Source organism: Anaerocolumna xylanovorans DSM 12503 (genome assembly GCF_900143645.1).
Lineage (GTDB): Bacteria > Bacillota > Clostridia > Lachnospirales > Lachnospiraceae > Anaerocolumna > Anaerocolumna xylanovorans.
Genome location: NZ_FRFD01000003.1, coordinates 1,153,432 through 1,268,774 on the forward strand (window position 1 = coordinate 1,153,432; position 115,343 = coordinate 1,268,774).

Here is a 115,343-nt window from a genome sequence, read left to right on the forward strand (position 1 = left end):
TACAATTTTTGAGAGGAGAACTCAAGTGTTTAAATTTAGATCATACAATGAACAGAGCACAGAACAAACCGTAGATAAACACGCTTTAATATTCGGTCTTATCTCTGTGTTTCTTTGCGGAATAGGCTTCAGTATCATAACACCTGTCGTACCATTCTTAGTGCAGCCTTATACAAGCAATCCGGGAGAACAAGCTACAGTTGTTACGCTGCTGACCTCTGTTTATGCAGTCTGCGTATTTTTTGCGGCCCCTGCACTTGGAGCTTTGAGCGACAAATATGGCCGTCGTCCATTGCTTTTAGTATGTCTTTTGGGTTCCGCAATCGGGTACTTCATTTTTGGCATAGGAGGAGCGCTATGGGTACTATTTACCGGGCGCATAATAGAAGGTATAACAGGCGGCAGCATAAGTACTATCTTCGCATATTTTGCAGACATCACTCCCAGAGAACAGCGAACCAAATACTTTGGATGGGTGAGTGCGGTTGTAGGTGTCGGCACCGTCATTGGCCCAACTCTAGGCGGATTACTTGCCAAGTTCGGTTATTCTGTACCCATGTATTTTGGAGCAATAATAACTTTATTGAATGTTATTTATGGATACTTTTTCATGCCTGAGAGCCTTGACAAGAATAATAGACTGAAAGAGATTACCTTTGTAAGGCTGAATCCATTTATACAGCTTGCAAACGTACTTTCCATGAAAAACTTAAAAAGGCTGCTTGTCTCAGCATTCTTACTTTGGATACCCAATGGATCTTTACAGGCAGTTTTTTCACAATTTACAATAGATACTTTCAGTTGGAAGCCTGCACTAATCGGACTTATGTTTTCAATTATGGGATTCCAGGACATCATTTCACAAGGTTTCATAATGCCAAAGCTTTTGATAAAACTTAGTGATAAACAGATAGCAATTCTTGGAATGGTTTCGGAGATTATAGGCTACAGTCTTATTGCAGCATCGGCTTTGTTCTCATTTTATCCTTTTCTTATCGCTGGGATGTTTATATTTGGTTTTGGTGATTCTATCTTTGGGCCTTCGTTCAATGGGATGCTCTCCAAGTCTGTCGATTCCAGTGAACAAGGAAGGATTCAAGGAGGCAGCCAATCTATCCAGGCTTTAGCAAGAATGATTGGGCCTATCATCGGAGGTCAAATCTATGTGTCACTCGGGTCTGCCGCACCCGCTTTTATGGGTATGATCCTTATAGCAGCGGCAATACCAGTTTTGTATAAGAGTACCCATGTAAATATCAATGGTTGGCAAACCAGAGATATTTAACACTGAGCAAAGCAGTCAATTTACAAGCGAAATTTTTACCGAGTGCTTGTTCGAAAATGGGATAAAAATAAGCATGCGCCCATGACATCCTTGTTACGGGAGGCCGGAGATGGTATAATATACTTGTAGGTTAGCTCCCGTTTTCCACATAGAAAGGGCGCTAATTATGAACAATCGAATAGACGAGGTTTACGCAAGGTAATCGGTAGACAAAAGGGAGAGAAAATTTTAAGAAAGGATGCAATAGGTGTAAAAATGATTATTCCTTCGAATTATATTGATATTATAAAAGATCAGACCAGCAGAACACTCTGGAGCCTGAATAATGTAATTGATGCCATCCCGGATTCTTATTGGGAAAAGATTTACTGTGACATGCCATTATGGAAGCATGTTTATCATACACTTCATTCTCTTGATATGTGGTATATTAACCCCCTGGTATATGAAGAACCGCCTTTCCATAAAGAAGGACTTAACGACCTTGATGCAGCAGTGGAAGGTTACCTGTCAAGAGAGCTGTTAAAAGAATATTATCAGGATATAAAGGATAAAATTCTTACCTATCTGGATGGACTGGATGATAGAAAGCTTTTAGAAACGCCTGATAAATGTCCTTATACAAGATTTCATCTTATTCTGGCACAGCACAGGCATCTGGATATGCATATCGGTATGTTAATGGGATATGTAATTGCCGGAGAAGACTTATGGCCAAGAATCATGGGGCTGCAATCGGAATTTCCGGAAGGAGAATATTCTCTTTATTTTTAGATTAATAAAAGAAGGAGCAGAATGATGAGTGGAATTGTACATGTAAAAATATGAATCAGATCTATAGAGTAGACAATCAGATTGATTATTATGAGGGGGAATAGAATGAATACATCTTTAAAAAGAATTTTTTGTAAAAATATATACCTCCGGAGTATCATAAACTCTGTGATTGGATACTTGTAAAAGGAGATAATTAAAATGGAAAAGGTTAAGCTTACAATTACAGCTTCCACTTGCAGGGGCGGTTATCACAGGAAGGGAGAAGAATTTCTTGTGGAAGATATCTGCCCGCCTTTGTGCCATGAATTATGGAATTGTATCTATCCTTCTGTCTATACAATTTTAAATGGCGGGGTTTTAGATTATGGAAATAGCAAATCCAGATGTTTTGATGCCAAATGCCCGGATGGCGGACGGGTTTGTATTCATGGTGAAATCGTTAGTGATTAGATATACAAAAAATATAGTATACAAGAATACAGGGGATTGAAATTGTAAGAAAAGTATGATATAAATATTTATAAATAAAATATGTATAAAAGTATTAGGCGAAAGCCTCGATCCACGTCTGTTAGGGAAAACCTTAACAGACGTGTTTTTTATGGGAGAGTGTATGAGAAAAGGACGATTTGCTTTAGAAATACTGACTGTATTATTTGGAAATTTCCTCTATGCCGCAGGTGTGGTGCTGTTTATTATGCCTTCGGGACTAATTACCGGAGGAACTACAGGTATAGCACTGTGCATTTACCACATTACCGGTCTTCCGGTATCATACTTTGTATTTGGCTTTAATGTCCTTATGTTTTTCCTGGGATTATTTATTTTAGGAAAAAAATTTGCTTTTACAACCCTGATAAGTACCTTCACTTATCCGGTTGCACTGGCGATACTTCAAAATTCCTGGGGAGCCCGTATCCTTACAGATGATATTTTATTATGTACGGTTTTTGGCGGCATTTGCATCGGTACCTCCATTGCACTTATTATCAGAGTTGGTGCAAGTACCGGCGGTATGGATATACCACCTTTAATATTGTATAAGTTCTTTCGCATACCCGTATCAGTCAGTCTGTACATTGCAGATTGTGTAATACTGGCTATGCAGGTAATTTTCTTAAAAGGAATCCTGCAAAGTGGTGAAAAGGTACTGTATGGTATCCTATTGGTTCTTACTTATACAATTATCATTGATAAACTGCTTATGCTTGGAACGAGCAGGATACAGCTTAAAGTGGTAAGCAGTAAAGCTGACAAGATAAAAGCAGCTATTATTTCAGAGGTAGACAGAGGTGTGACGCTCCTGCATGGCCAAACCGGATACCTGGAAGAAGAAACAGACATTCTTCTTAGTGTAATTTCAGGCAGAGAATTAGCCAAGGTTGAAAAGCTGGTGCATGATATCGATGAGGAAGCCTTTGTCATTATAAGCCGTGTCAGTGAAGTAAGGGGACGTGGCTTTAGCGTAGGAAAGAAGTACATATAGGAATTTTAAGACTTCTTGCTGCCCAGTAATACTGCCTTTCCAGGAGAGGCCTTTGTTACAATCTCATTTTCGTGAATACCAAAGCAGATAAAAATTTAGTATTAAACTATTATAGCCGATATAATAAATGAAGACAACAAAACAGAATATGACAGTATGATGTCAGGTTTATCCTGCTATAATCAGTGCTGTAGTAAGGATTGAAGCTTCTACACATTTACAAATTACCTGTTTAAAATATCAACTCAAAGACTTGATATTCATGAAAGGAGTTATTATGGAGAGTAACAAGAAGGAGAATCTTCCACAAATTAATCTGTCAATGGTGGTGCTAGACAGTAATGACATTAAGGCACTTGCTGACTTTTACATCCGTTTGCTTGGATGGGAAAAGGAACATGAAGAAGAGGGCGTATGGATTAGCATTGTTTCACCATTAAAGGGTACCAAACTGGGATTTCAAAGCAATGAAGACTATGTGCCTCCCGTATGGCCGGAAGAAAAGGATAAGCAACAGCAGATGATGCATCTGGATTTTGAAGTGGGAAGCAAGGATAATCTGGAGGTGGCCGTACAACATGCTCTTGCCTGTGGTGCCAGGAAAGCACCAAATCAATATTCCGATCAGTGGGTAGTAATGCTTGATCCGGCAGGTCATCCTTTTTGCTTGGCTGGTTAATTTTTAAGTATAGGGGGATATCACATGAAAATAGACCGCCTGCTTGGAATTCTTACAATACTTCTGCAAAATGATCAGGTCACAGCCCCCTGGCTGGCAGACAGATTTGAAGTATCACGCCGTACCATAGGAAGAGATATAGATGCACTTTGTATGGCTGGGATACCAATTGTAACCCATCAGGGAGGAGGCGGAGGAATATCCATTCTGGAGGGTTACAAGCTGGATAAGAGCATTCTCACGGCAGAGGAGCTTACCGGAATAATTGCTGCCCTAAAAGGTATCGGAAGTGTATCGGATTCTTCACAGATAGAAAGAACACTTGATAAGCTTTCCGGCTGCAAGGATGCTGTGATTTCCCTGCAAGAACCAATCGTAATTGATCTTGCCTCCCATTACAAAGGCAACCTGACACCTAAAATAAGCCAGATAAAGCAGGCTGTTCTTAAGCAAAGGATAATAGAATTTGACTATTATTATGATAAAGGGATTACTCACCGTAAGATTGAACCTTATTTTGTAATATTCCAGTGGTCTGCCTGGTATGTATTTGGCTTCTGTATGGAGAAGCAGGATTGGCGTTTATTTAAGCTGGCAAGATTATGGGAGCTAAAAACCTGTGATGAAAGCTATATCCCCAAAAAAGTTCCGGAAGAAAGAAAAGATTTTAATGCTTATTTACCGGATGATAAACATATGCTTGCGGTATTTGAGCCATCAGTCAGATATCAGCTTATAGAGGAATACGGACCTGATTGTTATTCTGAAAGAGAGGACGGAAAACTGCTGGCGGAAATAGGATATACCAAAAGAGAGCATATGATAAGCTGGCTGCTTGGTTTCGGAAATAAGGTAAAAGTACTGGAACCAGAAGATTTAGCAGAGGAAGTTAAACAGACTGCCGTAAATATCTTGAAAATTTACCCCTGAACAGGACATACCGTTGTCCTGTTCTTTTTGATAAGATAAGAATACAGGATGGCTCTTAAAGCTAATCTTTATTTTAACTTACAAAAGGAGGTCATTATTATGATTGATTCAAGATGCGGTCTGCATTGTACAAATTGCAGCTGGAAGGAAACCCACGGATGTATGGGATGTATTGAATCTATGGGAAATCCGTTTCATGGAGAATGTTCTATCGCGGTATGCTGTCAGAATAAAGGTCTTATGCATTGCGGAGAATGCAGTAATATCCCCTGCAGCAAACTTTATCAGTATTCCTATTTGGATAAGGAACATGGAGATAAGCCGCAGGGCGAGAGGGTTACAGTCTGCCGCAAGTGGGCAGGCGAATCCGGAAAAATGAACTGGAGCAAAGTACTTCTTACTTCCGCAGGCTTTGAAGATATGGATGGGAATTCAAAAGAAAATATTACCGGCTGCTTTTTGGAATTGCTTGATAAACCGGCAGCTCACACAAAGGTATTATTTGTTCCTACTGCGGCAATTAATAAAGAAGCTAAGAAAATGGCAGAGTATTGTTACCTTGAGCTTGTTCATACCGGGATATCAGCAGAGAATATCCGGTTATACAATATTGGCGATGAACTTGGGGAAGAGGAGCTACTTGACTATGACGTGGTTTATTTTACCGGCGGAGATACCGGATATTTATTAAATCGGCTTAGGGAGACAGGTTTTGATAGTACTGTAAAGAAAATGGTACACCACAATAAGGTTTATGTTGGTGTCAGTGCCGGAAGCTTGATTGCTGCCCCCAATATAGGAGATCCATTTACAGAAGCTACAAGAGGATTATGCTTACTTAATGCCTACCTTTCCGTACATTGCACGGAAGAAACAGTGGAAAGGGAATTGCCTCTCCCTCATATACGCTTAAGGGATAATCAGGCATTGCTTGTTACATATAATGGATACATTCTTATAGAAGATTAGTCCTGTTGTAAATAAAATGAACGGAATTGAATAAAAGTCTGTCCGCTCTTTCATTATTGTAATAAAACTTCTATCGGTAAAATATAATTATAAAAATGCTTTGCCAGAGGAGTTAACTTAAAATTGTATTGGACATTCTTTCCGCAGAATTCAAATATTGAAAACACCAACATGCTCTATATCATAAATACCTTTCAAGCGCTGGTTGATACCATAATCCCAAGAACTCCGCTCTTGGCACAGGAATATGGGTTAATCCAGTATTATGGAGCCTTGGATGCCGATATCGATCAATATATGATAATCTCTTTACAAAATCTATTCGTTCCTTCAGCCGGTTATGCTGTTGAGATTCTGGATACAGCAGCAAGGCTTGTTTATACGGAAGGGTATGAGAATAATCCACAGACAGATGAAATCAGCTTTTCTAATATTCCTCCGGAAAAAAGGCTTCAAGCTTTAGAATTCTTGCTGATGGCATCCACCTTCCCTGCCAGTTATCCCGGAATTTTCATGGATTACTCTGACTTGGTTTTATACATCTATGGCTATTTAAATAGATCTACCATGTTCGGCTATTATTCGGAATGGTTCGGCTATGGAAATACAAGGCTATTGCCGCCGGAGCAAAGATTGCTTGAATTCTATCCATTCAGCTGGGAACAGATTGACTACCCTGGCCCATCCCTTGGATATCACGCACTTAGGAATACTACTTAAAAGGAGATGATATAAATGGATACCGATGTTATTGTGATAGGAGCCGGCGGCGGAGGTGCAGTAGCAGCTAAGGAACTGGGAGAAAAGGGAATCAGGGTTGTGGTTTTGGAAGCGGGGCCTTGGTATGGCAATAAGAACTGGCCGCTTCCTAACGCAGAACCAGGTGCAATGGCAAGCTCAAATTATAATGATTTGAGCATAGAACTGTTAAAAAAGGACTTTACTGATTTGGAAAATGACATGAATGATTTTGTAACCGGCAAATTCCGCTGGGGCCCTGCCGACAGAGAAAAGCCGCCCTGGCTTCGAAAGATTCTTCCCGGAGGTTTTGTATGGCAAAATTCCGGTGTTGGCGGCAGTACTCTTCATTATTATGGTAATTCTCCCCGTGCTTATCCGCAGGCAGTAGAAAATATATGGCCTATTTCTTATAACGAGATGATCCCTTATTATGAAAAGGTTGAAGAAACTCTTCCTGTCAGGCCGGCACCTGCTACGGCAAAAGAAGATCTCTTTCTTTATGGCTGCAAAAGGGCAGGCTGGAGCCTGCTGGAATCACCGGATGTCAGAAGTCCCGGATACCGGATGGATCCTAATGCTATACTGCCTCCCAATCCTTTGATTAATGACCCTGACTTTAATTTTGAAACGAATAACACCATAGGCTGTACTCTTAGGGGACATTGTGTAAACGGCTGTCATACGGGACCCACGGTTGATAGCATAGCAAAACGTTCTACCTTAGTCAGTTACATACCAAGGGCTCTTAGTACAAATATGGTTGAAATAAGACCCAATACCTTTGTCACAAAGATTATGACAGAAACCGGAGCGGATAATCAATTACAGGCAATGGGAGTAACTTTTCGAAACACCTGGACCGGTGAAACGGGGGAATTGACAGCAAAAGTAATTGTTCTTGCGGCAGGCGGAATAGAGTCTCCTCGCTTATGGCTCAACTCCGGACTTCCGGATGATCCCTGGGTCGGCAGAGGACTTATTAATCATTGGTTTGACAATGTAACGGGTATTTTTGATGAAGCTGCCGTCATGGACGTACTGGGGGTATCCGATGCAAAGCCCTTTGTGGGGCAGAATTCTGCTGCACGATTTGATTATCCAGGCTATGGAGCTTTTTTGATGTACGGACTTAGCCCGGGTCTTTTTTCAGCGCTGGCATACGGAACCAGTTATAAAGGCTACAGCTCTTTCAGAAAAATAGAAGACGGTTTACCATGGGATTATGAAGGCATGATCGTGGGAGAGCAGCTTAAGGAATTCATGAGGGATTATAAGAGGAGTTTAAGCTGCCTGATATTAACGGATGATGAGGTAAATCAAAACAACAGTGTAACCCTTGACCCATATATGCGCGATGAAAACGGCTTCCTGCCGGTTGTGAAATATCAGCCAAGTCAAAGTGACAGCAGAAAGCGAGATGTACTGGCTACTATTGCTGCGGATATTTTAAGGAAGGCGGGTGCAAAGACTATCGTCCGCGCCAATTGGCCGCCTGCCAGCTTTTTGCATATTATGTGTACTATGCGCATGGGATATGTAACAGATACGAATTGTGAAGCTAATCAGGTGAAGAGGTTATACATAGCGGATAACAGCGTTATTTTTAATGGAATTGGAGGGCCCAATCCAACACTTACTAATCAGGCATTAGCAACAAGGACTGCCGAAAAAATAGCAGAAAAGTATTTTAGCTCCTAACTCACGATTTTGTAAGATCACCGTATGGTTTCATATGCTGGGGCGTATTGCTGCATTTCTTTTATCTTTATGGCAGCAAATGGTATGCAGCATACCCGCAGCAGAGAAAAATACATTCTTAGTTTTCTTCTGTCATTGTATGTGGTAAAATACAACAAAAGACATGAAGGGGGATAACAGTTTGGTTATTAAGCTTATTGATAAGGATTTTTGCATCTGTAAAGTTAAAGACCTGGCACAGGTGGATTTTCAGGATGAATATTGCTTCCTTAGTAAAATGTAACAGTCTGGCTGGAAATCACTTTATACTTCAAAGGATGATAAATCATATGGAGAACAGATATTGCGCCCTGCTTCGGGGAGTAAATGTAAAAGGCACTGCAATGAAAATGGACAACCTGAAAGCAGCTTTTATAAAGATGGGATTTACAAATATTAAAACAATACTGGCCTCGGGAAACGTTATATTTGATACGGACAAAACATTAAGCAAAGAAGAATTAAAGAACTTTATAGAAGAAGAACTTAGCAGCTATTTTAGCTATGAAGCTTATGTTTTTTTGCGTGATGCAAAGGAGATACAGGCGCTGTTAACAGACAGTGCTTCTTTTCCTGCTCCCGAAGGCTGCCATCATTATACGCTGGTATGTGATGATAAAACGGTATTTGAGGAATTAAAGAAGCTCTTTGAGTCCATCCACCATGAACCGATGGAACAATTCGTGGTGAAAGCTTCAAATGCCTTTTGGATAGTGCCAAAAGGTTCCACTTTAAGTTCGGAATTCGGTTCCAAGATTCTTGGAAAGAAGCAGTATAAGAGCTGCCTGACTTCACGCAATAAAAACACCATGGGAAAAATCCTTAAGGCTATGTCTACATAACAGTAACCTTAAGGATTTTATTTAAATCTGTAAGCCTGTTTAAAGTATAAGTACTTGGAGCTTCTGATGCAGCCGTAATGTTCTTTTGGTTAATCCAGCAGGTGTCAATTCCTGCAAGGCAGCCGCCTTTGATATCACTATTTAAGGAATCGCCGATTACTAAAGCATTCTCTTTCCTGAAGTTCTTAATATGTTCTTTTACATAATCAAAGAATTCTCTGGCTGGCTTCTGGTATCCAATTTCCTGTGAAGTAAAGATATCCTCAAAGAAGGGAAAAAGATTAGAGAGCTTTAAGCGGTTGAGCTGGGTTTCTGTTACACCATTGGTTATGATAAAAAGCCTGTGGGTCTCTGACAGCTGTTTGCACAGATCAAATGCTCCATCAATCAGTTGGTACCCGTTTCCTAATAACACACGGTACTGCTTTTCCCATAAAACGCCGTCAACAGTCATGCCAAGCTTAAGCAAGGCTTTTGAAAAGCGGGTATTTAATACCTCTTCAAGATCAATTGTTCCTCTTTCGTATCCGTCCCAAAGCTCCTTATTTACAGCATTGTAAATATCATATACCTCCTTTGTAAAGGAAATACCGTTATCAGAAAAAAGCTTCGTCAAAGAAGCTTTTTCATTTACCTCAAAATCCAAAAGGGTATCATCCAGGTCAAAGAGCAATATTTCATACCTCCATTTACTGATGTGGTGAATGATTTCTTCCATAATGAAATACCTCCTGCTAATTTTATATACCACTTTAATAGAAAAGCTTCCTTTTGTCAACCGGATGAACTATTATAGCAGTTTCTATTCGACTTTTTGATAGTATTTTGTTAAAATGAATATTATAAGTATTAACTAAAAGAATACAAAACAGGAAAAGAGGTTAGTTTGAGAATGAAAGTACATTTTGGTATTATTGGATTAGGTGTTATTGCAGGAAGATTTGCAAATGTTTTAAAGAACGCGGAGGGAACTGCCTTAACTGCGGTAGCATCCAGAGAAATGGAAAGATCTGAAAAATTTGCAGCAGAGTATGGAGCTGCTAAAGCTTATGATAACTATATGGATTTGATTCAGGATGAAGAAATAGATATTATTTATGTGGCATTGACCCATAATTTTCATTACGAAGTTGTAAAGAAATGTATCCAAAACGGCAAAGCCGTACTATGTGAAAAGCCTTTTGTTACCAATGAAAAGGATGCTGATGAGCTGATAGAACTTGCCAGAGAAAAACAGGTGCTTCTTATGGAAGCAATGTGGACAAGATGTATTCCGACCTTTCAGAAGGCAAAAGAATGGATTGCGAGTGGGCTTATTGGAAAGCCACAGCTGATTCAGGCTGCTTTTTGTTTTCATTTTCCCTTTGATAAGGATCACCGTTTATTTAATCCCGACTTGGCAGGAGGCAGCTTATATGATGCCGGCGTGTATCCGTTGGAATTTGCTACCGGTATCCTGGGAGAAAATCCTGTAACTGTTAATGGAATTGCTCATAAGTGTGCCACTGGGGTGGATGATTTTGTGGTTATGAATCTAGGTTTTCAAAGCGGAGCCTTGGCTTCCTTATCCTGCGGCTTAAATGCAAGAGTGTCACAGGATGCATACGTTTACGGAACAGAAGGCCATATTATCGTATACGATTTTCTGGGATCTCATAAGTGCGAAAGATATGATGGAAACAACCAGCTAACTGAACGCTTTGAAGTGGATTTTGAAGACGGCTTTATTTATGAAATCATGCACATTTGTGAATTGTTCAGGGAAAAGAAGTCAGAAAGTCCTCTTATTCCTCTGGCAGATACAAAAGCCTGTGCAGGAATGTTTGACACTCTGACCAGCCAAGGTTAATTTATAGTTTCAATTATGTCACCAATCCTCCGCATAAAAGATAAGCTGCCTTTTTTCAATACTAACAGCCGCCATACTGATACTGCCATGATTCCAATTGTTTTCCTTATAGGGCTTGCTGTAGAACAGGTAAACAGTAAAATCTTCAGGCAGCACATCATATCCGGCATAGGAAAAGTCACTGTCCGTAACCCCATATTCCGCAGCCTCATAGTCAGAAGTTGCTCCTATCCAGACAGCTTTTGCCCGGAAAGCTTCCTCTCTGCTTATAACTTCTGCAATATCAGTCTTATAGCTAAGGCTCCACACCTCCCCGCCTTGCAGAAAGCGTGGAGTATAATAGAATGCTGTATCCCTTGCATTGTCAGGAATGGATACCGGGAAATTGGCAAGTAAGGGATTATCAGTATATCCGGTAGTTTTAAGGATTCTTTTATACTCCTTGTAATCATCTGTATCAGAGGGGACTGAAAGAACAGATATGAAAAAAATAAGAAGAACCATTATAAATCCTAAAGTTAAGATTAGCAAAAAGGGGGCCTTTTTATATAAAACCTTTATCTTATCCATTATTTTCCTTCTTCCAGCGTATTGACTATGGGAATATTTATAACTATTATATTGCAAAGTTATACGTTTTTCAATATAAATTTATTGTAAAACGATAAATCCAAGCATGACATCTTCCTTTAATTGACTTAAAATGGAAAGAGGGTTATAATTAGTGAAAAAGAATGGAGGCAAAGTATGGAGAAAGAGAAAATGGAAGAATTAACGCAGATATTAAATAAATTTGCCGAATCAGGATGGGAGGTTATTGACGAACCTTCTAAAGCATGGCTGGAAGGAAGAGGCAGTAAGGAAGACCTTGTCACTGCTATCAGCCAGGCTGACAGAGAGTGCGGTAGCTGCGGCTGTGAATTTGACCCGCTCTATAAAAGAGTGTTAGAGCTCTGTACTGATCTGCCTGTAACTTAAACTGGCAGTATAGCAAGCTGCATAAACTACGGAGATAACATACAAATGAGAAAAAATAATAAAACATTAAAAATAATACTGCTTTTATGCCTTACTCTGGCACTTATGGCAGAAAGGATCTGTCCTGTATTAGAAGTATCTGCTGTATCAGCCAGTTCTGAAAAGAAAAAAATTACTGTTACTTTTGATCCGGGGGGAGGTACGCTCAGCAGTACAACAAAGACTGTTACAATCGGAAGTACCTATGGCAAACTGCCGGTTCCTGTCAAAAAAAACTACACCTTTCGGGGCTGGTATATTTTCCCTTCAGGCGGAACAATGATAAATGCCGAAAATAAGGTTACTATTGCAAAAGACCAAACGCTTTATGCGCAGTGGAGCGGACAGGATTTCACAATTACATTGGATGCCGGCGGCGGAACCTTAGACTCCACGAAGGTTACTGTCCGCTATGGAACAAAGTACTTACAGCAGCTTCCTACACCTGTGAAAACCAATTATGAATTTAACGGATGGTATACACAAAAAAAAGATGGTGATGAGATTACAGCCAGTTCCGTATACGAGTTATACAATGATAAGCCCCTTGCAAAGCTCTATGCAAGATGGACAAAGAGGGTTCTGACAGTTAAGTTTATCGCATTTAACGGAGAAACCTATGAAAAAGAGGTTACCTGTGGTGCTGCCTATGGTACTTTGCCAAAACCTCAAAAGAAAGGGTATACCTTTCAGGGATGGTTTACCTGGAAGGATTACACGGATTCAGAAGCCTCTCCTATTGTGAGCACAGCAGTAGCAACAGATACTTCACCGCAGATGTTGTTTGCAAGATGGTATTAAAAAAGCCCCGTCGTTTATGAGATGATAACGCTCATAAATGACAGGGCTTTTTATTATTTTACAAATTTAACTTGAAAGGTAGAACCGGCGTCTCCAACAAATACGATATAACCCTTTTTAGGAAGAGTTACAGTCTTGTTATTCTTCACATAAGAATATGCCAGGCAGGTATTGTTATCGTCATAGAGTGCATAAGCAGCATTCTTGGGCACTGTAATTGATACTTTTCCGGAGACATTTTTCTGATTAATGGAATACCAGACTGCGTAACCCTTACCACCTACCGTATATTTCTTGTTTGCTGCAGAGAGTGGTTTAACGGAATCGGAGGATACGAATACCCCTGAATTCATTTTTACATATTCTATGTTTCCTTCTTTATAGAATGTATAATCAGACAAATCCCTTCCATAATTATCCGGTATTGTTAATGTAGTCTTGGCTGTATTTTCATCCGCAATAGCAGTATTCATCCAATAACCCTTAATGCCTTCCGGCATCAGAAGCTTTGCAAAAGGTCCTGACATAAGGTAATTTTCAGAGCTGTACTTTTCAGATACCATAAAGTAGGTCTTACCGGATCTTTTCTGCCAGATTTTTTCAAGCTCTGTGGAAATCGGGTTGTCATTAAGCTTTTCGCCTAAGTAACCGGAAGTTTTCATTTGGCCAATACCCGGCAGATTTACATAGCCGGAATGATAAATATAGGTATTTCCATTGGCTGTTTTTTCAAAGGTGATATAATAGCTGCCATCCGTATAATAGAATTTACCGTCTCCTGTGTAATAGAATATCTGTGCGGGAGAGGATGGAGCCAACAAGCTTTTTATTGTGAGCAGACCGTCTTCTTTCATGGTAATTTGCATCGTATTGCCGACATTGCCATAATAACCTTCATACTGCTTTAACTCATTTGGAAGAGCTGTTTTCTTGGGAACTTTAAAAGTCACAGAGGGCTTTATGGTATCAATACGTCCTTTGGCTTTTAAAGCATCTAACAGGATGTTTTCTCCCATAACCTCATCATAGGAACTGGTACCGCCGGATGATAAGACCGCTACCGCCATATTTTCCTCCGGTAAAACAATAAGGCTGCCATGGTAAAGAAGTGTATCTCCGCCTTTTGTAAGCGCTTTAATTCCATATTCATCAAAAGTAGAAGTATTTACTGTGTCCCAGCCAAGGCCATAAGAAAGGGCGCTTCCATTGACAGGCCAAAGTCCTCTGCTGTATTCGGGATATTTAGTCACTGCCGCATTAGAAGAAGACAATACGGATGGATTGGAACCGGAAGACATAAAAATCTGGGCAAAGCTGCATAAATCCTTAGCAGAGGAGTACATTCCGCCTGCTCCTATTACCTGAAAGCTTTCTTTCGGAAGCGGTGATGATAAAAGCTTGGCATAGGTACCTGCCAAAAGGCTGGCTGATATATCATCTGCGGGAGTGGCTGTTTTAGTAAGATTAAGCGGAGTGCTTATATTCTTACGTACATACTCTGAAAAGGAAATACCGGTGACTTTTTCAATCAGAATTTCTGCCAGAGTAAAGCCGTCATTGCAGTATACGGAAAATGCACCGGGATCAGCTTTTAAACGCTGGCTTTTAAGCTGATTAAGGAAGCTGTCATGTGAGATGGTATCTGTGTCCTGGAGCAGTAATGAATTTCCTAATGAACTGCCCATAAGTCCCGAGGAATGATTTAAGAGCATCCTTACGGTAATATTTTTGTAACGTTCATCCGCCATAGTAAATTCCGGAAGATATGTAACAACGGGAGTGTCCAGGGTGATTTTCCCCTGCTCTGCCAGCTGCAATACAGCCGTTGTAGTGAACATCTTGCTGATAGAGCCGATGCCATATATATCAGCAGAAGGAACTTCGGTTTTATGGCTGCTTTTTGTATACTTATTGGAAAGAACTATATTTCCGTTGTCAATTAATGCATAAGATACACTGTCAACGCCATATAGCGAGGTAAGAGTACGTGCATTTTTTTCGGCATTTGCCTGTAAAGCATCCTGACTTGTCTGGTTGTTTGCCAAAATGTCGGAAGCAGACGCAGCGGCTGGTGTTTCGGCGGCATAGACAAAGGGTGAGTGGAGCGGGAATACGGTAAATGTCAATACAAATAATAGTACGACTGAAAAATATCTTTTCAATATTCTTTTACTCATGTGGTTTCATTACTCCTGTTTTCAGATTTTTATTTTGTTTCTTTGCGACTTTAAACAAAATTATTATACCATATCAGAAAATATTTACCACATTTATATGGAAATAATTATAAGGAAAGTGTATAATAAAAAGGCTAGCATAATAAAAGAGGAGGACAAGACATATGAACCAGATTAAAAGAGTAGGAAAAATGCTTGCTATTGTATTAGTTCTTTCCATGGTAATACAATTAGCCATCCCCAATTACTTCACCGCTGTAGCAAATGCAGCGACAATAGCAATCAACCCCCAGAAGGTAACACTGGAAGTAGGTAAATCAAAGACATTAAAGATAACTGGAACCAAAACAAAAGCAGTATGGTCATCCAGTAATACAAAAATTGCAGCTGTCAGCAATACCGGCAAGGTAGTAGCTAAAAAGGCCGGGAAAGCAAAAATTACAGCAACAATAAACAAGAAAAAATACACTTGCGCCGTTACAGTAAAGGAAGCAAAGAAAACGAATCCTTTAGTGGATGCAGCACCCTTTAAGGCACAGGCAGCAACCACAGCGGATTTCACCTACATATTCCCGGGCAGCTGGAGTACAATCGTAACAGATGCAGGCGCATACCAACAGGTATATATGGCTCCGACTTCTGCAATAGAAACTGGAAATTCATCCAATCTGGTACTTGCTCTGGGGAATTTGGACAGTCCAATCGATGCAGAAACATTAAAAATGGCTTACCAGCAAGTAACTGCTGATCTCCTGGTATCCCAATTTGCACAGTTAGGCATGGAAGTTACAATTGATAATCTTGCTATAAACCCTTATAAGAATAGTTTTGGGTTAGGTTATGCTATAAAATATGATATAAGTTATGGCGGAGTATCTATGAAACAGACCATTTATGATATCTATACAGATAAACATGAATTTAAAGTTACCATAACAGATATCGGTGACAAACTTTCTCCTGATGTAAATAAAATTGCTGATTATCTGATTAAGACAATGAAGATTTCAGAATAATACCTAATAAAGTAAGCAAAAAAATGTGCATCCTCTGATTGCAGTTGATTTATTCAGAGGATGCACATTTTTTTGCTTTTTATATTTGATTTTCTCTTGCCTCGGTGTTAGAATCTTATCTATTGGCACTTAAACAGAACACCGGGGAAAATAATCGAGGATACATAAATGAAAATGAAAAACGGCTCAAGGGTGAGTATCACAGAGGGAGTAATATGGAAGCAAATTTTACTGTATTTCTTCCCTTTGTTATTTGGAACATTTTTTCAGCAATTATATAATACAATAGATGCAGTTGTGGTCGGAAGATATGTGGGAAAAGAAGCTTTGTCTGCTGTAGGCGGTACTACAGGCACTTTAATTAATGTCTTTATCGGCTTCTTTGTTGGCATCTCCTCAGGTGCTACCGTTATAATATCCCAATACTTTGGGGGAAAAAAAGAAAAAGAAGTGAATGACTCTGTGCATACTGCCATGGCTCTTGCAGTAACCGGAGGCTTTCTGATAATGTTGATCGGTTTCTTTGGTTCTTCCTATGCACTTAAACTTATGGGTACTCCGGATGAAATCTACAAGGATGCTCTGACTTTTATCCGCATTTATTTTTTAGGTACGGTATTTAATCTCGTATACAATATGGGCGCTGGAATACTTAGGGCAATCGGAGATTCTAAAAGACCTTTGTATTTCCTGATGATAAGCTGCGGAGTAAATATCCTTTTAGATATTCTCTTTGTTGTTGGCTTCCACTGGGGAGTAGGGGGAACAGCGGCTGCTACTGTTCTTTCCCAGCTATTAAGTGCCTGCCTTGTATGCATGATCTTAATAAAGACAGACGAATGTTATAAGCTTTCCTTATCAAAAATCCGATTTCATAAAGAAATATTAAAGAAAATCATAAATATCGGCCTTCCGGCCGGAGCACAATCTCTGATGTATACGACTTCGAACATATTGATACAGTCCAGCATGAACAGCTTTAGCATCAATGTTTTAGCGGCCTGGACAGTCTATGGAAAGATTGACGGTATCTTCTGGATGATCATGAATTCTTTTGGTGTCGCCGTAACTACCTTTGTCGGACAAAACTTCGGAGCAGGAGAAAAACAAAGGGTTCAGAAAGGAATCCGTATCTGTCTGGTCTTTGCTATGGCTTCCGCATTGCTTTTAAGTATTATTCTAAGTATTTTTGCAGAAGGTATTATGACATTCTTTAACAAAGATCCTGCGGTAATCCAGGAAGGCCTGAAGATTCTTCATTTCCTTGTACCTACCTACTGTACCTATGTATTGGTTGAGATTCTCTCCGGTTCTTTAAGAGGTATGGGACAGGCCGTAGTGCCTTTTATACTGACCTTTTTGGGAGTAGGCGTAAGAATCATCTGGATATTATCAGCGGTACCTGTATGGCATGAGGTAAAGACCGTTATTTTTTCTTATCCCCTGGCTTGGAGCGTAACTTCTGTATTGTTTGTGATATATTACTTCTATTTTAAGAAAAAAAGCGGCCTGGTAAATATAAATATCTAAATGGAATAACTGCAACCTGTGGTTTACAAATCTGCAAGCTAAAGTGAATGGTCATTTATATTGTATTATGGTATTCTTATTTTAAATAATTGGAGCAGGATGAATTCCTTATCCGGAAAAGAGGTTACCATGAACTTTCAGGAAAAATTAATCTTTTTAAGGAATCAGCTTAGACTGTCACAGGAAGAACTGGCAGAACAGATAGGCATTTCCAGGCAGGCCGTCGCAAAATGGGAATCAGGAAGGACGCTGCCTGATATCAACAATCTAATACAGTTAAGTAATATATTCAGAATAAGCATTGACCGCTTAGTAAAAGAAGAAAAGGGTGGCTGCTCCATGGAATTTCTGACAGAGGAAGGAAAGAAGAAAGAAGATTTTCTTGCGTTTCTTTTAAAAGCAAAAAAGTCTACTTATGCCGGATATGGGGAAGAAGGAACTCCCAGCAGACCCTCTTCCCATGACCTTACTCTCCAGGATGGAAAATATCTCTATCTGGACACCTACTTAGGCGGTGAGAAATTTGCAGGAGAAGAAGGAGTATGGATTGAGGATAAACCGGTGTGGGTAATGAACTATGCAGGGAGAGTCCTTCACGAAAACTTCTCCGGAGATTTCTTACGAAAATGCTTATCCGAGGCAACAAAAGAATTACCTTACCGCGGTCCTCTTTTGTATAAGGACGGGGATTATACCTATCATTGCAGGGTACAGGGAGGAATGGATTGGTTTCAGGGAATGGAAGAAATATTCTATATGGAAATAAAGGTGTATGAATGTTATTTCCACGGCGGAGATATCTTGTAAAATCAGTATATTTAATTTCTGGCATGCAAAACACTTTGCATGCCTTTTTTCTGGGTTTCGTTGAATTGACGGTTTCCAGATGCTTATTTTTGGAGTATAATAAGCATTTGAATACGGATAACACAAAGGAGGGTACCTGCCGATGAAGGAAGAAATCCTAGGCTCCCTTGCTATAAAATATATGATAAAAGACGAATATGCAGTGATTCTCTCCTGCAGCGGAACAAGCGGATATATTAAAATACCTGAGAAAATAGAAGGAATTCCGGTAAAAGAAATCGGAGCTTACAGCTTTTCTTCACCAGAGGAAGGTATAAGCCCGCTTAAAGATTTAACAGAAATCAGAGAATACTTTTTTAAGGGAATAGACACTCCGTTTAGTTCCATGGAGCTGATATCCGGGAAGAAATTAAAGGATGTTTTTTTACCGGAGGGCATTACCCGAATCGGCGAATATGCATTCTATAATTGTACAGAATTAGAAAGTATAGGTCTTGGAGAAGGTACCATAGAGTTTGGAAATGGTGCTTTTATGAATTGTGACAGCTTAAGAAGACTTCGGTTTCGTACAGATGCAACGTCTTTTACGGGATTAGCCGGTTTCTTAAGAGAGATTCAGGGGGAACTGACCGTAATTTTTGAAAAAGATGGTACAAGAGCGGAATTTATCTTTCCGGAATACTACGAGGAATCCATTGAAAACACCCCGGCCAGACTATTCCACTATCTTATCCATGGAGCCGGTTACCGTTACAGACAGTGCCTTAAGAAAGGAATCCTGGAAATCCCCATGTATGATGCCCTGTTCTTAACACCGGAGATCCAGACTGAAGAAGATACTGCCTTAAGAATAGCATTATCCAGGCTAAGACATCCCTATATGCTGTCAGAAGTCCATAAAATGCAATATATTCATTACTTAAAGCTTCACAAAGAAGAAACGGTTAAATTATACATCCTTAAGAATGATGCAAAGGGACTTCTTACCTTAAGGCAGGAAGATATTCTAACCCCAGCCCTGATGGATTATGCATTAAAGGAATCTATCCTAAGAAAGCAGCCGGAATGCATTGGAGTACTAATGAGCATGCAAGGAGAAAAAACAGAAAAAGATGATAACAAGTTCGAATTATAGAAAGGAGCCTGCTAATGGATGGGAATAAGAAGGATGAGGCCTCCGATTTTCATGAAATTTTACTGTCTGCAAGGACAGAATTAAGTGTCTATATGCGTTATTTGAACCTTGCTCTTAGCGCTCTTAAATTTGAAGCCAGAGAAGGGGTACGGTTAATGGGTACGGATGGGAACATCCTTTATTATAATCCTCCTTTGTTGTATGAAGAGTATAAAAGTGGGAGAATATGGGTTAACAGAGCCTATCTGCACCAGATACTTCATTGTATTTACAGACATCCCTTTCGGCCCTACGGAAATAATAAACGGCTTTGGGATATCTCCTGTGACATAGCAATGGAATATATGATAGATTCCTTTCGGTACCACTGCGTTCGGATGTCCGGTACCAGATACCGCAGAATATTTTATGAGAATCTTAAGGGAAAGATGAAAATCCCTACAGCACAGGCCATATACTGTTTGTTAGAAGGCCTTGATATGACGGACAGGGAATATGAACAGTTAGAATTTGAGTTCCGCAGGGATGACCACTCCTTTTGGTCAGAACAGGAAAAAAAGGATATGCCCTTACCGAACTCGCCGGAACAAAAATGGCAGGATATCAGCGAGAAACTTATGACCAATATGGAAACTCAAGCGCAGGATATGGCAGAGGATGCCGAAGGTTTTATGGAACAGCTGGCGGTTGAGAACCGTAAAAAATATGATTACCGCAGCTTTCTGCGTAAATTCTCCGTCATAAAAGAAGAGGCTGTTCTTGATATGGACTCCTATGACTTAAGTTTTTATACTTATGGTTTATCCTTATACGGGAATATGCCCCTGATTGAATATCAGGAAACCAGAGAAAGCAAGCGTATTGAAGATTTTGTAATAGCCGTGGATACCTCTATGTCCTGCTCCGGTGAACTGGTTCAGGAATTCTTAATGCAGACCTATAAAGTGCTCAAGGAATCTGAGAGCTTTTTTCAAAAGGCGAATATACATATTCTGCAATGTGATGAAGAAATAAGATCCGATGAAGTTATCAGAAACGAGGAACAGCTCGAGGAATATATGAAACAGCTTATGTTAAAAGGAGGCGGAGGGACGGACTTTCGCCCTGTATTTGCCTATGTGGAAAAACTGATAGAAGAGAAGGCTTTTCATCATCTGAAAGGTTTATTATATTTCACAGATGGAAAAGGTATTTATCCAAGAAAAAGACCGCCTTACGATACGGCATTTGTTTTTCTGAAGGAGGATTATACGGATGCAGATGTACCGCCATGGGCTATGAAATTAATATTGGAACCGGAAGACTTAAAGGAATCATAAAGGAGACAACTATGAATATCAAGCGTGCAAAGGAAGAAATCATCAATACTGTTAAAGCATATCTAAGCTGTGACGAAAACGGTAATTATAAAATAGCCCCCATAAGGCAGCGCCCCATACTTTTAATGGGACCTCCGGGAATCGGTAAGACCCAGATAATGGAACAGGTAGCAGAAGAATGCAATGTTGCTCTGGTGGCTTATACCATAACCCACCACACCAGACAGAGTGCCGTAGGCCTTCCTTTTATTGAAAAGAAAAAATATGGAGATAAAAACTATTCTGTAACAGACTATTCCATGAGTGAAATAATCGCTTCCGTATATGAGAAGCAGGAAAGGACAAGACTTACCAGCGGAATCCTGTTTATTGATGAAATCAATTGTGTCTCCGAAACACTGGCACCTACCATGCTTCAATTTTTGCAGTATAAAACTTTTGGCAATCAGAAGGTACCGGATGGCTGGATAATAATTGCTGCCGGAAATCCTCCGGAATACAATAAATCGGTCAGGGAATTTGATGCCGTAACGCTGGACAGGGTTCGTAAAGTAGAGATAGAGCCTGATTTTGAGGTCTTTAAGGAATATGCCTATAAGCAGGTGATACATCCTTCCATTCTTCAGTATCTGGATATCCGCAGAGAGAATTTCTACCGGTTTGAGACAACTCCTGACGGAATATTTTTCGCAACGGCAAGAGGCTGGGAAGATTTATCCGAAATGTTAGCAGTTTGCGAGGAACTTCATATACCGGTGGATGCTGAGTTTATTTACGAATATATTCAGCATGACAGGATTGCAAAGGATTTTGCGAACTACTATGAATTGTATAATAAGTATAAAAAAGATTATAGAATCGAAGAAATTGTCCTTGGAAACTATTCAGAGAGTTTGATTGCCTCCTTAAAGACTGCTCCTTTTGATGAAAGACTCAATTTAGCAGGGCTCCTTTTAGGAAGGCTGGGACGTTCTTTTGTGGAAGTTCAAAATACCGAAAAATATACGGAACAACTTTATGAATCTTTAAAAGTGTATTTGGAGCAGCTGCCATCAAGCGAGACAAGACCAGATTTATTGTTAAAGGAAATAATAGAAAACGAAGAAGCTGAATTAACCCACAAAAAGCAGGAAGGACTTATAAACCGGAAAGAAGAAAGTTCTAAACGAAAAAGCCTTGCCACTTTGAAAAAATACCAGGAGGTACTAAGAACGGAATCAGGAAACACTTCTATGGCTTATGACACCGTTAAGAGGCTTTTTGGGGAAGAGAAAGAAGCCCGTAAAAAAGGAATTGAAAAAACATCCGGGGAACTGGACAATGCTTTTCTTTTTATGGAAAAGTCTTTTGGCGAAGGACAGGAGATGGTAATTTTCGTAACTGAATTATCCATAAACTATTACAGTGCCAGATTCATAGCGGAGCACGGCTGTAAAAAATATTATGAATACAATAAAAATCTTCTTTTTGATGAAAGAAGGGAAGAAATTATCAGGAATATAGAGATGTGAGCAAATACTGCATGATACTCCTAAAACTGACATTTTTTAGAAAGGCATATTTACTATCATGTCGATATATGGTATTATATAGGCAATAAATAGCATATTCTAAGTTTCATTCTGCCTTCAGGCAATACAGACAAAGCAGCTATAACGTCTGGATTATTATAAGGCCGACATCAGGATAACAGGAGGAAACATCTATGGAAATACCAGATAACTTCAATCGGACAATAATTGAAAATATGATTGGCGGCTTTGCCCTGCATAGCATTATAACGGATGAAAATGGCAGGCCCATTGATTATCGGTATATGGAAGCCAATAAATCTTTTGAGAAATACACCGGGCTTAAGAGAGAAGAAATTATTGGCAGAACAATTCTTGAGATAGTCCCCGAAATTGATGAGGATACAATAAGCTGGATTCAATTTTTCGGCCAGGTTGCCCTGACTGGAATTGCAAACAGCACGGAACAATACTCCAAGGTATTTAAACGTTGGTACAGGGTGAATTCTTATTGTCCCAAGATAGGTTATTTTGCGGTTATTTTCATGGATATTACTGAATTAAGAGAAAAAACGGAAGATTTGAATGTAAAAAACAACGATCTTAGCCTTCTGCTGGAAGAGCAAACTATGCTGTTAAGTGATCTTGAGAAATCCCAAGCTGCACTTCGAATGAAGAATGAAACATTAGAGAAACTTAGTAAAGAACTTAGAAAAAACGAAGAACGACTTAATAACGCCCAAAGGATAGCAAAAGTAGGCAACTGGGAATTAGATTTAAAGACGAATATGTTATGGGGATCCGAAGAGGCATTTCATATTTATGAAATTGAAAGAACAACCCCTGTAGTTCCGCTGGCAAGAGTTAAAGAACTTCCCCTTGGTGATTATAAAAATATTTCCGAGCAAGCATTCGATAAGCTGTTGAAAGAAAATGTCCCTTACGATGTCCGCTATGAAATGGTTTCGGAAGATGGTTTCAATAAATATATCCGTTCCATGGCCGCCTTAGAAAGAGGTAAGAACGGTAATCCGGTAAAGCTTATAGGTATTATACAGGATATAACAGAAGATATTTTACATGAGAGGGAATTGGCAAAAAAGAACGAAGAATTATCCTCCCTTTACGAAGAGATTCTGGCTTCCGAAGAAGAATTAAGACAGCAAAATGAAGTCTTATTTCAGAAAAATGAAGAAATTACTGGCCTATACGAAGAATTAACGGCCCAGGAAGAAGAATTAAAGGCTAATTACGAACAGCTCAATGAAAATATGGACAAACTCAAGAAAAGTGAGGCAATTAACAGCCTCATTCTGGAGACTGCGGCAGAAGGTGTCTGGCAGTATGATATATCCACGGACACTTATACAATTTCTCCGCGGTTTGTAAAAGCACTTGGATATCAATTCGAGGATATAAAATCCCTTACTGATATTATTGATATAACCCATCCTGATGACAGAGAACTGGCAGCTTTCAATTTTAATGAACATTTTCAGGGAAAAACAGATAAATTCGACTGTGAATACCGCCTTATGTGCAAGGATGGTTCCTGCCTATGGGTCAGGTCAGCAGGCAAAGTATTAAAACATCTTGATGGCAGACCATATGTTATGGCAGGCTCTTTTCTTGATATAACCAAATTAAAAGAACAGCAGCTGAAATTAGAGCATATGGCTTATCATGATATGCTGACAGATCTCCCGAATAGAAGCCTGTTCCTTTTTGAGTTGGATAAAGCATTAAAAGAAACAGCCTGGATGTGTAAAAAGCTGGCTGTAATATTTATTGACTTGGATAACTTTAAGGATGTCAATGATACACTTGGTCACAGTACAGGTGACTTGCTTCTTAAGTCCATGGCTTCCCGTTTAAAAGAACACATCAGGAAGCAGGATATGCTGACAAGACTTGGCGGTGATGAATTTGCAGTCATGATTCGGGATATTGACTCTGAAGAAGAAGTTTATGAGTTCTGTCTGCGGATTAAGGAGAAAGTTCTGGAACCCTTTGAATTCAATGGTTACCGTTTTAATATCAGCCCGAGTATGGGGATTTCCATGTATCCCAATAATGCTGCCAACGGAGAAGAACTTCTAAAGAATGCAGATACCGCCATGTATCGTTCAAAAAGCATTGGTAAAAATACGATTCAGTTCTACCAGGATTTTATGAGAAAAGATATGCTTAGAAGGCTTTCTATTGAGAGTCATTTAAGAAATGCGTTAAAAAAGAATATATTTACTCTTCATTATCAACCCCAGATATGCTTAAAGACTGGCACTATAAGAGCTTTTGAAGCTTTGATCCGTTGGACAGACGAAGAACTTGGCATGATTTCACCCTCTGAATTTATTCCGGTAGCTGAGAGCGCAGGACTCATTGTTCCACTGGGTGAATGGATTCTGAAAGAAGCCTGTAAAGAAGCCAAAAGGCTAAACAGCGGTCAGAATAAGATACTAATGTCTGTTAATATCTCCGCCGTTCAGTTAAAGCAGCTTGATTTTGTTGATCTGGTAAAAAATACATTAAAAGAAACGGGACTGAAACCGGAACTGCTTGAACTGGAAGTGACGGAAACAACCTTAATCAGCTCCTTTGAAACAACTATCAGCATGTTTGAAGAATTACGGAAAATTGGTGTTAAAATATCCCTGGATGACTTTGGCACCGGCTATTCTTCCCTTAGCTATCTGAAAAAACTTCCTATTGATACTTTAAAGATTGATAAAAGCTTTATAAAGGATTTGGATAAAGAGTGTATTGAAAAGGAAATAACGGAATCTATCGTAGCTTTGGTACATAAGCTGAACATTGAAGTTATTGCGGAAGGTGTTGAGAACGGCAAACAATTAGCATATTTAATGCAGTGTAACTGTGATAATATACAGGGCTTCTTAATTAGTAAGCCTGTTCCGGCAATTAGTGCGAAGGAATTATTGAATAAAAATTATATGGCATATATAGGCGTACAGGTTTCCTGATATGCTGTAAATATGGTGTTATAATTTCCTTTTGCAATGCATAATTTACCATAAGTACTACCGAAACCGAATCGGGTAAAATGCAAGGAGCAGGTTAATGACCATCAGGTATCAAAAGAAACTAATCTTCTTATTTTTCATTATGTCCATTCTGGTTACCGGATGCAGTATAGGAAAAAGCAAAGTAATTGAATCAGGAAAAACCCTTTCCATGTATATAGCAACTGACATACATTATCTGGCAGACAGCATTCATGATAATGGTAAAGCATATCAAAATTTTTCTCTCTTGGGAGATGGAAGAATGGTACAATATGTTGATGATATTGTAAATGCTTTTGGATATGATATAAAAATAAATAAGCCTGATATTCTTATACTAAGCGGTGATTTGACAACCAATGGAGAAAAGGCAAGCCATCTTAAACTGGCAGAAAAATTAGAGGAGATAGAAAAATCTACCGGCACAAGGATTTATGTCATACCCGGAAACCATGATATTGATAATCCATGGGCAAGGGGCTTTCAGGGGACGGAACGTTACAAAACACCGTCAGTTAATGCCTCAGAGTTTGAAAAAATTTATAAAGATTTTGGATATGATGAAGCCATCTCAAAGGATAAAGATTCTTTAAGCTATCTGGCCGCTCCTTCTAAGGATGTGCGGCTTCTGATGCTGGATACATGTGAATACCAGCTTAACCCCAAAACCGGTACTCCTGTTACTAATGGCGAAATAAGAGAAAGTACATTGGAATGGATCAGAAAATGCTGTAAGGAAGCTCAAGAGAAAAATATCAGAATCGTTACGGTAATGCACCATAATCTTTATGATCACAGCCCCAGAATACATTACGGATTTACCTTGGATAACAGCGAAGAGGTGGAAAAAGTATTCAGAGAAAACAATCTTGATTTGGTGCTAAGCGGCCACGTTCATATACAGGATATTAAATCGAAAGAAGAAAGCGGTAAACGTATTTATGAGATTACAACAGCCTCTCTTATTATGTATCCTATTCAATATGGCGTGTTAAAGTATAATCCCGTTACGGGTTTTGATTACAGCACCTCCCAGGTGGATGTTGATACCTGGGCAAGGGAAAAAGGAATAGAAGATAATACCCTTATGGATTTTATGTCTTACTCAAAACTTTTCCTGGCTGACAATACCTACAGAAAAGTGTATACGGCCTTGACCAAAACAGGGTTGTATACAGAAGATGAAAAGGAAGCAATGGCAGAAACTATGAGTCTTCTAAATGTGAATTATCTTAAGGGAACGACTGGCAGTATTAAGGACGCTATTGTATGCTCAAAAGGGTATAAGCTATGGATAAAAGCCGGTGAAACAGAAGACCTGGAACATTTAAGATCCTATTTTCTTAGCATGATTCCAAGTAATGATACCACCAACAACAGCTTACATATAAATTAATATGGTATAAATGAAAATCCCTGAATATAAACACACCCATCTGTGTTTATATTCAGGGATTTCATAATTCATAGAACTATACTTTTTGTCCTTATAAAAAATTAGAAAATATTCCATTTATGTCTTGACAGTTGACCATGTGTTCAACTATAATATGATTAACAGTTGAACAGTTGTTCAACTAACTAATTGAAAGAAGGTGTAAAGGTATGAAGGAGACAGATTGTGATTGTGAAGTAATCCACAAAGAAGTTGTTGAAGCAGTAAGCAAGATAATGCCTCAAGAGGATGAACTGTATGATTTGTCTGACTTCTTTAAGGTATTTGGTGACAGCACAAGGATAAAAATTATGTGGGCACTGGATGAAAGTGAGATGTGTGTATGTGATCTGGCAGTTCTTCTTAATATGACCAAATCTGCCATATCCCATCAGTTAAAATCCTTAAGGGCAGCTAATCTGGTAAAATACCGGAAAGAAGGAAAAGTCGTGTTCTATTCCCTGCAGGATGATCATGTGAAAGAAATCTTAGAAAAGGGCTTAGAACATATAAGAGAAAAATAATCACAAAAAATATTGATATTCATGGAAGGAGCAAATATATGAAAAAGACATTCAGACTCGAAGGATTAGATTGCGCTAATTGTGCTGCAAAAATAGAGGCAGCAGTAGGTAAAATAGAAGGTGTTAAGGAAGCTACGGTTAACTTTATGACCACCAAGATGATTATTGAAGCAGAGGATGAGAAAATGCCGGAGATCATAGCCGAAGCAGAAAAGATTGTTAAAAAGATCGAACCTGACACAGTTATGAAAAAAGCATAGAAAAGAGGACACTATGAAAAGGAAAATTTACCGGATAACTACCGGTGCCATTGTTTATATCATTGCAATTCTGATAAAAACAGATATTGAATGGCTGCATTTTCTTCTTTATCTTATCGCCCTGCTTACTGTCGGCGGTGATGTTATACTAAATGCGATAAAGAACATCTTCAAAGGTAAAGTATTTGATGAAAACTTTCTGATGAGTATTGCTACCATAGGTGCTTTTTTCGTAGGGGATTATCCGGAAGGTGTTGCAGTAATGCTCTTTTACCAGATTGGTGAACTTTTTCAGAGTTATGCTGTTAACAAGTCCAGAAAATCAATTGCAAGCCTTATGGACATTCGCCCCGACTATGCAAATGTAAAAAAAGCTGATGAACTCGTACGGATGGACCCTGATGAAGTACAAATCGGAGACATTATTGTTATAAAAGCAGGTGAAAAAGTACCATTAGACGGTAAAGTAATAGAAGGATCTTCCATGCTTGATACTTCTGCACTGACCGGTGAATCCGTTCCCCGCGGCGCAGAAACAGGAGATGAAATCCTTAGTGGATGCATTAATATAAATGGCCTTCTGACAGTGGAGGTTACAAAAGAATATGGAGAATCCACCGTAAGTAAGATTCTTGATCTGGTGGAAAATGCAAGCAATAAGAAATCCAATTCTGAACAGTTCATCACAAAGTTTGCCAGGTATTATACGCCGATTGTAGTTATTGTTGCTGTGCTGTTGGCAATTATTCCTCCTCTTTTTATAAAAGATGCCAGCTTTAGTGACTGGATTTACAGAGCTTTATCATTCTTGGTTGTATCCTGTCCCTGTGCATTGGTAATATCCATTCCTTTAAGTTTCTTTGGAGGTATCGGAGGCGCATCCAGGAAGGGAATATTGGTAAAGGGAAGCAATTATCTGGAAGCCCTGGCGAAAGCTGAAATAATCGTATTTGACAAAACGGGCACTTTAACAAAGGGAGTTTTTAATGTTCAGGAGATTCATCCTATTGAACTGACAGGGGAGGAATTGTTAGAAATAGCCGCCTATACCGAAAGCTATTCCAATCACCCCATATCTATATCCCTGCAGCAAGCTTATGGAAAAGAGATAGATAATACAAGAATAACAGAAGTAGAAGAGATATCCGGTCATGGTGTGGTTGCAGCAATTGACGGGAAAAAGGCCGCCGCAGGCAATGCCAAACTGATGAAGAAGTTAGGCATCCCTTATTATGAAGGCGAACTTATCGGGACGGCAGTACATGTTGCTGTTGACGGAAAATATGCAGGATATATTCTCATATCCGATGAGGTTAAACCGGATTCCTTACAGGCTATTAAGACACTTAAAAGAAGCCATATCAAAAAGACTGTTATGTTAACAGGAGACAACAGGGCAGTTGCAGAGAAAACAGCAAATATTTTAGGAATTGATAAAGTGTATTCTGAACTATTACCGGGGGATAAGGTTGATAAATTAGAAGAACTCTTTCAGGAAAAAACAGAGAATGGCAAGCTTGTCTTTGTAGGAGACGGCATGAATGATGCTCCTGTATTAGCCAGGGCAGATATCGGAATCGCAATGGGAGGCTTAGGTTCTGATGCCGCCATTGAAGCCGCAGATATAGTTATCATGACCGATGAACCATCAAAGATTGTAACGGCTATTAAAATATCGAAGAAAACGCTTCGTATAGCACAGGAAAATATGGTATTTGCTATCGGTGTTAAAATATTAGTTTTACTATTGAGTGCAATTGGAATTGCTACTATGTGGGCAGCGGTATTCGCAGATGTTGGCGTAACAATCATAGCTATCATCAATTCTTTCAGAGCACTGAATGTGAAAAATACGCAGTAAAATGAACTAAAAAGCAGCACTATGAGTATGAAAAATTCTCATAGTGCTGCTTTTTAGTTGCAAAATTATAATTTTATTGGAATAATTATAATTCTATTGTGATATTTATAATTATATTGTGGTATTTATGAATTTTATTGTAATATTTGGCAGTACTATGTAAAATATAGGTGTTATTTGAAGAAATATAGCGCTTTTTGGCTCTAAATATAAAACGACATCTTTTGTGTACGCCCAAGGTCTAATCTGACTAATCTTCCAACAGTAATATTTGCACAGGAAATAAAATCACCTAATAAAACCTGTTATATAGTTTAATCCAGCGAAACAGCAAAAAACAGGCACTTTATTGGTATTTTAATATAGAAATAACAGAGGGGAGGAGATAAGTATATGTATCTTAATACATAAGATTAATTAACTCCATTGTATTTCGCGTAATGAAGAAGGTAAGTTTATTCAATCAGAAAAGGATGTAGAAAAACAATTTTGTATTCAGGAGGATGTATGAAAAGTATCATTAAAAAGAAAATTTCACTCGTGGTAACTATAGTAATCATAGCTGCCATCGGTATCTTCTGCGTAACAACAAACTCTTTTGCAGAAGGCACGTCTGTTCAAAAACCCACCAATGAAGGTGGTGTGGTATTACCAGATAGCTATAATAACAAAAAGGTAGTAGGCTATTTTCCTAACTACGCCATAAACCTAGAAGCACATGCATATTTTGATATTGCGGATTTGCAATGGGATAAGCTTACTCATGTACAATATGCATTTGCAGTTGCAGATGCAACAACCTTTGAATTAAAGCCAAGCGATCCGGTTAATGATGTAGAAAGTAAATTCCCTGGAAGAACCTTCACACATAACGGTACTGAAATTAAGATGGATGACAGCTTGGGGTATTACGGACAATTTAACATCATGCATACAATGAAAAAAATGTATCCGGATGTTACCGTTCTAATTTCAACAGGCGGCTGGGCAGCCTCCAGGTCCCTCTGGCTGGTAATGGACAATGAAGCAAATATGAATAAATTTGCTGATTCAGCAGTTGCCTTTATCAGAAAATATGATTTTGACGGTATAGACATTGACTTTGAATACCCTTCCGAAACGAGTCAATCGGGTAATCCCGATGATTTCGATCTGTCAGAAACCAGAAGAAATGGTATTTCAGGCAGATATACAATCTTCCTAAAGATTCTTAGACAGAAATTAGATCAGGCAGCACTAGAAGATAATACCTATTACTGGTTAACTTCCGCTGTCAGTGCTTCCTCCTGGGTACTTGGAGGACAGACCAGCAGTAACTTCCTGAACTATTTGGACTTCGTATCGGTCATGTCCTATGATTATCATGGAGGATGGAATAAATATGTTGAAAACCAGGCCAACATATATCCGGATCCGGCAGATACCGAAACTGCAAGTATGGCTCTGCCGACCCTGAATTTTGATTGGTCGATGAAATATTACAGGGGAAAAGTTCAGTCTGAAAAGATTCTAATGGGTGTTCCGTATTATACCAGAGGATGGACCAATGTTTCGGGCGGCACAAACGGTTTACATGGCAGTTCCAGCACACCAGCCACAGGCAATGATAATATCTGGCACGATAACGATAAAAATGGCAACGAAGTAGCCGCCGGAGCCAATCCTTTATGGCATATACTAAATTTAATGAAGACAGATTCCAATTATAAAAAATATTGGGATCCGATAGGAGGTGTACCCCATATATGGAACGCCGCAACAAAAACTTTCCTTACCTTTGAAGATGAACAATCAATCCAGGAAAGAATCAATTTTGTAAAAGCCAATAATTTAGGCGGTGTTCTTATCTGGGTAATGCATGGAGACTATGATTATGATGCTGCCTCTGGAAAATACGTAGTAGGAGATACCCTTACCTCTATGCTGTATGACCAGTTCGCAGCAATGGGACCGTCACAAGTTACATCTGACATTGATATCAATGCAGAGACATCTGATTTTAGTGTTGATTTCGGAGGAACTTATGCCCATCCCAATTACACTTATGCTATTAACATCACGAATAATACAGGCCAGAACTTAACAGGCTGGACATTCTCCTTTGATCTTCCAAAATCCTGTATATTTAGCGGAAGCTGGACAGGAACCTATACAGTTGCCCAAAGTACCAATAAAGACTTTAACACGGTTACGATTAACGGTCCTTCCTGGCAGGCCTTTAATAACGGTTCCACGGTCGCTTTGCAGGGCTCAATCAAGTTAAATTTCTCTGGTGCTAAAAACTTCAAGTTAAATGGCAAAGCTATGAAGTCAGAAGTTGAGGCAGAAAAAGCTAGATTAGCGCGTTTAACCGGCACAGCTATTCCTACTATAACACCTACTGTAACACCTACCGTAACGCCCACTGTAACTCCTACCGTAACGCCCACTGTAACTCCTACAGTAACGCCTACCGTGACACCTACTGTAACACCTACCGTGACTCCTACTGTAACTCCTACAGTGACTCCTACCATAACTCCTACTCCTGGCGATACTTATGATGCAACAAAGGTTTATAACGCTGGAGACACGGTAGTATATAAAGGTGTAACTTATGTATGTAAATGGTGGACACAGGGTGCTGCTCCGGGTGCTGTAAACGGACCTTGGGAAGAGAAAGTAACAGGAAATCCTGATGGTTCTGTTAACTACACCGCAGGAAAAGCTTATGTCAGCGGTGATATTGTATTATATAATGGCATAAAATATAAGGCGAACTGGTGGACGACTTCAGTACCAGAGTCAGATTCTTCCTGGACAAAAATTGGTTAATAAAAATTCAAAAGATAACCATAAATAGAAGATTACTAATAGTCCGATATAAGCAATACATAAATGATGAGGCAGAGAAAGTAGTAGTTAATAGACCCTGTATTAATAGCTGGAGCGGGATTTTTTGAATCCCGCTCCATTATCGTAACTAAAGCATTTTAGTTTAGTGTTATTTCGGGGATAAATATATCTTTTAAATTCAGAAGATTTTTGGTACAATCAAGAGTGTTCTTTTGAATGCTTATAAATCTTCACATTAAATTTAATGTGTAATGAAGAAAGAAGATTAGTGCAAATGAAAAAATATTTATTATTATTTCTATTTGGAATGGGAGGTGCTATATGCAGGTACGGAATAGGATTACTTTTCCATGAGACATTTCCCTGGGGAACTTTTAGTGTAAATATAATCGGATGTATTTTACTGCCAATTGTCCTTGTTTTCATGCGGGAAACTAAAATCATATCAAAGGAATATATAACAATCATTGGAACTGGTTTTATAGGTGCATTTACTACATTTTCCAGTTTTATAGCGGATATTATAACACTTAGCAATAATGGTAAGAAATCAATGGCAATCATATACCTGTTTGTAAGCCTTGCAGGAGGCCTTATTGCAACGTCCGTCAGCCTAAGCATATGTAATTATGCCGTGGATAAATATTTAAAAAGGAAGGGATAAAATATGCTGTTAAACATAATACTGGTCGGTATTGGCGGAGGTATTGGTACCTTTTTAAGAGCAATTTTATCTGATACGATTAAAAAGATATGGAAAAACAGCTCTGTTATATCAACATTTATAATTAATGTGACAGGTTCCTTTTTACTTGGTGTAGTCATTCATTATCATGCAAATGATATATGGAGACTGTTTTTAGGTACCGGTATATTGGGAGGATATACAACATTTTCAACATACCATTATGAATCCGTGTCTTTATTAAAAACAGGCAAAAAAAAGAAGTTTATGCTGTATTATATATTTTCAGTAGTATGTGGGGTTATAGCTGCAGGAATAGGGATAATTCTTTGACAACTATTCGTTAAACTTGCGTTTTGCGAATAGTTATGTGTAGTCTGATTTGGGTAATTTGCTCTTTTAGTCAGAGTTTATTTACAAATTTTATAAAGGATATAGAGTTAATTCTTATACCATAATACAATATTAACCAGAAGTTCATTGTTTCTATTTATCCTGATAGCTAAATCTGGCATAGAGCCTTCACCTCTATTTTCATGCTACTCTATCCCCTTATCCGGAATATACAGTTTGTTATTATTAATTCCATAATCATAGAGCATACTTCGTACATATCTGGTAAGGAATTCTGGTTCGTCCGCAGATTCCCAGAGTTTATATCCTTTATTGTCCATTACTTCGTCCTTGATAACGCTTACAGTACCTGCAAAATAATTAGCATTTAGAATACTCATTGTTTCAGCCATCAACTTTTTATCTTCTTCAGAATAAATACCTGTCTCCGTCAAGCTATCGTACGTTTTTTTATATGAAATATCAAAAAAGAAATTATAGTTATATTTTTTAAAGTTCAATAAATTTCTATCCCGTATATCAGATTTTCTAGCCCATCCCTCGACATTAACTCGGGCTGTGTCATAATAAAATCCTTTTTTAGAAGTGTATTCAAGAATACCATATTGCACCGGGTAGACACTAAGAGCACTAGTTACAATATCGTAAATGGTATTATTGTTATACTTACTGTATTTTATATCTTGCATATGAACATGTCCGCTTAAAGTCAGACTAATATCGCATTCACTTAATTTTTTTATAACTTCTTCGCTCTTATCAATAGTAAATCCATAATTTAGGACCATATTGTGATCCAGAAGATTATGATGCATGATGGCTATAAGCCTTGCACCATTTTTTTTAGCCAATCTACTACATTCTTTAATCCATTTATATGTTTCTTGCTTTATTTCCCCATATGTGACCGGAGAACCATAGCTATAGTTATTTTCATATACATTCGTATCAAGCATTAATAGCCATAAATCTTTTGATGGTGCAACCATGTAACTCAAAGTAGCTGTATCTTTAGATAATGCCTCCTGATATCCAAAATCCTTGTAAATTTTCTTGAATTGTGAACTGTTTATACTATCAGTTACATATTGCTCATCACCTTGAAAGCCTCTTGCCCATGGGTTTTGTATATCGTGATTACCCGGGATTACAAAAACACTTGTCTCCGTTGTTTTTTCGATTTCCCTCAACTTCTCTGCTAATTCAAGATGACTTTCTTTTTCCCCATTACACGTTAAATCACCACTAATAATTAGTACATCTGGTTTCTTATCTTGAATATCATATATGAATGCATCAACAATCTCATTAACATAATTAAGCTGCTTTCCATCGCCAGAACTAAAAAAGTTCTCAAAAGCCTTTCCTTTATCATTAATGCTTTTAGCTAAATAATGAATATCAGTAGCGACAAATATATTAATATCTTCCCCCGAATTGATTTTTATTTGATCTAAATTATTATCAATCGATCTACATCCTGTCACTATAGTTAACAATACAGCAAAGTAAATAGTTATAAATAGTTTTTTCATACCACCAGGCATACACACCCCCAAATAAACCAGTCTAAATGCTACACATATATTTCTAAAATAATTTTATTTGCTTATCAATATAATTTTCCTCTACAGCCTGTGCCCAATACTTTTCAGGAATATCCGGCCAAACACAATCACCCGTTTCCTCTTTGCATAACTCCATGACTCTTGACAGAATCTTACCATGAGAAATATGGCCTTTTTGCAGAATATACTCTGTAATAAGACTCCAATAAGGCGCATGTTCATAGAGTTTTACTTCATGCATATCATTGATAACTCTATCAACATCGTATCTCAAACTGATAAATTCTTCAGACCAAATGCCATCTTTTCCATGTAATATTAAGAACTGTGTCTTTCCTTCACTAAAAAACGGTATACCAACAGATCCGGGATTTAAAATACATCTTTCTTTATGAGCAATCTTTTGCTGTATATGGGTATGACCACACAATATGATTGATGCATTTACACTGTTCATGATATCGATAGTTCTCATATCATTTGGCAATAATTTTTCACTTACATTATTAGGTGAACCATGACAAATAATGATTGCCGGCATCTTATCTATGACTATCTCCTGCACCGGCTGCAACTGTTCGAAAAACTCCAAATCTCTGTCAGTAAGCGAATTATATGTATATAACAACGCTCCGCTGGCGGAATTTTTATCTTTCCAGCCTCTTTCTCCATCAGCACGGTATTTTAGCCAATATTCTTCTTTATTGCCTTTGATAAAATAACATTGATGCTCTTTGCTCAAATCATATAATAACTGCATTGTTCTTTCAGGGTATGCTAATTCGCCAGCATAATCGCCCAAAAAGAAAAATGTATTAATATTATGCGAAACTGCATATTCAAGACACTGTTTCAGTGCAACATAATTGCCATGAATATCAGATAAGACAGCTATATCCATAACTCTCCTCTCCCATTTTATTATTTATAAGAATTAAATCAACGCACCAACCAATTTACTTTGATGCTTTTTCTGTCATTTTGAATTGTTCTGGTACCGAATCTACGCTTCAAGATAATACTTTGCCTGCGTCTTAAACATTGTTGCATACAGTGATTCGTTCTGTTTGATTAATTCACTGTGGGGACCGTATTCCACGATCATGCCATTGTTAAATACAGCAATCTTATCGGAGAATCTTGTACTGGAGAGCCTGTGTGAGATGTAAATTGCAGTTTTCCCCTCCATCAGTTTATCAAAACTTTTGTATACTTCATATTCTGATATGGGATCTAGGGCAGAGGTGGGTTCATCTAATATTACAATGGGCGAATCCTTGCACAGTGCTCTGGCTATGGCTAATTTTTGACTTTGCCCTCCGGAAAATTCCACCCCGCTTTTATCCAAATCCTTATAGATGCTGGTATCTATGCCCTTCTCCAACTTTTCTAAGTCTTTTGCAAAGCCTGCTTTTTCAAGCTCCTCTAACATGACCTGCTCTTCTATCCCATCCCTCACATTCAGATTGTCTCTTATCGTATAGGACAATAATTTGAAATCCTGGAATACAACTGCCAGGAGCTTTACATATTCTTCATACTTGATCTCTCTGATATTGGTTTGGCCTAAATAGATATCCCCCGAAGTGGGTTCATACAGGCGTGTTAATAATTTAATGAAGGTTGTCTTACCGGCACCATTTAATCCTACAATGGAAAGCCTTTCACCGGGTTTAATTGTGATGGATATATCTTTTAAGGTATATTCTTTCTTACCGGGATAAGCAAAGGAAACATTACGAAATTCAATAGTATAATCCTTAATATCTTCTTTCGTGTATATTCCTTCCATTGCTTTTGATTCGAGCTGGTCAAACTTCATGAACATTTCTAAGTACATACATAATTGATTGATGTCAATGAAGGCATTGATAAAGCTTAATAAGGAATCACTGAAACTTTTTGCTGCGCCTGCGTACATGGTAAAGCTTCCTATTGTGATTTTTTCAGCAATTACTTTTACGGCCAGGTAAGCATATACAATAACTATTTGAAGCTGGACATTTATATTGGATAGCCCCGTGCATTTACCTGTCTCTGTAAATAGTCTGGAATATATCACCAGGAGATTGTCCATAAAGTATTTCATTTTCTGTATTAACAAAGGTGCGCCGTTATATAGCCTTACATCTTTTCCCATGGAGAAATCGGATGTAAGATTAATGTAATAGCCAAATGCCCTGTTGTCATAGACTGCTTTTTGATTATCTTCATATTGGATTCTCTCCATTTTCTTAAATAGCAGTGCATTCATGCAGACGATAAGCAGAAGTACAAGAATAATCAATGGATTTAATATGCTTAAGATATATCCCAGGCCCACCAGTGTTATTATCTGATTGATAATAGCGGCTCCGTTCTCAATGGTCCTCCTTACAGCACTTAGATTATATATTGCAAAAAAGGCTTTTTCCTTTAAATCCAGGATTTCCGATTTTTCAACATTTTCAAAATCCATGTCAACACATTTGTTTCCTAAATAGGAATCTAGTTGAAAACCGAACTTTCTTTCTCCCACTTCTACTTTCTTTAAAAAGTAGCTGTTTAGGAGCTTAAAGAACAAATTACCAAGTATCAGTATAGAAGCATAAAGGAGTAATTTTCCTCGGTCCTGCCCACCCATTAATTCATCAATAATTAACTTTGGTACAATAATATTGATAAAGGGAGCAGCAGCCTGGAAAGCTGTTGATAGTAATATTGTGAAAACATAGGCAGGCGATATGGAAAAGACCATCCGGTAAAAATATAATAACAGCTTACTATTCTTCATGTCCTTCCTCCCTATAATATTCCGCCTGAATCTGGAACATCCCGGCATAAGCGCCTCCAAGCTGCATCAATTGTTCATGTGTTCCGTACTCTTTTAATTCTCCATTTTCAAGGAAGGCAATATTGTCACAAAACCGGGTACTGGATAATCTGTGGGAAATATAAACTGCCGTTTTGTTTTTTATCAAATTGTCGAATTCCGTATATATCCTGGATTCAGCCAGGGCATCTAAGGCGGCAGTGGGTTCATCCATAATAATTATATCCCCGTCCTTATAAAGAGCTCTTGCCATCGACAGCTTCTGAATCTCACCGCCGGAAAACTCAACACCCTCTTCATCTAAGATTTTAAATAAATTGGTTTCTTCTTTTTTCTCCAGCTTGCCGGTTTTTTCATAAATACCGGACTGCCTTAAGGATTCCTGGTATTTCTCCGTATTTGCCGTTTCATATTCCATGGTGATATTCTCCCGTATAGTGAAAGCAAATAGCTTTGTATCCTGGAATACCACGGAAAACAGCTTGCGGTACTGTGTCAAGTCATACTCTTTTATATCAATTCCATTTATCAGAATCCTTCCGCCGGTCGGTTCGTATAATCTGGTCAGAAGCTTTACCAGGGTAGTTTTTCCGGCACCATTGATACCAACCAGTGCCAGCCGTTCTCCCGGGCTGATATGGATGGAAAAGTTTTTAAGGATATCCCTTTCACTATTCGGATACCGGAAGCTTACTTTGTCAAAGACAATATCATATTGCAAAGCCTTGGGATTTAAACTGTCCGTACTGCTGCTTTCTTCGTCTTTCTTTAAGAATTCACGGAAGTCACTTACATAAAGGGAATTTACCCATATATCAGAAAAATCCTTTATAGTCGTCTGCATCCAGGTGACAAATCCATTTAAAGCGAAGGTATAGAGCACAAAATTACTGATGGAAATATTTTTGTTAAGAACGCTTATAATCAGATAGGCATAGACGATTCCTTCCCGCAGCGCCATAAGAACGCCTTCTTTTATACCGGCATGAAGATATCTGCTTTTAACGGCATCGGTTATTTGAACGACCTTCTCATCTGCTTCACTCTTCTTTTGCAGCAGGATTCTTTTCAGGCCATACATTCTTATATCCTTGCCATATTGAAAATCATTCAATTTGATGGAAGCATAGTAAGACTTTCTCTCCTCATGGGAGAGATCATCCTTGCAGCTTCTTTGATAACGGTTTGCTTTGTCGATAAACAGATAGGATAAAAGCAAAGAAATCAACAACAATCCCCATATAAAGGGGTTAAGCTGTATTATAATAATTGAGAATATCAGAAAGCCTATGATATTACCAGGTATAGAAAATAGTTTTATAATAACAAGGCCGATTCCCTCGGCCGTGTTATTAACTGTTTTCATTGCAATCCTGACTTCCTTTAAAATGTCAGGATCTTCGGTATAGGCATAGTCCATTTTCATTGTTTTTTCAGCCAGCATACGGATAAATCCATATCTGACTGTATTCATCTTCATGCGGAATCTTCCCTGTAAAAATTCCTTGGAATATCCGATTATTCCGGCTATAAGGAATGCCGATGCCAGTATAATGGTAATTCTTTTGGTGCTTTTCTGGCCGGTTAATTCATCTATCAGAAGCTTCGGAACATAAATCCATATAAATGGAGACAAGCCAAGAAAAACCGAATAAAGGCCAATATCAAAAAATATGGACTTCTTCCATTTGGCTATGTATTTCATGATAAATAACAGATTATTGATTACAGCTTTTGCCTTACTATTCAAAATATACTCCTCCGCTGTTTTATTTCTGCTGCTTTTTGATATAGTAATCAACTAATACATCCATTTCCACAATTTGCTCCCTGGAATCCCTTAAGACCTGCTGTTCTGCCGCCTTTAATATCTCTATATAATGAAAGAGCTTTTCATCAAGAGGTATCCTGATGCTTTCATAGGCTTTTCCAAAAGTATATGGGTTTCCCATATTGCAGGAAAAGCTCATATCTCCATCAGGACGTACTGCCAGAAAGCCATACGACAAGGAATAAAGAGGCTCGTCCTGATAATCGGATATCGCATTCTTTATCTGGTCATAGTTTTGTATATTACAGCCATCAACACGGTCAGGGTATTTTTGCTTTAATGCTTCCACACGTTTAAGAAAGTCCGGAAAACATTCTTTTGTGACCAAGAGCTCCTTATTTCTTTCCATTTCTTCGTCCGGTTTGGTTCCCAGAGTAGCAATTGGAGTGAATTTAACAGTACAATTGTCAAAGCAAAGGAGCTTTTCGCCGATATCTTCTATCTCATCAATATAATCTTTGGCAAGGGTAACCTGGACATAAACAGGTATCCCCCTGCCATCAAAGAAGCGAATAGCTTCCATTACCCGGTCATAACTGTCTCTTTGGGCAACTTCCTTATGTTTTCTGGCATTTGCACCCAATATGCTTGTAAAATACATATCAAGGCATTCATAACCTGCCAGCCGTTCAAGCCTTGACTGTGTCATGGCAAGGCTGTTTGATGCAAAATTAAATGGTATATGCAGAGTTTCAATATAATCAAGTATTTCAAATATATCCTGCCTTACAATAGGCTCACCGCCTGTTATTATGATATATTTTCCGCCCTGCTCATAAAATTCCTTAATAATATGCTTTATCTGCTATGATGCATTCCGCCGTCAAGGTAACAATGCCTGCACCTTTGGTTACAGGCATGTGTTACTTCCAAATACAAAGTTTCTATACGTAAATAATCCATTACGATTCCATTTCTTCAATGCTTTTTAATAAGATTTCCCTGGCACAGGATATCGCTTTTGCCACGCTGCCCTCTTCAAAAGGTACGGATAGATTAGCCACCTTAAGAAGTTCTAAATAGCTTCTGCTTGAACCGGCTTTGCATAAATTCAAGTAATCTTTCCATGCCTCATCCTTATTTTCCAGATAGCGTTTCTTAAATTCCATGGCTCCCATTGTAGTAAGGGTATAGTTAATATAATAAAAAGGATACAGGAAAATATGAAGCTTATGATACCAGTATCCGCCTCTTTCCATAAATTCATCGTTATCGTATTTACGCCAGGGCATGTACTTTTCCTCTAGTTTATGCCATTCCAGGGTACGTTCTTTAGGAGTCAAATCCGGATTGGCATATACGATATGCTGGAATTCATCCACTGCCACACCAAATGGAACAAAGGTTATGGCATCCTGTAAATGCATAAAACGGAATTTATCTGCCGCATCTCCAAAGAAATTCTCTGCATAAGGATATGAAAATTGCTCCATGGTCATAGAATGGATTTCTGCTATATCCGTACCGCCCATGTAAAAAAGGGATGTTTTTTGTTCCCTCATTGCTTCATAACCTGCAAAGGCATGACCAAGTTCGTGGGTTAGTACCTGAATATCCCCAATGGTATGGTTAAAGCATGAGAAAACAAATGGGGCTTTATAAGACGGTAAAATGGTCATATATCCGGTAGAGGCTTTGTGAGGCTTATTTTTTAAATCCATCAATTCATGCTCTATCATAAAGTCTATGAATTCACTGGTTTCCGGATTCATTTCATGATACATAATCTGTGCCTGCTTCACAAGATAATCATCATCACCGACCGGTTCTGCATTGCCGTCAGTGAACTTATACTCTTCATCATAGACCATCAGCTCATCCACACCGATACGTTTTCTTTGGGCTTCATAGAGCTTCTCACATAAAGGTACAATCTCTCTTTTTACCTGCTCTCTGAAAGAGGCCACTTCTTTTACTCCGTAGTCACTTCTCTCCTGCTGAATATAGGCTAAGGGTATGAAATTCTCATAACCAAGGGCACGGCCCATTTCATTCCGAACCTCTATCAATTCACTGAAGATATTCTCCATTTCTTCTTCATTCTTATGATAAAAGTCAGAATAGGCTTTAAAAGCAGCTTTTCTGGTATTTCTGTCCGGATCCTCAAAATACTTTTGTATCCCGTACAGATTCAGCACTTCGCCGTTAAAGGATATCTCTGCCGTTGCCATCAGCTTTTGGTATTGCTGTTTCAGCGCTAATTCCTGCTGTAAATGAGGTATGATTTCTTCTTTAAACTGGTCCACATTTCTTTGCATGGAAACAAGCAATTCGCTGCCGTATTCGTTTTCTATGTCACCTGCAAACCTGCTTGCAAGCAGTTCTTTTAAAAGTGCTGTTTTATGAGTTTCCACTTCAACCGATTTGTTCATAACATATTCATATTCTTTTTCATAGAATTCATCTGTTGTATCAAGGGTATTGCGTATCATAGCTATTGTACGCATGGATGAAACCGGTTTATCAAGTTCATCCATATCGTGCAAAACAGCCTGAATTGTCTGATAATCGCCGGCTTTTTTAACTGTTTCTGTCATTCTCTTTAGTTCTTCTTCATACTTAACAAAATCCGGTCTTTGGTATTTAAGTGTTGGAAATGTAAAGTTCTCCATTTGCAGTTCTCCTATACTATATTTTCATCATCCATTAAATGGTATTTCCCTTAATCATAGCAGTATTTTATAAAGATTACAAGACTAATTGGGAGATATTCTTTCCTTTGTATAAGGTTCCAGATGTACGATTACCTGGGCATTTTCATTCATTTTACTTCGAATGGCATTCTCGATTTCATGAACCAGTGTGTGTGTTTCGGATATGTTAAGATAAGGCTCTACCATGACATGCATATCAATATACAGGTTTTGTAAAGTTCCTCTGCTTCTGATTTTATGGGTATCCTTTACCATATCAAAGCTCATCACAATCTTCTTGATTTCCTCAGTATCCACCACTACTCTGTCCAGAAGTATATTACAGTTTGTTTTTCCGACTTCATAAGCACCATGGAATATAAAGACCGCCACCACAAGAGATACGGCTGCATCCATCACAGGCGGAAGACCTAACTTGATGCCGGTCACTGTTATGAGAACTCCTATGGATACAAAGATATCACTTCTGGTATGCATAGAATCCGATACCAGAATAAGGCTTGACAACTCTTTTCCTTTTCGGTATTCCGCTGTTGATACTGCAATATTAATCATAAGTGTAATAATCAACACCAGAAGGCTTTGTACCGTAATTTCCGGTTTTACCGGATTTTGCAGGAGATGGATAGCATTTATAATGATCTTACTGCCGACAAAGAAAAGCAGCACCGCAATAAATACTCCGCAAAGAGTCTCATATTTATTGTGGCCATAAGGATGCTCTTTATCCTCCGGCTTGGAAGCCAGACCGATGCCAATCAATCCAACGATATTGGAAATTCCGTCTGTTAAGGAATGCAGACCATCAGCAGTCATACTGGTACTTTTGATACAAGTACCAATTACAATTTTAAGGATTGCCACCAGCCAGTTCATCAGAAGTATGATAACCAGTATTCCCTGCACTCTTTTATAATTGTCTTTCACCATGAAAATGACCTCTCTGATAATATGTTATGTATAGTAGTTAAATCCGGAGAAACCCGATTTTACTGCAAAAAAAGGGACAATTATATAATTGTCCCATGGATTGTATCTCCATTGTCCCTTTAAGAGACCCGACCACATGTATACCAGATACACTGTCTGTTCATACATACCGCATTGCGGTACTGCCCAAATAAAATATCGGAAAAGGATGTTAAGATACAATATTATATGATTTTTTTAAAATTTTGTTACGCTATTACAGATGCATTACAATTCAATTTTCTGAAAGAATTCATAAAAACCGGTATCCATTGCTAATTCATCGGGATTGGTTTCTTTTCGGTCGTAATAATATAATCCTGACTCAATATGTACCGATAGGCTGTCTAAAGGAAAGCCCTCTGCTCTTCTGCTATGCGGCGTATCTACCAGATAAAAGGATTCTCCAGACAAATTATCTGCCATACTCTCGTATATATGCTCTTCATCCAGAACAAAACATACCGCATTTTTATACCTTGCTTTTAATTTACCAAAGCATTTGGCAAGACTGCTGTAATATTCTATCATTTCCGCATCATTTAATTCTTTACCATTTATTCTTCTGACATGTACACCTGGCTGGCAGTCCTCCGGCAATCCCTCAAAATACAAACCGGAATCACAGGAGAAAACCGGAACATGAAAGGCTTTATAATAGGCGATGGCTTTTAATCTCGCATTATCAAGAGGAGTCAAACCATCTTCTGCAACCTTCGGTATTGCACCGCTATATTCTTTAAGACCGGAAATCTCAAGGTCCAGACCTTTTAATGCTCTCCTCATAGCTTCCAGCTTTCCTTGATTTCCGGTGCCGTATAGTATTTTCATCTTTTGCTGTATCTCCTATATTTTATTCCATTCTGCTTACTAAATTTATGTTTTAATAAATAACATATTTTCCTTTAGGGAGGTTTTCTTCTAATAGCCTAAGAGCTGCTGTTACAGTCTCTTCATTTTCAAAACTTCGTTTGGGAATTATACGGATAATTCTCTCCGATTCAAATAATACAATATATTTATTCGTGACCAACGCCTGATAAATATCTTCATATCGGAGCTTCAAATAAAAATCGGTGGATGTAATTTCCACGGAATCCAGTGTAAGATTATAACCGACTTCCCTTTGCACTAATTTATTACTGCTGAATTCTTTCCTCACAGACTTTTTAATCAGAACAGGCTTTAATATTTTTAAAACAACATATAAAATGATAAAACTTGTCGGCAGCAAAAGACTGAATATCCTCTCATTCAAAGAATTCTCCGTTGGCATTACCGGCTCTGTCGTTGAGACAGGAGCAGACAGGTATTGAGTAACTGCCCCTATGATAAGAAACACTATTACAGCTATAGCTACATACACTATGAATTTCTTTTTTCTGGTTTTTCTAATGAACTTCGGATAAATCATGCTGATTTCTCTATACTCTTCTTCTGTAAGCCTTACTTTAGCTTGAATACTTCTCTCCTGATAGTCCATAAACGCCTCCTGTCCAATTTTTGTACCTGTATATTATAGTATATTTTTTACCAATTATCTATATTTATATAAAAATAAGCAAAGATAAAGGTACCGCCTAATCATTTCTGATTCTGCGGTACCTTTTTTAGTTTGTACTTCTAAAGAATTTCAAGGAGTCTGTCTACCCCTGGTTTGGTAGTTTTATTATAGAAAAATTCATATCGGAAAAATACGAATCCGTCCACAAGACCGGTATTTCTTCCGTATTCCAGCTGATTTCTTAGTACATCAGGGTCATTTTTCCAGTCACTTTCCAGATTGGAACCGGCTCTGTAGGTTGCAAGCCCTACATATACCTTTACTGTGGAACTGGTACGGTAAGAAAGCCATTTCTTTAATATTTTGTCATAAGGATAAGTACTGTTTGAAAATGTCCAGTAAAGCTGAGGGCAGATATAGTCTACATAGCCGTCGGAGGATAACCAGGTCTTTACATCTACATAATAGGCCTGGTCACTTGCCAGCGAGTCAATATATCCGCCGGGACTGATACCAAACTCTGCCTTAGATTTTATTTTCTTTACCGTACTGTAAGCATTTCTGACAAGTGTATTGACATTATATCTTCTCCAGTTGGCAATGGTCATAGGTGTAACATTGTTCTTCTTGCAAACCTCTGCATAAGCCTGATATTCCTGTGCATCAAAGTTTGTCTTGTATGAACTGCCCAAAGCCGGATAGAAATAATCATCAAAATGGATTCCGTCTACATCATAATTTGTCACTATTTCCTTAATGCCATTTAAGATGAGTTCCTGTACTCCCTTCACAGCAGGGTTATAATAAAGACTTCCATCAAAGGATAAGACATTTCTGTCATTGGAAGGATCCTTATCCTCCTTCCACACTCTGGCGGGATTATCCTTTGAAAGCTTTGAATAATCCGTGCTGGCGGTTGTAACCCTGTAAGGATTCAGCCATGCATGAAAAGCCAAGCCTCTCTCATGAGCTGCCTTTACCATATAGGCCAAAGGATCGAATCCCGGGTTAACTCCCTGAGTTCCCGATATGTATTTAGACCAGGGAAAGTAAGCAGAAGGATACATAGCATCTCCAAAAGGCCTTACTTGAACTACAACAGCATTCATTTTCAATTTTACGATATTGTCAAACATTGTATTAACGGTCTTTTCAAAAGAATCTTCGGTAAAACCATTCTTTCCGTAACTGGCAAATTCCAGATAAGATATCCACACAGCCTTTAATTCCAGCGTAACATCAATGGTCTTTATAATGCGGTTTCCGGCTTTATCTTCTGCCATTACACTATAAGTCCCATTATCCGTTACAGTAAAGGAGGGCAATGTGGTTACTTCCTTTGCACTGTCCCATTTATCGGATGTTATGGAAGTATTGCTTCCTTTTAGATATTTTACCTTGCCCATATTGGATGCATCCTTAGCCGTGAAGGTTATAGTGGCTTTTTGATTCATAACAGAATAAGCCAATGATAAGGTTGGATTTTTAACATCAATATTGGATACTGTTACAATTCCGATAGTGCTGTTTCCTGCCTTATCCAAAAGCATTACTGTCTGGCTTCCATTGGCAGTAACAGGAAAGTTCCCTGTTCCGTCAGTACTAAGGCTGATTTCTGTCCTTGCCCCTTCCGTAAAGTCATTGGCTGTATGTACACCGGACATATAGAAAGCAGATGCAAGGCCAGATTCCAGGTCTTCCCCCTTTACCTGCACCGTAACACCTTTATTCGTCGGGTCGGCGGTGCTTAGCGTATAGGAAAATACCGGTGCAGTCTTATCAATGTTTTTTATGGCAACCGTCTTAAGTACAGTATTTCCGGCTTTATCCTTTAACAAAAAAGTAAAGGTATTGTTGGCTGTTATCGTTTTTTTTGCTGTATAGGTATAGATTCCCTTCTTCTTATCTGCTGATACCGCTTTTAAGGGGATGGATTTTGCCTTTTCTGAAAAATCTGCTATCTTCTTACTGCCCGTAAGATAGGTAAGGCTATCAATACCAAATCCGGTTTCCTTGATAGAAAAGGTCAATACCACATTCTGATTCGTTACACTTTGTGTACTTGTACTTACAGTAAAGGAAGGAGCCTTTTTATCAATATTTGATATTGTTATGGTTTTAACAGCAGCGTTTCCTGCCTTATCAAGGGCATAAAAAGTATAGGTCCTATTGGCGGAAAATGACACAGATGCGGAGCCTTTTGAATCAATTTTTAATGCCTTTCCTGCCGATTTGAAATAGGATGCAGCCTTTTTATCATAGGCCCACTTTACTGTTTTAATACCGGAAGCATCCGTAGCTTTAACCGTAACCTTTACATTAGTGTTTGTAGGTGCGGTTGTATTCGCCGAAACAGATATCTTCGGAGCAGCTGTGTCCTTGGCAGCAAAAACAGTTTCCGGCTTTTCTAATAGAACACTGCCTGCCAATAACAGTATTAATAAAAGCCATACATAATTTCTTTTTATCTTGTGTAACATATTTCACCTCATTACAGCTCATTATCCCTCATAGTTATTATACTGCTCATTTTCTGCTTTATGACTTGTGATAAACTCAATTATCTGCCGGTTGGATAGGAATCAAACGTCTCACATATGGTATCATAAATGGCCTTTGCAGCTTTTTCCTGAAAACTTGCATTTGTTAACAGAGTTAAATCACTCTTATTAGACATAAAGCCAAGCTCTATTAAAATTGCAGGAACATGATTTTCTCTTGTTACTACCAGATTCTGGCTTGAGATATAACGCTTCTTTGTGCCAATCTTATCTGTCAGGGAATTCAGAACAAAAGTAGCCAATGTTTTGCTGTTTAACCCTGCAGAATTCACTGAAGTATTGGGTGCATAATAGTAGATTTCCGTACCATAAGGATCCGTCTTGGTATTGGCATTCATATGAAGACTCACAAACATATCAGCACTTACAAGGTCAGAAATTTCTGCTCTTTTATATAGATTTACCAACGTATCATCATATCTGGAATAATAAGCTTTTACTTCAGAATCAGGATTGTCAAAATATTTTCTGGTAAGCTCATACATGATCTTATAATTAAGATCCTTTTCGTAGATAGTCTTTCCATTCAGGGAACGTACCGCACCGGGATCTGTTCCACCATGTCCGGCATCCAAAACAACGATATTTTTGTAAATATCTCTCGGATTACCAATGGTTATGCCAACCTTTGCATTTCCAAGGTCAGTAAGCTTAAAGCCTTGAAGAACGGCGGTGTCAATAATAATTTTTGTTTCCCCGTTTTCTGCTAACAGGCCTACTGTATTAATCATACTATTTGACCACTGAACCGGATTCTGTGTATAGAAGGAAGTCCAGTCACCAGGAAGTTTAATTAATATGCGGTTCTTGTAATATTGATCTTCGGTGGTAATATCCTGATAGGATAACCCGTCCGGAATGCGGAATTCAACAGAATATCCGGTCTTTTGGGTATTAAAAACTATTCTGTAGGTACTGCCGTTTTGTTCTACGTCATAAGAAGCTGAACCATTCTTTTCAAAGGTTATGACTGCAATATTTCCAATAGAGGAAGATGTTACAGTCTTGATAGAGGAAAGTGTTGTCTGTATGCTGCTATCACCTATACCATTTACAGTAGCAGGAAATTGTAAGGTTACAATATTTCCGGCTTCCGATAAATTAACCTTTAAATCCTTCATACCGGTAATCTGAAGATATTCGTTCCCGGAAGATACACCTGCTGTCACTGTGTTAATAAAATTACGGTATATCTTAACATACAAAGTACAGCTGTCGGAGGAAAGAGATAATTCATAGTTTAAGTCAGGGTCTGTGAGACTGAATGCAGCATTTGCACCTGCAGGTGCTGCAGTATCCGGACTTAACGTGATATTTCCTGATAAAGAACCTCCGAGAGTATATGTCTGGATATAGGAAGTTGTATTATTAATATGCAGGTTAAGTACACTATCCTGTTTCGTAAGAATAGACTTACTAAAAGGAAGACTGCCATGAATAGCATAAGTTTCGCTGTTTGGTGTTATTGCATCCAGACTTATGGAATTAATATTAGAGCTTACAGCCGTATCCTGTGAAACCTCTGCCGTATTGGTTATGCTGCTTAAATTCGTGTATTCACTTAAATTTCCAGCTGATAATCCCCAGCTAAAGGAAGTTGTATCAGGTACAGGATCACCGCCAAGTTCCGGTCCTCCATTATTATTCTGATCCGGAATCGTTATAATCTTACTCTTTGTCAGAATGGAAGTCTTAGTAGCGGAATCCCACTTATAATCGTAACCCAAATAAGAAGCCACAAAACTTCCCGGTACCATAACGTAAGCTATGTTGTTATCCAGATTTGTAATGACCAGAGGAGCAGTATCCATAAAATATGCTCTTCCGTTGACTTTGGCTGTTTTACTTCCCATCGTAAGTTCGATTGTATTTGTATTCTTTTTAAGAGTAAGCACCTTTTTGGCTTTATCATAGCTATAATCAGCTGAAACAGAGGAAGCCGCAAATACCTTATATGCCTGAACCATTGCTGTATCATTCATAATGATACTCGGTAAATCGCTGACATCAACTTTCTTCTTATCAATTGTAACGGAACCTCTTGTACCGGTATAATTTACTGATTTTCCACTATAAGAAAGATGCAAAGGGCTTGTAAGAACCCCTGTTAAAGTGCTGCTGTTCCAGGTATACACATACCCAAAGCTTTCTGCAACAAATCTCACAGGAACCATAAATTTGGTTTTATTAACATTTTTAAATTTAATTTTGGTAGGAGCCAAAGACATAGTTACTTTTTTTCCGTTAAGTACTGCCGTTTTACTGCCTTCCGTCAATACCAGTTTTTTACCGTTTTGTGAAAGAGTAAGAACACCCTTCGATTTATCATAGGAATAATTCATTCCTATTCCTGAATTCACAAAAACATCCAGAAAGGAGGCCAAGGAAGTTCCGCCAATGACGACCCCAGGGGTACTTTTCATATCAATGGCCTGGCTTCCGAGATAATACTTAGCCTGATTTCCTGTATAAACCAGATTTGATTTCGTACTATACAGATACAGATTTAAGTTTGTTGCCGCTGATACCTCCGTAAAGGGAAGGCATAATAAAACAAAAGCCAGAATACCCAATAGCTTCCAGTTGTTTTTTAAATTATTCATATTAACCTCTTTCGTGAATATCAAATTCTTGATTTGATATTCCTGAATACGTAGTTGAAAAACTGCTTTTTTGTTTTTTCAACATAACCTCTTTCGCGAATATCAAATTTTTGCTTTGACACTCTTGAATACACAGTTGAAAATTTTTCAACTTATCTTTCTTTCTGTATATTGACAATGGTTTTGACAGCTTAAAATTCCTTCCTGTCAAAACATCTGCTTTTTTGCAAAAACACAAAAAAATTATTTGGAACAGTAGGCTGCCGGTAAAAAATACCTGTATTACCAACATTTGTTGTCAGGTTACTTTCTTTCGTTTTGCTATCAACCTCCTTTTATTTAACAAGCGTGTTGACTTAGTTACATTGTTATATACTCCCATTCCCATTCTCCTATACCTTAAAGTGTAAACGTGTTAAAAATATGTCATTTTTTTGTTAATCATGAATTTTATGGTCAATTTGCATAAATCATGGTATACTGTAGCCATTGGAGGTGTCTTATGTCAGAACATAATTATCATGATAGCATGAATATCTACAATACACTGCGTTTGAGAAAAGTTTTAGAGGAACTCCCCCCTTTTTGCAGGGATTTTTTCAGAGGCATTGAACCTACTACTTCGTCCCTGACCCGCATTGCCTATGCCTATGATTTAAGAGTGTTTTTTGAATTCTTAGCGGCTGCAAATCCTGCTTTTAAAAACAAGGAATCACGAGATATTAAAGTTGATATTCTGGATCAGATCAAAGCAATTGATATTGAAGAATATCTTGACTACCTCTCCTATTATAAAAAGGGTGATTTGGAATATATCAATCAGGAAAACGGAAAAAAGAGAAAGCTTATCTCCTTAAGGAGTTTTTATAATTACTATTTCAAAAAGGAAATGATACAAACAAACCCTGCTGCTTTGGTTAATATTCCCAAACTTCACAGCAAGGAAATCGTACGCCTCGATGTAGATGAAGTTGCCCGTCTTTTGGACCAGGTGGAGTCCGGCGAAAAGATGACAAAGCAGCAGTTAAAATATCATGAGAAGACAAAGAAAAGGGACCTGGCACTTATAACATTGCTTTTAGGTACCGGAATACGTGTATCGGAATGTGTCGGCCTTGATTTAGATGATGTGGACTTTCATAACGACGGTATTAAAATCAGGAGAAAAGGCGGATATGAATCCATTATTTATTTTGGAGATGAAGTCAGGGAAGCCCTTGAAAGCTATCTTGTGGAAAGAGAAACCGTCCTTCCCGAAGCGGGAAGTGAAGAAGCCCTCTTTCTTTCTATGCAACGAAAGAGAATCAGCGTAAAGTCCGTTGAGAATCTTGTGAAGAAATACTCTTCCATGGTTACAAGCTTAAAGCGGATTACCCCTCATAAACTTCGAAGTACCTATGGCACAAGCCTTTACAGAGAGACCGGAGATATCTATCTGGTAGCCGATGTACTTGGGCATAAGGATGTAAATACCACGAAAAAGCACTATGCTGCTATTGAAGATTCCAGGCGAAGAAGCGCTGCCGGAAAAGTAAAGTTAAGGGAAAAAGCAGATAGCTAATATGACCCCTGCTTTACAATCGCCCATGCATGATTACAGGTTATACCGTCTTTCCACTATTATAGCTTTATAGTCTTATCTCACTTTTTAGAATAGTAAAGAACTCGTCTTTAGCATAGTATTCTTTCCATGGGTCATGTCCACATTTATCAATTACGAACATCTTAAATTCGTTCAATCGATTTTCTAAAGGCGCCTTCACCCCATTCCATGGATGAGGGTCGTTTTTACCATGAATCGCGGCAACAGGGCATTTAATGTCTTTGGAGAAATCTAACAGTTCTCCACTTGCGCGCATTGAGAGAGCTTCATCCATTAATGACTTAAATTGCCCTTCATTAAAGGCAATCATGTCTCCTTTTATGTTTGGTAACAGGCAATAATGGTCAGGATCATATTCCTTATCCTGTGTGTATAAATTTGCCGCTCTCATATCTTCTTTTTGTTCTTTTGGCATAATTTTCACACTTCTCGCTTCAACGAGTTGAGGATAATAACTTAATTCAAAGGGGCCACATCCTACCAGAATCAATTTACTGACATATTGAGGATACTTTGCGGCAAAAATGAAAGATAACCATGCGCCCCAGGAATGACCTATCAGAATTACTTTATCAAGTTGATAACGCAGAATAATCCCACGCAGTTCTTCTAAAAGCTCATCAGTTGAATTCCTGGTTTGTAAATGCTCTAAAACTCCAAAGTCATCGGCTAACCCTCGGCATATGCCCGCACAACAACCCGGCGCCCCGGGTCCTCCGTGAACAATTATAGCACGAAACGGTAAACTTCCATACTCTCTGCAATCATTCAAAATATCCACCTCCTGTATATTTAACCGTCATATTTTAACAAACTTAAGTGACAGTTCATTCTGTGCTTCAAGATGCAAAGTCAAGCTTTTTCTCTCCTCGCTGAACGTAAACCTGACCTTTGTATTGACAGGAGTCTCATAGTGCCAAATGCTGGCTACAAATTCTTCATGGTTCCACTCACCATAGCAGACAGCCCTGTAAAAGGAGTCGGAAGTCCAAAATGGCTTTGCGGTTTCTACCCACTGTTTCTGTATAAAACTAATCACATATAAGGGCTGATGCTTTTCATCGTTATAAAGTGCAAGAAGGCACTCTCCTTTTTCAAAATCAAAATTAATTTTATTTATTTTAAAATCATCCGTTGCCTTAGTGTCTGAAGAAAGCCTGTAAGCCGCCCGAAAGGCCGGATAGGGTTCGACATTTTCGTTCACCTGCAGGTGTGTCTGCCTTGTCCCAAACTCAACCAATTTGTTGTAATCAACGCTTTGAGGCATAGCAGCTCCTCCGTCAAGCCATGGAAGGAGGTCACTCCAAATAAGCTTCATAAATTTGCCCATGTCAAGGTTGCTGGTTACAGCAATGACACAGTTCTGATCAGGCATGACAATACAGTATTGTCCGTACATGCCGTCCCCACGGTACACTCCTTCGGGGACACATCTCCAGAACTGGTAGCCGTAACCCTGAGCCCAATCGTTATCGGCTTCGTCTCCGTTATTAATTTGCTTGGAGGTTGCTTCTTCCACCCATGCTTCAGGTACGAGCTGCCGGCCATTGAATTTCCCTTTTTGAAGGAGCATTTGCCCAAAAACGGCGATATCCTCTGTTTTAATATTTAGTCCAAAGCCACCAAAGCTGATTCCTAATTTGTCTTCTTCCCAGACGGGGTCGATTCCCAGCGGTTCAAATAATCTCGGCATGAGGTAATCCACAAGCTTTTCCCCTGTCAATCTAGTAATTATTGCAGAACACATATATGTGGCGAGTGTATTGTAAAAAAAAGCGCTCCCCGGCTCATTTTTGACATGCGAGCTTAAAAATCCGAGAATGTTATTAGAATTTTCATCATTCCATACCCAGTTTTCATAGGTCATTCCTGTTCCCATTGTGAGGAGGTTTTTTACGGTCATTTTCTTGATTTTTTCGTCAACCTTTTCACCCAGTTCATTCATTTCATCTGCGAAGATGTCGGCAATCAGCGTACTTGTGGTTAGCAAACCTTCCTCGATAGCCAAACCAATTGCGATTGAAGTAAAGCTTTTGCTTAGGGAAAACAATTGATGTCTGTACTGAGCTGCATATGGCTTCCACCAACAATCAGCGATATTTTTACCGTTCTTGAGCAGCATAAACGAATGAACCTCAAATCCCTGCTCGTTTACTTTGTTTAAAAAATCCAGAATTGCGGAGGAAGGGATTCCCTGTGATTCCGGTGTGGCTTTTTCAAGTCTCATATTATACCTCCAAAGTTATTTTCAGGTGCGTTTTACGATTCCATCATCCACTTATGTCCGTCCGGATACATAATCTTTAATGAATTATTTAACCATACTTTTTGCTCATTGCTCATTTTTGAAAAAGCAAATTCAAAATCTTCTTGGTATCCTTCACGTTCTATATCTGTCGATTTGTAAAGCAGTAATAATTCAGGGGCTAAATAAGATATATCACCACTATGTAAAATTGCTTTACTTAGTTCCCGTTTAATATTTTTATTGCGGGCATACAGAAAATTTTTCTCATCCTTATCGTTAAAAAGAAATTCAATAAAATTCATTTTAGTTTGACCAATATGGTAAAAGTCAATGATATATATATCCTTTTTATCTGTTGGAGCTAGATGAACGAGTTCGCAATCATTCGTTGAACAAAAGATATTGCGTTTCTCATATTGTTGATTATTTACGTCTGTAATATGATGAGCCATTCCTCCGCCTAACATTTCATAAACACAATAACCTTTTGATTGCATATGTAAAATTATTGAATTGCGGTCATTCCAATATGCCAGAATATCGATATCACCGTGTTTTCGTGATTCATATCCAAGAAATAAATCAATAGCAAATCCTCCGCAGATTGCAAATTCAAAGTTTTGACCTTTTAGTAATTTAACAGCTTCCTCTATCAATTTATTCATCTCAAGACCTCCGATTATTGAAATTTATATAACAGTCTTTCGATTGCAGGGCTTTTCCTCCATTAATAAATAAATTCATTTTCCCAGTTAAAGCTTCCTGATTCCTCTAAGCTTTTTGGCCAATGGCTGCACCATTCCGGAACGCAAGGCTTTTCTACTCTGTCAAGGCTTGGTGTGTAAGGCTTTATATCAAGTACCGGCGTATCGTTATTTGCGTCAATATAGGCAATTTGGATAATTCCCTTTTCATAATCAATATGGATAACCTGTACTGCAGTTAACGCAATTGGATTAGGACGGAAAGGCGACCTTGTGGCAAATGTACCCATTACAGCCGGAGCAGTTTTGTATGGACGTGACATTGTAAGGGTACCACGTGCTTCTTCATTGTCAAAATCGCTGAACATCCAGATAACATTAATATGACTAAATCCGTCCAATGCCTGTAAAGCCGGAACATACTCCGGTTCAAGTTCGATAAATGTCCCTCGCTCATTAAAGCAGATTCTACCAACAGGATTTACTTTTAAATTATTCATAGTGATTCCTCCATATGATTTCTTATTTGTAAATCCAGTGTAGACCCTGACATCATGTGAGAGTCAATCCCCAAAATTAATTCTTAGATTTCTTTCATCGGAATCTGTATTTCAGTTAAGTAATTATCGGGAATTTTTTCATTCCATGGCCCTCTGTGAACAATCTGCCTGCTTTGGCCTTCCATTCTGTACTGATTATGTTCCTGGAGCCAATTTGCAAAAGCAAGATATGCACCTGCAATGTTTTCGAATTTCCCATATACCATTGTGCTGGCCATTACCGGTACAGGTTCCGTATTACGATATACAAATCCATCCTTATCTTTTCCCATTCCTGCCACAGGGGCACATATTTCGATATCAACATCTTTTTCTCTATAATCTGTATCATAATATACAGTAAAAGTATCGTTTGATATAGATATACCACCTTTATTTGCAAAAACCAGCATTTCTCTCCATAGTTTACCCTCGGAGTAATAATCCGGAACAATCCGCCTCAAAGAAAGCACTTGATAACTTGGTATTGATTTGATTGAAACATTGCAGTGTATTGCTATCTTTTCCTGATAAATATCTCTTTTAGCTAATTCAATTTTTGATAATTTGTCCTGTTCGGTTTTGATTGTGTTCTCAATTTCCAAACGTTTATTTTCAAGCTGATTTATAATAAATTCATTGTTCCACTGATTAAGGATAACCGCAATTTCAGAAACATTGAAACCTAAATCCCTCAAAAATATAATTTTATTCAAAGCAAGGATTTGTTCCGCAGAATATAGCCTGTAATTCGTACATTCATCAATTACTGCGGGGCTTAATAATCCTGTTTCATCGTAATACCTTAACATTCGGATTGATACTTGTGTTAATTTGGAGAATTCACCTATTCTGAACATTTACATCATCCTTTGTGGATTAAATACATTTTGATTTTATGGTAATTCCCTCAGCCTCATCCTCTATGACAGCAATATCAGCCCCTAAATTAAGCAGTTTCTGAAAGAAGTTATCATAACCTCTTAATATATGCTCCAATCCATAGATCTTTGATTCGCCCTCTGCAATCAATGCCGCCATTACCAATGACGCACACATTCTGATATCCGTTCCGGTCATCGCCGTCCCGGTTAGCTTTTGTGTGCCACTGATTGTGACTTGGGAATGCACGCTTTCATATGCCATCCCCATTCTGCCGATTTCAAATAAGTGGTTGAACCGAACCGGGAAAATCATATCTCTGATAGAGGATTTGCCATTACATTTCAGGGCATAAACGGAAGCAAAAGGCTGCAGGTCGGTGGGAAAACCAGGATACGGCAATGCTTCTACATTAACAGGTTTCAGTTCGCAATTGGATGCATCAATAATGATATTGCTATCCTCTGCTCTTATATTTGCACCGGAATCTCCCAAAATAGTAATAACCGACATAACATGCTCCGGAATCACATTTCGTATTATTCCGGAGCCTTTTGTTGCTGCAATCATAAATAGAAAGGTACCGACCTCCAGCCGGTCAGGTATGACTTCATGAACTGTCCGGGTTAATTTTGCCGCAGACGGCTTTATATGAATGACAGGGGTACCTGCACCTGTTATTTTAACTCCCATGGAATTCAATAAGACTGCCATATCAACAATTTCCGGTTCCATGGCAGCATTGTAGATTACCGTCTCACTATCAGCCGCACTGGCAACTAACATGGCATTTTCTGTTGCACCTACACTTGGAAACCGCAGGAATATCTTTTGACCCTTGTAAGGGAACTGTGTTGCCTCACATTTTACATATCCGTCAATTGTCTCTGTGCGTATCCCGAATTTATTGAATACATATAAATGAATATCAATTGGTCTGTTTCCTATCTTATCTCCGCCGGATACCGGTACCACTGCTTTTCCGAATTTAGCCAGCAAAACACCCAAAAATAAATTAGAAGCTCTGATTTTGGAAACATATTGCTTACTTAATTCAGAATTAACCAAGTTTCCTGTAATTTTTACGATGCTGTTCTCACAGGCCATCTGAATCCCGATTTCATCTAAGATTCCCTGCATCGCTTCAACATCGGATATATCTGTTACATGTGTTAATACGCCTTCGCCTTCTCCCAGGCACATTGCCGGAATTAAAGCTAAAATGGAATTTTTGGAACCGTTTACATTAACTTCTCCACGTAATGCCTTACCGCCTTTTACTTTCAAATAAGTGCTATTGCCTGTCATTCTATGTAACCTCTCTTATTATTTATAAGCATTACCTTTTTTACATTATTTATCTAATAATATTACTATTCTTTCCCACATAAATCAATGCATATTTGCAACTTTATGATTTCCTGCTGCAAGCGGCTGCATAAAAATAATGTACCTAAATTACAAGGTACATTATCACAATACAATTCTACAGCTCTTTTCTCCATACCATGCGGTTTATAATGCCGGTATAACTCTGTATGATACGGATAACCTTACTGCTTGTATTTTCCTCCCTGTAGTCAGGTACCTCGCTTATCTTTTCTTTCCTGTCTGCCATGGACACAGCCAGTTCCACCGCTTGAAGGACCTCTTCTGCGGATATGGAACCAAGGATAAAGGCACCTTTTTCAAGGGCTTCCGGCCTTTCGGTAGAGGTTCTGATACAAACTGCAGGATAATGTCTAAAATATGCTGCTTCTTCGGGAAGGGTTCCGCTGTCAGATATGGTACAAAAAGAATGGTACTGGAGATGGTTATAATCAGAAAAGGAAAAAGGCTTTAAAGTCCGAACCTTGGGATGAAAATGAAACTGCCGTTTTTCAATAAAGCCTGCCGAACGTGGATGGGTTGAGTAAATTACCGGAAGATTATAGGTTTCTGCCAGGGCATTAACGGCTTCCATAAGCTGAAAGAAATTCTTTTCATTGTCTATATTTTCTTCCCGGTGGGCAGAAAGTACAATATATTGTTCCTCTGAAAGTCCCAGCTTTTTTAATATCTGGGACTTTTCTATTTTTGCCTTGTTTACAGTAAGAACCTCTGCCATGGGAGAGCCAGTTACAAAGCATCTGTCCTTATGGATACCTTCTGCATAAAGATATCTTCTGGCCTGTTCGCTGTAGCAAAGGTTTACGTCAGAAATATGGTCTACGATACGCCTGTTGATTTCCTCCGGTAAATTCTCATCAAAGCAGCGGTTTCCGGCTTCCATATGAAATACCGGTATCTTAAGTCTTTTAGCGGATAGGGCTGCCAGGGCGGAATTGGTATCTCCTAATATCAATAAGGCCCCGGGCTTTTCTGTAAGCATTAATGCATAGCTTTTTGAGATGATAGCTCCTATAGTTTCTCCCGGATTATCACCTGCTGCATCCAGATAGACATCCGGTGCCCTTAATTCCAGGTCTTCGAAGAAAATCTGATTTAATGCATAATCCCAATTCTGTCCTGTATGAACCAGGATATGATCAAAATAGCTGTCACATTTCTTGATTATCTGTGATAGACGTATGATTTCCGGTCTGGTGCCAAGTATTGTCATCAGCTTTAATTTTCCCATAAAACCCTGCCCTTTCTTAATAGAACCTGCTTATTTTCTTTGAACTTAAGAATAATAGGGGGAGAGAGTTAAAAAGGCTCTGTCTGGAAAGAATCAGCCTTCTTCTCTCCCCTTCTTTTTCTGTAAGCATTACAGAGGATTGCCTTCCCTTGTGAATTACCGGGGAAGTAGGAACTGCTACTGCCAAAAGACCTGCTTTCTTTAGATATAGGGTTATATTCAATTCTTCACCATATAAAAAGGTCTTTGGATACAACCCGCGGTAATAGTTGAAGTATTCTTCTGTCAGCAGAAAGGCACAACCCTGCATGCAATAAGGCTTCTCTGCTTCCCCTTTTTCTCTTCCGTGAGTAACCTTAAAGTTATGTTTCTTTAAGTAAGTGCGCAGACGATAGATTCCTTTTATTCCTTTCTTAAGGACAAGATACAAAAGCTTTATGAACTGCAGGAATAATTTTTTTCTCATTTCTTCCGGCAGGCTCTTATACAGGATATAAAGCAAGGTAAACAGAATCGTCTTATAGGGACTCTTAATATTCACTGAAAACGGCTGGGGCTTCTTATCTGCATCATATACAGCAGGTGATATCACGCCGACTCCCTTTTTACAAGCTGCTAACAACTCTTCAAACAGAGTGTCTTCAAATACAACGTCGCTGTTACAGATAAAGCAATTCTTGGCAGAAAACTGCGCTCTTGCATACCGGATTCCTGCATTGTTTCCGCGGGCAAAGCCAAGATTCTTCTTTAGTCTTTTAATCGTTACATGGGGAACCTTCTTAAAATGCTCCGTTAGAATCTCATAGGAGCCGTCACCGGAACCGTTGTCTACTACTACGATTTCATAGCTCCCTCCCTTCTGCTTTAAAGCACTGTTGACACATGCTATGGTTTCCTGATAGTTCTTATAATGTAATATAATGATCGCTAACCTGGTATGCATAGACCCTCCATAAATTTTCGTTTTATTTAAAGCTTAAGGTTTTTTTTAGTTTCTTCTTAGGAAATTTGTACTTTTACGAAACAGGGATAAAAACAGCTCCTTTTCAAATGCATTTAGCCCGGATTTCCACATCATAAGCAGATAGATCCCTGCAAAGCCCCCTCCTTTTATAAAAAAATAAGCAATCCCTTTATAAGGCATGAAAGAAAGAAAAACTGCTGCTGCAAGAGATACCGCAAGAGGTACCCCCATCTTAAAGAAACACTCTTTAAAGAAAATAAATACATTGATTTTAAGCTTGCGGTGATAGATGAAATTCATTGCTGCCGTACGGAAAAGATAGGCTGTGCAGACAGATATTGAAGCCCCAATCTCTTTATATTCTCTTGTGAGCAGTATGGACAGAGCCACATTGATAACTGCCATGGCGGCATAGACAAAGGATTGTAATTTGACCATTCCGGTGGCTGTAACAGTCAGCCCGGCTATGTGCTGGGTAAGTTCAAAAACACTCGGGAATATCAAAAGGAGAATGCAGATATAGGCATTCTGAAAGCCGTTTCCAAGCCAGATACTGATAAAATCTCTCCCAACAGCCAAAAAACCGGTAAAAATCAGTCCAATAAGAAAGAGCTGAATCCTCCCTACCTTTATCATCAGCTCTAACAGTCTTTCTTCGCTATTTTCCTGTGTAATGATTCGTGATACCTTGGGCAGAAACAACCCGTTTATGGCCAAAGCAAAAGTAAATACAATACCTTCCACCGTGGCAGAGGCTCCAAAGACAGAAATGCTTATAGCACCGCAATAGATTCCAAGGATGCTGGGTATGATATTATAGATGAAGCGCTGGGCAATATTGACCACAGTGGACCACATGGAGAATGTAAATATCTCTTTTGTGGTCTTCTTTTCTTTATAATGATAGTTTATTTTGACAGGGGTCGTTCTTTTTACAAAGAAAAGCTTTATTAGGATATTAATAATTCCTGTTACTGCATTTACCATTACCATGGTATAAAGCCCATATCCCATTTTCAGTGCTGCAATGATAAGAGCCATATTAAGGAGTTTGTAAAAAAGCTCACAAGCCTTAAGCTGCACGAATTTCTCGTAGGAGGTAAGAATACCGTTTAAGGTGCCGAAAGGAAAGGCAAGAACACTATAGGAGGAGGCTATCAGAAAAATTACCTTCAGCTTATGAATTTCTGCGGGAGAAAGTTCCTTGTAAATACTTCCCACACAAAAGTAAACTGCAAGAAGGACTACCGCAATTATAATATCCAATAAAAAAAAGAACTTATATATAATTCCAAGGAGATTGTTAGCTGCTTCTCTGTCGTTCTTCGAGTTATATAGGGAAAGAAAACGGGTTACGGCAGCGCCCAGACCAAAATCCATAACAAGTATTCCAATTAAGGACACCGAAAGGGTATAAAGTCCATAATTGCCCTGTCCAAGACTTCGTATCATCCAGGGCGTGTAGATTAATCCTGCCAACAGGTTAATCCCAATGGTGATATATCCTAATACTGCTCCTGCTTTTATCTGCCTTGAGCTTTCCTCTTCATTTATCTCACTCATATACAACACTGCTTTCTTTCTGATATGGTTAAGTTATTTTTAACAGGCGCAATAAACTGTTCTTAAGCCCCTTATAATCCTTATATTTTATGCGAAGAAGAATACTTGCCGCTTTTCTGTAATACCTGACAAGGGGATGCCTCTTTCCCATAATTCGGTTAATCCGGTTCTTAAACTCCATATCTTCTATGACATAGGGAGGATGTTTTATCGGAAACTCTATCTCAAAAGCCGGCATATTAAAAATCTTCTGAATTCCCCTTGGCAACATCCTGATATCCGAAACCGAATGGGAAGCATTTGCTGTGACCCCAATGTTAGTAATCATATTTTTGGCGGGCACAATATTCAACCTGTGGTTTAAATGCATGCTGGCGCCTAAAATAGATTCGTAGTGGGCTTTCCCTGAGCGTTGATGTCTTTTGACCGTATTAATATACGCTCCTCCCTCCGAAAAAGAATCCAAATAGCTCTTAAGCTGCATCAGGTTAAAGGAATCCTTTAAGATACTGTATCCTTCATCCCAGGTATCTATCACCCGTTTCCAGGATGCCCATCCGCAGATGGAGCCGGAGGTCGTAAAGAGATAGTCATAAGGAGTATATTCACAAACTTCTGCATTGTTCATGCCGCATATCATATTTATCCTCTCATCCTCCCTATACCGTTCCAAAAGCTCTTTGCAAAAAGGAAAGAAACTAAGGGAGGGAACATCATCATCCTCTAACACGATTCCTTCTTTCTCTGTCTGGAACATCCATTTTTGTGCAATGTATTCCGAAGGATCACAACCAACATTCTCACTTTGAAAATAGGTATGTATCTCACAATTCCAGTCAATATCGAATGCAATAGCTCTGCACTTAATAATTCCTGCCATATCCTCTGACTTTCCCTTTCTGGGTCCGTCCTGATACAGATAAAGTCTGGAGGGCTTTGCTTGTTTTACAACTTCAAAGACCTTCTCAAACTGTTTTGGCCTGGCAAAGAATATCAAAAGCACGGCAATATCTATATTCGCCTCTTTCATACAGTTTCCTTTCTGCGCATTCTACAGCGCAAACTAATGAAATACCGAAACATAAGGAATAAGATTATTATCTCTTAGCATACGGTATATAAAAAATACTCCAAACAATGCCAGCGAAAAAAGAAGGATACACTTTCTCGTTATCTCCTTGTCATTATCCTTAGCCTTTAAGGACAGTATCCTGTCAAGCAGGATAATACTGGCGTAAAGATAGTAAAAGGCCGGTCTTTCTGCCGTTCTGGTAAACAAACGGAACAGCCAGAGGAGTATTGCAGCAAAATGCATATTTAAAAACAACAGACTGTCCTTATCCAGTTCCGTCAGTTCTTTTCGGTAAATGACCCCAAGAAAACCTATGATTAGCAGGATGATAAGAAAGATACTTCCGTTTCCTGTACTTTCGATACCGTAATCATAATCCATCCAGGCAGCCACCATGGAATAGAGTCTGTCAAAAAGAATTCCTGTTAAGCCATAGCCTAAAAGGATAGGGATGTGGTACTTTGCTTTCCAGGGAATACGTCCTAAGAAATAGGCCGGCAGGAAAAAAACGGCGGATTTATGAAAAAGGAAAGCTGCTCCTACTATCAAGAGGAATTGCAGGGGTTTTCTCTTTCTTATGGGTTCATAAGCCAAAAGGCACAGGGACATGGCAAGCGTCTGCCTTAATCCTGCTAAGGAAAAGGCAAAAAGCCCTATGGTATAGTAAAAATAAATGGCATATTTTTTATTATAGGCATAACGTTTTAAAAAGAAAAACAGACATATGCATATAATAGAAGAAGTAACCAGAAAGTAGAAAAAGGTACTAAGATTTATCTCACTTAGAAGCTTTGTAAACATATAAAAACCTGCTTCTTTTTTCCTTTCCAGATAAAAACGGAAGCTATATTTGGTAGAGTTAAAAAAATTATCCGCATACCTGCTATAATCACCGGTAACCGGAGATTTCAGTATCATCAGCAGATAAATAAGGAGGCAGGAAATAAGAAGAACCGGAGATTTTTTTCCCATAAGAATACCATCCTCGGAATATTTTGTCTCGCTTATTGTTAAGAGTGCCAAAACACCAAGTATAACAAGCACAGATATATATGGCAGCATTTTCCTTCCTCCCTTTCATCTTCCTTTAGTCAGAATATGTATGAAGAATTTATTTGGTGTCTGTCTGATTCTTTCCGTCCAGGAGCTTTTCAAAAACTTCTATGTACTCCCTTTCACAGGCTTCCTTGGAGAAATGCTTATTGGCATACCGGATGCAATGTTCGGAATAAAACTTCTTTCCATTCTTTCTAATCCTTAAGATACTTTGGCAGAATCCTTTCAGGCTGCTGCCGAAAACCGTATAACCGCAATGATTTCCCACAAGCTCCGTTAAGGCTGTGCTGGAACAGGCAACGACAGGTGTCCCGCAGGCTAAAGCCTCTGCAACGGTCTTCCCAAAGGATTCCTCCCTTGAGAGGGATACATAAACATCTGCTGAATTATACAATCTGACCAGACTATAGGGGTTATTCGTTGGAGGAACTGCTATGATATTGGGCGGAAGGATGAGCGTGTCGTTTATCTTTCCCACCAGTATGATAGTACAGTCAGAAAGCTTACCGGCAAGCTTTAAAAACCCCGAAAGTCCCTTGGCATTACACCAAATAGCTGCCACTGACAGAATCACAAACTTATCCTTTAGATTCAAGGTATTTTTGATGTCTTCCGCATCAGTGGGTTTAAAAATATCAAAGTCTATCCAGTTATAAATTCTTTTTATCAGATAAGCTTCTTTTAAAAAGGAGTATTTTGCCTGATTGGTTATCCAGTCTGAAACCCCTATTACTGCAAGCTTATGGATCCCGGTGAAATATTTCCTTTTATCCTCCCACATCTTGCTGCAGCGGTCAAAGAACCAGGAAGGAGGCGTATTTCTGTTATTCGGACACTTCCCGCACCCTTCTCTCCACTGGTAGCACCCGTTTACCGTATAGTGGGTGCAGCGTCCGGTATAAAACCAACAGTCATGCAGTGTAATCACCAAAGGAATATCATTTTTAGCCAGAAAGTCAAGCAGCCTGTTCAGGTTCAAAAAATTACCGTGAACATTACGAAGATGTACGATATCCGGCTTTTGTTCCTTGATATACTGTGTAAGCCGCCAGGTTGCCAAATAGGAATAATACCCTTGCAAGCCGCTTATTCTGGAACACAGGGCATGCACCTTTCTGTCTGTTGCCGTCCCAATTACATAATGCCCCTTATCCTTCTCTGCCTTCTTTTCTTTTTTCTTCAATGGCCTTTCCCTGTAAGCATAAGCGACAAGGCTTACATGCCCATTCCCTCTTAGAAACTCCTCTAATTCCATGGTGGTTCTACCCGTACTAAGAACTTTGTATACTTCATTGATTTGCAGAATCTTCATAAATCCTCCGTTCTTTTACCCATTCTTCTTTATAGCTTAGAAAAGTACGATACAAAGCCCTTTCAAATTCCGGCAGTTCTTCAAACCTTCCCTCATTTTTATGAAAGGCATAAAGGGTATCTGCTATCATTCCCAGTGAGGCCTGATATACCTTCGGTATGCCGTAATACCCATCCTCTCCTTTAAATCCCTCTTCCTTTAGAATCCTGCAAAATTCTTTTATAACATCCTCAATGCAGCATAAGTTTAAGATTGTATTTCTGTCATGAATTACTATGGGAAGTCCTCTTACAATGTTATAGCAAAATGTTGCAACGACGGAATTATAATTTGGTTTGGCACCGCTTCCAAAGAGATTCGTCAGCCGGTAAATATAAACTTTGCTTTTTAAGTTTCTCTCATAGGCTCTTAGTACTTCCTCTGCTGCCTTTTTACTCTTTCCGTAGGGAGATGGCACTATAGCATGAATAGAGGAAGCATATAGAATAGGACATGGATTATGAAATCTCACAAGCCCATTCCTAATCTCCTCTGTCAGTCTGACATTTCCCTCCGTAAAGTCCGTGATATTATCCGAACGGTTGACCCCCGCCAGGTGATAGATGAAGTCACAGCTTGCAAGATAGGAATCAACCTCTTCCTTCTTCGTCTGATGAAAGCTTTCATAAACGGTTATCCCTTCCATGTCCTTTAGGGCAGCCGTCATATGCCTGCCAAGGAAACCGCCCGCTCCGGTAACAAGAATATTCATATAGATATTGCTCTTTTCTTTCCACCACTTTGAAACATTCTATTCTACAGGCAGAATAAATATCCATGCTTTACGGGTTCTTAAAGTGCTCTAACTCCTTCATGATATAGGGAATGTTTAGAAGTTTTTCTTTCATCTCTTCTACGCCAAGCTGTGCCGCATTCTTGGAATTGTACTCCCTTGCCCTGCCTTTTCTTTTATCCCCTTTTGTAAAATAGATATCATAGTTTAGATCCCTGTTATCCGGCAGTATACGGTAGTAGTTCCCCATATCTACGGAAAGGAGGCTCTCTTCTCTTGTAAGCAGGGTTTCGTACATTTTCTCCCCATGGCGCATCCCGATAATTTTAATTCCCTCTTTATAGGAAAACAGCTCGCAAAGTGCAAGTGCAAGAGTCTTAATTGTACATGCCGGAGCCTTTTGGACCAGAATGTCTCCGCTTTTTCCTTCCAAAAAAGCAAAGATTACCAGTTCAACGGCCTCTTCCAAGGTCATGATAAACCGTGTCATTTCCGGCTTTGTTACCGTAAGAGGCTCACCGGCCTTCATCTGCTCTACAAACAAAGGAATTACCGATCCTCTGGAACAGGCTACATTTCCGTAGCGGGTTCCGCATATCTGGATTTTGTCCTCAGATACCATTCTGGCCTTTGCTGCCATAACCTTTTCCATCATAGCCTTTGAAGTACCCATAGCATTAATGGGGTAGGCTGCCTTATCCGTAGAAAGGCAGATAACCTTCTTAACTCCGGCTTCTATGGCTGCCGTAAGGACGTTATCCGTCCCAATGATATTGGTCTTAACCGCCTCCATAGGAAAGAATTCACAGGAAGGAACCTGCTTTAGGGCTGCACTGTGGAAAATGTAGTCTACACCGCAAAAGGCTTCCTTTAAGCTTTCTATGTTTCTTACATCCCCAATGTAATACTTTATTTTATTGGAATGATAGAAATGCCTCATATCATCCTGCTTTTTTTCATCTCTTGAAAAAATCCGTATCTCACCGATATTGCTTTCCAAAAACCGGTTAAGCACCGCATTGCCAAAGGAACCGGTACCACCAGTTATAAGAAGCACTTTATTTTTAAACATGAACTCCCTCCTTCTGCCTTTTTCTTTTTATAGGGACACAGGACAGTGATAAGTATCCGGATGGGCCGGATCAAAAACTTCATTTGCCCATATCAGAGTGTAAAGGTCTGACTCTCCCATATTAATCAGGTTGTGAGTGAAGCCGGGCGGAACTTCCAGGATACAAAGTTCATCACCTGAAAGAAAGTATTCTGTAATTTCCTTAGAGCCAACCCGCCTTAGCTGCAGGAGTGCCGTCCCCGAGATTACAAGGAATTTTTCACATTTAGTGTTATGGTAATGCTCTCCCTTTTTGATGCCGGGCTTTGTGATATTTAAGGAAATCTGTCCCCTGTCCTCGGTTTTTAAAATTTCTGTAAAGCTCCCTCTGTCATCCCTGTGGCTTAGCAGAGGTATTCTAAGCTCCTCTAAGGGAAGATAACTTAAATAGGTACTGTAAAGCTTCTTGGTAAAGGGGGTTTTCATATCAGGGATATAATTATTCTCTCTGGCCTTCTTAAAATTCCTTATCGTATCTGCCAGTTCTTTCAATGTAACAGTGTAACAATATTCGTCCGTAAGCCTGTAATAACCGTCTGCATCAGGGAGGATTTCCTCCTCTAAATGCCTTAAAAAGGAGTCTGTTACATCGTCCACATAATAAAACCGCATAAAGGTGTCCGGGTTATGAAGCTCAATGTCTCTTTCTCTTGCAATGTTATAGCAAAAAGTCGCTACAACAGAATAGGCACATGGCTTTGCCCATTTGCCAAAAGTATTGGTAAGCCGGTAAATGAAAACCTTGCTGTCATTCAATCTTTCATGTTCCCTTAACGCCTCTTCTGCCATACGCTTGCTTTTGGCATACTCAGTGTTTTGTACTGCCTGTATGGAGGAGGTATATAAGACCGGACATTTATTGCCGTTTTCTCTTAAAAGAGCAAGCAGCGTATGAAAGAATTCGTAATTGACCTTTAGAAATTCTTCTTCTCTTGTCGGTCTGTGTACTGCTGCAAAATGGTAGACGAAATCACATTCCTTTGTATATGCTTTCAAATCCTCTAAATCATTTGATTTGTCATAGGTATAAATCACATGCTCCGCACTCTGGGCGGCTATATTCGCAATCAGGTTCTTTCCTAAAAAACCGCCTGACCCGGTTACCAGTATCTTCATACCTTTCCCCCTAACAAACATCAAAAACATCAACCCGTTACCGGTTTTTATTATCATTTACAGCCATATCAAATAATTCTTTTATCTCATCTTTTATTTTCTCTTTTTGGTGTTCTCTCTGACCAAGTTCCCAGGCCCTTCTTTGGTATACTTCTATCTTATCCGGGTGCTTTACAAAATGTGATAATACAGGCAAAATATTTTCTTGCTTTCCGATACAAATTGCCGCTTTATTCTTCTTTAAATATCGGATACCCTCATTTTCATATGGTCCTATGGCAAGAACCGCACAGGAAGAAGCCAGACAGTCAACTACTTTTGTAGAAAAAGAGTACTTGGTCAGAAGTCTGTTTTTTAAGTCAAAGCTTTCCGTAAGAAGTGCAATATCTGATTCTTTATATATCTTTTTTAATTCATCCTGTGAAACAAAGTCTCTAAGAAAGACTGACCTGTCATCACAGAGCAGCCTTTGCTCTTTTTTATTTACTTTGTCCCTTGTATAAATTTCCAGGGTTATAAGTACCTCTTTCTCGTTAATAGCAGCAAGAGCCTCCGCAATGGCTGCAAGCGTCTTATTTCTGTTACAGTAAAGTCTCCCGGCATAGATTATACGAATGGGGCCGGTTACTTCTTTTTTGCTGTACTCCGTAAATTGCCCGCCTTTTCGAAGAATCCCGGCAGGTACTCCTAAATCCTCTTCCATCTCTTTTGCCTGTCTCTCCGATAAAGTTAAATATTTCGTATAAATAGATGCTGTTCTTCTTAAATCCCTCCGAAAAAGCAGCTTTCTGGTCCAGTAAAAGGGGGAAAAGTTTAACTGGCGCAGGGAATATTCATCATCACCGGTAAAGGTAATAACCGGGGCACCGGTGACAGAATGTAAAAGCCGTTCCATATATAACATTCTTCTGGAGTAAAAACGCAGGCTAAATATTACCTCCGGCCTGAAATCCTCCAGAAAATCCATTAACAGGCTGTCCTTAAAGTCACTTCTTAACCATACAAAATCCCTGCACAGCCTGGCTGTTCCTCCAAATGTATTTTTTATTACCCTATTAGAAATCCTGTTTACATCACGCATCTTCGCGGAACTCTCTGTTTCCCTGTAGCTTCTGGTGAAAAACCATTTGCCGGTTCCTTTCTTCGTTATAAGGCTTCGAGCAGCCATTTTATCGGTTATCTGGTAATATCTGCTGCAGCAGGGATTATTCGGTTCTCCGGAAGCCAAATATAGATTTGCCAAGGTGCCAGGAAAGTCCATGAACCAGTTTGTCATTACGTTACCAGGATAAATTCCATCATTCCAGATTTCTTCTGTCAGAACTAAAACCCTCATATCACATACCCCTTCTTTCCTTAAAATCAGTCTCTTACCTTATTGGCAAAAGCAGCACACAGCTCCGGTGCCAGATAAAAGCAGGTGAACATAAACTTATACCGCAGAGGAGTAACTTTACTGTATAACATCTTAAAATAAGCCTCCTCATAAAGTTTAAGAAGCTTTCCGGTGTCATTGGTATTCTTTTTATCCTTCTTGCAGCTAATATAAAAAAGCATCAGATTTAAGCAAAGATATTCCCAGGAATACTCTAAGAGCTCCTTATCCTTATCTGCAAAGAAACGTATTCTTTCCCTTAAGACTTCATAAAAGTCCGTGGGCTTATAATGGTTTTCCTTTCTGGTCGTACTTTCCGTATTTTTGTAATAGTAATATAATGGCCTGGCAGACAGCGCTATCTTGTCAGAGCGGTATAAGAACTTATAGCTTAAAGCTTCATCCTCGTAATTGAAATGATCACTTACGGGAAAATATAAGTCTTTCAACAGCTTTCTTTTATAGAGCTTACCTACTACACCTGACTTCATCTTCCTGCTTAGGATTGCCTCCTTTTTATCAAACACCAGTACTTTTCCTTTCATGGATACCCCTTTAAAATCAGAACCGCTTCCGGTATAGAGCTTACAGGCTGCCATCTGTGCTTTATGCCGTATACAGAGGGAAAGCAGATATTTTATGAAATGCTCATGGAGGAAATCGTCACTGTCTAAAAAAGTAATATATTTCCCTTTTGCATTTTTCAACCCCGTATTTCTGGCACTTGATATTCCGCCGTTTGCCTGATGCACTACCTTGATTCTCTCATCCAGCAAAGAAAGATTGTCACAGATGGCAGGACTTTTGTCTGTTGAGCCGTCATCAATTAAGAGTATTTCAAGATTTTTATAGGACTGCTTTCTGACACTTTCTACACAACGCCATAAGTATTTTTCTGTTTGATAGACAGGTATAATTACACTTACAAGAATATTTTCCTTCATTGCTATAACCATGCTCCTTTCAACCTTACCTCCATTACATAAATCATATTCCAGTCATTCTTCTTTTCGTATGAGTTGGAACTTCCCGCTTTTTTGCCGGCAGAGAGAGTCGGTAACCTCTAAGGTGATCTTTGTTCCCGGGCCAAAAAACTGCCTTAAAGCTGCAAGAATTCTTTCCCGTTCCCATACCGTATCCTTTCCTACCGGAATACAAAGCACATGTACCCCACCATCTTTCTTTTGTATAAACTGCATCTGGTTTACTGTCTTTAAGAGGCTGCTTACAAATACGGATAATTGGACCTCACTGACTCTTCCCTCCGCAGTTACTAAAAATGCAGCTTCCCTGCCGGAAATACCCTCTATTACAGGGTGGGAACTGTGACAGGGGCAGACAGTATCCTTATCAGCAGGAATTATCCTATCTCCTATATCATAACGGATAAGGGGCGTACCAAAGGTATCAAAGCCGGTAACTAAAAGCTTCATACCTCCTTCTGCCGGAAGATGCTCAAAAATTCCGGTATCAATAGCCTCATGGTAAGAGCCGCATCTGCACTGGATGATAAATGGAGCCCCCTCATTGGAAGCATATTGGTCTGTGAGGGGACAGCCAAAAACTTTTTCAATGGTTTCACGGTAAAAAGGCAGTACCGTCTCTGAGGTCGTAAATACTGCCTTTGGCTTAAAGGACGGCTTTATACCATTATCCTCCATATATTTGGCAACGGTATAAATGGCAGAGACAAACCCGTCAATGGCCGCCGGTTTATAACGGTTTAGATCTGCCACATAGTATGGCAGGTTTTTCTCTGTAAGATGGTAGGTAGAATAAAACCTCTGTCTCCCAATGTAATTATTCCTCCAGAAGATTGGCTTTTTCGGATTATCTTCTAGGATTTTCTTTCCGAAGAACCTGGCAGACCTCATTTTATTATTACGAACCCCAAAGGTAAGCTTATAGGCGTCCAGATAGGCCATTCGCTTTCTGACATCAATCTTTCGTTTCCTTACCCCCAAAGGAATACCTGTTGTTCCTCCGGTATAAAAGGTAATACTTCTCCTCTTTGGAATCGTATAAACATTTTTAATGTTATCTCTTAGAGTATCTTTTGAAAGGACAGGAAGCTTTACAATGTCAGCAGCGGATGTTATTTCCTCCCATGGTATGTTTTTATAGAATTCACGGTAGAAAGGGCTGTTTTTAACAGCATAATGCAGCAGACGGATGAATTTTTTGTCCTGGATTTTCTGTTCTTTTTTTGCATCCCTGTGGGTAGCTTTCGAGTAAAGTTTTAAGTACTTCTTATAAACTCCCCTATAGCGCTGCTGATACAAAAGCAAACCATAGAGGCTTACAGCTAGATTTTGAAGCGGAACCGGCAGCCGGTAATACATCAAAAGCATATATTCTTTCATTAACACACCCCTTTTACAGTCCCATAGTATTTAACAGGATGGTATTTATCTGTCTTACCTCAAACTTCTCCCTGCATAAGAGATAAGAGTTCTCTCCCATACTTTCACGAAGCTCTTTCTTTTGCAGCAACAGGTCAATTTTTTCTGCCAGGGAGGGACTGTCGCCTACCGGTACTAAAAATCCGTTGTATCCTTCGATAACGGTCTCTTTACAGCCGGGTGCATTGGTGGTTACAATTGCCCTTCCTGCTGCCATTGCCTCTACAATACTTCGTCCGTTCCCTTCATGATAGGAAGGCAGCACAAAAACGGAACATTTTTTCAGATATGGCCTTACATCATCGGCATATCCGCAGTAGGTAACTGCTCCGTCCTCCAGATAGGAAATAAGTTCTTCTTCTAAAATAGCGTCCTTATGCTCATCAAGTCCGCCTACCAATAGGAAATCTGCTTGTGGATGCTTTTTCTTAAGGCTGGAAGCTGCACTGCAATACTCCTTTACACCCTTTCCTTGTACCAGCCTTGCAGTCATACAGACACAAGGAGAATCAGGAATCGGAATTCTTTCAAAATGCTCCATATTTACTCCGGAACCGTTCACAATCACTTCTTTCCCTTTCTTTATGAGATGTCTCTTCCTCATACTTTTAAAGTCATCCTGATTCATAAAGAAGCACTTTTCGTTATGATGGAAAATAAAGGTATAAAACAGGCAGAGCATATTCCTTATCATAAAATCCTTTATTCCCTTCGTGTAGAATACAGTTTCCAATCCGGTAACAAAGGAGTAGATATGCTTTACTCTGCAAAGAATAGCAGCACTCCCGCCAAACACAATTGGTTTTGCCATAAAGAAAAAGCAGATATCCGGTTTCACTTTTCGAATCACATGGATATAACGAAAAAATACGGCCAGATTCTCCATAAGATTCATTCCGGTTCTGCTGCCTCCCACGGACTCATAGGAAGCTCCAAGAATCCTGATATCTGCCTCCATTAGTTCTCCGGATTCTGCGGATACACATATTACCTGATGTCCTCTTTTTACTGTTTCCTGAATAAAATCTTTCCTGAAATTAAGCAGAGCGGGTCCGTAGCTTGCCCCTATTAATACCTTCATAGCTGTTCATCCTTCCTGACACCCTCAAGTACTCTGTTCCAGTCAAAACCGCAGTTAAATAAAAAATCAAGGATTGACATATTCTCCTCGAAACCACCCCATTGCTGCGGGTAATCAAAAACTTTGTAATCCGTATAAGTAAGCATGATTCCTCTGTTTGCAAAATCCTCTTCACTTTGATAACTTTTTGCTCCCAGACCCGAATAATACTCATTTGCTTTAAGCAGTGTGCAAATATCTAAGATTCTCTTTTCTTTTTTGGAGTCCACCTTCAACTCCGAAGCCTTTACAATGGCAGTACGAAGTCCAAAGCCTGAAAGGATAAAATGATTGATCGTCATATTCATATCTGCCAGATTTTCATATTTTGTAAGAAGAAGCTCTCTTATTAACGGATATATCTCCTTGTAATACTTAGTCTTGCTGTAATTAGCAGCTAAGAGTGTCAGATGCTCTTCCTTCCAGCCAAGCTCATCCTTGGTTCGTACCTCATTAATGGCATCCTTAAAATGATAATCCAGAGGTATGGTCAGTCTTTTTCTTCCCTGGGGAGTTTTAATTACATTCCTATGGTGCATGTTATCATTGGAAAATTGGGCCTCATCCAGGTAAACAAACAAATCAGCCTTGGATATCTTATAAAAATACCCCAAATACGGAATATAGTCCGGCTGATGGATAGCAACTCTCATAGCTTCTTCCCTCTCTCTTTCTCAAGCTTTTGACTGTAGACATTCCTTCCAAGAAGTACGGTAACTGCTGTGGAAAAGGTAATTGCAATATCTTTCCTAAAGCTTATATTTTCAGCATAGGAAACATCCATCGTAAATTGCAGTTCTCTGTCTGCTGCTGCACGGTATTTCATATCTACCGTACAGAATAATCCCGGAAGGCAGGAAAATCTCTTTTCATATGGAAAATCTTCTTCTGAAGTCGTACCTTCCTCCGGTAAAATGGGTCTTGGTCCTACAATTGCCATATCTCCTTTTAAGATATTAATAAATTGCGGCAATTCATCCAGGCTGGTTCTTCTAAGAAATGCACCCGTTCCGGTTATTCTTTTATCTCCCTTAAAGGCCCGTATATCAGGATCTTCGTGATTCTCCTTCATCGTTCTGAATTTATATATTTTAAAAGGTACGCGGTTCTTTCCCAGCCTGTATTGAGTAAACAAAATTCCGCCGCCGTCCTCAAGCTTAATGATTATGCCTATAATAAGCAGCAGCGGAAACAAAAGTAATACGGCCGCAAGGCTAATTACAAAGTCAAACATCCTCTTTCCTTTTCTTTCATATAGCTTACTCATGCCTGCATTACCTCCGGATGAATACTTACGTTTCTTCCTTCTATACCTCTCTTTTGAATACAAGCTCAAATCCTTCCGCATATAAAAGTCCTGCCTGGCATCCTCTAAAGCTGGCAAGGCCTTTTATTGCTTCTTCACTTCTGGGGTGGGGGTACTCTCTCATAACTCCTTCATACTGGGATAGGGCATCCAGCTTTTTTAAAAGCCCGCTTTCTTTGATTTCTATAAATACATTGGGTATAAAGGGATGCAGGGAAGAATTGAGAGACCATTCCGTTGAAGAAGGAATTTCCATAAAGAACAGCTCCTTAACCGGCTTCCTGTCTGTATTCCTTTGAAAGAGCCGTATGGCTGCCTGACATGCCAGAGAAGTCTGGTGATGGTCATTGTTTACGTCTGCCGGATGATGGGTAAATACAACATCTGCCGCAGAGGCTATTAGGATTTCTTCTATAAATTGCACCAGCCTGATATGCGGAACAGTATTAAACTCAATATTCGGGAAGTTTCCCAGATAAACTTTTCTTACCCCCAGTATTTTGCAGCAGTTTATAAGGTCCTGCCTAAGTTTATTTATTTTTGGCCTGTTTTTTCTGGCTTTTGCTTCACCGCAAAGAATACACACCTCTACTTTATTTCCTTCTTCGGCTAATTTTCCAATCGTACCGCCTGCTCCTAATACTTCGTCATCGGGATGTGCTACAACAAATAAATAATTCATTTTTATAACCATGCTCCTTCCAAAGTCTGGAGACTTTGTGCGCAGCACAAATCTCCGGTTGAAAGAATATAATTCTTTCAACCTTTCCTCATTTCAGAAAATCCCTTAACCGTTTATTGACCTCAGATGGTTCCTTATAGGTAGGGACTGCCTCCTTTAAGGCCATCCGGATTTTTTCGGAAGATCCGGTTCTTACGGCTTCCTTTAACTGTTCAAGGGAATGGGTTATCAAAGACAACTCAAATTCTTCCTGCTTTTCAATAAATATCTTATGATTTACCGTTGCAGTTAGTTCGTTTTTATCCGCTATAAGTTCTTCATATAATTTTTCTCCCGGTCTTAAACCTGTTTCAATGATGTCAATATCCTTATATGGAATATATCCATTAAGTTTTATGAGCCTTTCTGCAAGCTTTAATATCCGAACCGGCTTTCCCATGTCAAGGACATATATTTCCGCACTTGAAGCCATTTCTCCCGCCTTTAATACCAGGCAGGCTGCCTCTGTTACCGTCATAAAATACCGTACAATATTTTTATCTGTCAGAGTAATCGGGCCTCCCTTATCTATCTGGGATTGAAAAAGGGGAATAACAGAACCATTGGAGCCTAACACATTACCAAAACGTACTGCTGCAAACCTGGTACTTTCACAATTCTTCATACTTTGAAGAAGCATTTCACAAAAGCGCTTACTGGCACCCATGACATTCGTAGGGTTTACAGCCTTATCAGTAGATATCAGAACAAACTTTTCTGCTTTATACTCTTTGGCAGCAGTTATGACATTATAGGTGCCAAAAATGTTATTTTTAACAGCTTCTGCTGGGCAATCTTCCATAAGCGGCACATGTTTATGGGCAGCTGCATGGAATACCAGCTGCGGATGATATTTTTTAAAAATACTATCTACAGCAAAACGGTCCTGAATAGATGCAATCTCTACCTTTAGGTTCAGGTTTTTGTGAGCACGGCTTAGTTCCTGCTGCAGCTCATAGGCATTATTTTCATAATTATCAAGAATAATAAGCTGTCCTGCACTTATAGCCTGCCTGCATATTTCAGAGCCAATGGTGCCTCCTCCTCCTGTCACAAGAATAACTTTATCCGTTAAAAAACTCTGTACATCCTCCTTCATAAGGCTGACAGGCTTTCTTCCCAGTAGCTCATCCGGTATTAGATTCAGTTTTCCTCTTTTGCAATGAATGATATCTTTACTGCTCAACTTAACTGCCCCTTCCCGGTCAGATTTTCTCTCAAAACTATATTAATATATTCTTTTATTTTCGATAATGTGACATTTGCATCCGTAAATCCCCTAAGACAGGTCGCATTATGTAACAATAAATCATATATATCATAAAATATAAAAGAACTATATTGTATGAAAGTTTTCATACAATTAATTTATAGTTTCGAAAGGAGCAGGAAAATTTAATGGTTTATACTGTAATGCAATTTATAATAATGCTACTGATACTCTTTATTTCCGGCATTTTTGCGGATAGAATTTTCCGACTTGTTGCTTTTTGCCGCAAAACCAGCAGCATCTTTACTGCCCTGATATTTAGTTTATTTATATTTCTTATTGATATCTGGGGATTGTTTATTTTTAAGGATATAACCCATTTTCCAATGCTGGTTGACTCCTTCGATTGTCTGCAGTTTACGAGAAGATTTATTATTCTAAGTCTTTTGATCGGCGCGGTAATAGGAGGAATTTCAGGTCTCTTCGGCTGGATTTTATGCAGGCTTCGCAGAGATACCTAAGAAAAAATAGGTCCGTAAGGGCCTATTTTTTTGCTTATATTATAAAAGTTCTTCATGATTTAGAGCCTCCAGAATTGATACCCTTTTTCCTGCCATCCTTTTTTATCAAGGATCCCTTTTATATCTATTAAGACTCTCTCTTCTGCCTTACCTGTACGGAACATCTTAAGAATTTCTTCTTCCGTTAAAGCCTTATATTCATCATGGGCAACGGCAAATACAATACAGTCTGCCTCCTTGATATCTTCCCTGGAAACGAGCTCTATTCCGTAATGCTTTTTCGTTTCCGCTCTATCTGCCAACGGATCGGATACAACAGGCTTAATACCGTACTCCTTAAGCTTTTCACAAATGTCCACGATCTTTGTATTTCTGATATCCGGACAGTTTTCTTTAAAGGTAATCCCAAGGATAACTACCTTACTGTCTTTCACCGGCCTGTTAGTAAGTATCAGTTTTTTTAGAATAATATCCGCGATGTATTCTCCCATTGCATCATTAATTTTTCGGCCGGAAAGTATAATCTGGGAATGGTATCCAAGCCGTTCTGCCTCAAATATGAAATAATATGGATCCACTCCAATACAATGTCCGCCCACAAGACCGGGATAGAAATTCAGAGAATTCCATTTCGAACTCATTGCTTCAATAACCTCTTTTGTATCTATCTGCATACGGTCAAATACCATAGCAAGTTCATTCATAAAAGCAATATTGATATCCCGCTGGCTGTTTTCAACGACCTTTGCTGCTTCTGCCACCTTAATGCTGCTTACCGGATACACCCCGGCAGTAATAATCTGACTGTAGACCTCTGCTATTTCCTTAAGACTTTCTTCATCCATTCCCGATACAATTTTTCTTATACTCTCAAGCCTGTGAACCTTATCTCCCGGATTAATTCTTTCCGGTGAATAACCTACCTTAAAGTCTTTTCCACAGGTTAATCCGGAGGCTTTCTCCAGAATAGGGATGCAGATTTCTTCCGTAACGCCAGGATATACCGTAGATTCATAAACAACAACAGAACCCTTTAAGAGATTTCTCCCAACAATCTTGCTTGCCGTTTCCACCGGATTAAGATCTGGCATTTTGTAAGAAGTAACGGGTGTGGGAACAGCGATAATGTGAAACTTTGCCATACGAAGCTTTTCTTCATCATTTGTGAATTCAATTGCTGCCTCTTTTATGGCTTCATCTCCAACTTCTCTGGTAGGGTCAATTCCCATCTGATATTTCTTTATGACTTCTATGCTGATATCATAACCGATAACATCGTATACTTTGGAGAAAGCCAAGGCCAGGGGCATGCCTACATAGCCAAGCCCTACAACAGAAAGACTTTCTTTTTTATTTAATAAATCCATTGCCAAACTCATAAAAACTACCTCACTCTTATTGCAGCACTCAAAATATAAATTTTTTATACTCCCCCCTCTTCCATATTATGATATCCCTTGCTTTTTGCCACAAAAAATAGACTGCCAGTAACCTGACAGTCTATTTTTCAAAGTGGTGTATTCAGAAGGAATCAGACGGTTTATAAGCTGATACAGCCTATTCCCCTTGCGCATAGTATGGTACAACAATATAGCCGCCTTCGTGGATAGTGTCGGAATAAAGGCGATTTGTTTCTTTAATCTCCCTGATATAAGAATTCATATCCTTATAGTCATCTGTTATGTATCTGCCGGCAATACTCCATAGAGTATCTCCTTTATTAATCTGTATGCTTACAACCTGTTTCTTGGAATCATGAAGTCTTTGTGCCGTTACGTCCGTTGGTTTTAAAAGAAAGGATATCATCAATGTTATTGCAATCAGAATCCCAAGCATTGCAACAAATTGCTTCTTATGCAGGAAGCGTCTGATATCTGCCGGTAACTGTCTTGTAATGAAAGCAAATGTTGATTGATTCATAATAATTCCTCCTATAATCTTATCTTCCGTAAATGGCATACTATATGAATTTTACAGTATAAAATAATGTTATACGAACGTATGTTGCGAACACATGTTGCGAACGTTTGTTTATGTTTTGATTATAATACCCAAACAAACGTTTGTCAATAACAATTTTTATATTTCCCCGGAAAAAAAAACTCAAAAAGCGAACATAAGTTTTGCATTCCGTGGGAAACCATGTTATAATGTTTGCAATGAAAGCATAAATATGACTTTTAATATATTAATATGATAAGTTTCAATTAAATGGAGGATATATGAATGAGTTATGGCAAAATAAGCCCCAAACAAAGGGAAATTCTTGAATATTTAAAACAGCAGACATTATCAAGAGGTTATCCGCCTGCTGTCAGAGAAATTTGTGAAGCAGTGAAGTTAAAATCTACCTCTTCCGTACATTCACATTTAGAAACTCTGGAAAAAAACGGATACATAAGGCGTGACCCATCAAAGCCAAGAGCAATTGAAATTACAGATGATACTTTCAATTTATCCAAAAGGGAGATGGTCAATGTTCCAATTGTCGGAACTATTACAGCCGGTCTGCCTATACTTGCAGTTGAAAATATTGAAGGTTATTTTCCTATTCCCTCAGAGTATATGCCCAATGAAGAGACCTTTATGTTAAAGGTAAAGGGTGAAAGCATGATTAATGCCGGTATTATGGATGGGGATCAGATACTTGTCCAGAAACAGCCCCATGCTTCAAACGGTGATTTTGTTGTAGCTCTCATAGAAGACTCTGTGACAGTAAAAACCTTTTATAAAGAAGACGGTTATTACCGTTTACAGCCTGAAAACGATACTATGAAGCCAATAATCGTAAAAGAACTTGAAATCCTCGGAAAGGTTATCGGACTATTCCGTATGTTCTGAACGGCCGCTGTTTAAGGCAGAATTTATAATCATGTAAGCATTATTCATTAATTTATCCCAGGTTTTTTCACCCAGTTTGTGAACAATAATTCTTCTGGCCTCCCCTATAACAGGAGGCCGGAAAGATATATTATGGCAATCGCTGCCCAGTAAATCTACATATCCATTTTCTATCAGGCTTAAAGCCCTTCTTTTTGTATCCGGTTTAATAACTGCAGAGGTATTCATTTGCAGAAGACATCCCATGTTTTTTAATTTCTTTAAAAGCTTTTTGTTTCTCATAAGCGGTTTATAGCGGTCTATATGCGCAATGATTGGATTAACATTATAATACCCTATTAGTTTATCAATATCCTCCATATATTCACCTGTCCAGGATTTCATGGCAGGCAATTCTATGAGCAGATAACTGGTATTCTCAATGCAAAGTGGTTTTAAATCATTATTGTTGTAAAGGTAACGGTGGAGATGGGTTTCACTGGCAGCGATCAGCTCTATTTTACTGTGGGACACGGCTTCCATGGCATTGGCTCTTTTCTTAACGAATTCCTCCAATGTCATTTCCATGGGATAAAAATGAGGTGTGCATACAGCTGCAGTTACCTTTTGGTAGTACAGGTATTCTGTCATCATAATTGCTTCCTCACTTGATGAAGCTCCGTCATCAATGCCAGGTAATATATGAGTGTGCATATCAACCATACTTATCTCCAATCCTGCGCAGTTCTTTGCGTATACCCACGCCTTTGCGCATTTGCAATTTGTATTTACCTTTTTATTTGTTATCCGGGTTATAATAATAATATTTTGACTTATACCCTCCTAAATCCCTTTCAGAGATTCCATTTAAAACAACTCCAAGAATATTTGCTCTTGCATAACGGTATTTCATGAGTGCATTATCTATATCCGTATAAGTTGTTTTATTTTCCCTGACTACCAATATGGCACCATCGGTACTCTTAATAAAGCTTAAGGAATCCGCTACGATATTAATTGGCGGTGTGTCTAATATAATATAATCATATTCCGCTTCCAGCTCTTTTATTAATAATTCCATCTGTCTGCTTCCTAAAAGCTCGGATGGGTTAGGAGGTATTGATCCCATAGGCATGATGTGAAGATTATCGTAAGGTGTAATGTAAAGACATTCTTTTAAAGAATTAATATTAGACAAGAAATCACTAAGACCTGGTTGGCTCTTACCTTTAAAATGATGATGAATCCTTCCTTTTCTTAAATCACAGTCAATCAAAAGCACCTTATATCCTGCGTGTGCTATGGCAATTGAAAGATTTATACTTATTGTGCTCTTACCGTCCTCCGGGGAGGGACTGGTAATTAATATTTTCTTACACCCCTCTTTTCGGATAGAAAATCTTAGGTTTGTACGGAGGGTCTTATAGCTTTCCGCAACCAAAAAGGAGTTTTGACGGTTTTGTATTTTCTCTGGTTTCATGAAATTTTCGCCTTTTATTAGAATCCCTTTTAATTCCAGAAGTATTTTATTTTTTCTGCTGCTATTTACCGGAGAAAAATCTGGTATGCATCCAAGCAAAGGAGTATCATAATGCTTTAATAAATCCTCCTGATTTATCACCTTCAGATTGAGAATTTCCTTTAACACAAACAGGAAAAAAGCCAGAAAACCGCAAACTATACCGCCAAGCAATGTGTTTAGTAAAATATTGGGACCGGAAGGTGAGGTGGGACAAACCACGGGATCTACTACGTATATCATGGAATTTGTTTTAATTTTCTCAATCAGTTTAGGAACAATCATCTCCATACTCTTAACTAAGCGGTATGAATCGTTAGGATTATTACTGGTCAAGGTTATGGAAAATATTTCTGTATTTTGAATTGCCTTTATTTCCGTCATATTTCTTAAATCAGTTACACTGTAAGGAAGTCCGCTTAATTCCAAAACCTGTGAGTAGAACTGTCTTGTATTTAGAAAATTTATATAAGTTTCTGCTATTTTTTGCGCATAATCTAATTCTGACAAGTTGGCAGAGGTACTCTCTATCGTACTTACATAGAACTGTGAGGAAGCTGTATATGTCTTATCAACAAAATACCTGGTATATAGAAAGCTCAATAAAAGTCCTGCAAAGGTACATGCTGCTATCAAAATAAACCTCTTTTTTATAAGGTAGAGGATATCTCTCACTGTAAATTCCATTCTGAACCGTTCCTTTCCGGATAGATTTTGTTTTATTCTATGAGGTGAAAAGGATTTTCGGTACATTTATGAAGAAAAAGGTAAAAAAAAGTGCTGCAATACATGCAGCACCGGTTATGGCCAATCTTAAACTTCAAGTTGCTCTTTTGAAATAGTTTTACCGTCTCTCCAGATACGTTCCAAATCGTAGAATAAGCGGTCTTCCTTAGAAAAGATATGGACAACTACATCGCCGTAATCCATTAATATCCAGCTTGCAGAACGTATCCCTTCTATTCTTTTGGGTTCATATCCATGTTTCGACAGCTCCCCCGTTACATTATCTACCAATGCCTGAACCTGTGAAGAATTAGTTCCGTTGGCAATAATAAAATAGTCGGCTATTACTGTGATTTTTCCGATTTCGATTACCTTAATATCTTCTGCTTTTTTATCATCCAAAGCTTCATAGGCCAGCTTTGCAATTTCCTTTGCTATATTCATTGATACTCCTTTACTCTTTACACAATTTCCTTTTATAAAAATTATAGGTGTCGGCTGTGGTTTCATCTATCAGTTTACCTGATTCCATCAGGTAAGCTATGGTATCCCCTAATATACGATATACAGCTTCATCCAGATTTTCAAAGGATAGTTTTCTTATATCATCCAAATTAAAGATATCGGACAGGGTTCGATTGGGTTCAATATAATCTGCCACAAATATGATTTTTTCAAGAGTCGTCATATCCGGCTTACCTGTTGTATGCCAGGTGATAGCAGAAAGGATTTCCTCATCTTCTATATTATATACAGTTTTTGCATAAAATGCTCCAAGCTTTGCATGAAGAAGGTCAGGTTTTAGCATCTCGACCTGTTTTACCGGCACTCCTTTGTCTATGCACTCCTTTAGCATTTCCTCTCCTGTCATGTATTTTGCACAATCATGCAGAAGTCCTGCTAATACTGCCTTTTTATAATCGGCACCAAAAGCCAGCGCCATGGAAAATGCTGTTGTCATCACACCAAGAGAATGCAAATACCTTTTCTTTGGCAGAATATCTTCTAAGCTTTTTTCAAGTTGATATAAATCTTCTTTCATCATTTTATCCCCCATGCCTTTCCCAAAGACTGCAAACTTTGGGCCGCAGGCACAAATCTGCGTTTGAAAAATCTTGATTTTTCACACTACTCTCTTCCTGAAAATAATTGATGCTCCCTGATATAATCACACACGGCATCCGGAACATAATACCTGATTGATTTTCCCGCACCTGCCATATTCCTTAAATCGTGGGAAGCTATCTCCAAATAAGGGGTATTGAGGATGTGAATAATGGCACCATACTTCGACTTTAAGTATTCTGCCTGGTCTTTTAATTCCTGTCTGGTCTCATTCCCTCTGACAGCAGCCACGATATGAGCCAGTCTAAATATTACGGCAGGCTCCCACCAGGATCCCATCTGAAACAGGGAATCAGCTCCCATAATAAAATAATAGGTCACATCCGGGTTCTTACTTTTAAGCTCCTGTAAAGTATCTGCCGTATAAGTCGTACCTTCCCGCTCAAGTTCTATACGGGAAAGCTCAAAGGAAGGGTTGTCCTGAATGGCTAACTTAACCATCTCTTCTCTGTGCCAATCTTCCGTTATTATTTCATTTCTCTTATGGGGAGGCTTTTTAGAAGGCATAAAAAGTACCTTATCAAGCGCAAGCTGTTCCAATGAGCTTTGTGCCAGAATGAGATGCGCCATATGAATCGGATTAAAGGTTCCACCCATAATTCCTATTTTCATCATATTTATAACCATGCTCCTTCCAAAGTCTGGAGACTTTGTGCGTAGCACAAATCTCTGGTTGAAAGAATATAATTCTTTCAACCTTCCACCCATTGCATACCTTCATTCGTATTATTTCGGTAACTCTATCTTTTTCTTGGTTTTTGACTCTCTGTATAAAACAAATTTTTTTCCAATAACCTGAATTACCTCAGAACGGGTACGCTCTGCGACTGTTCTGGCAATCTCATTAGGATCATCCAGACAATTCTTAAGAACTGTTACTTTAATAAGCTCTCTGGATTCAAGAGCTTCATCAAGTCCCTGTGTCAGTTCAGGCGTAAGACTTGCTTTTCCAACCTGATAGATAGGCTCTATATTCATTGCAAGTCCTTTTAAATACGCTCTTTGTTTGCTCGTCATTTGTTTCCCTTTCTACTTGTAGTAATCAAAATGCAGGCCATACATTTTAACAGTATCGCCTTCTTCAATACCCAAAGTCTCCAGCTCATCAAGAATACCGCTATCCTTTAAGAAGTGCTGGAAGAATTCAAAGCCTTTTTCGGAATCCAGATTGGTGTAGCCTAACATTCGCTCAATTCTGGGACCTTCTACTACAAAGAGATGCTCTTCTTCCTTCACGACAGTATAAGGTTCGTTGCCAAAATCAATGGCAGAAGGATCAAATTCTCTCTCAAATACAACCGGCTCCGAAGGCAGACTGTCCAGTAATTCCTTTAGATAAAAAAGCAGCTCCCTTACACCTTTACCGCTTACAGCTGATATGGGAAATACTTTGATTCCTGAAGGCTCAAAAGCATCCTTTAAGGTCTTAACAGCCTGTTCCTCTTCTTCCCCGTACAGAATGTCAAGCTTGTTGGCTGCTATTACCTGAGGCTTACTTGCAAGTTCCTCGTTATATGCTCTAAGCTCATTGTTTATAGTCTCTATATCGGATATTGGGTCTCTTCCCTCCACACCGGCAGCATCTACCATATGAATGATGACCTTAGTGCGTTCAATATGCTTTAGAAATTCATGCCCCAGTCCGATTCCCTGTGAAGCTCCTTCAATTAATCCCGGTATATCTGCTATTACAAAGCCATCACCATTTTCCAAATCCACTACTCCAAGATTGGGATTCAGAGTTGTGAAATGATAATTGGCAATCTTAGGCTTGGCATTGGTTACACGGGAGAGAAATGTGGACTTTCCTACATTCGGAAATCCTACCAGGCCAACATCGGCAATTACCTTAAGCTCCAGGGTAACATTAAGTTCCTTGGCCTTTTGCCCCGGCTGGGCATACTTTGGAACCTGCATGGTAGCCGTTGCATAATGCTGGTTACCCTTGCCTCCTCTGCCACCCTTTAGGATAACCTCTTTGCGGTTTCCATGGGACATATCCGCTATTACCTTGCCGGATTCCGTCTCTTTGATAACGGTACCTTCCGGTACCTTTAGGATTAGATCCTCTCCGTTTTTTCCATGGCAGTTTTTCTTGCCGCCGGTATCTCCGTCCTCAGCCATGTATTTTTTTACAAAACGGTAATCCGTTAAGGTATTCAGATTCTCATCCACCTCAAATATAACGTCACCGCCCTTGCCGCCATCTCCTCCGTCAGGACCTCCTGCCGGAACAAAAATTTCTCTCCGAAAGCTTACATGACCGTCTCCACCTTTACCGGAACGTATATATATCTTTGCACTGTCTGCAAACATTGTATCACCTCTTTCCTTCATTACAAATACTATGTTCAAATACTCCTTTATCATGAACAAACCCCACATTCATGAATAAATCAAGAATCTGGGGTCCTAAAGTTTCATCTTATTTGGATTCTACCGGATAAACAGAAGCCTGTTTCTTGTCTCTGCCTTTTCTTTCGAAACGAACAACACCATCAACTAATGCAAATAAGGTATCATCTCCGCCACGGCCTACGTTAACGCCGGGATGAATTTTGGTACCGCGCTGTCTGTAAAGGATGTTACCAGCCAAAACAAACTGTCCGTCGGCTCTTTTAGCTCCTAATCTCTTGGACTCGGAATCTCTGCCGTTCTTGGTAGAACCAACACCCTTTTTATGAGCGAACAACTGAAGGTTCATCTTTAACATAACCTACACCTCCTTGAATAAATGCCGCAGGAAAACCCGCTAAACAAATTTAATGTACTGCTTTCCGTAATCTTCCCTGATCCCATTAAGCCCGAGAAAAAGGGAATTTAATAACAAAGTTGAATCATTACCAGGTTTTGAAATAATCCTAAAATCTATCATACCTTCATCTTCTTTTAACTCAAAAGTATCGGAAGTAAAGGTCTCAATAGAATTAACGGTATTAATGATAAGGGCTGAAACGGCTGCACATACTATATCATGTCCGCTTTCTGCAAAGCCTGCATGTCCCATACTGTGAAAACCCACCATTTTTCCGTCTGCATCTTTATATACGGATATTGTTATCATAACTTAACCCTATGGTTATGCGTTGATTTTTTCAATCTTAACCTTGGTATATGGCTGCCTGTGACCGTTCTTCTTGTGGTATCCGGTCTTTCTCTTATAACGGTAAACAATAACTTTCTTGTTCTTGCCTTCTTCTACTACTGATGCAGTAACTGTTGCTCCGGCTACCGTAGGGTTTCCTGCTACGAAAGAACCATTGTTTACAGCAAGTACCTGGTCAAAGGTATAAGTTGTTCCAGCTTCTAAACCAAGCTTCTCTACTTTAATGATATCGCCTTCGGCTACTTTGTACTGTTTACCACCTGTTGCAATAATTGCGTACATATGGCACACCTCCTATTATCATTACTCGCCAGCTATGGTATCCATAAAATTGAAATGAATTTCAAAACCTCGCTGTGCGGCACACTAAGATAGTTTAGCATATCAGCCATTAATTGTCAACAGGTAAATATAATAAGTTTCAGGTAAGCTTTATTCAAAATATGAATACATTCTCTTGACAAAGTATATCAGAGTGATATATTCTTTTTTATGAAAATATATCACTCTGATATATTGCTATCTTAGAATAAGATAATTTACCTGATAACAGATTAAGTTATAGGAGGGCTCACAATGAGTAAAATTTTATTTGTTAATGGAAATCTGCACGGACACTTTAACCCCACACTCCCGGTTGTACGGGAATTAATATCCCGCGGCGAAGAAGTCTGGTATTTTGCTTCCGATAAATTTAAAGAAGAACTTGAGACTGTCGGTGCACATTTTATCAGTACGGGTGCTGAAATAGATAAATTTAACCAAGGCTTTGCTCCAAGCGGAAATCATCCATTCTATACTCTTTTGGAATATAAAGTAAAATATGACAAGGCAATGATACCTGTCCTATTAGAACAAATAAAAGGGCTGGTATTTGATATTCTGGTATTTGATTCCTATTTTGGTGCAGGCAGTTTTCTGCCCGGGATTCTTAAACTTACTTCTGTCTGTTCTACAACAACCTTTGCAATACCTAAGCTGCCGCTTACAGATGACCAGTTATTAAGAGGCTGCCACCCACAGCTGGATGAATTCTACCGCGTTCTTGAGGAGCAATGCTCTTATTGGAAAGTTCCTGTACCGGATGCTGCACAATATTTCTTAGTGAAAGGAGATGTTACCCTTGTTTATACGGCCAGAGAATTTAATCCCGGCGGAGCTTCCTTTGACAATACCTATGCTTTTGTAGGACCCTCCATATCGAATAGAGTATTTGCTAATGAATTTCCCTGGCACAAACTTGGCGGAGATAAGCTGATTTTTATATCCATGGGAACAATTAATACGGCTCTTGCGGACTTTTATAAGATGTGTATAGAGGCCTTTCGGGAATCCGGGTATCAGATTGTGATGTCCATAGGAAATAAAACGGAAATTTCATCTCTTGGGACAATTCCTGACAACTTTATTTTATCCCGGCAGGTTCCTCAATTGGAAATACTTAAACGTACTGCTCTTTTTATCAGCCACGGAGGCCTAAACAGTATTAATGAAGCAATTTACTATGGTGTTCCCTGCATCGTTCTGCCTCTTGCAAATGACCAGTACATCACAGCAGCGCAGGTTGCAAAAATGAAAATTGGAATTCCTCTTGCCTTTCAAGAGGTTTCCGCGGCAACTCTTAAAAGTACAACTGATGAGATAATCAGCACTTCCTCCTATCAGGAAAACATTCAAAAATTAAGAGATGTTTTTCAAAATGCCGGAGGTTATTCTAAAGCAGCGGATGTAATTCAACAAACAGGAGGAACATATCATGGCAATAAAAAATAAAACCCGCTACGCAATTCTTGGAATACTTAGTATCCATTCAGGAACCGGATATGACATAAAAAAATACTGCGATACGGTAATAGTAAATTTCTGGAATGAGAACTTCGGGCATATATATCCTGTACTTAGTCAGTTGTTAAATGAGGGCCTAATTAAAACAGAAAACAGCCCCTCTCCCAGGAAAAAAATCTATGCCATTACGGAACAGGGAAGAACAGAATTCTTAAACTGGCTTATAGAACCGGCAGAATATCAGCCGGTAAGATCGGAATTCCTTCTTAAGCTTACCTTTTCCAGCAATCTCCCGAAAGATAACATCATTAGCATGCTTACAGACTACCAGCAGATGCATCATGAACGGCTTACAGGATATAAAAAAATTCAGGACGATTTGAAAAAAGGGATAACTGAAATTACACCGCACAGGGAACTATTTCTTTACGCTCCGCTGCGTTATGGTATTCTAAGCACAGAGGCCGTAATTTCCTGGTGTGACGAAATCCTTATGGCACTAAGAAATAAGCTTTAGACAAAAGAATGGAAATCCGGTAAAGAAACTGCTAAAATGGTAGTCATGACAAGATTACAAGAAAGACCAGCCCAGAAAGGAATTACCATGATAGAAAAAACCATAAAACTATATGATGAAAACAGCTATTTATCAGAATTTAGCGCAAAAGTTCTCTCCTGCAGGGAAATAACATCTTCCAAAGGCAATAAAGTATACGAAGTAATATTGGATGCTACAGCCTTTTTCCCGGAAGGCGGCGGACAAGCCTGCGATGCCGGTTACCTTAATGAAATAGAAGTCACGGATGTACAGGAAAAAGAAGAAATAATATACCACACGCTGACTGCTCCGGTTACGGAAGGTCTAACGGTAAAGGGTGAAATCAACCATACCCGCCGGTTTGACTTTATGCAGCAGCATACCGGTGAGCATATCCTCTCGGGTCTGGTTCATAAACATTTCGGCTATGATAATGTTGGTTTTCATCTGGGAACAGATATTGTCACCATTGATTTTAGCGGTGTGCTAAAAGAAGAGGATTTAAGAACAATGGAGGAAAAGGCAAATGAGGCGGTGTTTCAGAATATACCGGTAACTGCCTGTTACCCCTCCGATGATGTGTTAAAAGCCATGAATTACCGCAGCAAAAAGGAATTATCCGGTGCCGTACGTATTGTTACAATCGAGGGAATCGATACCTGTGCCTGCTGTGCTCCTCATGTTAAATTTACAGGAGAGGTTGGCCTGATTAAAATCGTATCCTTCCAAAGTTATAAGGGCGGCACCCGTCTGGAAATCCTATGCGGAGGCAGAGCTTTAAGGGATTATAACCGAAAGGAAAAGAACATCCAAAATATTTCTGTCCTTCTGTCTGCTAAGATATACGATACCTCTGAAGCCGTAAAGCGTTTAAAAGAGGAAAAGTCAGCCCTGGAGGGAAAGCTCTCCTCTCTTTCTCTGAAACTTTTGTCCTGCAAAGCAGAATCCGTTCCCTTTGGAGCCGAACCCTATGCTGTCTTTGACAGTGAAATTGAAGACAATCAGCTAAGAAATTATGCCAATCTGTTAAAGGAACGCAGGGAAGGCATTATCGGAATCTTTATCCCAACTATAAAAGGCACAGATCCCGCAAAGAATTCCCTTAACCAGCAGGAATACCGCTATATCCTCTGTTCTAAAAATACCGATATAAGACCTCTTGGTTCAGAGCTGAACAAAACCTTTAACGGCAGAGGCGGCGGCAGCAAAGAAATGGTTCAGGGAAGCGTTACCGGAAACAAAGACGAAATTGAGTCATTTATAAACAATTACAAGGATTAAACATATTTCTAACTCTAAAACCATACCTAAAACCAAAGGAGCAAGCCCTTATACAGATAACCGCATCTTGGCCTGCTCCTTTTACTGTTCCTCATTCAGTTAAGTCTGCAAAAGTTCCTTGTACAAACTTCATAAGAGCTGTCGGCTCTACCTCCATCTGTAAGCCTCTGACACCGGCACTGACTGTCACTGTCTCAAAAAGCTGGGCTGTTTCGTCCATAAAGGTAGGATATTTTTTCTTCATTCCTACAGGTGAACAGCCGCCTCTGATGTAGCCGGTAAGGCCTAATAAATCCTTTTGATGAACCATTTCAATCTTTTTCTCCCTGGTAACAAGGGCCGCTTTTTTTAGACTAAGCTCTTCCATAACGGGAATGCAAAAGACATAGATTCCTTCTTTTCCACATGCAACCAGAGTTTTAAATACCTGCTCTTTGGGTACTCCTATCTGAGCCGCCACATGCTCACCGGATAAATTTTTCTCATCCGGTTCATATTCATAGGTTCCATAGGAAATACCCGCCTGTTCTAATAGTCTCCCTGCATTGGTTTTATTCTTCATGAATTTGTTCATAGAGAGGTTTTCGCACCTTCTTTCTTGTTACTTCCACCAGATTCAGTGCTGTCATATCCACTAATACAGTTTTTATTGGGTCTTTTCTTAGCCGTTCTTCGAAAAACCGCATAAGCTCTTCTCTGGCTCCTCTATCTTCCATATCAATAAAGTCTATGATAATAATTCCTGAAAGGTTTCTTAGTCTGATCTGCATTGCGATTTCTTCTGCCGCTTCCAGATTAATCTTAAAAAAGGTCTCCTGCACCTTTCTCTTTCCGTAAATAGCCTTACCGGTATTCACATCAATGACTGTAAGGGCTTCTGTCGGCTCAATAATTATGGTTCCGCCGGATTTTAACCACACTTTTTTCTTAAGGGCATTTTCCAGCTTTAGATTAATTCCATAAAGCTTACTTAAAGAAAGGAGGTTATCTTCATAGAATTTAAGCTTATCCATATCTTCTTTCTGATATCTGCCAAGATAAGCAGCAATCTCCTCATACAGCGCTCTGTCATCGGTTATTATTTCTGCTATGGCTTCCGAAAGCCCATCCCTGATATCACACAGATAACCGGGTAAGGTTCGGTAGACCATAGAAAAAGGAGTTTTATGCCTTGCATGGTTTAAGGTTTCAGAATAAACAGAAACAAGTGCTTCCGCTTCTTCTTTTAGTACGGAATCTTCCGCGTTAGCGGCATTGGTTCGTACAATAAACCCATAATCAGCATTCTTATAGGCCTCCATAAGATTTTTAAGCCGTCTTCTTTCCTCTTCATTCACAATCTTCCCGGATATGCCAATCATGTTGTTCCCATGAGTAAGAACCAGATATTTTCCGGTAAAATTAAGTCCTGTCGCAGCAACCGGCGCCTTGGTCTTTACATCAGCCTTTGCAATCTGAACCAGTATTTCATCACCAACTACCAGCTTTTCATTCTTTTTGGAGTTTAGGAATATGGGACTTCTTACTTCCTCCAAAGAAAGGTAACACATTTTCCCTTTTTCATACTCTATAAAGGCAGCAGCAATATTGGCAACGATATTTTTCACCTTACCCACATAGATATTCCCAAGGGAATTTTCCTCCTGCGGTCTAAACACATTGACCTGGAGCATTTCACTTTCTTCAAATAAAGAGGATATAATCCTGTCCTCTTCTTTTGTAATAATAAGTTTATGCTTCATATCCCACCTCGGACAAAGGGATATAGTTTCTATCCTTTGCTTCCCCGTAAAGCTCAAAGCGGTGCATCTGGAAAGCAAATTCGTTATAGGGTATCCCTGCATATTCACAGAAAGCCTCCATCACAAGTTCGGGCTTTAGATTATCTACACTGCCGGAGGAAAGCTTTAAGTAAACCTTAACACCGTTATCGTAACTTTCTGCAAGACTTTTTTTAGCGGAATCCTCACCCAAAAATTCTATATCTGTAAAAGCAAAGAAATAAATAAAGGGCCTGATATCTGTTTCTTTCTCACTTTTTTTCGATTTTTTTAAAATAGTAATGTTCTCCTGTGCCATAAAAGCAGTGAATTTCTTCTGGAATTCTTCTATTCCAAAAAATTCATAGCCATCCTTTACAGACACCAGATAATCCGCGGCAGCAACACTTGCCATTGCATTTTTCGCGCCCTCGTTTAGTACCACCATGTCCGTCACCTGGATAAATTCATTCATGGCATCATTTAGCTTCTGTAACAAAACCTGCTTGTCCGGAAGGCTGTTAAAAGAAACATCCAGATATTCTCCTTCACTGGTAAGCCCCACTCCAAGAGGCGAAGCAAAGGACATAACCTGGTGAGGGTTAAAGCCCTGGGAATATTCTACGTCAAGACCAGCTCTTCTTACTGCCTTCTGGAAAAAGCGCATAATATCCAGATGTCCGATGAATTTCACAGGTCCTGTTTTTATAAATTTCATTCGTACCATCATAGAGCACTTACCTCCTCGTTTCTTGGAAGATAGCAGATACCGCCGCCAAATTCCATGGCTCCGCAATGGGAACAGGCCATCTTACAATTTGGAGTGACCTTTTCTTCCCTGGCATTTTTGTATTCCCGCAGTAAAAAGGCTTTGGAAATACCTGCATCAATAAAATCCCATGGAAGGATCTCATCCTCTTCCCTATCTCTGCTGGTATAGAAGTTAATATCAATAGCGGTATCGGCAAAAGCCTTAACCCATTTTTCATTAACAAAGAACTCCGTCCAGGAATCAAAAAGGCATCCTTCCTTATAAGCTGCCAGGAGAGCCTTAGCTGTTCTTCTGTCACCTCTGGCAAAAACACCTTCCAGTACACTTAGTTCTGCTTCATGCCAGTTGTACTTAATACTCTTCTTATTTAACTGTTCATTAAATTTTGCTCTAAGGAAATGCTGTTTATTCAGGTATTCCTCTGTGGTATCCATTCTTGACCACTGAAAGGGTGTAAAGGGCTTTGGAACGAAGAAGGAGGTACTTGCAGTAATGCCTACCTTGCCGTTTCTCTGATCCTTAGGGATAGTATAGTATTCTCTTGCAATCTTGTCCGATAATACGGCAATCCCTTCAATATCCTCTTCTGTTTCCGTTGGAAGTCCTAACATAAAGTACAGCTTCACCCTATTCCAGCCGCCGTTAAAAGCTTCCATGGCACCGGAAAGAATGTTCTCTTCTGTGAGCCCTTTATTGATAACATCACGAAGCCTTTGGGTTCCCGCTTCCGGGGCAAAGGTTAAGGAGCTCTTTCTTACGTCCTGCACCTTGTTCATAACATCAAGTGCAAAGGCATCTATACGCAGGGACGGAAGGGAAATATTAACCTTCTGCCTGTTACATTCTTCAATCAGAAAATACACTAACTCCTGTAAGCCGGAAAAATCGCTGGAGCTTAAAGAGCTTAAAGAAATCTCCTCATGTCCGGTAGCACGAAGCATTTCGATTGCATATTCCTTTAAAAAGTCCATGCTCCGCTCTCTGACAGGGCGGTATACCATGCCTGCCTGGCAGAAGCGGCACCCTCTGATACAGCCTCTTTGAATCTCAAGCACTACCCGGTCCTGGGTCGCCTTGATATAGGGAACCAGAGGCTTCTTAGGATAGTAGGTATTTTCAAGCTTCATTTCAACTTGTTTCTTTATCTTATCCTTAGCATGGGAATTATTTTTCGTAAAGCTTTTTATGGTACCGTCTTCCTTATAGGTAACATCATAAAAGGATGGCACATAGATGCCTTCTATTTCAGCTATTTGCTCTAAATATTCCTTTCTGCTGCCTCCTTGTCTTTTGTGCTCCTTATAAATATCTAACAACTGATTGTAAACCGTCTCTCCCTCTCCGATATAGAAGAAATCAAAGAAATCAGCAAGTGGTTCCGGATTATAGGCACAAGGCCCTCCTCCCAGCACAAAAGGGTCCTCCTCTGTCCTGTCTTTTGCCAGCAAAGGAATGCCTGATAAATCAAGGACTTGCAGTACATTGGTGTAGCACATCTCATATTGGAGAGTGATTCCAAGAAAATCAAAATCTTTAATAGGAGCCTGGGATTCCAGGGCAAAGAGCGGAATATTCTTCTCCCTCATAATCTTGTCCAAATCAGGCCAGGGGGAGTATACTCTCTCACAGTAGGTATCCTCACGGCGGTTAAACATATCATAAAGAATCTGTATACCAAGGTGGGACATGCCAATCTCATAAACATCGGGAAAGCACATACAGAATCTGATATCAACAGCTTTTGTATCTTTTACAACCATATTTGTCTCATTGCCGATATACCTGGCAGGCTTGTCTACGGTCATTAATATCTCATCGGATAAGACCAGCTTATTCATTTTAATTCTCCATTTCTTTTGTTGTTTTTCTAAGGCCTGCAGTACTAACCGGGTCTTAGAAAAACACATTGGTTTACATAATATAATTATGTGAATCAATGTGCCATTCCTAAAAACTTAAATTTTATTATAGCCTAATGAAAGTAAAAAAACAATCTATTTGTACAGGGGAAGTCACTTAAACTTATCCAAAACTGACACAAAAAAATCCTGTGCCTCTTTTACCCCTATACTATCTGATATCTGGTCCTCAATCATGCTTACATTTACCTGTTTTATGTGAAAATTAAATTGATCCATTAAAAGTACAGTAAGAAATAAAAGACTCGCACATATTAAACGGATCAAGAAAATCTTCATTCCGGTTTTCTGTCCCGTTCCTATGTCTTCTTCCCCATACAGGCTTCCATCTCCTGCCATAAGCATCTCTTTATTCCGGTATGCAATTTTCGCTTTGCCATTTATGTTTGCTGACTGGTTTCTGTTACAGCTTTCTCTGGCAAGCCTTATGTATTCTGCTCTGTTAGGTACCATAAATTCTTCCTGCTTATCCATAACCTCATCCTTTCTGCACTTCTCTTTATTGGAATGCCCATGTCCATCTTTATGAATATACGACTCAAATAGCATAATTCTAGCATATTATATTCCCCATCATGGCCTGGTTATGCCTAAAATTCTTGTAATTTTACTATTGCCAGCTATTATGATTTCTGCTATAGTAACCTTAGTCAAAAACGAATATAGCAGAGTAGGATTTCGTGCGTTAAGTGTCACCGGAACGGGGAGTTGTCCGGTGAACGAAAAGGTAAAACTTGCGGTACGATTTTCGCATCCCGCTGCTACATGACAGGGCATACCTTCTCATTGTAGCACTTGTTTTTGCAACAATTAAGAAAAGGAGGTAGCACTATGCATTATTTTAAGTTATTAAAGGAATCTTCACAGGAATTAAAGAAGCTTAACAATCTGCTTATCTGCGCCATGCTCTTGGCTCTGTGCGTTGTCTTTGGTCTGTTTGGAACAGTAATGCTGGGACCGTTTATCCGTATCAGCTTTTCCTATCTTCCTTACGCCCTTGGCAGCATGCTCTTTGGACCTGTAGCAGGCGGTATTATGGGAGCCTTAAGTGATATTCTAAATTATATCCTCGCACCAAAAGGCGACTTCTTTCCCGGCTTTACTCTTAATGCCATTATATCCGGAATGGTTTACGGTTTCGCCTTTTACAAGAAAAAGATTACCGTAAAGAGGATTGTTATCACAAAGTTTATATTGGTAGTTATCGTTGATATGCTGCTAACTACCCTCTGGCTTTCTATGCTCTACGGCCAGGCTTTTATAATTCTTCTGCCGGCCAGAGTGCTGAAAAACATCATTATGCTCCCCATAGATGTTACAATGCTTTACTTTGTACTTACAAAACTGCCGGTTTTGATTACAAGTAATAAAAAAGCACGCAGTTAAATTTACATAATTATATTATGTAAACCAATTATGTGTTTGGCATTATTTCAGTATCTGTGAAAAGCTCCATGTCTTCCCAAATGAATTGCTTAGGGAAAGGCATGGAGCTTTTTTAAACAGCACCAAAAATACTGATTACTATCTGTGAAACAATTGAAAAACTTTTTTTTTTCATATATAATGTTTCTAACTACTTAAAGGAGGAAATATAAAATGTCAGAGAATGTTTATGATATTTTATTGGAGCGCGGGTTTATTGAACAGACAACCCACGAACAGGAAATCAGAGAATTACTGGGGAAGGAAAAAGTAACCTTTTATATAGGCTTTGATGCTACGGCAGACAGTTTGACAGCAGGACACTTTTTAACGGTTATGGCTATGATGCATATGCAGCAAGCCGGTCACAGGCCTATTGCTCTGCTTGGCGGCGGTACTACCATGATTGGTGACCCTTCCGGAAAATCCGATATGAGAACTATTATGACCAGGGAAACCATCCAGCACAATGCGGACTGTTTCTATAACCAGCTCTCCCGCTTTATTGACTTTGACAATGATAAGGCTATCATTGCAAATAATGCAGACTGGTTGTTGAATCTGAACTATGTGGATTTCTTGAGGGAAGTAGGCGTTCATTTTTCCGTAAATAAGATGCTTACGGCAGAATGCTATAAGCAGAGAATGGAAAAGGGTCTTACTTTCTTCGAATTCAACTATATGATTATGCAGTCCTATGACTTCCTAAAACTCAATCAGATGTATGGCTGTACCTTAGAGCTTGGCGGCAATGACCAGTGGTCGAATATCCTTGGCGGCGTAGACTTAATCCGCAGAAAAGAACAAAAGCCCGCTTACGGACTTACCTTTAAACTCTTAACCACCAGCGAAGGCATTAAGATGGGTAAGACCATGAAAGGTGCTGTATGGCTGGACCCCAATAAGACCTCACCTTATGAGTTCTACCAGTACTGGAGAAACATCGAGGACGTTAAGGTGGAAGAATGCTTAGCACTTCTTACCTTCCTTCCTATGGATGAAGTCAGACGTCTCGGTGCTCTTAAAGATGCAGAAATCAACCATGCAAAGGATGTATTAGCCTTTGAGATTACTAAGATTGTTCACGGAGAAGAGGAAGCCATAAAAGCCAGAGAAGCATCCAAAGCATTATTTGGCGGCGGTATGAAATCCGAAGATATTCCTACAACCTTTTACAAAGAAGAACAGTTTGCCCAGGGTATTGATTTGATTACCCTTATGGCGGACGGCGGTCTTGCTGCTTCCAGATCCGATGCCAGAAGAAACATCCAGCAGGGCGGTGTAACCGTTAATGATGTTAAGATTACGGAATTTGACAAGGTATTTACCACTGCTGATATGGATTCCGAAGGCATGCTTCTTATCCGAAAAGGTAAAAAAGCATACCATGCTTATAAAATTGAGGCATAATGTATTCTAAATAATATAAAAAACTTTAGGAGGTAATGTCTATGCCCTGGTGTCCTGAATGTAAAGCAGAATATGTAGATGGAATCACCACCTGTACAACTTGTGGTGTTCCCTTAGTTGACAGCCTGGAAGAGACGGAAAAACAAGTAGAATTTCTAAATACGAAAAAGGAAGTCTTTGCAAAAAGATTCATTGAATTCCTTGAGTATTCCAATGTCAAAAATGCTTCCTATTCTTACAAGGAGGAAGAGGAATCCTACGTGGTGCTTATTGATAAAAAGGATCAGAAGCAGGTAAAGAAGCTCTATGATGCTTTTTATTCGGTGGAATCGGAAAAAACCTTAAAGGCAGCCGCTGCAAAAGGCAGCTTGACCTCCGATTCAGCTGATTTTAAGAAAGATTTATCTGAAGATGATGAAGCTGCCGAACAGGCTTATGCAGAATCAGCCTATGAGGATGCTGCCTATGAGGAAGAGGAACCCTCCGCTGAAACAACGGATGACTCTGTGACGCCAGAGGAGGATCTGGAAGATGAAATTCCGGAAGAACTCTTTGAACAGGAAGAGATTCAGGGAATCTTTGAAAGTGCCAGACCTCCCGTAGTAGAATCTGCAACCTATGTAAAAAAGGAAGAACAATATAAGGATTTAAGCTCTTCTGCTTCTTCTTTTATCATTGTTTCCATTGCAGGTCTGGTGTTACTGGTACTTAATGCCGTAGGTGTAATTTCTATTTTTTCCGGAGCACTTTCCTATATTGTTATGGGTGCTGTCCTGATAGCCTTTCTTATAATTGGAATTGTCACCTATAAGAAAAGCAAGCAGGTAGAGAAAGAAATCAGCGAAGAGAATTCCGTTACCGATACCATCCAGGAATGGCTGGAGGCCAACCTCACAAAAGAACAGGTAGATGGTTTTTCTAATGCATCCGCCTCTGAAGAAGTCCAGTTCCTGCAAAAGTTAGAAAAAATGAAAGCCATGGTAGTTGCAAAATTCGGTGAAATGGATGATAAATTCCTTGACCGCCTTATGGAAGAATACTACGACGAACATTTTGAAGAGGATTCAGACGAAAATTAATAACATATAATATTCTTAATAGAAGGGCTATTGCAAAGTAATTTAAAATGCAACAGCCCTTCTTCTAATCCTTCTTTTTATGAAATTAACTAAAGATATCCTCAAGCTCCTCTTTTGTAAGGGAATTGATAAATACCTCCTGTGACTGTATGACCGAGTCAGACAAGTTCTTTTTCTTAAGCTGCAATTTGTATATCTTCTCTTCTATAGTTCCCTTGGTTATAAGCTTAATGACATGAACGGAATTCTTTTGCCCAATACGGTATGCCCTGTCAGTTGCCTGGTCTTCTACTGCAGGATTCCACCATGGATCATAATGGATAACGGTATCTGCTCCGGTGAGATTAAGTCCTGTTCCTCCGGCCTTTAAGGAGATCAAAAACACCTCTCCTTCTCCCTGGTTAAAGCGTTTTACGTATTCATTGCGATCCTTTACCTTTGTAGAACCCTCCAGATAAAAGCTTTTGATATTACTTTGCTCCAATTCCTTTTCAATCAAAGAAAGCATGGAGGTAAACTGGGAAAATACAAGTATTCGATGTCCGTTCGCCAGACAATCCGTAATAATTTCCATCAGCAGCTCAAGTTTACCACTGCCGCCGCTATAGTTTTCAAGAAAGGTTCCGGGATGACAGCAAATCTGACGCAATCTTGTTAATGCCGCCAGAATTTTCAGCTTGCTTTTCTGTAACCCCTTTTCCTGAATCTCAATATTTATTTCATTCTTAGCATTTTCAACGTAAGCCATGTAAATCTTACGCTGTTCTTCCAGCATATCCGTTAACATCTTTGTTTCTACTTTATCCGGAAGCTCCAATAGTACATCTTTCTTCATCCTTCGAAGGATAAAGGGAAGAATCCGCTTATTCAAATCTTCCAGGACCCCTTGTTCTTCCCGCATAATAGGCTTCTCATACTGATTGACAAACCTTGCGTGGTTAAAAAGATAATCCGGCATAATAAAGTCAAAGATGGACCAAAGCTCCGACAGGGAATTCTCAATGGGAGTACCTGTTAGGGCAAAACGATGTTCCGCTTCCAGTAACTTTACCGATTTGGCGTTAAGAGAATCTGCATTCTTGATATATTGCGCTTCATCAATAAATACCGTATGGAAGCAATGCTGCTGATAAAAGCTGATATCTCTTCTGATTAAGGGATAAGAAGTAATCAGTACATCCGTTTCCTCCGTATTTTCTATCAGTTCCTGCCTTTCTTTAGGAGTCCCCGTAACTACTGCCGTACGAAGCATCGGAGCAAAATTCTCTATCTCATCCTGCCAATTGTAGGTTAGGGAGGAAGGGCATACTATCAGAAACTTCTTGTCCGGATATGTTTCCTTAACGGCTGCGATATAGACAATTGTCTGAAGAGTTTTACCAAGTCCCATGTCATCGGCCAGTATCCCTCCCAATTGATTTGCAGACAATGTCATAAGCCACTTAAAGCCAATTACCTGATATCCTCTTAATTCTGCCTGGATTCCTTTTGGAATCTCATATTCAATACTGCTGGGATTGATAATTGCCTCTACCAGACGGTTAAAGCTTTCTTCCTTAACCACCTGATATTTGCTTGTATCCAGTACATTATTCAGATAGACTGCCGCACTTTTGGGAACACCCACAGTCTCTCCGTTCATATCTCCTGCCACACCCAGATTGTTTAGAACATCCCATACACCGGAAATGTTGTCATCCTCCAGATTAATAAAGCTTCCGTCCTTTAACCGGTAATACTTCTTTTTCAAGCGGAAGGAACGGAACATTTCCTTTAATTCTTCTCCCGGGATTCCTTCATAATTCAAATCCATTTCCAATAGATTCAGTCCATTGCTGACCCGAAGGCCAGCCCTTACATTACCGGGAGCTTTGATATTTATTTTCTTAAAGCCTTCTGAATAATAAAGCTCACAAAATTCTGCCAGCTCATGGATGGAACCGGTCAGGAACTGGTAGATTTCATCGTCATTGCGCATAAAAAAGCCATGCTGCTTTGGCTGAAATCCGAGTTTATCCAAAAATTCAATGCAATGCTCTTCCTTTTCCGGCTGTCTGACAATAATAAAATTGTCAATGGGGGCATTATCAAAGGCATTGAATTCATAGGTGCCATAGCGGAATTTTAGCTCTGCATGGATATTATTCTTGCTTCTGTCCAGATATACGATAGGTTCCAGGTCCGCAACAATAAAACGGTCCTTTATTTCCTTCGGAACGTTTAACTTTAGTGTTTCTGTAATTCGCGGCAATACGGTTTCCAGAAACTTATTTTTATTCTGTCCTCTGAATACCAATGCTTCTTTGTTGACACCTAAGTTGTTATAAAAGGGCAGATAATTGTTTAAAAAGCGCTTGGTAGGCTTATAGATACAATCTTTAAAGAATAAAAGCTCTCCCGACTGCATAATTGGAATTACTCCGTTGTTTTCAGCATAATCCATGATAATCCCGTCTTCCTCCAAGGATAAATCATAGTTTAACACTGGATTGTCCTGCCTAAAAACAACTTCTTCATAGGTCTTGCCATAAAGCTCTAAGGCAAAATCCATACCCTCTAAAAGCGTAAGCAAACGAAGCAGCATATTTTTCGTAAGGATTACATTGGTCTTTGAAAATAGCCTGGAATAAAACAGCTTATCAATACCTTCCTGAATTTCATAGATTTCCAGTATATAATCCAATATCTTCTGCGAATGCTTATCAAATTTACTCTCTCCGGGAATGAATTTGAATTCCTTTCCGATAATGATTGTCTCTTTATTGTACATATCCGAAAGAAACTTCTTTACCGTCTGCACCTTATAATAATGGTGATTTCCCACCCTTAAGGATAACAGGGCCGCTCCCATATCTCCCCTGATAATACTTGGAATAGACAACGCAGGCTTAATATGGAAGGTCTCACCCTTTGTTATGGCATCTTCCTGATTGTTAAAATATCCAAGAATCTGATAGACTAATTTTTCTTCCGGATTTTCGGGCTCCTCCATCATGGAACGCTCTACATAATTCAACACGAAGAAAAGAGCTGCAACTACATGGCGGCAGGCTCCGTTATCCTTTATGTGTTCCGGGCAATTGCATTTATAATCAAAGGATCCATCTTCGAAAACCTGAACAATCACCTGGTATTCAAAGGTATCCTTTACTGTAATACGATATTGATTCTTATGACCTGACCAGGTTGCATTTACGATACAATTCTGCTTATAATTCTGCAAGCCTCTTGCATAGGCGGTTTCGCTGGCTGCCAAATTTCTAATTCCCATTCTGGATAACCGTATCATTTCAGTCTCCTTTTTCCTGTCCATACTTTGCATCATTATATTATAGCATATACTAAAATACTTTGTTAAGCAAAATCCGTATGAAATGCAAAGAAAATAAAGAAAAAAGAGATATGTATATTATAGGCAATACTCCTTGGCAGATACCCTCTGCCCTTCTTTCTCATAAGATTTGGTATTTCTTTTGGAATATTTTGATCTGTCTTTTATCATAAAGATAATTCCTGATACAAGACAAAGAATTAATCCGATAAAAGGGATAAGCATCCTGCTTAACTCTTCACCGCCATCTATGATGTAATAGGTCTCCCAAAAGAAAAAAAGCAGGGACAATGCCGCATAAAGAAAACCTATTTTAATCATGTGGTATTTACATTTATTTTTACAGATGCTCTGCTTTTTCATACTAATCCCCCTTTTGACCGTTCTGCGCTTTAATAATTAGACGACGCAAAAGGAGGAAAAGTTTCAGAAAATCGTCAGAAATATGAAATAAATTTGTCAGAATTATAATAGCAGTACTAATTGATACCTTATATCACTTCATATGACGCCATATCCTGTAAAGTTTTTGAAAGCAATAGGTAAAATCTATCTTTTCAACCGAATTCTTCGTAAGAATTGGAACCACACCTATAATAGCATCTCCGATATAATATTTTGCAGTTCCCACTTGTGTATCAGACACAACCGGAGCCTTTAATATTGATGGAAGGCTATAATCAACGCGGACCTCTTCTCCTTTTCTTATTAAAAGCGAAATATCTCCTTCATAATAAAGATAGGCATAATTCTCTTTCCCTTTCACTACAGCAACCGGGTCGAATTTCTTGTCGGTATAAAACACCTGCTTCATCTCATAGTTCTTCATACCGTAATCCATCAGGGATTTGGTATCTGCCCATTTATAGTTCTTATGAGGCGGCCAGCCGGAGCCAAGTACCGTGGATATAAAGGTCTTACCGTCCTTTTGAACAGCTCCTACGAAACAATAACCGGCTTTTCCGGTAAAGCCTGTTTTGATACCGATAGCCCCATCATAAATGGACAGAAATCTGTCCTTGTTATTTACCGCGAAGGTCCTTCCTTTGGTAATATCAGTAAACTGCCAGGAAGGTGTATTGATTATGTTTAAGAATTCCTTATTTTTTATGGCATAGCTTGCAATCCGGGACAATTCTACTGCTGTGGTGTAATGCCCGTCAGCATCCAGACCGTTAGGTGTTACAAAACTCGTATGTTCGCAGCCTAATTCCTTTGCCTTTGCATTCATCATCATGGCAAAACAGGTGACAGAGCCTCCTACATGCTCTGCTATAGCTACTGCCGTATCATTATGGGATTCTAGCATCAGGGAGTACAATAAGTCTCTAAGATAAAATTTTTCACCGGCTATCATGTTTAACTGGACATCCGGCATACTGGAAGCGTATTTTGAGACAGTCACCACATCATCTAAGTTGGCATTTTCCAGGGCAACAATACAGGTCATAATCTTGGTTGTGCTTGCCATGGGAAGCTCTTCGTAGCCATTTTTCTCATAAAGTACCCTTCCGTTACTGGCATCTACTAAGGCAGCGGCTTTGGCAGTTAAACTACTCTTCTTTATACCATCCTCGGCATCCGTATCTGACTTTGTTTTCGTTTCCTTCGTTTCAACATTTCCTGACGGTTCTTTCTCTTGCTTCTCCTCTTTTACATTTCTTTTCTTTATGTCGGGGTTTTTTTCTTTTAATAACTCCTTGGTTACCAGTCTGTCATATGTAAGCTGTTTTAATACAGCATTATACTGAACTGTGGAAAACACTGCCAGCACAATAATGATAAGAATTATTGATATTATCCGATTTTTCATATCAGCGGCATCCTAAAATATCCTTATCAATATTCTATTGCATGCCCCTTTCGGATATCCCATATTTTGAAAGAAACTGATGTTAATTCCCGTGCATATCGCAGGTGCCAGTAGATTGCTTGCAATCTACACGCTACTGTCCAAATAGAAATTGAAAAATACACTGCATTTTTCAATCTAATACCTCACTGCCAGCTCCCCGCACAGGTTTGTCTGCAATAATTTCACCAAATCTTCATAGGAATCCGTACAGCTAAGCCCCCACATAAGCTTGGTATACACTGCCTCCGTAGTCATGTCATAGGCAGAAAGAATCCCGTTTTTCTTTGCAGTCATTCCCACTTCATAGGTATCTAAGTTTACCCCGTCATAAACACACTGAGTTGCCATGATAACCGGTATCCTCTTACTGGCAAGAAGGTCTATCTTAGCCATAAGTTCCTTATTGTCTACCGGCATACCTCCAAGGCCATAGCCTTCAATAATAACTCCCTGGTAGCCTTCCTTTAATATATAGTCAATGAGGGAGGCCTCAATCCCCGGTATCATTTTTAAAACAAATATCTTTGGTATCTTCTTATCCTTTAATTCCAGTATCTTTAACCCTGCATCATGTTCCTTATCCTTCATATCCCTGTATTCCTGGGTAATAAAAAGCTTATTGTCCTTTATAACTCCTACATAAGGGTAATTGCAGCTGATATAAGCATCTTTATTAATAGAGCTTCGTTTATAAGCCCTGGTACCATTGATCACCTTATCATGGAATACAACAAACACTCCCTTTAACCTGGAATCTCCGGCAGCTATTACAGCATCCCTTAAATTCTTACCTCCATCACTGTCCTTGTAGGACAGGGGTATCTGTGACCCTGTAAGAATAATGGCCTTATTCACTTCCGCAAATAAAAAGGAAAGCATTGCAGCACTGTAGGACATGGTATCCGTACCATGCAGGATTACGATTCCATCATATTTATCAATGCTCCGTTGTATGGAGTCCTTTACAATATACCAGTCTTCCGGAACAATATTGCTGCTGTCTTTATTAAACACCGTCTCCACATCAATCTCATATTCACCTGAAAGCTTTAAGAGCTTTTCATTCAAAAGCTCCGTTACATCCTCTTTTACAGGTTTTAGCCCTTCTGCTGTCCTAAAACTTAATATCGTTCCGCCTGTTGTTAATACAAGTACCCTTTTCAAGGTCTTTCCCCCGCTTCTGTTTATTCTGTAATGCATTCTGCGTTTATTCAAGGTGTATTATATGCCAAGAATATTGGATTTGCAATTGGTTTCTGAACGAATCTTAGGAGGCATTTAAAGAAATTCTTAAGGTTCTTAATCCCCTAGCTTCTTTTCATAAGATTATCTTAAGGTTTCATAAGAGCACCTTAAAACACAAGAAAGCTTCTGTCTGCTATAATATGGTTATGAAAGAACTATTCTTATGGAATAGAAATGAGGTAAGTTTATGAAGCAAATTACACTGGAGAACAGCAATATACATAAAGGGAATTTAATCCTTGTCAATGAGGAGCATCCCATCGAAGAAAAATATGCGGCTAATGATACCGCTTTGGTAAATATTGATTTTTGGAACCACAATATACTGTTAGATTATCTGGCAGCAAAGGAATTGTCCCATTTAATGAATGAACTGGAATGCGGAAATGACATTGTCCCGGTTAAAGGTTACCAGAAATCCTCCGCTTACGCCGACTTGTCAAAGGATGAAGAACATTCAACCGGACTTGCGGTGGATCTTTCCGCCAACGTCATAAGCAAAGTCTTTATGTCACGGGGTTTTCCGAAAAAGGGAATCTGTCAGGAATTTCGAAAGTTAGCCTCAAAATATGGGTTCATCGAAAGATATCCCAAAACAAAAGAGAATATTACAGGTGTAGAATACCAACCGGGCCACTTTCGCTATGTAGGCTACCCCCATTCTGTTATCATGGAGGAGCTGGATATTACCATGGAGGAATATTTAAAAACCATTGAGGAATATTCTGCAAGACAAAAGGCTTTTTGCTACCGCGACAAGGAAAATCTCTATGAAATTTTCTCCGTAAAGGCTGATGAAAATGTTTCTACAACTGTAGAGATAGCAGATAATATCCCCTTTACTGTCAGCGGAAACAATATTGACGGATTTGTTATGACTCTGTCTTTAAAGCAACAGAGAGCATTAACTTGACACGGTTTATCTGATTGACCTGTGAAATCCCCGGATCATAGTCAATGGGCATAATATTGGCTTTCGGATATCTTTCTTTGATAGCCTTAAACATTCCCCTGCCGGTTATATGGTTGGGCAGGCAGGCAAGAGGCTGTACGCAGAGAATATTTGGAATACCGTTTTCTAAGTTGTGTATCATCTCTGCTGTTATCAGCCATCCCTCTCCTGTCTGATTTCCCAATGACAGCACTTCCTTTGCCTTTCCTGCCAGCTCATCTATGGAGGAAGGTGACTGGAAGTGCTTGCTTTTATTTAGCTCTCTGACAATGGCTTTCCGGTAGTAGGAAAGATAATGAATTCCCAGTGTGCAGGCATCCATTGTGGACTTCTTGCCGCCCAGGTACTGGTATTTGAACTTTGAATTATAAAGGGAATAAAAGAAGAAATCCAAAAAATCCGGCAGCACCACCTCTGCCCCTCCCTCTTCCAGGGTCTTTATAATATCTTCATTTGCCATCGGATGGTATTTGGCAAGAATCTCTCCCACAATAGCAACCTTTGGCTTTCTTGCCGCTTCCACTTCCATTTCATCAAATTCCCTGATGATTTCTATGACATTCTTATCAAATTGCCTTTTGCGTACATTCTGTATATTTTCCTTTGCAATTTCTCTCCACTTGTTATAAAGAATTACAGAGGTTCCTTTTTTCAATTCATAGGGTCTGGTTCCGTATAAGAGGCGCATGAATAAATCTCCGTAGATTATCGCCATCATCAACCTCTGGACAAACACCGGGGACAGTTTAAAGCCCGGTTGTTCTCCCAGTCCTGCTACATTTAGGGAAATAATCGGTACATCCCCAAAACCGGCCTGCTTTAGACCAAGCTTTAAAAATGACATATAATTCGTTGCCCTGCATCCGCCTCCGGTCTGGCTTAAGATGACAGAGGTACTATTGACATCATACTTACCTGACTTCAAAGCATGAACGATCTGTCCGACAAGAAGGATGGCTGGATAACAGGCGTCATTGTTTACATACTTTAAGCCTTCCTCAATTGCACCGTCATCCTTTTCCGGCAGTATTTCCAAAAAATATCCGCTTGCATGGGCGGCTTCCTTTACAAGCTCAAAATGCATGGGGGCCATCTGCGGTGCCAGTATGGTATGCTTTTTTTTGTTTTCTTTGGTAAACGGCTTATATTGGTAGCCATAGTCCACGAAGTGTTCTGTTTTTGGTATCCTTTTTCTTTGTTCTTCGGATACAGCCATAAGAGAGCGTATCCTGATTCTTGCTGCCCCCAGATTCATTCCCTCATCAATCTTGATTAAGGTATATTGCTTATTATGGGAACGGAGGATTTCAATTAACTGGTCAGAGGTAACGGAATCCAATCCGCAGCCAAAGGAATTCAGCTGGACGAATTCCAGGCATTCCTCCCTCCCTGCGGCTTCCGCCGCACGGTACAGTCTGGAATTATAAGCCCATTGGTCCACCACACGAAGCTTTGACCTTAAGGGAACAAGATGGGAAATGCTGTCCTCTGTCAGTACAGCCATTCCATAGCTTTCAATCATCTCAGGAATTCCATGATTAATTTCTGTGTCAATATGGTATGGCTTACCGCAAAGGACAATGCCTTGTTTACCCGATTCTTTCAGAAAAGTGATTGCTTCTTCTCCCTTTTTTCGGATATCCTCTTTGAAGGCCTCAAACTCTTTTCTGGCTTCTTTTACCGCTTCCCTTGCCTCTTTTAACGTTATCTGAAAGTTTTCAAAAGCTTTTACAACATTCCCGGCAAGCAAGCTGTCATCATTCATGTTAAAAAAGGGAGAAATAAAAGTAATTCCCTTTACTGCTTCAATATTGTTTCTTAACACCTCTCCGTAGGAAATTACGATAGGACAGTTAAAACAGTTGTCTGCTTCTTCATATTCCTTCTTTTCATACACAACAGATGGAAAAAAGATAGTTTTAATACCTTTTTCAATAAGGTCTACCACATGCCCGTGGCTAAGCTTTGCCGGATAGCATACCGAATCAGCCGGAATACTGTCCATCCCCTTTTGATAAATCTCCTTGGAAGAAGGGGAAGATAAAATGACCCGAAAGCCAAGATATTTAAGAAGGGTAAACCAGAAGGGATAACTTTCATACATGGAAAGAGCTCTTGGAATACCGATTACTCCCCTGGCTGCCGCTTCTTTCGAAAGCGGTTTATAGGAAAAAATCCTTTTGTATTTATAGGCATATAGATTAGGGAGGGGGAGGGTATTCCTTCCTTCCCCTTTTAGTCCCCGTTCACACCGGTTGCCGGTAATAAAAAATTCCTTCTCGCTTAGGTGGTTAATAGTTAATAAGCAGTGATTTGTACAGCTCTCGCAGTGTTTGCTCTCTACTTCGATATGAAAGCCCCTTAATATTTCCTTATCCTTTAGTGTAGTGCGGTTCCCCTCCTCATAACTGTCCTTTGCTAAAAGAGCTGCTCCGAAAGCTCCCATAAGACCTGCAATTTTTGGCCTTAAGACTTGCTTTCCTGTGATGAGTTCAAAGCAGCGAAGCACCGAATCATTCAAAAAGGTTCCACCCTGTACTACAATATAATCTCCTAATTCTTTCTCATCCCGTACCTTGATAACTTTATACAGCGCATTTTTTATGACAGAATAAGAAAGCCCCGCTGAAAGGTCGGAAACTTCGGCGCCTTCCTTTTGTGCCTGCTTTACTTTGGAATTCATAAATACCGTGCATTTTGTTCCAAGGTCAACAGGAGCCAGGGAAAACAGCCCAAGGTTTGCGAATTCTTCTGCTGTAAGCTGCAGGGACTCGGCAAAGCTTTCTAAAAAGGAGCCGCAGCCGGAGGAGCAGGCTTCATTTAGAAGTATATTATCAATACTTCCATCCTTTAGCCTTAGGCACTTCATATCCTGTCCGCCGATATCTAGAAGAAAATTCACCTTGGGCTCGAAGAATCTTGCTCCTCTTAGATGGGCAATGGTTTCTATCTCACTTAAATCCATATGAAAAGCTCTTTTGATTAATTCTTCACCATAGCCTGTTACACAGCTCCTTGCAATTCTTACATCCGCCGGAAGCTGTTCATAGATATCTTCCAGTACCTTTAAAGTCTTTCCTGCCGGATCACCGGCAGATTTTTCATAATGCTCGTATAGTAACTCTCCCTTCGTTCCTATCAGAACTGCCTTTAAAGTGGTAGAGCCTGCATCGACTCCCAAAAATACCTCTCCCGTATATTCTGCAAGGGGCATACGTTTGCAGTCGCATTTTTCATGCCGTCTTTTAAAGTTCTTGTAATCCTCCAGAGAGGTGAATAAAGGAGGAAGTGTTTTTGTTTCCTTTACCGCCTTTAATTTTTTTATTCTTTCCTCCAATTCCTGTAAGGTTATCACTTTCTCTGCTTCGTACTTTTTCTCCCGTGTTAAGAGTGCGCTTCCGATAGCAGGAAAGAATAATCCGTCAGCAGGCAGTAAAACCTCCTCTGTATTCAGTGTTTCTATAAAACGCTTCCTAAGCTCTGTCAGGAAATAAAGAGGCCCTCCAAGGAAAGCAACCCTTCCCCTGATGGGCTTACCCCAGGACAAGCCCTCTACCGTTTGATTAACTACCGCCTGAAATATAGATGCCGCTATATCCTCTTTTCTGGCACCATCATTTAAAAGCGGCTGTATATCTGTCTTGGCAAATACCCCGCATCTTGAAGCTATGGGATAGATTGTTTTTGCCGTTTTCGCGTATTCATTAAGACCGGCAGCATCCGTGTGAAACAGGGCTGCCATTTGGTCGATAAAAGCGCCTGTTCCTCCTGCACAGCTGTTATTCATGCGCTGTTCTGTCACAGGTCTTAAATACGTAACCTTTGCATCTTCACCACCAAGCTCAATCACGGCGTCAGCCAGGGGAAGATTAGTCTCCACTGCCCTGGTACAGGCTATTACCTCCTGTTCAAAGGGAAGTAAAAGCCATTTTGCCATGGATAATCCACCCGAACCTGTTATGATTATCTTGCAGGATATATCACCCATGCAGTTCTTGCATAATGAAACAACGGATAGGACCGTATTCTTTAAATCCGAAAGATGTCTTTTGTATTCTTTATAAAGGACCCGGTTCTTACTGTCTAAAACAGCTATTTTAATGGTAGTAGAACCGATGTCCAAGCCTATTTTATATATTTTTGAATTATTCTCCACAAAAAAACCTCCTGTCTTTCCTAATTATGGACAGGAAAGACAGGAGTCATTCAATTTTTGTATATTCTTATAAGGACCTTATGTAATAAAACATATATTGCTGGACAATGCCGGCATAGCCGTTATAAATTGTAACATCAAACTTATTGCTGTAAATGTCTTTTAATATTCTGTCAATCCACACATCAACGGGAAAGGCATCAATCTGGTGAAGGCCATACAACGCCACACAATTTGCTACTTTAATCCCGACACCCGGCAGCTTCATAAGCTCCTTTAGCGCTTCCTCATAGCTTAAGGTCTTAAGGCAGTCTAAATCAATATCTCCCTTTGCAACTGCCAGTGCTGTCTGCCTTACATATTCATCCCGGTAGCCAAGTCCTGCCTCCCTTAAAGCTTCTTTTCCAGCCTTTCCCAAGCTTTCGGGTGAAGGAAAGGTATAGTATACCATATTAGCAGCGGTATCTGTCTTTCTTTCACCAAATCTTTGACAAAGTTCCTCTACACAGCGCTTTATGGCCGGAATACTTTTTCTTTGGGAGATGATAAAGGTTATCAGTGTCTCAAAGAGCTCCTGCTTAAGAATTCTTAAACCGTAGCCGTAGGCCGCAGCTTTCTTTAAGAATTCGTCCTCACCGGTAACCAGGCCGCCTACAATACCCTCATAGTCATAATCCAAATCAAAGTAATCCTTCCAGAATTCCTTAAAATCCTTTTCAGAACAGGATAGGAGAACCTTTTGTTCTTCCAGCTGCTTCAGCAACAGAACTTTTCCTCCTGCAATGACAGAAAATTCTGCCTCCTTTATTTTGTTCATTCGGAAGCATTGTCCTGAGGAGGCAATATGCTCCAAAATAAAATTACTGTTTTCTATAATCAATACAATGACCTCATATCTGATTCTATTTGCCTCTAAACATGTTGCCCTTTCATTTTAACCATTTATTTTAAAGTTTGCAACCATGTGGTTTAGGTTACCAGATATTTCATTTTCCTTCTCAATTAGTGATGCTACTTCTTTCACCACTTCCGACAGACCGTCAATATTGCCAAGAATGGCACTGCTGCTCTCAGCTGTTATCTGCGCCCCCTGGGCGATTTCAGAAATAGCCTTTGTTACCTCCGAGCTTATTCTGTCAATTCCCTCTGTCATTCGTGATATGGTTTCAATATTCTTACTGATGGCACTTGCTTCCAGATCATACTCTTTTGCTGTGTCAACAAATTCACGGTAATCACCGGCAACATTTACTTTCATAAATTCCAGCATTTCCGAAGAATTGTCCATAAGGTTCTTATAGGCACCCGTTACTCTATCAATGGTATTCTTAATATCTTCAACAGTATGAGTGGTCATCGATGCAAGAGTACCAATTTCCTTTGCAACAACAGCAAAGCCTTTTCCATGTTCGCCGGCTCTGGCGGCTTCAATGGAAGCATTTAAGGAAAGCAGATTAACCTGTTCTGCAATTTCTGCAATCTGTCCCGCCATAGTACCAATTGATTCCACGATTTTAGCATTTTCCAGGCTGATAAGCAATTTTTTCTCATTTGCCTGAATCAATTCCTGGGCCTTCTCATAGGATATTTCACTTTTTCTTTCCGCTTCCTGTGCTTTTCTATGAATGTTTTCCGCCAGGTCTTTTCCGGTCTCTGTTTCCTGAGTAAGTACGTCAATAGAGGAATGTACCTCTTCTACCGATGCATTGACTTCTTCCGTAGAAGCACTGGAGCTCATCATTACCTCATTGATATCTCTGATAGATGTATTTATACTCTGGAATTGCTCTGTCAGTTTATGTACAACCACTTCCAGGCTCTCTCCTGCGTTAGATATTCCGCTTGCACCGCCTGCAATAGACTGAATAACCGCCTTATTATCTGTAAGCATCTTATTCAAAGATACTTCCAACTGGCTTAATTCATTTCTTCCTTTTATCGGAATCGGTTCCAGGGTAAAATCACCCTTTGCAAGACTCATGGTAAAATTATTAGCTTTCTTGATTTTCCTTGTAATTGCATTGACCTGAAGAATAATAAGCAGCCCGGTAATTATGACTGATACCAAAAGACTTATAATAAGTTTTTGGCTAAGGTCCTTTAAGGGCATTTTCGTTTCAGCCTCCGGCACCTTGGCAACAATATGCCAGCCGACACCAGGAATCGTTCTGTAATAAGTAAGGTATTTCTTACCGCTTTCCGTATAACTGCCTTCACCCTGTTCATTCTTTATGATTTCCGTTCCAAGCTTCTTGAGGGAGGAATTCTTGGAATCCACTATGTTTTCTTTTAATATGCCATCCGCATCGGTACCTGTTATAAATAAGCCATCCTTATTTAACAGAAAAACAGAACCCGTATCACCAAGTTTAATTTTATTCGTCAAATCCTGAATATCACTGACTTGCATGTCTACGGTAACAACTCCGGTAAACTTTTTATCCAAAGTGTACATTGGTGCCGTACAGGACATCATAGTAAGCTTTAGAGTATCATCATAATAAAGCTCTGAAAAGACCGGGTCGGTTCCGTTTTTGGCATTTTTGTACCAGTCATAGGAAAAGTAGTCATATTCCGCATTGCTATATTCATAGGTAACGGCTGTTTTGTCTCCATCCTTGTACACATAAGGACCCATGTACTTTTCGTTTTTGTCATAGACATAGGGCTCAAACCATATTCCGCTGCCCAATATCAGACTATCTTCTTTTACCATAGCAGAAAGCAATTCTTCATATTGGTTAAGTGCCGTACTGGCATAAGTTGCTTCCACACTGCTGCCTAAATCAACTGCCATAGAGGAGATTCTAAGAAGTTTTGTTTCTATCAGATTCCTTTGCTTGTCCAATTCGGAATTCATCATAGTCTGAATCTGCCCCTTTATGATATTCTCGCTTTGGGAATAACTGATAAAGGACAGTGAAAGCATAGATGCCAGAATTACCGTTAATAAAACCGTTAAAAGCTGAGATGTGATTTTTTTAAAACCCATAAGCATGCCTCCTTGTTTGGTAGTTTGTATGAATTATACTACTTTTTTAACATTTTGTCACATAATATTTTATATTATTACATTTTTCGTGTTTATTTCAATTCCTTAACACTCATTTTACATTTACTCATTATCATAATATATACTTTTTCTAAATTAACCAAAATTTAGTACAAAAATCAAAAAGAGCTGCTGTATTCTAACGGTAACAGTTAGCTATACAACAACTCTTTTTATTATTTTTCTTCCAGAATTCTCACACAATTCTTTAAGGATTGGTCAAACTCCTCTTTGGAGGAATTATGGAATATTAATAGGTCATCCAGTACTTCCGGGTCATCTAATTCCGTAGGTATATTAAAATTACAGCTTGCTATATACTCTTCCCAATGCGTAAGCTTCCAGGTATCTCTGTCTGAATTTCGTTCGATCATACGCTGCCTGCATACTTCAATAGAGGTTTCTACCCAAATTACAACGAGCTTGGCATCTTTTTCTTTTAGCTTTTCTTTTAAGCTATCTATATAGACCTTATCCCTTACTTCCCTGGTAAAAGGTGCATTGATCAGAGTAATATCATCATAATCCAAAGCCTCCAGTGCCAATGCAACAATTGCCTCATATTCATAATCTCTGATATTTTCCTCAAAAAAATCAGAGCTTCGGTTGTATTCTTCTCCCGCCACCTTAAAGATCTGTTTGGAAAGGCATATCAGGGTATCCTTATCCAGATAAACCACATGGCTTAATGCCTTGCTAAGTTCCTTTGACACAAAAGTCTTACCACAGGCTGGCGGTGATGTAACCAATATTAATTTTTTCATAAGCTTCCCCTTTATTGTACCGTTTTGTTAATTCTACCGCAAATTTCTAAATTTATCAATATGCTGGTATGGAAATACCAGGGCGCACCCATGAAACCAAATAACAGGTATATCCAAATGGAAAGGCTCTTTAAAATTCATAATTATTTACTTGCACTCTTTTCGCTTATGTGATAGAATTGCTCTGGCAATTTGAAACTTATACCTTACAAAGGAGTGTTTTAATGCAGAAATATGATGTAATTATTATTGGTGCCGGTCCTTCCGGTATTTTTTGTGCCTACGAGCTCAAAGATAAGAATAAAGACCTAAAAGTCCTTATGGTTGAAAAAGGCCGCCCGATTGAGAAAAGAATGTGTCCCAAGAGGACTACCAAACAATGTGTTGGCTGTAAACCCTGCTCTATTACCACAGGCTTTGCCGGCGCCGGTGCCTTTTCCGACGGTAAGCTCTCCCTTTCTCCTGACGTAGGCGGAAATCTTCCTGAAATATTAGGCTATGAAAAAACCGTCGAACTGCTAAAAGAATCTGATGATATCTACCTGAAATTCGGTGCAGATACCAATGTATATGGTGTGGATAAGGATGAAGAAATCAGAGAAATACGAAGAAGGGCAATTAATGCAAATCTTAAATTGATTGAATGTCCCATCCGTCACTTAGGAACAGAAGAAGGATATAAAATATATACCAGACTGCAGGAGCATCTGCTCTCCTTAGGTGTGGAAATGAAGTTTAATACCATGGTACAGGATATTATCATAGAAGATAAAAAAGTGAAAGGTATTATCTGTGCAGATGAGACTCTCTATGCCGATGAGATCGTGTCCGCAATCGGAAGAGAAGGCTCTGATTGGTTCAGCCATATCTGCCAGGCACATGGCATTGAAACAAAAGTCGGTACAGTCGATATCGGTGTCCGCGTAGAAGTCAGGGATGAAGTTATGGATTTCCTGAATAAAAACCTTTATGAGGCAAAGCTTGTTTACTACACTCCTACCTTTGATGATAAGGTAAGAACCTTTTGCTCCAATCCTTCCGGTGAGGTTGCAACAGAATACTATGAGAACGGGCTTGCTGTTGTAAATGGACACGCATATAAATCTAAGGAATTTAAAACAAACAATACGAACTTTGCGATTCTGGTATCCAAAAACTTTACCAAACCTTTTAAAACCCCTATTGAATACGGTAAATATATTGCTCAGTTAAGCAATATGCTCTGTGACGGTAAGATTTTAGTTCAGACCTTTGGTGACTTCCAGAGAGGAAGAAGAACAACAGAAGAAAGACTTTGCAGAAACAATCTGATACCTACTTTGAAAGATGCCGTTCCCGGAGATTTGTCCTTAGTCTTCCCTCACCGTATTATGGTTGATATAAAAGAAATGTTACTTGCCCTTGATAAGGTAACTCCCGGTATCGCAAGTGACGAAACCCTTCTTTATGGTGTGGAGGTTAAATTCTATTCCAATAAGGTCGTAGTAAATGAAGATTTCGAAACCAGTGTTTCAGGACTTCGCGCTATTGGCGACGGCGCTTCTGTAACCAGAGGTCTTCAGCAGGCTTCTGCAAACGGTATCAGTGTGGCGAGAAGCATATTAAAGAAATTATCCAAATAAATTCATTTTTCGGATAAATAAAAAGAGCGGCTTAGCCGCTCTTTTTATTATTTTCTTAAGCCTAAACGCTCAATTAATTTACGATATCCTTCGATATCAGTCTTCTTTAAGTATTCCAGAAGACCTCTTCTTTGACCAACCATCTTTAAAAGACCTCTTCTTGAATGATGATCTTTCTGGTTGCTCTTTAAATGTTCTGTTAACTCGTTGATTCTTGCAGATAAAAGAGCAATCTGAACTTCCGGTGAACCGGTATCTTCTGGTGTTCTTCCGTATGCTGCAATAATTCCCTGTTTCTTTTCTTTGCTAATCATGATAATTCCTCCTTTAATCGTTAACGCCTGGTACTAAGAATTAGGTCGGAGTGTCCCAAATCCTGGCACCGGTTTTAAACGTACGCAAGTTATTGTAACATACTAAACCTCATTTGTAAAGGATAAGCCTAAAAATTATATTACAAAAGCTCCAGCAATACCTTATCCACGCTGTAAAAAAAGGCTTCCTCTCCTGTTGCTTCTACAAGTCCCGCCTGCCTGAAAACCTTCATAACAGAAGGCTGTATGGAAGAAAAAAGAACGGTGGTCTTACTCTCTTTGGCCTGCTTGTAATAATCCATTATTACCCCGACGGAAGTAATATCCGCCATGGATACTCCTCTTAAAGACAGGATTACGACATCACGGTCATGTAAAGTACTCAATTTCTTCTTAACAGTATCCGCAGTCATAAAAAACATGGGACCTGCGATATATACCACGCACCAGTTATCTACATTCGTATTATCATCTTTTCCA

At 39.2% G+C, this 115,343-nt stretch carries 102 protein-coding genes and 2 riboswitches (1 of these 104 running past the window's edge); of the genes, 38 read left to right on the forward strand and 64 right to left on the reverse strand.

The features are described 5' to 3' along the window. The first annotated feature begins 25 nt into the window (after nucleotides 1–25). The 10 genes from BUF11_RS04885 to BUF11_RS04930 all read left to right on the forward strand — a co-directional run bounded on the left by BUF11_RS04885 (nucleotide 26) and on the right by BUF11_RS04930 (nucleotide 9,446). Nucleotides 26–1,285: an MFS transporter gene (locus BUF11_RS04885; RefSeq protein WP_073587618.1), complete on the forward strand. Its 1,260-nt coding sequence runs from the start codon at nucleotides 26–28 to the stop codon at nucleotides 1,283–1,285. A gap of 255 nt (nucleotides 1,286–1,540) precedes the next feature. Then, a complete protein-coding gene (locus BUF11_RS04890) occupies nucleotides 1,541–2,059 on the forward strand; it encodes a DinB family protein (protein WP_073587619.1) in 519 nt (172 codons plus the stop codon). A 201-nt stretch (nucleotides 2,060–2,260) separates the two neighbouring features. Next, entirely contained in the window at nucleotides 2,261–2,512 is a 252-nt protein-coding gene (locus BUF11_RS04895; protein ID WP_073587620.1) for a TIGR04076 family protein, read from the forward strand. Nucleotides 2,513–2,675: 163 nt separating this feature from the next. Then, nucleotides 2,676–3,548 carry a YitT family protein gene (locus tag BUF11_RS04900; protein WP_242952313.1) on the forward strand — a complete coding sequence of 291 codons (873 nt, stop codon included), beginning with the start codon at nucleotides 2,676–2,678 and terminating at the stop codon, nucleotides 3,546–3,548. A 277-nt stretch (nucleotides 3,549–3,825) separates the two neighbouring features. Beyond that, nucleotides 3,826–4,227, forward strand: coding sequence for a VOC family protein (locus BUF11_RS04905; protein WP_073587622.1), 402 nt, complete (start codon nucleotides 3,826–3,828; stop codon nucleotides 4,225–4,227). Nucleotides 4,228–4,251: 24 nt separating this feature from the next. After that, nucleotides 4,252–5,157 carry a helix-turn-helix transcriptional regulator gene (locus BUF11_RS04910; protein WP_073587623.1) on the forward strand — a complete coding sequence of 302 codons (906 nt, stop codon included), beginning with the start codon at nucleotides 4,252–4,254 and terminating at the stop codon, nucleotides 5,155–5,157. A gap of 99 nt (nucleotides 5,158–5,256) precedes the next feature. Further along, nucleotides 5,257–6,126 (forward strand): Type 1 glutamine amidotransferase-like domain-containing protein, encoded by an 870-nt coding sequence (locus BUF11_RS04915; protein ID WP_073587624.1) that lies wholly within the window; start codon nucleotides 5,257–5,259, stop codon nucleotides 6,124–6,126. Between the two features lie 123 nt (nucleotides 6,127–6,249). After that, nucleotides 6,250–6,846, forward strand: a complete 597-nt coding sequence (locus tag BUF11_RS04920; RefSeq protein ID WP_073587625.1) for a hypothetical protein — start codon at nucleotides 6,250–6,252, stop codon at nucleotides 6,844–6,846. Nucleotides 6,847–6,861: 15 nt separating this feature from the next. Then, a complete protein-coding gene (locus BUF11_RS04925; RefSeq protein WP_073587626.1) occupies nucleotides 6,862–8,565 on the forward strand; it encodes a GMC family oxidoreductase N-terminal domain-containing protein in 1,704 nt (567 codons plus the stop codon). A 329-nt stretch (nucleotides 8,566–8,894) separates the two neighbouring features. Continuing rightward, nucleotides 8,895–9,446, forward strand: coding sequence for a DUF1697 domain-containing protein (locus BUF11_RS04930; RefSeq protein WP_073587943.1), 552 nt, complete (start codon nucleotides 8,895–8,897; stop codon nucleotides 9,444–9,446). Here the strand turns inward: BUF11_RS04930 and BUF11_RS04935 are convergent. Next, nucleotides 9,439–10,164: a YjjG family noncanonical pyrimidine nucleotidase gene (locus BUF11_RS04935; protein WP_073587627.1), complete on the reverse strand. Its 726-nt coding sequence runs from the start codon at nucleotides 10,162–10,164 to the stop codon at nucleotides 9,439–9,441. The genes BUF11_RS04930 and BUF11_RS04935 overlap by 8 nt on opposite strands. A 174-nt stretch (nucleotides 10,165–10,338) precedes the next feature. Here BUF11_RS04935 and BUF11_RS04940 point away from each other — a divergent pair, with 174 nt between their 5' ends. Then, nucleotides 10,339–11,295: a Gfo/Idh/MocA family protein gene (locus BUF11_RS04940; RefSeq protein WP_073587628.1), complete on the forward strand. Its 957-nt coding sequence runs from the start codon at nucleotides 10,339–10,341 to the stop codon at nucleotides 11,293–11,295. An 18-nt stretch (nucleotides 11,296–11,313) separates the two neighbouring features. On the opposite strand, the gene BUF11_RS04945 is transcribed toward BUF11_RS04940, so the two are convergent. Then, nucleotides 11,314–11,865, reverse strand: coding sequence for a hypothetical protein (locus BUF11_RS04945; protein WP_073587629.1), 552 nt, complete (start codon nucleotides 11,863–11,865; stop codon nucleotides 11,314–11,316). Nucleotides 11,866–12,042: 177 nt separating this feature from the next. Between BUF11_RS04945 and BUF11_RS04950 the strand changes: the two genes are divergently transcribed. Together BUF11_RS04950 and BUF11_RS04955 are read left to right on the forward strand one after the other, a co-directional pair. Then, nucleotides 12,043–12,273: a hypothetical protein gene (locus tag BUF11_RS04950; RefSeq protein ID WP_242952314.1), complete on the forward strand. Its 231-nt coding sequence runs from the start codon at nucleotides 12,043–12,045 to the stop codon at nucleotides 12,271–12,273. A 45-nt stretch (nucleotides 12,274–12,318) separates the two neighbouring features. After that, the gene (locus BUF11_RS04955; RefSeq protein WP_073587630.1) at nucleotides 12,319–13,113 is read left to right on the forward strand and encodes an InlB B-repeat-containing protein; all 795 of its coding nucleotides are present in this window, start codon (nucleotides 12,319–12,321) and stop codon (nucleotides 13,111–13,113) included. Nucleotides 13,114–13,166: 53 nt separating this feature from the next. Here the strand turns inward: BUF11_RS04955 and BUF11_RS04960 are convergent, their stop codons facing one another. After that, complete coding sequence (locus BUF11_RS04960; protein ID WP_073587631.1) at nucleotides 13,167–15,290, reverse strand: serine hydrolase domain-containing protein; 2,124 nt, start codon at nucleotides 15,288–15,290, stop codon at nucleotides 13,167–13,169. 164 nt (nucleotides 15,291–15,454) lie between these two features. Here BUF11_RS04960 and BUF11_RS04965 point away from each other — a divergent pair, with 164 nt between their 5' ends. From BUF11_RS04965 to BUF11_RS05030, 14 genes are all read left to right on the forward strand, one after another. Next, on the forward strand, nucleotides 15,455–16,306 hold the full coding sequence (locus BUF11_RS04965) for an Ig-like domain-containing protein (RefSeq protein WP_073587632.1): 852 nt from the start codon (nucleotides 15,455–15,457) through the stop codon (nucleotides 16,304–16,306). A gap of 168 nt (nucleotides 16,307–16,474) precedes the next feature. Beyond that, nucleotides 16,475–17,836, forward strand: coding sequence for an MATE family efflux transporter (locus BUF11_RS04970; protein ID WP_073587633.1), 1,362 nt, complete (start codon nucleotides 16,475–16,477; stop codon nucleotides 17,834–17,836). Nucleotides 17,837–17,965: 129 nt separating this feature from the next. Continuing rightward, nucleotides 17,966–18,643, forward strand: coding sequence for a DUF5680 domain-containing protein (locus BUF11_RS04975; RefSeq protein WP_073587945.1), 678 nt, complete (start codon nucleotides 17,966–17,968; stop codon nucleotides 18,641–18,643). Nucleotides 18,644–18,785: 142 nt separating this feature from the next. After that, nucleotides 18,786–19,778 carry a leucine-rich repeat domain-containing protein gene (locus BUF11_RS04980; RefSeq protein ID WP_073587634.1) on the forward strand — a complete coding sequence of 331 codons (993 nt, stop codon included), beginning with the start codon at nucleotides 18,786–18,788 and terminating at the stop codon, nucleotides 19,776–19,778. A 14-nt stretch (nucleotides 19,779–19,792) separates the two neighbouring features. Continuing rightward, on the forward strand, nucleotides 19,793–21,097 hold the full coding sequence (locus tag BUF11_RS04985) for a vWA domain-containing protein (RefSeq protein ID WP_073587635.1): 1,305 nt from the start codon (nucleotides 19,793–19,795) through the stop codon (nucleotides 21,095–21,097). Nucleotides 21,098–21,108: 11 nt separating this feature from the next. Continuing rightward, a complete protein-coding gene (locus tag BUF11_RS04990; protein WP_073587946.1) occupies nucleotides 21,109–22,608 on the forward strand; it encodes an ATP-binding protein in 1,500 nt (499 codons plus the stop codon). Nucleotides 22,609–22,802: 194 nt separating this feature from the next. Further along, nucleotides 22,803–25,592 carry an EAL domain-containing protein gene (locus BUF11_RS04995; RefSeq protein WP_073587636.1) on the forward strand — a complete coding sequence of 930 codons (2,790 nt, stop codon included), beginning with the start codon at nucleotides 22,803–22,805 and terminating at the stop codon, nucleotides 25,590–25,592. 97 nt (nucleotides 25,593–25,689) lie between these two features. Next, nucleotides 25,690–27,030 (forward strand): metallophosphoesterase, encoded by a 1,341-nt coding sequence (locus BUF11_RS05000; RefSeq protein ID WP_073587637.1) that lies wholly within the window; start codon nucleotides 25,690–25,692, stop codon nucleotides 27,028–27,030. A 209-nt stretch (nucleotides 27,031–27,239) separates the two neighbouring features. Then, nucleotides 27,240–27,593 (forward strand): ArsR/SmtB family transcription factor, encoded by a 354-nt coding sequence (locus tag BUF11_RS05005; protein ID WP_073587638.1) that lies wholly within the window; start codon nucleotides 27,240–27,242, stop codon nucleotides 27,591–27,593. Between the two features lie 38 nt (nucleotides 27,594–27,631). Then, nucleotides 27,632–27,853, forward strand: coding sequence for a cation transporter (locus BUF11_RS05010; RefSeq protein ID WP_073587639.1), 222 nt, complete (start codon nucleotides 27,632–27,634; stop codon nucleotides 27,851–27,853). 13 nt (nucleotides 27,854–27,866) lie between these two features. Continuing rightward, nucleotides 27,867–29,714: a heavy metal translocating P-type ATPase gene (locus BUF11_RS05015; protein WP_073587640.1), complete on the forward strand. Its 1,848-nt coding sequence runs from the start codon at nucleotides 27,867–27,869 to the stop codon at nucleotides 29,712–29,714. Nucleotides 29,715–30,221: 507 nt separating this feature from the next. Then, complete coding sequence (locus tag BUF11_RS05020) at nucleotides 30,222–32,528, forward strand: glycosyl hydrolase family 18 protein (protein WP_073587641.1); 2,307 nt, start codon at nucleotides 30,222–30,224, stop codon at nucleotides 32,526–32,528. Nucleotides 32,529–32,823: 295 nt separating this feature from the next. Beyond that, on the forward strand, nucleotides 32,824–33,213 hold the full coding sequence (crcB, locus tag BUF11_RS05025) for a fluoride efflux transporter CrcB (RefSeq protein ID WP_073587642.1): 390 nt from the start codon (nucleotides 32,824–32,826) through the stop codon (nucleotides 33,211–33,213). A gap of 3 nt (nucleotides 33,214–33,216) precedes the next feature. Then, nucleotides 33,217–33,567 (forward strand): fluoride efflux transporter FluC, encoded by a 351-nt coding sequence (locus BUF11_RS05030; RefSeq protein WP_073587643.1) that lies wholly within the window; start codon nucleotides 33,217–33,219, stop codon nucleotides 33,565–33,567. Between the two features lie 206 nt (nucleotides 33,568–33,773). Here the strand turns inward: BUF11_RS05030 and BUF11_RS05035 are convergent, their stop codons facing one another. The 11 genes from BUF11_RS05035 to BUF11_RS05085 all read right to left on the reverse strand — a co-directional run bounded on the left by BUF11_RS05035 (nucleotide 33,774) and on the right by BUF11_RS05085 (nucleotide 50,090). Next, on the reverse strand, nucleotides 33,774–35,135 hold the full coding sequence (locus BUF11_RS05035; protein WP_073587644.1) for a metallophosphoesterase: 1,362 nt from the start codon (nucleotides 35,133–35,135) through the stop codon (nucleotides 33,774–33,776). Nucleotides 35,136–35,178: 43 nt separating this feature from the next. Beyond that, entirely contained in the window at nucleotides 35,179–36,057 is an 879-nt protein-coding gene (locus BUF11_RS05040) for a metallophosphoesterase family protein (protein WP_073587645.1), read from the reverse strand. A 102-nt stretch (nucleotides 36,058–36,159) separates the two neighbouring features. Continuing rightward, on the reverse strand, nucleotides 36,160–37,929 hold the full coding sequence (locus BUF11_RS05045) for an ABC transporter ATP-binding protein (protein ID WP_073587646.1): 1,770 nt from the start codon (nucleotides 37,927–37,929) through the stop codon (nucleotides 36,160–36,162). Beyond that, nucleotides 37,919–39,718, reverse strand: coding sequence for an ABC transporter ATP-binding protein (locus BUF11_RS05050; protein WP_139243276.1), 1,800 nt, complete (start codon nucleotides 39,716–39,718; stop codon nucleotides 37,919–37,921). The genes BUF11_RS05045 and BUF11_RS05050 overlap by 11 nt, the downstream gene beginning before the upstream one ends. A 19-nt stretch (nucleotides 39,719–39,737) precedes the next feature. Then, nucleotides 39,738–40,601, reverse strand: coding sequence for a radical SAM protein (locus tag BUF11_RS05055; protein ID WP_084558451.1), 864 nt, complete (start codon nucleotides 40,599–40,601; stop codon nucleotides 39,738–39,740). A 100-nt stretch (nucleotides 40,602–40,701) separates the two neighbouring features. Further along, nucleotides 40,702–42,411, reverse strand: coding sequence for a M3 family oligoendopeptidase (locus BUF11_RS05060; protein ID WP_073587648.1), 1,710 nt, complete (start codon nucleotides 42,409–42,411; stop codon nucleotides 40,702–40,704). 84 nt (nucleotides 42,412–42,495) lie between these two features. Further along, the gene (locus BUF11_RS05065) at nucleotides 42,496–43,383 is read right to left on the reverse strand and encodes a cation diffusion facilitator family transporter (protein WP_073587649.1); all 888 of its coding nucleotides are present in this window, start codon (nucleotides 43,381–43,383) and stop codon (nucleotides 42,496–42,498) included. Between the two features lie 86 nt (nucleotides 43,384–43,469). After that, nucleotides 43,470–43,556: riboswitch (NiCo riboswitch) on the reverse strand. Between the two features lie 94 nt (nucleotides 43,557–43,650). Continuing rightward, nucleotides 43,651–44,253 (reverse strand): non-canonical purine NTP pyrophosphatase, encoded by a 603-nt coding sequence (locus BUF11_RS05070; RefSeq protein WP_073587650.1) that lies wholly within the window; start codon nucleotides 44,251–44,253, stop codon nucleotides 43,651–43,653. A 52-nt stretch (nucleotides 44,254–44,305) separates the two neighbouring features. Further along, nucleotides 44,306–44,905, reverse strand: coding sequence for a YcxB family protein (locus BUF11_RS05075; RefSeq protein ID WP_073587651.1), 600 nt, complete (start codon nucleotides 44,903–44,905; stop codon nucleotides 44,306–44,308). Between the two features lie 140 nt (nucleotides 44,906–45,045). Next, nucleotides 45,046–47,406, reverse strand: coding sequence for a glycoside hydrolase family 10 protein (locus BUF11_RS23750; RefSeq protein ID WP_084558452.1), 2,361 nt, complete (start codon nucleotides 47,404–47,406; stop codon nucleotides 45,046–45,048). 80 nt (nucleotides 47,407–47,486) lie between these two features. Beyond that, the gene (locus BUF11_RS05085; RefSeq protein ID WP_073587652.1) at nucleotides 47,487–50,090 is read right to left on the reverse strand and encodes an N-acetylmuramoyl-L-alanine amidase; all 2,604 of its coding nucleotides are present in this window, start codon (nucleotides 50,088–50,090) and stop codon (nucleotides 47,487–47,489) included. Between the two features lie 502 nt (nucleotides 50,091–50,592). On the opposite strand from BUF11_RS05085, the gene BUF11_RS05095 reads away from it, so the two are divergent. Beyond that, a complete protein-coding gene (locus BUF11_RS05095) occupies nucleotides 50,593–51,651 on the forward strand; it encodes a tyrosine-type recombinase/integrase (protein WP_073587654.1) in 1,059 nt (352 codons plus the stop codon). 67 nt (nucleotides 51,652–51,718) lie between these two features. On the opposite strand, the gene BUF11_RS05100 is transcribed toward BUF11_RS05095, so the two are convergent. The 23 genes from BUF11_RS05100 to BUF11_RS05210 form a co-directional block, all read right to left on the reverse strand. Further along, nucleotides 51,719–52,465, reverse strand: coding sequence for an alpha/beta fold hydrolase (locus tag BUF11_RS05100; RefSeq protein WP_073587655.1), 747 nt, complete (start codon nucleotides 52,463–52,465; stop codon nucleotides 51,719–51,721). A gap of 27 nt (nucleotides 52,466–52,492) precedes the next feature. After that, nucleotides 52,493–53,920, reverse strand: a complete 1,428-nt coding sequence (locus BUF11_RS05105; RefSeq protein ID WP_073587656.1) for a serine hydrolase domain-containing protein — start codon at nucleotides 53,918–53,920, stop codon at nucleotides 52,493–52,495. A 32-nt stretch (nucleotides 53,921–53,952) separates the two neighbouring features. Next, complete coding sequence (locus BUF11_RS05110; RefSeq protein ID WP_073587657.1) at nucleotides 53,953–54,606, reverse strand: nucleotidyltransferase domain-containing protein; 654 nt, start codon at nucleotides 54,604–54,606, stop codon at nucleotides 53,953–53,955. A 62-nt stretch (nucleotides 54,607–54,668) separates the two neighbouring features. Beyond that, complete coding sequence (locus tag BUF11_RS05115) at nucleotides 54,669–55,145, reverse strand: SAM-dependent methyltransferase (protein ID WP_073587658.1); 477 nt, start codon at nucleotides 55,143–55,145, stop codon at nucleotides 54,669–54,671. Between the two features lie 83 nt (nucleotides 55,146–55,228). Next, nucleotides 55,229–56,044 carry a MerR family transcriptional regulator gene (locus BUF11_RS05120; RefSeq protein WP_073587659.1) on the reverse strand — a complete coding sequence of 272 codons (816 nt, stop codon included), beginning with the start codon at nucleotides 56,042–56,044 and terminating at the stop codon, nucleotides 55,229–55,231. A gap of 19 nt (nucleotides 56,045–56,063) precedes the next feature. After that, the gene (gene murA / locus BUF11_RS05125) at nucleotides 56,064–57,374 is read right to left on the reverse strand and encodes a UDP-N-acetylglucosamine 1-carboxyvinyltransferase (protein ID WP_073587660.1); all 1,311 of its coding nucleotides are present in this window, start codon (nucleotides 57,372–57,374) and stop codon (nucleotides 56,064–56,066) included. Between the two features lie 178 nt (nucleotides 57,375–57,552). Then, a complete protein-coding gene (wecB, locus tag BUF11_RS05130) occupies nucleotides 57,553–58,686 on the reverse strand; it encodes a non-hydrolyzing UDP-N-acetylglucosamine 2-epimerase (RefSeq protein WP_073587661.1) in 1,134 nt (377 codons plus the stop codon). A gap of 16 nt (nucleotides 58,687–58,702) precedes the next feature. Further along, nucleotides 58,703–59,629 carry a glycosyltransferase gene (locus BUF11_RS05135; protein WP_073587662.1) on the reverse strand — a complete coding sequence of 309 codons (927 nt, stop codon included), beginning with the start codon at nucleotides 59,627–59,629 and terminating at the stop codon, nucleotides 58,703–58,705. Nucleotides 59,630–59,674: 45 nt separating this feature from the next. After that, nucleotides 59,675–61,213, reverse strand: a complete 1,539-nt coding sequence (locus BUF11_RS05140; protein WP_073587663.1) for an oligosaccharide flippase family protein — start codon at nucleotides 61,211–61,213, stop codon at nucleotides 59,675–59,677. A gap of 28 nt (nucleotides 61,214–61,241) precedes the next feature. Then, nucleotides 61,242–62,243: a hypothetical protein gene (locus BUF11_RS05145; RefSeq protein WP_073587664.1), complete on the reverse strand. Its 1,002-nt coding sequence runs from the start codon at nucleotides 62,241–62,243 to the stop codon at nucleotides 61,242–61,244. Nucleotides 62,244–62,276: 33 nt separating this feature from the next. Next, complete coding sequence (locus BUF11_RS05150) at nucleotides 62,277–63,347, reverse strand: EpsG family protein (protein WP_073587665.1); 1,071 nt, start codon at nucleotides 63,345–63,347, stop codon at nucleotides 62,277–62,279. A 49-nt stretch (nucleotides 63,348–63,396) separates the two neighbouring features. Then, nucleotides 63,397–64,653 carry a glycosyltransferase gene (locus tag BUF11_RS05155; protein ID WP_073587666.1) on the reverse strand — a complete coding sequence of 419 codons (1,257 nt, stop codon included), beginning with the start codon at nucleotides 64,651–64,653 and terminating at the stop codon, nucleotides 63,397–63,399. Next, nucleotides 64,631–65,404 carry an NAD-dependent epimerase/dehydratase family protein gene (locus BUF11_RS05160; RefSeq protein WP_073587667.1) on the reverse strand — a complete coding sequence of 258 codons (774 nt, stop codon included), beginning with the start codon at nucleotides 65,402–65,404 and terminating at the stop codon, nucleotides 64,631–64,633. Before BUF11_RS05160 ends, BUF11_RS05155 begins: the two co-directional genes overlap by 23 nt. 70 nt (nucleotides 65,405–65,474) lie before the next feature. Beyond that, nucleotides 65,475–66,497, reverse strand: a complete 1,023-nt coding sequence (locus BUF11_RS05165) for a polysaccharide biosynthesis protein (protein WP_073587668.1) — start codon at nucleotides 66,495–66,497, stop codon at nucleotides 65,475–65,477. 27 nt (nucleotides 66,498–66,524) lie between these two features. Beyond that, nucleotides 66,525–67,652, reverse strand: a complete 1,128-nt coding sequence (locus BUF11_RS05170; protein WP_073587669.1) for a polysaccharide biosynthesis C-terminal domain-containing protein — start codon at nucleotides 67,650–67,652, stop codon at nucleotides 66,525–66,527. Between the two features lie 37 nt (nucleotides 67,653–67,689). Then, nucleotides 67,690–68,988: a glycosyltransferase family protein gene (locus BUF11_RS05175; RefSeq protein ID WP_073587670.1), complete on the reverse strand. Its 1,299-nt coding sequence runs from the start codon at nucleotides 68,986–68,988 to the stop codon at nucleotides 67,690–67,692. Nucleotides 68,989–69,014: 26 nt separating this feature from the next. Next, on the reverse strand, nucleotides 69,015–69,971 hold the full coding sequence (locus BUF11_RS05180; protein ID WP_175561976.1) for a glycosyltransferase family 2 protein: 957 nt from the start codon (nucleotides 69,969–69,971) through the stop codon (nucleotides 69,015–69,017). 54 nt (nucleotides 69,972–70,025) lie between these two features. After that, nucleotides 70,026–71,390: a phenylacetate--CoA ligase family protein gene (locus tag BUF11_RS05185; RefSeq protein WP_073587672.1), complete on the reverse strand. Its 1,365-nt coding sequence runs from the start codon at nucleotides 71,388–71,390 to the stop codon at nucleotides 70,026–70,028. Between the two features lie 13 nt (nucleotides 71,391–71,403). Further along, entirely contained in the window at nucleotides 71,404–72,510 is a 1,107-nt protein-coding gene (locus BUF11_RS05190) for a glycosyltransferase family 4 protein (RefSeq protein WP_073587673.1), read from the reverse strand. After that, the gene (locus BUF11_RS05195) at nucleotides 72,507–73,202 is read right to left on the reverse strand and encodes a WbqC family protein (protein WP_073587674.1); all 696 of its coding nucleotides are present in this window, start codon (nucleotides 73,200–73,202) and stop codon (nucleotides 72,507–72,509) included. The genes BUF11_RS05190 and BUF11_RS05195 overlap by 4 nt, the downstream gene beginning before the upstream one ends. Further along, nucleotides 73,199–73,816, reverse strand: coding sequence for a sugar transferase (locus BUF11_RS05200; RefSeq protein ID WP_073587949.1), 618 nt, complete (start codon nucleotides 73,814–73,816; stop codon nucleotides 73,199–73,201). The genes BUF11_RS05195 and BUF11_RS05200 overlap by 4 nt, the downstream gene beginning before the upstream one ends. Nucleotides 73,817–73,856: 40 nt before the next feature. Continuing rightward, nucleotides 73,857–74,537, reverse strand: coding sequence for a PIG-L deacetylase family protein (locus BUF11_RS05205; protein ID WP_073587950.1), 681 nt, complete (start codon nucleotides 74,535–74,537; stop codon nucleotides 73,857–73,859). Nucleotides 74,538–74,625: 88 nt separating this feature from the next. After that, nucleotides 74,626–75,762 (reverse strand): UDP-N-acetylglucosamine 4,6-dehydratase family protein, encoded by a 1,137-nt coding sequence (locus BUF11_RS05210; RefSeq protein WP_073587675.1) that lies wholly within the window; start codon nucleotides 75,760–75,762, stop codon nucleotides 74,626–74,628. A gap of 212 nt (nucleotides 75,763–75,974) precedes the next feature. Between BUF11_RS05210 and BUF11_RS24260 the strand changes: the two genes are divergently transcribed. Further along, nucleotides 75,975–76,307, forward strand: a complete 333-nt coding sequence (locus BUF11_RS24260; RefSeq protein WP_073587676.1) for a hypothetical protein — start codon at nucleotides 75,975–75,977, stop codon at nucleotides 76,305–76,307. Nucleotides 76,308–76,366: 59 nt separating this feature from the next. Here the strand turns inward: BUF11_RS24260 and BUF11_RS05220 are convergent, their stop codons facing one another. Both BUF11_RS05220 and BUF11_RS05225 read right to left on the reverse strand, forming a co-directional pair. Further along, nucleotides 76,367–77,686: a nucleotide sugar dehydrogenase gene (locus BUF11_RS05220; protein ID WP_073587677.1), complete on the reverse strand. Its 1,320-nt coding sequence runs from the start codon at nucleotides 77,684–77,686 to the stop codon at nucleotides 76,367–76,369. A gap of 178 nt (nucleotides 77,687–77,864) precedes the next feature. Beyond that, complete coding sequence (locus BUF11_RS05225; RefSeq protein ID WP_175561977.1) at nucleotides 77,865–78,227, reverse strand: LysM peptidoglycan-binding domain-containing protein; 363 nt, start codon at nucleotides 78,225–78,227, stop codon at nucleotides 77,865–77,867. A 306-nt stretch (nucleotides 78,228–78,533) separates the two neighbouring features. Here BUF11_RS05225 and lexA point away from each other — a divergent pair, with 306 nt between their 5' ends. Beyond that, nucleotides 78,534–79,148 carry a transcriptional repressor LexA gene (lexA, locus tag BUF11_RS05230; RefSeq protein WP_073587678.1) on the forward strand — a complete coding sequence of 205 codons (615 nt, stop codon included), beginning with the start codon at nucleotides 78,534–78,536 and terminating at the stop codon, nucleotides 79,146–79,148. On the opposite strand, the gene BUF11_RS05235 is transcribed toward lexA, so the two are convergent. From BUF11_RS05235 to rplU, 10 genes are all read right to left on the reverse strand, one after another. Beyond that, the gene (locus BUF11_RS05235; RefSeq protein ID WP_073587679.1) at nucleotides 79,131–79,850 is read right to left on the reverse strand and encodes a CpsB/CapC family capsule biosynthesis tyrosine phosphatase; all 720 of its coding nucleotides are present in this window, start codon (nucleotides 79,848–79,850) and stop codon (nucleotides 79,131–79,133) included. The genes lexA and BUF11_RS05235 overlap by 18 nt on opposite strands. A gap of 73 nt (nucleotides 79,851–79,923) precedes the next feature. Then, nucleotides 79,924–81,399, reverse strand: coding sequence for a polysaccharide biosynthesis tyrosine autokinase (locus BUF11_RS05240; protein WP_084558456.1), 1,476 nt, complete (start codon nucleotides 81,397–81,399; stop codon nucleotides 79,924–79,926). A gap of 60 nt (nucleotides 81,400–81,459) precedes the next feature. After that, complete coding sequence (rsfS, locus tag BUF11_RS05245; RefSeq protein WP_073587681.1) at nucleotides 81,460–81,816, reverse strand: ribosome silencing factor; 357 nt, start codon at nucleotides 81,814–81,816, stop codon at nucleotides 81,460–81,462. Nucleotides 81,817–81,826: 10 nt separating this feature from the next. Continuing rightward, on the reverse strand, nucleotides 81,827–82,417 hold the full coding sequence (yqeK, locus tag BUF11_RS05250) for a bis(5'-nucleosyl)-tetraphosphatase (symmetrical) YqeK (RefSeq protein ID WP_084558457.1): 591 nt from the start codon (nucleotides 82,415–82,417) through the stop codon (nucleotides 81,827–81,829). A gap of 83 nt (nucleotides 82,418–82,500) precedes the next feature. Continuing rightward, nucleotides 82,501–83,112: a nicotinate-nucleotide adenylyltransferase gene (gene nadD / locus BUF11_RS05255; protein ID WP_073587953.1), complete on the reverse strand. Its 612-nt coding sequence runs from the start codon at nucleotides 83,110–83,112 to the stop codon at nucleotides 82,501–82,503. 111 nt (nucleotides 83,113–83,223) lie between these two features. Next, nucleotides 83,224–83,514, reverse strand: coding sequence for a ribosome assembly RNA-binding protein YhbY (yhbY, locus tag BUF11_RS05260; RefSeq protein ID WP_073587682.1), 291 nt, complete (start codon nucleotides 83,512–83,514; stop codon nucleotides 83,224–83,226). Between the two features lie 12 nt (nucleotides 83,515–83,526). After that, complete coding sequence (obgE, locus tag BUF11_RS05265) at nucleotides 83,527–84,813, reverse strand: GTPase ObgE (RefSeq protein WP_073587954.1); 1,287 nt, start codon at nucleotides 84,811–84,813, stop codon at nucleotides 83,527–83,529. Nucleotides 84,814–84,922: 109 nt separating this feature from the next. Further along, nucleotides 84,923–85,210: a 50S ribosomal protein L27 gene (gene rpmA, locus BUF11_RS05270; RefSeq protein ID WP_073587683.1), complete on the reverse strand. Its 288-nt coding sequence runs from the start codon at nucleotides 85,208–85,210 to the stop codon at nucleotides 84,923–84,925. A gap of 39 nt (nucleotides 85,211–85,249) precedes the next feature. After that, nucleotides 85,250–85,561 carry a ribosomal-processing cysteine protease Prp gene (locus BUF11_RS05275; RefSeq protein WP_073587684.1) on the reverse strand — a complete coding sequence of 104 codons (312 nt, stop codon included), beginning with the start codon at nucleotides 85,559–85,561 and terminating at the stop codon, nucleotides 85,250–85,252. A gap of 15 nt (nucleotides 85,562–85,576) precedes the next feature. Beyond that, nucleotides 85,577–85,885, reverse strand: a complete 309-nt coding sequence (gene rplU / locus BUF11_RS05280; RefSeq protein WP_073271965.1) for a 50S ribosomal protein L21 — start codon at nucleotides 85,883–85,885, stop codon at nucleotides 85,577–85,579. Between the two features lie 294 nt (nucleotides 85,886–86,179). Here rplU and BUF11_RS05285 point away from each other — a divergent pair, with 294 nt between their 5' ends. Genes BUF11_RS05285 through BUF11_RS05295 form a run of 3 tightly spaced genes read left to right on the forward strand, consistent with a single transcriptional unit; the run spans nucleotide 86,180 to nucleotide 89,207 of the window. After that, a complete protein-coding gene (locus BUF11_RS05285; RefSeq protein WP_073587685.1) occupies nucleotides 86,180–87,376 on the forward strand; it encodes a macrolide family glycosyltransferase in 1,197 nt (398 codons plus the stop codon). Beyond that, nucleotides 87,360–87,905 (forward strand): PadR family transcriptional regulator, encoded by a 546-nt coding sequence (locus BUF11_RS05290; RefSeq protein WP_073587686.1) that lies wholly within the window; start codon nucleotides 87,360–87,362, stop codon nucleotides 87,903–87,905. Before BUF11_RS05285 ends, BUF11_RS05290 begins: the two co-directional genes overlap by 17 nt. 45 nt (nucleotides 87,906–87,950) lie before the next feature. Next, entirely contained in the window at nucleotides 87,951–89,207 is a 1,257-nt protein-coding gene (locus BUF11_RS05295; RefSeq protein WP_242952316.1) for an alanyl-tRNA editing protein, read from the forward strand. A gap of 91 nt (nucleotides 89,208–89,298) precedes the next feature. Here the strand turns inward: BUF11_RS05295 and ybaK are convergent, their stop codons facing one another. The 5 genes from ybaK to BUF11_RS05320 form a co-directional block, all read right to left on the reverse strand. After that, nucleotides 89,299–89,781 carry a Cys-tRNA(Pro) deacylase gene (gene ybaK / locus BUF11_RS05300; protein ID WP_242952317.1) on the reverse strand — a complete coding sequence of 161 codons (483 nt, stop codon included), beginning with the start codon at nucleotides 89,779–89,781 and terminating at the stop codon, nucleotides 89,299–89,301. After that, the gene (locus tag BUF11_RS05305) at nucleotides 89,759–90,949 is read right to left on the reverse strand and encodes a ribonuclease E/G (RefSeq protein WP_073587688.1); all 1,191 of its coding nucleotides are present in this window, start codon (nucleotides 90,947–90,949) and stop codon (nucleotides 89,759–89,761) included. Before BUF11_RS05305 ends, ybaK begins: the two co-directional genes overlap by 23 nt. Then, a complete protein-coding gene (locus BUF11_RS05310) occupies nucleotides 90,939–91,697 on the reverse strand; it encodes a TIGR03936 family radical SAM-associated protein (protein WP_073587689.1) in 759 nt (252 codons plus the stop codon). The genes BUF11_RS05305 and BUF11_RS05310 overlap by 11 nt, the downstream gene beginning before the upstream one ends. Continuing rightward, on the reverse strand, nucleotides 91,694–93,577 hold the full coding sequence (locus tag BUF11_RS05315; RefSeq protein ID WP_073587690.1) for a TIGR03960 family B12-binding radical SAM protein: 1,884 nt from the start codon (nucleotides 93,575–93,577) through the stop codon (nucleotides 91,694–91,696). Before BUF11_RS05315 ends, BUF11_RS05310 begins: the two co-directional genes overlap by 4 nt. 174 nt (nucleotides 93,578–93,751) lie before the next feature. After that, entirely contained in the window at nucleotides 93,752–94,132 is a 381-nt protein-coding gene (locus BUF11_RS05320) for a hypothetical protein (RefSeq protein ID WP_175561978.1), read from the reverse strand. 190 nt (nucleotides 94,133–94,322) lie between these two features. Continuing rightward, nucleotides 94,323–94,421: riboswitch (THF riboswitch) on the forward strand. Nucleotides 94,422–94,489: 68 nt separating this feature from the next. Here BUF11_RS05320 and BUF11_RS05325 point away from each other — a divergent pair. The 3 genes from BUF11_RS05325 (at nucleotide 94,490) to BUF11_RS05335 (ending at nucleotide 97,572) form a co-directional block, all read left to right on the forward strand. After that, entirely contained in the window at nucleotides 94,490–95,044 is a 555-nt protein-coding gene (locus BUF11_RS05325) for a folate family ECF transporter S component (RefSeq protein WP_073587692.1), read from the forward strand. A gap of 213 nt (nucleotides 95,045–95,257) precedes the next feature. After that, nucleotides 95,258–96,493 (forward strand): tyrosine--tRNA ligase, encoded by a 1,236-nt coding sequence (gene tyrS / locus BUF11_RS05330; protein ID WP_073587693.1) that lies wholly within the window; start codon nucleotides 95,258–95,260, stop codon nucleotides 96,491–96,493. A 41-nt stretch (nucleotides 96,494–96,534) separates the two neighbouring features. Further along, nucleotides 96,535–97,572 (forward strand): hypothetical protein, encoded by a 1,038-nt coding sequence (locus BUF11_RS05335; protein ID WP_073587694.1) that lies wholly within the window; start codon nucleotides 96,535–96,537, stop codon nucleotides 97,570–97,572. Nucleotides 97,573–97,657: 85 nt separating this feature from the next. Here BUF11_RS05335 and BUF11_RS05340 read toward each other — a convergent pair whose 3' ends face one another. From BUF11_RS05340 to BUF11_RS05355, 4 genes are all read right to left on the reverse strand, one after another. Then, nucleotides 97,658–100,861: a DEAD/DEAH box helicase gene (locus BUF11_RS05340; protein ID WP_073587695.1), complete on the reverse strand. Its 3,204-nt coding sequence runs from the start codon at nucleotides 100,859–100,861 to the stop codon at nucleotides 97,658–97,660. Nucleotides 100,862–100,981: 120 nt separating this feature from the next. After that, complete coding sequence (locus BUF11_RS05345) at nucleotides 100,982–101,266, reverse strand: hypothetical protein (protein ID WP_073587696.1); 285 nt, start codon at nucleotides 101,264–101,266, stop codon at nucleotides 100,982–100,984. A gap of 133 nt (nucleotides 101,267–101,399) precedes the next feature. Then, the gene (locus BUF11_RS05350; RefSeq protein ID WP_084558459.1) at nucleotides 101,400–102,716 is read right to left on the reverse strand and encodes a D-alanyl-D-alanine carboxypeptidase family protein; all 1,317 of its coding nucleotides are present in this window, start codon (nucleotides 102,714–102,716) and stop codon (nucleotides 101,400–101,402) included. A 177-nt stretch (nucleotides 102,717–102,893) separates the two neighbouring features. Further along, nucleotides 102,894–103,922 carry an asparaginase gene (locus BUF11_RS05355; RefSeq protein WP_073587957.1) on the reverse strand — a complete coding sequence of 343 codons (1,029 nt, stop codon included), beginning with the start codon at nucleotides 103,920–103,922 and terminating at the stop codon, nucleotides 102,894–102,896. A gap of 268 nt (nucleotides 103,923–104,190) precedes the next feature. On the opposite strand from BUF11_RS05355, the gene BUF11_RS05360 reads away from it, so the two are divergent. Next, a complete protein-coding gene (locus BUF11_RS05360; RefSeq protein WP_073587697.1) occupies nucleotides 104,191–104,916 on the forward strand; it encodes a D-alanyl-D-alanine carboxypeptidase family protein in 726 nt (241 codons plus the stop codon). On the opposite strand, the gene BUF11_RS05365 is transcribed toward BUF11_RS05360, so the two are convergent. From BUF11_RS05365 to BUF11_RS05380, 4 genes are all read right to left on the reverse strand, one after another. Beyond that, the gene (locus BUF11_RS05365) at nucleotides 104,876–109,111 is read right to left on the reverse strand and encodes a 2-hydroxyacyl-CoA dehydratase (protein ID WP_073587698.1); all 4,236 of its coding nucleotides are present in this window, start codon (nucleotides 109,109–109,111) and stop codon (nucleotides 104,876–104,878) included. The two genes, BUF11_RS05360 and BUF11_RS05365, sit on opposite strands and share 41 nt — an antisense overlap. Nucleotides 109,112–109,178: 67 nt before the next feature. After that, nucleotides 109,179–109,991: a DNA-3-methyladenine glycosylase family protein gene (locus BUF11_RS05370; RefSeq protein WP_084558461.1), complete on the reverse strand. Its 813-nt coding sequence runs from the start codon at nucleotides 109,989–109,991 to the stop codon at nucleotides 109,179–109,181. 54 nt (nucleotides 109,992–110,045) lie between these two features. After that, the gene (locus BUF11_RS05375) at nucleotides 110,046–112,103 is read right to left on the reverse strand and encodes a methyl-accepting chemotaxis protein (RefSeq protein ID WP_073587700.1); all 2,058 of its coding nucleotides are present in this window, start codon (nucleotides 112,101–112,103) and stop codon (nucleotides 110,046–110,048) included. A gap of 236 nt (nucleotides 112,104–112,339) precedes the next feature. Continuing rightward, complete coding sequence (locus tag BUF11_RS05380; protein WP_073587701.1) at nucleotides 112,340–112,927, reverse strand: AAA family ATPase; 588 nt, start codon at nucleotides 112,925–112,927, stop codon at nucleotides 112,340–112,342. Between the two features lie 224 nt (nucleotides 112,928–113,151). Between BUF11_RS05380 and BUF11_RS05385 the strand changes: the two genes are divergently transcribed. After that, on the forward strand, nucleotides 113,152–114,549 hold the full coding sequence (locus BUF11_RS05385; protein WP_073587702.1) for an NAD(P)/FAD-dependent oxidoreductase: 1,398 nt from the start codon (nucleotides 113,152–113,154) through the stop codon (nucleotides 114,547–114,549). A 47-nt stretch (nucleotides 114,550–114,596) separates the two neighbouring features. Here the strand turns inward: BUF11_RS05385 and rpsO are convergent, their stop codons facing one another. Then, complete coding sequence (rpsO, locus tag BUF11_RS05390) at nucleotides 114,597–114,863, reverse strand: 30S ribosomal protein S15 (protein WP_073587703.1); 267 nt, start codon at nucleotides 114,861–114,863, stop codon at nucleotides 114,597–114,599. Between the two features lie 140 nt (nucleotides 114,864–115,003). Further along, nucleotides 115,004–115,343, reverse strand: the 3' end of a protein-coding gene (locus BUF11_RS05395) for a SulP family inorganic anion transporter (RefSeq protein WP_073587704.1). It continues 1,277 nt past the right edge of the window; 340 of the gene's 1,617 nt are visible here — the last part of the coding sequence; its start codon lies beyond the right edge, outside the window; it ends in the stop codon at nucleotides 115,004–115,006.

What these genes read in the sequence shown, in the direction of transcription:
- BUF11_RS04900 (WP_242952313.1), top strand. Translation starts at nt 2,676, where the DNA reads ATGAGAAAAGGACGATTTGCTTTAGAAATACTGACTGTATTATTTGGA.
- BUF11_RS05320 (WP_175561978.1), bottom strand. Translation starts at nt 94,132, where the DNA reads ATGGATAAGCAGGAAGAATTTATGGTACCTAACAGAGCAGAATACATA.
- BUF11_RS04890 (WP_073587619.1), top strand. Translation starts at nt 1,541, where the DNA reads ATGATTATTCCTTCGAATTATATTGATATTATAAAAGATCAGACCAGC.
- BUF11_RS05380 (WP_073587701.1), bottom strand. Translation starts at nt 112,927, where the DNA reads ATGAAAAAATTAATATTGGTTACATCACCGCCAGCCTGTGGTAAGACT.
- BUF11_RS04935 (WP_073587627.1), bottom strand. Translation starts at nt 10,164, where the DNA reads ATGGAAGAAATCATTCACCACATCAGTAAATGGAGGTATGAAATATTG.
- yhbY (WP_073587682.1), bottom strand. Translation starts at nt 83,514, where the DNA reads ATGACGAGCAAACAAAGAGCGTATTTAAAAGGACTTGCAATGAATATA.
- BUF11_RS05195 (WP_073587674.1), bottom strand. Translation starts at nt 73,202, where the DNA reads ATGAGAGTTGCTATCCATCAGCCGGACTATATTCCGTATTTGGGGTAT.
- BUF11_RS05175 (WP_073587670.1), bottom strand. Translation starts at nt 68,988, where the DNA reads ATGAGGGTTTTAGTTCTGACAGAAGAAATCTGGAATGATGGAATTTAT.
- BUF11_RS05225 (WP_175561977.1), bottom strand. Translation starts at nt 78,227, where the DNA reads ATGAATCAATCAACATTTGCTTTCATTACAAGACAGTTACCGGCAGAT.
- BUF11_RS04945 (WP_073587629.1), bottom strand. Translation starts at nt 11,865, where the DNA reads ATGGATAAGATAAAGGTTTTATATAAAAAGGCCCCCTTTTTGCTAATC.
- BUF11_RS05190 (WP_073587673.1), bottom strand. Translation starts at nt 72,510, where the DNA reads ATGAAGGTATTAATAGGGGCAAGCTACGGACCCGCTCTGCTTAATTTC.
- BUF11_RS05240 (WP_084558456.1), bottom strand. Translation starts at nt 81,399, where the DNA reads ATGTACCGAAAATCCTTTTCACCTCATAGAATAAAACAAAATCTATCC.
- BUF11_RS05305 (WP_073587688.1), bottom strand. Translation starts at nt 90,949, where the DNA reads ATGAAGCATAAACTTATTATTACAAAAGAAGAGGACAGGATTATATCC.
- BUF11_RS05350 (WP_084558459.1), bottom strand. Translation starts at nt 102,716, where the DNA reads ATGAAAAATCGGATAATATCAATAATTCTTATCATTATTGTGCTGGCA.
- BUF11_RS04910 (WP_073587623.1), top strand. Translation starts at nt 4,252, where the DNA reads ATGAAAATAGACCGCCTGCTTGGAATTCTTACAATACTTCTGCAAAAT.
- BUF11_RS05335 (WP_073587694.1), top strand. Translation starts at nt 96,535, where the DNA reads ATGCCCTGGTGTCCTGAATGTAAAGCAGAATATGTAGATGGAATCACC.
- BUF11_RS05325 (WP_073587692.1), top strand. Translation starts at nt 94,490, where the DNA reads ATGCATTATTTTAAGTTATTAAAGGAATCTTCACAGGAATTAAAGAAG.
- BUF11_RS05115 (WP_073587658.1), bottom strand. Translation starts at nt 55,145, where the DNA reads ATGAATAATTTAAAAGTAAATCCTGTTGGTAGAATCTGCTTTAATGAG.
- BUF11_RS04980 (WP_073587634.1), top strand. Translation starts at nt 18,786, where the DNA reads ATGAAGGAAGAAATCCTAGGCTCCCTTGCTATAAAATATATGATAAAA.
- BUF11_RS05035 (WP_073587644.1), bottom strand. Translation starts at nt 35,135, where the DNA reads ATGCCTGGTGGTATGAAAAAACTATTTATAACTATTTACTTTGCTGTA.
- BUF11_RS05310 (WP_073587689.1), bottom strand. Translation starts at nt 91,697, where the DNA reads ATGATGGTACGAATGAAATTTATAAAAACAGGACCTGTGAAATTCATC.
- BUF11_RS05135 (WP_073587662.1), bottom strand. Translation starts at nt 59,629, where the DNA reads ATGCATACCAGGTTAGCGATCATTATATTACATTATAAGAACTATCAG.
- BUF11_RS04930 (WP_073587943.1), top strand. Translation starts at nt 8,895, where the DNA reads ATGGAGAACAGATATTGCGCCCTGCTTCGGGGAGTAAATGTAAAAGGC.
- BUF11_RS05070 (WP_073587650.1), bottom strand. Translation starts at nt 44,253, where the DNA reads ATGAAAATACTATACGGCACCGGAAATCAAGGAAAGCTGGAAGCTATG.
- wecB (WP_073587661.1), bottom strand. Translation starts at nt 58,686, where the DNA reads ATGGGAAAATTAAAGCTGATGACAATACTTGGCACCAGACCGGAAATC.
- BUF11_RS05120 (WP_073587659.1), bottom strand. Translation starts at nt 56,044, where the DNA reads ATGTTCAGAATAGGTGAATTCTCCAAATTAACACAAGTATCAATCCGA.
- BUF11_RS05095 (WP_073587654.1), top strand. Translation starts at nt 50,593, where the DNA reads ATGTCAGAACATAATTATCATGATAGCATGAATATCTACAATACACTG.
- BUF11_RS05180 (WP_175561976.1), bottom strand. Translation starts at nt 69,971, where the DNA reads ATGAAGGAAAATATTCTTGTAAGTGTAATTATACCTGTCTATCAAACA.
- BUF11_RS05140 (WP_073587663.1), bottom strand. Translation starts at nt 61,213, where the DNA reads ATGAGTGAGATAAATGAAGAGGAAAGCTCAAGGCAGATAAAAGCAGGA.
- BUF11_RS05040 (WP_073587645.1), bottom strand. Translation starts at nt 36,057, where the DNA reads ATGGATATAGCTGTCTTATCTGATATTCATGGCAATTATGTTGCACTG.
- BUF11_RS04990 (WP_073587946.1), top strand. Translation starts at nt 21,109, where the DNA reads ATGAATATCAAGCGTGCAAAGGAAGAAATCATCAATACTGTTAAAGCA.
- BUF11_RS04965 (WP_073587632.1), top strand. Translation starts at nt 15,455, where the DNA reads ATGAACCAGATTAAAAGAGTAGGAAAAATGCTTGCTATTGTATTAGTT.
- BUF11_RS05220 (WP_073587677.1), bottom strand. Translation starts at nt 77,686, where the DNA reads ATGAGTTTGGCAATGGATTTATTAAATAAAAAAGAAAGTCTTTCTGTT.
- BUF11_RS05045 (WP_073587646.1), bottom strand. Translation starts at nt 37,929, where the DNA reads ATGAAGAATAGTAAGCTGTTATTATATTTTTACCGGATGGTCTTTTCC.
- rsfS (WP_073587681.1), bottom strand. Translation starts at nt 81,816, where the DNA reads ATGAATATAGCAAAGGAAATTGCAAAGCTGGCCTATGAAGCTTTGGAT.
- BUF11_RS05235 (WP_073587679.1), bottom strand. Translation starts at nt 79,850, where the DNA reads ATGGTTGATATGCACACTCATATATTACCTGGCATTGATGACGGAGCT.
- BUF11_RS05105 (WP_073587656.1), bottom strand. Translation starts at nt 53,920, where the DNA reads ATGAGACTTGAAAAAGCCACACCGGAATCACAGGGAATCCCTTCCTCC.
- BUF11_RS05385 (WP_073587702.1), top strand. Translation starts at nt 113,152, where the DNA reads ATGCAGAAATATGATGTAATTATTATTGGTGCCGGTCCTTCCGGTATT.
- BUF11_RS05315 (WP_073587690.1), bottom strand. Translation starts at nt 93,577, where the DNA reads ATGAATAAGCTGGTCTTATCCGATGAGATATTAATGACCGTAGACAAG.
- BUF11_RS05060 (WP_073587648.1), bottom strand. Translation starts at nt 42,411, where the DNA reads ATGGAGAACTTTACATTTCCAACACTTAAATACCAAAGACCGGATTTT.
- BUF11_RS05010 (WP_073587639.1), top strand. Translation starts at nt 27,632, where the DNA reads ATGAAAAAGACATTCAGACTCGAAGGATTAGATTGCGCTAATTGTGCT.
- yqeK (WP_084558457.1), bottom strand. Translation starts at nt 82,417, where the DNA reads ATGATGAAAGAAGATTTATATCAACTTGAAAAAAGCTTAGAAGATATT.
- BUF11_RS04970 (WP_073587633.1), top strand. Translation starts at nt 16,475, where the DNA reads ATGAAAATGAAAAACGGCTCAAGGGTGAGTATCACAGAGGGAGTAATA.
- BUF11_RS04975 (WP_073587945.1), top strand. Translation starts at nt 17,966, where the DNA reads ATGAACTTTCAGGAAAAATTAATCTTTTTAAGGAATCAGCTTAGACTG.
- BUF11_RS05160 (WP_073587667.1), bottom strand. Translation starts at nt 65,404, where the DNA reads ATGAATATTCTTGTTACCGGAGCGGGCGGTTTCCTTGGCAGGCATATG.
- BUF11_RS05375 (WP_073587700.1), bottom strand. Translation starts at nt 112,103, where the DNA reads ATGGGTTTTAAAAAAATCACATCTCAGCTTTTAACGGTTTTATTAACG.
- BUF11_RS04925 (WP_073587626.1), top strand. Translation starts at nt 6,862, where the DNA reads ATGGATACCGATGTTATTGTGATAGGAGCCGGCGGCGGAGGTGCAGTA.
- BUF11_RS05205 (WP_073587950.1), bottom strand. Translation starts at nt 74,537, where the DNA reads ATGAATTATTTATTTGTTGTAGCACATCCCGATGACGAAGTATTAGGA.
- BUF11_RS05185 (WP_073587672.1), bottom strand. Translation starts at nt 71,390, where the DNA reads ATGAAAGAATATATGCTTTTGATGTATTACCGGCTGCCGGTTCCGCTT.
- BUF11_RS05015 (WP_073587640.1), top strand. Translation starts at nt 27,867, where the DNA reads ATGAAAAGGAAAATTTACCGGATAACTACCGGTGCCATTGTTTATATC.
- BUF11_RS05065 (WP_073587649.1), bottom strand. Translation starts at nt 43,383, where the DNA reads ATGGTGAAAGACAATTATAAAAGAGTGCAGGGAATACTGGTTATCATA.
- BUF11_RS05345 (WP_073587696.1), bottom strand. Translation starts at nt 101,266, where the DNA reads ATGAAAAAGCAGAGCATCTGTAAAAATAAATGTAAATACCACATGATT.
- BUF11_RS05075 (WP_073587651.1), bottom strand. Translation starts at nt 44,905, where the DNA reads ATGGACTATCAGGAGAGAAGTATTCAAGCTAAAGTAAGGCTTACAGAA.
- tyrS (WP_073587693.1), top strand. Translation starts at nt 95,258, where the DNA reads ATGTCAGAGAATGTTTATGATATTTTATTGGAGCGCGGGTTTATTGAA.
- rpmA (WP_073587683.1), bottom strand. Translation starts at nt 85,210, where the DNA reads ATGTTAAAGATGAACCTTCAGTTGTTCGCTCATAAAAAGGGTGTTGGT.
- BUF11_RS05150 (WP_073587665.1), bottom strand. Translation starts at nt 63,347, where the DNA reads ATGCTGCCATATATATCTGTGCTTGTTATACTTGGTGTTTTGGCACTC.
- BUF11_RS05030 (WP_073587643.1), top strand. Translation starts at nt 33,217, where the DNA reads ATGCTGTTAAACATAATACTGGTCGGTATTGGCGGAGGTATTGGTACC.
- BUF11_RS04950 (WP_242952314.1), top strand. Translation starts at nt 12,043, where the DNA reads ATGGAGAAAGAGAAAATGGAAGAATTAACGCAGATATTAAATAAATTT.
- BUF11_RS05005 (WP_073587638.1), top strand. Translation starts at nt 27,240, where the DNA reads ATGAAGGAGACAGATTGTGATTGTGAAGTAATCCACAAAGAAGTTGTT.
- BUF11_RS05165 (WP_073587668.1), bottom strand. Translation starts at nt 66,497, where the DNA reads ATGTTTAAAAATAAAGTGCTTCTTATAACTGGTGGTACCGGTTCCTTT.
- BUF11_RS05295 (WP_242952316.1), top strand. Translation starts at nt 87,951, where the DNA reads ATGACAAGATTACAAGAAAGACCAGCCCAGAAAGGAATTACCATGATA.
- BUF11_RS05340 (WP_073587695.1), bottom strand. Translation starts at nt 100,861, where the DNA reads ATGATACGGTTATCCAGAATGGGAATTAGAAATTTGGCAGCCAGCGAA.
- BUF11_RS04915 (WP_073587624.1), top strand. Translation starts at nt 5,257, where the DNA reads ATGATTGATTCAAGATGCGGTCTGCATTGTACAAATTGCAGCTGGAAG.
- crcB (WP_073587642.1), top strand. Translation starts at nt 32,824, where the DNA reads ATGAAAAAATATTTATTATTATTTCTATTTGGAATGGGAGGTGCTATA.
- BUF11_RS04995 (WP_073587636.1), top strand. Translation starts at nt 22,803, where the DNA reads ATGGAAATACCAGATAACTTCAATCGGACAATAATTGAAAATATGATT.
- BUF11_RS05085 (WP_073587652.1), bottom strand. Translation starts at nt 50,090, where the DNA reads ATGAATAATTTAAAAAACAACTGGAAGCTATTGGGTATTCTGGCTTTT.
- BUF11_RS23750 (WP_084558452.1), bottom strand. Translation starts at nt 47,406, where the DNA reads ATGTTACACAAGATAAAAAGAAATTATGTATGGCTTTTATTAATACTG.
- BUF11_RS04905 (WP_073587622.1), top strand. Translation starts at nt 3,826, where the DNA reads ATGGAGAGTAACAAGAAGGAGAATCTTCCACAAATTAATCTGTCAATG.
- BUF11_RS05155 (WP_073587666.1), bottom strand. Translation starts at nt 64,653, where the DNA reads ATGAAGATTCTGCAAATCAATGAAGTATACAAAGTTCTTAGTACGGGT.
- BUF11_RS04955 (WP_073587630.1), top strand. Translation starts at nt 12,319, where the DNA reads ATGAGAAAAAATAATAAAACATTAAAAATAATACTGCTTTTATGCCTT.
- BUF11_RS05000 (WP_073587637.1), top strand. Translation starts at nt 25,690, where the DNA reads ATGACCATCAGGTATCAAAAGAAACTAATCTTCTTATTTTTCATTATG.
- BUF11_RS24260 (WP_073587676.1), top strand. Translation starts at nt 75,975, where the DNA reads ATGGTTTATACTGTAATGCAATTTATAATAATGCTACTGATACTCTTT.
- rplU (WP_073271965.1), bottom strand. Translation starts at nt 85,885, where the DNA reads ATGTACGCAATTATTGCAACAGGTGGTAAACAGTACAAAGTAGCCGAA.
- rpsO (WP_073587703.1), bottom strand. Translation starts at nt 114,863, where the DNA reads ATGATTAGCAAAGAAAAGAAACAGGGAATTATTGCAGCATACGGAAGA.
- ybaK (WP_242952317.1), bottom strand. Translation starts at nt 89,781, where the DNA reads ATGAACAAATTCATGAAGAATAAAACCAATGCAGGGAGACTATTAGAA.
- BUF11_RS04940 (WP_073587628.1), top strand. Translation starts at nt 10,339, where the DNA reads ATGAAAGTACATTTTGGTATTATTGGATTAGGTGTTATTGCAGGAAGA.
- BUF11_RS05360 (WP_073587697.1), top strand. Translation starts at nt 104,191, where the DNA reads ATGAAGCAAATTACACTGGAGAACAGCAATATACATAAAGGGAATTTA.
- BUF11_RS05170 (WP_073587669.1), bottom strand. Translation starts at nt 67,652, where the DNA reads ATGAAGATACTGGTAACCGGGTCAGGCGGTTTTTTAGGAAAGAACCTG.
- obgE (WP_073587954.1), bottom strand. Translation starts at nt 84,813, where the DNA reads ATGTTTGCAGACAGTGCAAAGATATATATACGTTCCGGTAAAGGTGGA.
- BUF11_RS04895 (WP_073587620.1), top strand. Translation starts at nt 2,261, where the DNA reads ATGGAAAAGGTTAAGCTTACAATTACAGCTTCCACTTGCAGGGGCGGT.
- BUF11_RS05145 (WP_073587664.1), bottom strand. Translation starts at nt 62,243, where the DNA reads ATGAAAGAGGCGAATATAGATATTGCCGTGCTTTTGATATTCTTTGCC.
- murA (WP_073587660.1), bottom strand. Translation starts at nt 57,374, where the DNA reads ATGACAGGCAATAGCACTTATTTGAAAGTAAAAGGCGGTAAGGCATTA.
- BUF11_RS04985 (WP_073587635.1), top strand. Translation starts at nt 19,793, where the DNA reads ATGGATGGGAATAAGAAGGATGAGGCCTCCGATTTTCATGAAATTTTA.
- BUF11_RS05200 (WP_073587949.1), bottom strand. Translation starts at nt 73,816, where the DNA reads ATGAGTAAGCTATATGAAAGAAAAGGAAAGAGGATGTTTGACTTTGTA.
- BUF11_RS05290 (WP_073587686.1), top strand. Translation starts at nt 87,360, where the DNA reads ATGGCAATAAAAAATAAAACCCGCTACGCAATTCTTGGAATACTTAGT.
- nadD (WP_073587953.1), bottom strand. Translation starts at nt 83,112, where the DNA reads ATGATGAAAATAGGAATTATGGGTGGAACCTTTAATCCGATTCATATG.
- BUF11_RS04960 (WP_073587631.1), bottom strand. Translation starts at nt 15,290, where the DNA reads ATGAGTAAAAGAATATTGAAAAGATATTTTTCAGTCGTACTATTATTT.
- lexA (WP_073587678.1), top strand. Translation starts at nt 78,534, where the DNA reads ATGAGTTATGGCAAAATAAGCCCCAAACAAAGGGAAATTCTTGAATAT.
- BUF11_RS05275 (WP_073587684.1), bottom strand. Translation starts at nt 85,561, where the DNA reads ATGATAACAATATCCGTATATAAAGATGCAGACGGAAAAATGGTGGGT.
- BUF11_RS05020 (WP_073587641.1), top strand. Translation starts at nt 30,222, where the DNA reads ATGAAAAGTATCATTAAAAAGAAAATTTCACTCGTGGTAACTATAGTA.
- BUF11_RS05285 (WP_073587685.1), top strand. Translation starts at nt 86,180, where the DNA reads ATGAGTAAAATTTTATTTGTTAATGGAAATCTGCACGGACACTTTAAC.
- BUF11_RS05110 (WP_073587657.1), bottom strand. Translation starts at nt 54,606, where the DNA reads ATGAATAAATTGATAGAGGAAGCTGTTAAATTACTAAAAGGTCAAAAC.